The sequence below is a fragment of the Nocardioides sp. Z24_21 genome, from assembly GCF_058134345.1.
Genome location: NZ_JBYTTH010000002.1, coordinates 56,561 through 166,408 on the forward strand (window position 1 = coordinate 56,561; position 109,848 = coordinate 166,408).

The window sequence follows — 109,848 nt, forward strand, 5'->3', positions numbered from 1 at the left end:
GCCGCGATGGAGGCCGCGCTCGAGCAGGCCAACGCCGGCGTGATGCCGACCAGCCGGCTGTCCTCGGTCGAGGCGGCGTACTGGACCAACGTCGGCACCAAGGAGCACCTGCGCTGGGTGATGCCGCACCCCGAGGACGCCCTGCTCGACGCCCTCGCCCGCCTCCACGCCGCCGGACAGGACTCGATCGCCGACGAGTCGCGCCTGGTCGGGATGTTCCGCGCCCACGGGCTGCTCGCGCCGGTGTGGGACCTCCCCGTCGGCACCGGCGCCGAGGTCCTCGAGGAGCCTGCCGCGCGGTTCGCCGCCGACCTGGAGGAGGCCCTGCGAGGAGGCGAGCTCACCGCCGCCGAGCGGTCCGCGCGAGCGGGGCTGGCCAACCGTCAGGTGACGATCCGGTAAGTCGCGCCCCACCATCTGGCCACGTGGCGAATACAACGAACTCAACGGTTGTGCCCGTGCTCCGGAGCGGAGTAGATTCCTTGGTGCCCGGTCGTTGTTGTTTCCCCCGTCAACAACGACCGGGCTCTTCACGTCCCTCCATCTACCCGGCCACCCTCGTGATGAAACGGGAGACTGCCGCGGAGCGCCGTCGAATTCGGCCTGCTGGAGGGTTCGGCCCCCTCGCGGGTGGGTAGAACCCTGGGTGACCGACTCGGGCAGGGGGCACATCGTGGACCAGGTGCAGGTGATGCACGCGGCCTTCGCGAAGGCGAAGGACGATGTGGACGACGCGGCCGAGCGGCTGCGCACGGACCGGAGCCAGATCGACGGACGCGTGCGCGGCTTCCTGGACGCCGGCTGGTCCGGTGAGGCGGCCGAGTCGTTCTCCGAGGCGTGGGAGGAGTGGAAGGAGTCCGCCGGCGAGGTCCTCACCGGGCTGACGGCGATGCGCGAGCTCCTCGAGGAGACCCACCGCGACTTCATCGCCTCGGACGACTCCTCCCAGCAGCGCCTCGATGCGCTGTCGGCGCGCATCATCGACAGGCTGGGCTGAGCCGTGGCCGGGCGCATCTTCACCATCGACACCGACGACCTCGACGCCGTCATCTCGGATGTGCAGGCGACCGAGAACGCCCTCGAGGCACTGACCAACGACATCGAGAAGCAGGTCGCGGCCCTCCAAGCGGTGTGGGAGGGCCTCGCCGCCGAGGCGCAGGCCGAGGCCCACCAGACGTGGGAGGAGGGCATGCGGGGCATGCGTGCCGCCCTCGCCGAGCTGCGGGCGTCCGCGCGGAACGCCCACACCAACTACACCGGAGCGGCGGACGCCAACGTGAAGATGTGGGAGTCGTTCTCATGAGGATCGAGGTCGACTCCGGGGGCTACACGAGCGCCGCGACCTCGCTCGAGACCGCCAACGGTCTCGCGGCCGACGCCTACGAGACGCTGACCGGGAAGCTCGGCGGGTTCGGCGGCATGGGCGGCGACGACAAGTCCTCGGAGGACTTCGTCCCCCACTACGACTCCGGTGCCGCCGCCGCGGTGACCGCCATCGCCGACCTGGTCACGGCGCTCGGGTCCCTGGCCATCATCGCCGAGGCCTCGGGCGCCAACCACGCCGACGCGGACGCCGGATCGGTCCACGGCAGCAGAGGCGGCCCCGGCGCGCCCGAGGAGGTCGACCCCGTCGAGGTCGCCCCCTACTCGCCACCGACGGCGTCGGGGGCCAACGCGGAGGACACCCCGCAGTTCTGGGACGTCATCCTCGACTACCTCGAGGGCTACACGTGGCCCGGCGCCGACACCGGCCGCCTGGGTCAGGCCGCGTCGGCCTGGGACGCGGCCGCGTCGTCCCTGGACGGTCTGCGGTCCTACTGCGAGGTCGCCACCACCCAGCTCGGCAACCAGCGCTCTCCTGAGATCCCGGCTGCGAAGAAGGCCGTCGGGGAGGTGAAGCAGGCCGCCGCCGACATCGCGAGCGCCTGCCGCGAGCTCGCGACCGCGTGCCGTGACTACGCCAACCAGGTCGAGGAGACCAAGAGCACCGTCAAGGGCCTGATGAAGGACCTCGCGATCGAGGTCGGCGCCACTGCGGTCGTGGCCGGCATCGGGTCGCTGTTCACCGCTGGCGCCGCCGCCGGCGGCGGCGCCGCGCTCATCGCGGCCCGAGCCGCCAACTACGCGCGCCGGGTCATCACGGCGCTGGCGGCCATCCGCGGGGTCCGGGCCGTGTTCACCATCGTCCGCACGGTCGACAAGCTCACCGACGTCACCCGCATCCTGCGCAAGTTCCGCTCCGCCCGCGCGATGCGGCGCCGCCCCACGGGGAAGCTGCCCAAGAAGGGCAAGCCCAACTCCTACGGCTACGACAAGAACGGCGACCGCCTGCCCTACGCGAACTCCCGACCCGACTACGGCAAGGGCCAGGTCGACGAGGTCTGGGAGAACGCCAAAGACGAGAACGGCGAGGTGTGGGTCCTCGACAAGGACGGCAACCTGGTCAAGATCGACTGGCGGCCCGGAGACCCCCAGAAGGACGTGTGGGACATGGGCCACGTGCGCGGCGAGGAGTACCGCAAGCTGCGCGACGAGTACCTGTCCGGCAAGATCACCAAGGAGGAGTTCCTGGAGCGCTACCAAGACCCCAGGAACTACGAGGTCGCCCACCCCGGGCGAAACCGTTCGCACGTCGACGAGGCTCCCTGACCCGAGCGGCTCCCGGCCCGCACCAGCGCGAACCAGACGGCGTGGGACTGCCGCGACGAGACAGATTGGCACACTGACCCCATGGGACTGTTCAACCGCACCAAGCCTCGTGACACCAGCGCGCTGCACGCAGCCCTGACCCGGGGCACCTACGCGGACTTCGAGAAGGTCTACGACCCGGCGTGGGTGAACTACGAGTACGAGCACGACACCTTGCTGTCGCTGGCCCTGACCAATGACGACTCACCCTCCCGGGTCGCCATCGCCAACCGCCTCCTCGACGACGGCGCCGACGTGCGCAGGGCCATGCTGCTGCACCGCTTCCTGGCCCGCAACGCACACGACTTCGTGGCCGAGGCGCCGCTGCTGAAGCGCCTGCTGGACGCCGGCGCAGACGTCAACGAGGTCGACGCGAAGGTCGGCACCCCACTGGAGACCCTCGCCGCGAAGTTCAAGTTCAGCGACGTCACCCTCACGCCCTTCTACGACGTCCTCCTCGCCCGCCCCGACCTCGACCTGCTGCAGCCCGGCCTGGACGGTCGCACCGTGCTGACCAACCTGCGGAAGTGGTCGGCCAAGCGCGGCGAGCTCGTCATCCGCGCCGAGCAGACCCTCACCGACCGCGGGATACCCGTCCCGCCGCCCGCCCAGTGACAAGCGGCCCTCGCCAGCCGCATCGACGCCGCCACGATCCCACCGCAGACACCACGGAGGCCTCACATGCCGATCGAGTTCATCCCCGCCGCCGGCGCCTGCCTGGCGTCGAAGAACGTGCTGTCCGGTGCCGGCCGCATCAAGTGGATGGTCCGCGAGGAGTCCCGAGCGCGTGCCGACAACGGGTGGCGGATCTTCTCCGACATCGACACCACCGAATACCTCCACGACGCCAGCAACCTCGTCATCACCGACTTCAACTCCGTGTGCGAGCTCGAGCCGGCACTCATCGGCATCTGGAACCTCCCCGTGGGCTCCGACCTGCAGATCGTCGACGAGGGCAACGGCATCGAGGTCGTCGACACCGCCACCGGCCGACCCGTACCCGCCGACCAGCTCTACGTCCCCGGGTCCTGACATGACCTGGCCGCCCGAGGACTCCGCACCCGACCCCGCACCTGACCCCGCAGCAGAGTCGGCAGAGGGCCAGGACGACGAGTTCCTGGCGTTCACCGGAGACCAGGCGTCCGCGGCTCGCCTGCGCGCGAACCTGATCAGCATCGCCGAGGACCATCCGGGCACCGGTGTCGAGGCCGTCGTGGGGGAGGTCCTCGCCGGTCGCCGACCGATCCGCGACCTCGCCGACGATCCGGAGTTCTCCGACGTCATCGCGGTGGGCATGGACGACTACCGCCGCTACCTGTCGTCGCTGACAGCCGACGAGCGGGCCGAGATGGTCGCCGACGCCAAGCACACCACCAGCCCCAAGACGTGACGACCGACGGGGAAGTGGGGCGGCCTCCCGGCGCTCGGACTCAGTCGCTGTCGCGGCTCCCGGCGCCAGCACGCAGCGCCGCTCCGAACGCCGGCATCTCGGCGACCAGTGTCTCGATCGTCTCTCGGGTGAAGTGCACGACCCGCAGCGGCGTCAGGGCCACCACGGTCGCCGAGCGCAGCGTGCGGCCGACGATCGCGGCGGCATCACCGACCGCGGCACCGGGACCGAGGACGGCGACCTCGACACCGCTCTCGCGGACCGAGGCCCGGCCCTCGGTGATGAGGTAGGCCCCCTCCGCGGGAGCCTGCCCGGCGGTCGGCGACCAGCCCTGCGGCAGGCTCAGCGGACGTCCGGCGGCGAGCACGCGCTCGACGTCCGCGGGCCCGAGCCCGTCCAGCATCGACGCGTTCATGCCCCGTCAACGACGCACCGGGCCGAACGTGACGCGCGCCCGTTCAGTCCTCGCGGAGCGGCTGCCGGGCGACCGGGCAGCTCATGCAGCGCGGTCCACCGCGACCGGACCCGAGCTCGGACCCGGCGATGCGGACGACCTCGATCCCGGCGGCCTCGAGCCGGTCGTTGGTCTCGTCGTTGCGCTCGTAGGCCACCGCCACCCGCGGCGCCAGGGCGAGGGTGTTGTTGCCGTCGTCCCACTGCTCGCGCTCGGCCGTGACCGGGTCGAGGCCGGTGTCGATCTGGTGCAGCGTGTCGATCTGCATCGCCTTGGCCGCCGCCACGAGGAACGGCTCGTGGTCGCTGACGTCGAGGGTCAGGTCGGCCTCGCCCGACCCCGGGTCGAGCAGGGTCACCGTGACGGCGCGAAGTGTGTCGGCGACGTTGGGGTACATCACCACCTTGTCCACGTCGACCATGGTGCAGACGGTGTCGAGGTGCATCGTCGCGCGCTCCTGCGCGATCGGCACCGCCAGCACGGTGTGGGCCAGGCCGGCGTGGAACACCTGTCGCGCGAGCCGCTCGACGCCTGCGGGGGTCGTCCGCTCCCCGACGCCGACCGCGATCACGCCCGGCGCGAGCAGCAGGACGTCGCCGCCCTCGACGTGCTCGTTGTGCCAGCCGTGGATCTTGCGGGTGCCGGCGAAGCGGGGGTGCTCGGTGTAGATGAGCTCGGTCAGCTGGGTCTCGCGCTTGCGGGCGGGCATGGCGAGGCTGGTGACGGCCACGCGGTCGCGTACCCAGACGCTGGAGTCGCGGGTGAAGAGCAGGTTGGGGAGCGGGTCGATGAGGAAGTCGTGCGGGTCGAGCAGGCTGGTCACCAGGCCGTGGCCGCCGCGTACCTCGTCGTTGCGGATGCCCGCGGTGAGCACGTCGGTCAGCTCCGCCGGGGCGAGGTCGCGCAGCGCCTGCGCGAGGTAGCGGCGCATGGTGTCGCCGAGGTGCAGCCCTGACAGCGCGCTGGTGATCGCGTGGTTGCGGGCGAGATCGCTCTCGAGGGTCTCGGTGAGCAGGTCGGTCAGGTAGAGCACCTCGACCCCACGGTCGCGCAGCGTCTCGGCGAACGCGTCGTGCTCCTCCTGGGCCCGGCTCACCCACGGGATGCCGTCGAAGAGCAGCCGGTCGTTGTTGCGAGGCGTGAGCCGCTTGAGCTCGTTGCCGGGGCGGTGGAGCATCACGGTGGCCAGGCGGCCGACCTCGCTGTCGGCTCCGTGCGGGGTGGTGACCATGGGCGGGACTCTATCCGGGCTCGGGGGTGCTCGATCGTCCGCGCGGGGGCCGTCGCGTCGGTTCATCAAGGTATGTCGCTCAACCCGCACTCCCCTCGATGAGCTCACCGTGGGAAGCGCGGGTTCGTCTGCATACCTTGATGAACCAACGAGGGAAACGAGAGAGAGGCGCGAACCAACACGGCGACGAACGACCTAACCCCGGGCCGCGCGCCACTCCTCGCGCAGCAGGGCGTACTCATAGGAGCTGGTCCACTCGCCCTTGGACCAGAAGTCGGCGATGCGGTGCACCTCGCGGCGCATGCCGAGGCGCTCGCAGAGGGCGGCCGAGCGCTCGTTGCGCACGTCGAGGTTGGCCATGATGCGCCGCAGCCCGTAGTGCTCGAAGCCGAGCCGGAGCACGGCCCGCGCCGCCTCGGTCGCGTAGCCCCGCCCGGCGTGCTCGGGCAGGACCGTCCAGCCGATCTCGGCCTCACTGAGGCCGGTGCCCTGAAGGTGGAGGATCGAGTCGCCCACGACGGTGCCGTCGAGGGTGGTGACCGCGAGGCCGAGGAACGTGCCGTCGCCGCGCTCGGTGCGTCGGCGCACCATCTCGACGACCTCGGCCCGGTTCATCGGGCGGCTGAGGAGCAGGCTCGTCCACTCCTCGGAGCCCCAGGCGGTGACGAAGGCGTCGGCGTCGCCGAGCTCATGCGGGCGCAGCAGCAGACGCTCGGTGCGCAGCGGCCACACCGGGGGCGCAGGCGTCAGGTACGCCGCTCGCGGGGCGTCGACCCAGCGCTCGCGGATCGTGGGCCCCCCGGCGCGGAGCCGGTCGTAGGCGGTCATCGGCAGGAGCATCGCGTCGAGTCCCGGCACCGCGATGACGCCGTCGACGGCCTCGCCGAGCATGCCGCGTCCGATCGGGTCGTGCGGGTCGCGGCGCAGCAGGTCGAGGGCGGCCCGGGCCTCGGCGACGCGCTCGGCCACCTGCCTGATCCGCACGGGCGACACCTCGCGGAGGCCGGCGTGCTGCCCGGACAGGTAGGCCTGCCACTCGCGCTCGCCGGCCGCCTCGTCGCCCTCCCAGAACGCCACGAACCAGTCGTGCAGCCGGTCGAGGCCGCCGGCCAGCTCCGCGAGACGGCCGTGGTCGGCGGGCACCATCGCGGTGCCGTCGCCCAGGACGTACGACGGCAGCGGCAGCCGGCCGTCGAGCATGAGCCGCGTCGCTCCGGGCGAGGCCTCCACGAAGTGCTCGCGGACGTAGGCGTCGTCCTCGGACGACATCGCGTGGTCGCCGTTGACGGCGACGAACCGGTCGCGGACCTCGTTGCGGAGGCCGCCGTGGACCGGGTCGGTCAGCGTGTCATCTCCCACACCGTGAAGGCTGCCATGAGCAGGCACACCGTCGCACCCACATAATGGAGCACCGCCAGCCGCACCCGCTGGAGCAGCAGCCGGCCCACGATGACCGCCAGGCCGGAGACCGCGAGCAGGGCGCCCCAGGCGCCGAGGAACACCGACACCGGGTCGTCGTACTTCGCGACCAGCGAGATGGTGAGCAGCTGCGACAGGTCGCCCCACTCGGCGGCGAAGAGCACCAGGAACGACGTCGCCACGACCTTGAGCCCGTGGGCGCCGGAGTCGGCCCTGGCGGCGAACTCGTCCTCCTGCCCGGGCTCGTCGTCGTCGGCGGAGCGGGCCTCGCGGAAGAGGATGACCGCCCCGATCGCGAACATCACCGCGGCGACGGTGTGGACCAGCTGCTCGGGCAGGAACGAGGCGGCCTTGCCGACGCCCACCGCGACGCCCGTCTGGACGAGGAACGCGAGCGCGACGCCGAGCCAGACGAGGAGCGGACGCATCTTCGTCGACATCACCAGCGTGGCGATGAAGGTCTTGTCGGGCAGCTCCACGACGAAGATGGCGCCGAAGGCGAGCGCCACCACGAGCAGGTCGATCACCGGGGAAGTGTCGCAGTCATCGCGCGCGGAAGGAGTCGGCGGGGTAGACACCGACCACCGTGACCTCCGTGGTGAAGAACGCGAGCTCCTCCAGCGCGTTGCGCACGCCCGGGTCGTCGGGGTGGCCATCGACCTCGGCGAGGAACTGGGTGGCGGTGAACTGGCCGCCGACCATGTAGCTCTCCAGCTTGGTCATGTTGACGCCGTTGGTCGCGAAGCCGCCGAGCGCCTTGTAGAGCGCCGCCGGCAGGTTGCGCACGTTGAAGATGAACGTGGTCACGACCGGGCGGCCGTCCGCGGGCGCCTGCTCGAAGTCGCGGGAGAGCACCACGAAGCGCGTGGTGTTGTGGTCCTCGTCCTCGATCTCCTCGCGCAGCACCTGCAGGCCGTAGATCTCGGCGGCCAGCGGCGGCGCGATCGCGGCCTGGGTCGGGTCGCCGGCCTCGGCGACCTCGCGGGCCGCGCCGGCGGTGTCGCCGGCCACCACCGGGGTCAGGCCGAGCTCGCGGATCACCCCGCGGCACTGGCCGAGGGCGTGGACGTGGCTGTGCACGGTGCGCAGCGAGTCGATGCTCGCCTCGGGCAGCGCCATCAGGGAGAACTGGATGCGCAGGAACCGCTCGCCGACGATGTGCAGGCTCGAGGTGGGCAGGAAGTGGTGGATGTCGGCCACCCGCCCGGCGATCGAGTTGTCGATCGGGATCATCGCGAGGTCGGCCTCGCCGCCCTCGACCGCGGCGAACGCGTCCTCGAACGACGGGCACGCCAGCGGCTCCCAGTCGGGGTAGGCCTGTTGGCACACCAGGTGGGAGTTGGCGCCGGGCTCTCCCTGGTAGGCGATCCGTCGAGCTGTCACGTGCGCGAGTGTGTCACCTCCGGCCGTGTCCGACCGGCCGTGACCAGCCGCCGAACATAGGGTCGTTCCATGCTCGCCGTGGTCGCCGTCGTCCTCTCCGCCGTCGCCTGCGCGCTCGCCGCGCTGGCCCTCCGTCGTACGACGGCACGCACCTCCGGCGAGGGCGTCGAGGCGCTGCCCGAGGACGTGCACGGCCTGCGACAGGAGGTCGCGGCCCTCAAGGCCGAGAGCGCCGACGCGCTGCGCCACCTGTCAGTGGTGCGCTACGACGCGTTCGGCGACGTCGGCGGTCACCTCAGCTGGAGCCTGGCCGTGCTCGACGACGCCGGCCACGGCGTGGTGCTGACGTCCATCCACGGGCGCAGCGAGGCCCGCACCTACGCCAAGTCGATCTCCTCCTGGTCGTGCGAGCAGCAGCTCTCGCCCGAGGAGGAGGAGGCGATCGAGCACGCGCGACCCTGACGGGCCCGCTCGGCACGCACCAGGGACGGGGCGAAACAACGCGGGGCGGAACAACACGGCGTCCTCGCCGGTTCGGACTCACGGACCGTCCCCCACCAGCAGCCACGCAGGAGCGCCCCCGTGAGTCGTCTGTTCAGCCCTGTCACCCTTCGCGACCTGACCCTCCGCAACCGCGTCTGGGTGGCGCCGATGTGCCAGTACTCCGCCGCCGACGGCGTGCCGGGGGAGTGGCACCTGGTCCACCTCGGCTCCTTCGCGCGCGGCGGCGCCGGACTGGTCCTCACCGAGGCGACCGCGGTGGTGCCGGAGGGGCGGATCTCGCCGGAGGACACCGGGCTGTGGAACGACGAGCAGCAGGCGGCGTGGACCCGGATCGTGGACTTCGTGCACGGACAGGGGGCCGCGGCGGGCGTCCAGCTCGCCCACGCCGGCCGCAAGGCGTCGACCTACAGCGGCTTCACCGGCGAGCGAGGCGGCGTCCCCGACTCCGACGGCGGCTGGCGGCCCGTCGGCCCGTCGGCCGAGCCCTTCGCCGGGCTGCGTCCCGACCCCGAGCCGCTGGACGAGGCGGGCATCGCCCGCGTGGTGACCGCCTTCGGTGACGCGGCCGAGCGCGCCGTCGCCGCCGGCTTCGACGTCATCGAGCTGCACGGCGCCCACGGCTACCTGCTCCACGAGTTCCTCTCGCCGCTGTCCAACCACCGCCAGGACGGCTACGGCGGCTCCTTCGACGGGCGCGTACGCCTGGTGCTGGAGGTGGTCCGCGAGGTCCGGTCCCGCGTGCCGGCCGGGCTCCCGCTGCTGCTCCGGGTCTCCGCCACCGACTGGGTCGAGGGCGGCTGGACCGCCGACGAGACCGTGCGGCTCGCCGCCCTGGCGCACGAGGAGGGCGTCGACCTCGTCGACACCTCCACGGGCGGCAACGTGCCGGGCGCCGACATCCCGGTCGAACCGGGCTACCAGGTGCGGTTCGCGCGGCGCATCCGCACCGCGGCCGGCGTCCCGACCGGCGCCGTCGGGCTCATCACCACGCCCAAGCAGGCCGAGGAGATCCTCGCCGACGGGTCGGCCGACGTCGTGCTGCTCGGTCGCGAGCTGCTGCGCGAGCCGCACTGGCCGCTCCGCGCGGCCCACGAGCTGGGCGAGACCGGCACCGACCTGTGGCCGGTGCAGTACCGCCGCGCGGCCCCCTAGCCACCGGTCCTCCCGACGGGTGGGACCCCTTGCCGGTCCCGCCGCCGCGTCCGACGATGGGTGGCATGCTCTCGGGAATCTCGGTCGAACGACGTCCCCTCCGGGTGGGAGTCGCCGGGCTGGTCGTCCTCGTGCTGGTGGCGACCATCGGCTTCGCGTGGTCGAAGTGGCTGCCCTACTGGGACCGCGCCCTCGCCCTGGAGGCCGCGCCGACGTGGCCGTCGGGACCCATCTTCGAGTCGGCAGGTGGAGACGGGCCGTCGCTCTCGGGCGCCTGGGACTTCACCGTGGCCTACCTGGACGCGGTGTGGCGCGCGGTCGTGGTCGGCCTGCTCGTCGCCGCCGCGGTCGATGCCCTCGTGCCGCGCGGCTGGGTGACGCGCCTGCTCAACCGCCGCTCGCCGACGGGACAGGCCGTCGCCGGCGGGGCGGCCTCCCTGCCGTCGATGATGTGCAGCTGCTGCACGGCGCCGGTGGCGGTCGGGCTGCGCCGCAGCGGGGTGTCCACGAGCGCAGCTCTCGCCTACTGGGTGGGCAACCCCCTCCTCAACCCGGCCGTGCTGGTGTTCCTGGCGTTCGTGCTGCCGGCGGAGTACGCCGTCACGCGCGTGGTCGTCGGCCTGGCCGTCGTCGTCGGTGCCAGCGCGCTCATCGGCCGTCTGCTCGACGCTCGCGGGGCAGGCGCACCCGCCGTCGCAGCGCCACCGGTGGACGAACCGGTGCGGCTGGGCGACCTCCCGGGCCGCTACCTGCGCTCGCTGGGCCGGTTCGTCCTCGTGCTCGTGCCGGAGTACGTCGCGCTCGTCTTCGTGATGGGCCTGCTGAGTCCGTGGCTGAGCGACTTCGCCGGCGTCGAGGCCAGCCTCGGTGTGGCAGCGGTGCTGGTCGTGGCCGTCCTCGGGGCCCTGCTGGTCATCCCGACCGGCGGGGAGATCCCCGTCGTCGCCGCCCTGCTGGCGCTCGGTGCAGGTGCCGGGACGACAGGCGCCCTGCTCATCACGCTGCCGGCGCTCAGCGTCCCGTCGGTGGTCATGGTCGGCCGGGCGATGGGGTGGCGGGCGACCTGGGCCATGGCTGCGGCCGTCGTCCTGGGCGGTGTCGCCGCCGGGATGCTGCTCGCCGTCGCGTCCTGACGTCGATCAGCGCGCCGGGCCCGAGGGAGTGGCGCGGGCCACGTGGGCGCCAAGTGGGCGTCAACGCGCGCCAAGAACGCGTCAAGGCGGGCTGACCGGACCGCCGTCGGGGCTTTGCTGGCCGGCATGAGCATCGAATCCAGCCTGCTCGTGGTCGCGGTGGTCTGCGCCGCGCTCTACGTCCTCGCCGCCCTGGTCTTCCCGGAGCGCTTCTAGTGTCCGACACCCTCGGCGGTCTCCTGACGATCGCCCTCCTCGTCGCCCTGCTCGCTGCGGCGTACGTCCCGCTGGGCGACCACATGGCGCGGGTCTACACCGACACCCGCCACCTGCGCGCCGAGCGCGTGGTCTACCGCCTCTGCGGCGTGGATCCCGGCGCCGAGCAGGGCGCGCGCTCCTACGCCACCAGCGTCATCGGGTTCAGTCTCGTGGGCGTCGTGGTCCTGATGGCGGTCCAGCTCGGCCAGGCCGCCCTGCCGATGGACCGCGGCCTGCCGGGCGTCCCGTTCTGGATGTCCGTCAACACCGCGGTCTCGTTCGTCACCAACACCAACTGGCAGTCGTACGCCGGGGAGTCCACGATGGGCTTCACCGCGCAGATGGCCGGCCTGGCGGTGCAGAACTTCCTCTCCGCCGCGGTCGGGATCGCCGTCGCCGTCGCGCTGGTCCGCGGCTTCGTCCGCTCGCGGACGGGCGCACTGGGCAACTTCTGGGTCGACCTGACCCGAGGCACCGTGCGGATCCTGCTGCCGCTGGCGTTCGTCGGTGCCGTCCTGCTGGTCGCCGGGGGCGTCGTGCAGAGCTTCACCGACTCCACGATGGGCACCCTGGCGGGGCACTCGCAGGTGCTCACCGGCGGCCCGGTCGCCAGTCAGGAGGCGATCAAGCAGCTCGGCAACAACGGTGGCGGGTTCTTCAACGCCAACTCCGCCCATCCCTTCGAGAATCCCACCGCCGTCACCAACTTCCTCCAGATCTTCCTGATCCTGGTGCTGCCCGTGGCCCTGACCCGCACCCTCGGGACGCTGCTCGGCAACCGCCGGCAGGGCCTGGCGGTCCTGGCCGTGATGGGCGTGCTGTGGTCGGCGTCGCTCGCGGTGGCCACCTGGGCGGAGGTGGGTGCCCACTCGCCGACCGCGCAGGCGGCCGGCGCCGCGATGGAGGGCAAGGAGACCCGGTTCGGGGAGTGGGCGTCCGCCCTCTTCGCGGTCGCCACCACGGGGACGTCGACGGGAGCGGTCAACGCCTCGCACGACTCGTTGACGGCCACCGGTGGTGGCGTGGTGATGGTCAACATGATGCTCGGCGAGATCGTGCCGGGCGGGGTCGGGGCGGGCATCTACGGCATCCTCGTGATGGCGATCCTGGTCGTCTTCGTCGCCGGGCTGATGGTGGGGCGCACCCCCGAGCTGCTCGGCAAGAAGATCGGTGCGAGGCAGATGACCTACGTCGCGCTCTACACCCTCACCACGCCCGCGCTCGTCCTCGTCGGGACGGGCATCGCGATCTCGCGCGACTCCACCTCCGACGCGATGGGCAACCCGGGCGGTCACGGCTTCTCCGAGGTGCTCTACGCCTTCACCTCCGCCGCCAACAACAACGGCAGCGCCTTCGGCGGCATCACCGTGACCTCCGACTTCTTCCAGGTGATGCTCGCCCTCGCCATGCTCCTCGGCCGGCTGCTGCCCATCGTGCTCGTCCTCATGCTCGCCGGCTCCCTGGCCGAGCAGGGCAAGGTCCCGGTCACCGCGGGGACCCTGCCCACCCACAAGCCCCTCTTCGTCGGGATGCTGGTCGGCGTCATCCTCATCATGACCGGCCTCACCTACTTCCCGGCGCTCGCCCTCGGACCGATTGCTGAGGCCCTCGCATGACACCTCCCACCTCGACCCTGAGCCCGATCCCGCCCACGAGCGCGGAGCACGACGCGGCGGGCCGCCGCGGGCGGGCGCCGGCCGCGGGCCTGACGCTGGGCGTGCTGGTCGGCCAGGCTCTTCAGCAGCTGCCGGAGGCCGTGCGCAAGCTCGACCCCCGCCACCTGTGGCGCTCGCCCGTGATGTTCCTGGTGCTGCTCGGGTCGGTGGCGACGACCGTCGCGGCCCTCCGCGACCCCAGCACGTTCACCGTCTCGATCACGGTCTGGCTCTGGCTCACCGTCCTCTTCGGCACCCTCGCCGAGGCGGTGGCCGAGGGGCGCGGCAAGGCGCAGGCCGCGTCCTTGCGGGCCGCTCGGACCGACACCGTCGCGCGCCTGCTGGGGGCCGACGGCTCGGAGTCCGAGGTGCCGGCGACGCAGCTCGAGGTCGGCGACCACGTGGTCGTCGAGGCGGGTCAGGTCATCCCGGGCGACGGCGACATCGTCGAGGGCATCGCGTCCGTCGACGAGTCGGCCATCACCGGGGAGTCCGCCCCGGTCGTCCGGGAGGCGGGCGGTGACCGGAGTGCCGTCACGGGCGGGACCCGGGTGCTCTCGGACCGCATCGTCGTGCGCATCACCGCCGCGGCGGGGGAGACCTTCCTCGACAAGATGATCGCCCTGGTGGAGGGCACCTCCCGGCGACGGACCCCCAACGAGATCGCGCTCTCGATCCTCCTGGCCAGCCTGACGCTGGTCTTCCTCGCCGCGGTGGCCACGCTCGCCCCCATGGCGTCCTACGCCGGTGCCCCTCAGGACGTCGTCGTCCTCGTGGCGCTGCTGGTCTGCCTGATCCCGACCACGATCGGCGCGCTGCTCTCGGCGATCGGCATCGCCGGCATGGACCGGCTGGTGCGGGTCAACGTCCTGGCCATGTCGGGTCGTGCCGTCGAGGCCGCCGGCGACGTGAGCACGCTGCTGCTCGACAAGACGGGCACGATCACCTACGGCAACCGTCAGGCCAGCCGGCTGGTGGCAGCACCCGGCGTAGGGGAGGACGAGCTGCGCGACGCCGCACGACTCTCCAGCCTCGCCGACCAGACCCCCGAGGGCCGCTCGATCGTCGACCTCGCGCTCAGCCGGGGCGCCGACGACGGCGCCCTGCCGCGCGGGGCGGCCTTCGTGGAGTTCACCGCTCAGACCCGGATGTCCGGCGTCGACCTCGCCGACGGCACGCAGCTGCGCAAGGGGGCCGGCTCCGCCATCGCCGCCTGGCTCGGCACGGAGCCGCCGATCGAGGTGCAGCACACCGTCGACGGGATCGCCCGCTCGGGAGGCACGCCGTTGGTGATCGGCCGCAAGGACCCCGCGGGTGCCGGCCGGGTGCTCGGTGTGGTCCACCTCAAGGACGTGGTGAAGAAGGGGATGGCCGAGCGGTTCGCCGAGCTGCGAGCCATGGGCATCCGCACGGTGATGATCACCGGCGACAACGCCCTGACCGCGCGGGCGATCGCGGCCGAGGCCGGGGTCGACGACTTCCTCGCCGAGGCGACCCCGGAGGACAAGATGGCCTACATCCACCGCGAGCAGCAGGGCGGCCGGCTGGTCGCGATGACGGGTGACGGCACGAACGACGCCCCGGCCCTCGCGGCCGCCGACGTCGGGGTCGCGATGAACAGCGGGACGGCCGCCGCCAAGGAGGCCGGCAACATGGTGGACCTCGACTCCGACCCGACGAAGCTCATCGACATCGTCGAGATCGGCAAGCAGCTGCTCATCACGCGTGGTGCCCTGACGACGTTCTCCATCGCCAACGACGTCGCGAAGTACTTCGCGATCGTCCCGGCGATGTTCGTCGCGGCCTACCCCTCGCTCGACAGGCTCAACGTCATGGGGCTGGCGACGCCGCAGTCCGCGATCTTGTCGGCGGTCATCTTCAACGCCCTGGTCATCGTCGCCCTCATCCCGCTCGCCCTGCGGGGGGTGCGGTTCCGCGCCGCCTCAGCGACGTCGGTGCTGCGCCGCAACATCCTCGTCTTCGGCCTCGGCGGCATCCTCGTGCCGTTCGCCGGCATCAAGCTCATCGACCTGCTCGTCTCCACCATCACCGGGATCGGCTGACCATGCTCACCACTCCGCTCATCGACCTCCTGCGCCAGTCCCTGGCCGGACTGCGGCTCCTCCTCGTCATGACCGTCCTGCTCGGCGTCGGCTACCCGGGCGCCGTGTGGGCCGTCGGGCAGGCGTTCGGGGACCGCGCCGACGGCTCGCCGGTGCGCGTCGACGGCGTGGTGGTCGGATCGCGCCTCCTCGGCCAGCGGTTCGAGGGCGACCGGTGGTTCCTGTCGCGGCCCTCGCCCAACGACTACGACACGCTGGCCTCGGCGCCCAGCAACCTCGGCCCGCTCAGCCCCGACCTCCTCGCCGCCATCGAGGAGCGCCGCGCCGAGGTCGCGGCCCGCGAGGGGGTCGACCGATCCGCGGTGCCGCCCGACGCCGTCACCGCGTCGGGGTCGGGGCTCGACCCGCACATCTCCCCGGAGTACGCCGCCCTCCAGGTGCGGCGCGTCGCGGAGGCCAACGGCCTCACCGTCGCGCAGGTCGAGCGGCTCGTCGAGGAGCACACCGGCGGGCGCGGGCTGGGCTTCCTGGGCGAGCCCGGGGTCAACGTGCTCGATCTCAACGTCGCCGTCGCCGCCGCTGGTGGAGACTGAGCCCATGCCCTCGTCCACCGCTCGCGGTCGGCTGCGCGTCTACCTCGGCGCCGCCCCCGGAGTGGGCAAGACCTACGCGATGCTCGACGAGGGTCGTCGTCGCGTCGAGCGGGGCACCGACCTGGTCGTCGGCTACGTCGAGACGCACGGCCGCCCGGGCACCGAGCGTGCCGTCGCGGGGCTCGAGGTCGTGCCACGCGCCACGCTCGAGCACCGCGGCACCCGCCAGGAGGAGATGGACCTCGAGGCGATTCTCGCGCGGCGGCCGGAGGTGGTGCTGGTCGACGAGCTCGCCCACACCAACGCCCCCGGCAGCACGCACGAGAAGCGCTGGCAGGACGTGGAGGCGCTGCTCGACGCCGGCATCGAGGTGGTCACGACCGTCAACATCCAGCACCTCGCCTCGCTCAACGACGTGACGGAGCAGGTCACCGGGATCCGGCAGCGCGAGACGGTGCCCGACCACGTGGTCCGCTCGGCCGACCAGATCGAGCTCGTCGACATGAGCCCGCAGGCGCTGCGCCGCCGGATGGCCCACGGCAACATCTACGCCGCGGACAGGATCGACGCCGCGTTGTCGCGCTACTTCCGCGAGGGCAACCTGACCGCGCTGCGCGAGCTCGCGCTGCTGTGGCTCGCCGACCGGGTCGACGAAGGCCTCTCCCGCTACCGCGACGAGCACGAGATCGACTCCACCTGGGCCACGCGCGAGCGCATCGTCGTCCCGGTCAGCGGCGGGCCGGAGTCCACCACCCTCATGCGGCGCACGGCCCGCATCGCCAGCCGGCGCTCCGCGGGCGAGTGGCAGGCGCTCTACGTCACCCGGCAGGACGGCCTCACGGGCACCTCGCCCGACCGACTCGCCGGGCTCGCCACGGCCGCCGAGGAGCTGGGCGGCTCCTTCCACACCGTCGTCGGCGACGACCCGGCCGAGGCGATCCTCGCGTTCGCCCGGGCGGAGAACGCGACCCAGGTCGTGATCGGAGCGAGCCGACGGGGCCGGATCTCGACGCTGCTGAGGCCCGGTGTGGGCGAGCGGGTCGTCGCGGGGTCGGGCGACATCGACGTGCACATCGTCTCCCACGACCATGCCCGGGCCCGGACGTCGCCCGCGCCTGCCGTCGACACCATCGGGCCGCGCCGCCGCGCGGCCGGCCTCGTGCTCGGGGTGGCGGCACCTCTCTGCCTCAGCCTCGCGCTCCACCTGACGAGGGACCTGCACGCCCTGCCGATCGAGGCGATGTCGCTGATGCTGGTCGTGGTCGCCACCGCGCTGGTCGGTGGTCTGGCCCCGGCCGTGGTGTCCGCCCTCGTCGGCGCGCTGCTGCTCAACTACCTGTTCACCCCGCCGCTCTACACCCTCAGCGTCGCCGAGACGGAGAACGTCGTCACCATCGCGATCTTCGTCGCCGTGGGCATCGCGGTGTCATCGGTCGTCGACCGGGCCGCGCGTCGCACAGCGGAGGCCAGGGCCGCCCGCGCCGAGGCGGACGCCCTGTCCGTCCTGGCGCACAACCTGCTGACCTCGACGGCCGACACCGAGGGGCTCCTGTCGTCGGCGTGCCGGCTCTTCAACGCCACGGGGGCCGCCGTCCTGCGCCGTGACCCCGCGGGCGTCGAGACGGTCGTGGCCTCCTGGGGTGAGCCCCCCGGCTGCGTCGAACGGGCCGACATGGCCGCCGCGATTGACGACCGGACGACCCTGGTCCTCTCCGGCACGACCCTCCCGGCGTCGCAGCGCGGCCTGCTCAACGCGTACGCCGCCTACGCCAAGGTGATGGCCGAGCGCCGGGACGCCACGGCAGCCGAGGTCGAGCGGCTGCGCCTCGAGGAGGCCGACCGGACCCGGACGGCCCTGCTCGCGGCCGTGTCGCACGACCTGCGCAACCCGCTCGCCGCTGCCAAGGTCGCGGTCGCCAGCCTGCGCTCCACCGACGTGACGTTCTCCGAGCAGGACCGCGACGAGCTCCTCGAGACGGTGGAGGAGGCGACCGACCGCCTCGCCGCCCTGGTGGCCAACCTGCTCGACATGAGCCGGATCAACACCGGGTCGGTCAGCGCCGTGCTCACCGAGGTCGACCTGGCGGCGGCCGTGCGCGGGAGCATCGCGCCGCTGCCCGGCGGCGCGCGCATCGAGGTGGCTGTCGACCCCGACGTGGGGGTGCTCGCCGACGGCGGGCTGCTCGACCGGGTGCTGGCCAACATCTGCGAGAACGCGCTCACCTACACGCCCGAGTCGGCGAGCGTACGTATCGACGCGGCGGCCGCGGGCGAGCGCGTGGTGCTGCGGATCGCCGACACCGGCCCGGGGGTGCGCGACCGCGACCACGAGCGACTCTTCGCGCCGTTCCAGCGGCTCGGTGACGTGCCGCGGCAGGACGGCGTGGGGCTGGGCCTCGCCGTGGCACGCGGCCTCACCGAGGCGATGGGTGGCACGATCGCCACCGAGGAGACGCCGGGAGGGGGACTCACGTTCATCCTGGAGCTGGAGGGAGCCCGATGACGTTCGTGCTGGTCGTCGACGACGACCCCGCGATGCGGCGGACGCTGTCGATCAACCTGCGCGCCCGCGACTACGAGGTCGAGACGGCGGGCGACGGCCGGTCCGCGCTGCAGGTCGTCGACGAGCGGATGCCCGACGTCGTGCTGCTCGACCTCGGTCTGCCCGACCTCGACGGGGTCGCGGTGCTGCGCCAGCTCCGCTCCTTCACCCAGGTGCCGGTCATCGTGGTCTCGGCGCGGGCCGAGTCCGACGACAAGGTGGAGGCCCTCGACCTCGGCGCCGACGACTTCGTCACCAAGCCGTTCTCCATCGACGAGCTGCTCGCCCGGGTGCGGGTGGCCTCTCGGCGCTCCGGTCGGGAGGAGCCGGACCTCGTCGTCGAGGTCGACGGCCTGCGCCTCGACCTCACCGACTCGCGCGCGACCCGTGGCGGCGAGGAGATCCACCTGACCCCGACCGAGTGGCGCATCGTCGACGTGCTCGCCCGCCGCCGCGGCCGCCTGGTCCGCCAGGCCGAGCTGCTGAGGGCCGTGTGGGGTCCGGCGTACGACACCCAGACCAACTACCTCCGGGTGCACCTGGCCAGCATCCGCAAGAAGCTCGAGACCGACCCCGCCCACCCGGTCCTCTTCGTCACCGAGCCCGGCATCGGCCACCGCTTCGCCGAAGGCCACTGATCAGCGCGGCACGCGCACCAGCAGCCGGCCGTGGATGCACTCCATCCAGAGCTCGCGGCCCTCGCCGACGGAGTCGCCGTCGAGCTGGCGGGGGGTGTCGGCGAACGCCTTGATCCGGACGCGCGCACCGGTGCGGCGGTCGATCGTCTCGTCGATGATCGTGCTCTTGCGCAGCACGCGCATCGCCACCGTGATCCAGGACAGGAACTGCCGCGGGTGGATGATCACCACGTCGAGGATGCCGTCGTCGATGGTGGCGTCGGGCAGGAGCGGCATGCCGGCCTGCAGGAAGCCGACGTTGCCGACCACGACCGTCCGGGCGCGGTGGACCGTGGGCTCCTCGTCGTCGATCTGGATCTCGAACCTGGCCGCCGGGAACATCAGCGATCGCAGGCCCGACACGAAGTAGGCGGCCCAGCCGATCCGCTTCTTGATGTCCTCGTTGACGCCCTCCATGAGGGCGGCGTCGAAGCCCATGCCCGCCATGACCATGAAGTGGGTGTCCTCGATGCCGTCGCCGCCGACCTCGACCATGTCGATCGCCCGGTCCTGGCCGTTGAGCGCGACGTCGATGGCGGCGCGGATGTAGAGCGGGAGCCCGAGGTTGCGGGCCAGCAGGTTGCCCGTGCCCGCCGGGACGATGCCGACGGGGATGCCCGTGCCGGCCAGCTCGGCGCAGACCTCGCGCACGGTGCCGTCGCCGCCGCACACCAGCACCAGGTCGGTGCCCGCGACGGCCGCCCGCTCGGCCATGCCGCGGCCGGGGTCCTCGACGGTCGTGTACTGCCAGGTCGGCTCGGACCAGCCGGCCTCCTCGGCCATCGAGGCGACGAGCGAGCGGAACTGGCCGACGTCCTCGACCTTGATCGGGTTGAGGATGACGGCGAGCCGGCGCTGCGAGGCGTAGACCTCGGTCAGCGGCTCGGTCCGCGCCGCGATCGAGCGCGGCCGCGGGTCGATGAACGCGAGGGCGACCAGCGCCACCGCGACGCCCAGCAGCGAGCCGCCGATGACGTCGGTCGGGAAGTGCCGGCCCAGGAGCACCCGGTCCAGGCACACCAGCAGCCACCACGCCACGACGATCGCGATCCCGAGGCGGCGCGCGCTCGTACGCCGGACGAACAGCGCGAGCAGGATCACCAGCAGCGCGGCGAACGCAGCCGTCGACGAGGCGTGTCCGGAGGGGAAGGAGAAGTTGAGGTGGGAGCCGAAGGTGTCCTGCCAGTCGGGCCGGTCGCGACCCAGCCAGAGCTTGAGACCCGTGGTCGCCGCCGACGTCGCCGCCATCACCACGACGACCAGCAGCGCCGCCCAGCGGTGGCGCCGCAGGAGGAGGACCAGCGCCAGCAGTGCTGTGAGGACCGTCATCCCGATCGTGCCGAACGCCACCTCCACGACGCGCAGCACGTCGACGAGCAGTGCGTGGTCGTCCGCCCAGTCCTCGGCGGACCGGCCGAGCCTGTCGAGCCCGTCGAGCGGCAGGCGGTCGCGCGTCACCGCGAACGCCAGCGCGGCGAACGCCAGTGAGGCGAGCGCGGCCCAGGCGAGCAGGACGGAACGGCGGTGATCGAGCACCGGCTCAGTATGCCGAAGGGTCTCCCCAGGGCATTCGCCCGATGCGCAGCGGCGGGGTCTCGCTCATCCAGCCGCGCCGCCGGGTGGTACGGACCGCACCGCCGCCGGATAGCCTTCAGGAGTGATCGATCCCCGCCTGCTCCGTGACGACCCCGACCGCGTGCGTGCCTCCCAGGCCAAGCGCGGACTGTCCACCGACGTGGTCGACCGGGCGCTCGAGGCCGACTCCGCGCGCCGGCAGGCGATCGCGGACTTCGAGGCCCGGCGCGCCGAGCAGAAGTCGAGCGGAGCCCTCGTCGCCAAGGCCCAGGGCGAGGAGAAGCAGGCCCTGCTCGCGCAGGTCAAGCAGCTCGCGGCCGGCGTCAAGGAGGCCGAGGCCGCGCGCGCCGTGGCCGAGGCCGCCTGGGACGAGGCGATCCGCGCCATCCCCAACGTCGCCGACGACGACGCCCCGGCCGGCGGCGAGGACGACTACACCGTCCTCGAGCAGGTCGGCACACCCCGCGAGTTCGACTTCGAGCCGCGCGACCACGTCGAGCTCGGCCAGCTGCTCGGCGCCTTCGACCTCGAGCGCGGCGCCAAGGTGAGCGGCTCGCGCTTCTACTTCCTCACCGGCATCGGCGCCCAGCTCCAGATGGCGCTGGTCACCATGGCGATGGACCAGGCCCGCGCCGCCGGCTTCGTGCAGACCGCGGCGCCGTCGCTGGTGCGCCCCCGGGCGATGGAGGGCACCGGCTTCCTCGGCCAGGCGGCCGACGACGTCTACCGGATCGAGGGCGAGGAGCTCTACCTCGTCGGCACCTCCGAGGTGCCGATGGCGGCCTTCCACTCCGACGAGATCCTCGACGCCGCCGCGCTCCCGCTGCGCTACGCCGCGTTCAGCCCGTGCTTCCGCAAGGAGGCCGGCTCGCACGGCAAGGACACCCGCGGGATCTGGCGGGTGCACTGGTTCGACAAGGTCGAGATGTTCGTCTACACGACCGTCGAGGAGTCCTACCGCGAGCACCAGCGGCTGCTGGCGTGGGAGAAGGAGTTCCTCGACAAGCTCGAGCTCTGCTACCGCGTGATCGACACCGCCGCCGGTGACCTCGGGCTGAGCGCGTCGCGGAAGTTCGACTGCGAGGCGTGGATCCCGACGCGCCAGGGCTGGGGCGAGCTGACCTCGACGTCCAACTGCACCGAGTTCCAGTCGCGCCGCCTCGACATCCGCACCCGGGTCGACGGGCACACCACGCCGGTGGCGACCCTCAACGGCACCCTCACGGCCGTCACCCGCGCCATCGTCGCGATCCTCGAGACCCACCAGAACGAGGACGGGTCGGTCACGGTGCCGCAGGCGCTGCGTCCCTACCTCGGCGGCCTGGAAGTGATGAAGCCCGTTGGCCGCTGAGACGTACGCCGGACGGGTGCCCGGCGACCCCGGTGAGGGCTGGCAGCCGCGGGTGGTCGCGCTCGACATCGACGGCACCCTGCTCAAGTGGGTCGACGGGCAGGCCGAGGACTACGAGGCCATCACCGAGCCGGTCCACGACGCCGTGCACCGCGCGCTGGACGCCGGCGCGCACATCGTGCTGGCCAGCGGGCGTTCGCCGCACGGCATGACCCGGATCGCCGACCTGCTCCACATCCCCCGCGAGGACGCCGACCGGCTGTGGGTGGTCGCGTCCAACGGCGCCGTGGTCTTCCGCTACCCGCCGATGGAGGTCGTCCACGAGGAGACCTTCGACGCCGCGCCGGCCGTGGCCGCGGTGCTCGAGCACCACCCGCGGGCGCTGGTCGCGGTCGAGGAGCGCGAGGTCGGCGGCTACCGCGTCAACCGCGTCTTCCCCGAGGGAGAGCTGTCGGGCGAGCAGCTGATCACCCACGTCGACGACATCGTCGGCGAGCCGGTCAGCCGGGTGATCATCCGCGACCCCGAGGCCACCGCCGACGACTTCATCGAGCTCGCCGCCCGGCTCGGCCTGCACGGCACCGACTACGTCGTGGGCTGGACCGCGTGGCTCGACCTCGCCCCGGTCGGGGTCTCCAAGGCCTCGGGCCTGGAGCACGTCTGCGAGCGGATCGGGCTGAGCGCGGCCGACGTGCTCGCCATCGGCGACGGTCGCAACGACATCGAGATGCTCCGGTGGGCCCGCCGCGGGGTCGCCATGGGCCAGGCCGTCGAGGAGGTCCGCGAGGCCGCCGACGACGTGACCGCCGCGGTGCACGACGAGGGCGCGGCGGTCGAGATCTCGCGCTGGTTCCCGCAGGGCTCCTGAGGCGTGGGCGCCGGGACCGGGAGCCGCCCGCGGCTCGTCGCGACCGACCTCGACGGCACGCTCCTCCACTCCGACGGCAAGGTCTCGGCACGGACCCGGTCGGTGCTCGAGCAGCTCGACGCCGCCGGGGTGCCGGTCGTCTTCACCACCGGGCGTCCCGTCCGCTGGATGGAGGAGCTGTGGGACGAGGTGGGCGGCCACGGCCTCGCGATCTGCAGCAACGGAGGGATCGTGTACGACGTCGCCGACCGGCGGGTGCGTGACTTCAGCGCGGTGCCGCGCGCCGTCGGCGCCGAGGTGGCCGAGCGGGTGCGGGAGGCGGTGCCGGGCACGACCTTCGCGGTCGAGCACACCGCGGGGTGGGCGAGCGAGGACGCCTTCCCCCGCCACCCCGACGACCGCGAGTCGCAGCGCGGGGCGTGGGAGTCGATCTACACCGACGACGTGGTGAAGGTGCTGGCCAGGCACCGTGAGCTCGACCCCGAGGACTTCTGGCGGCGCGTCGACGACGCGGTGGGCGACCTGGTGACCACGACCTGGTCGTCGACGTTCGCGCTGGTCGAGATCAGCGCCGCCGGCGTCACCAAGGCGTCCACCCTCGCCACGGTCGCCGGGGAGATGGGCCTCGGTCCCCGCGACGTGGTCGCCTTCGGCGACATGCCCAACGACCTGCCGATGCTGGAGTGGGCGGGCACCTCCTACGCGATGGCCAACGCCCACCCGACGGTGCGCGGCCTGGCCGACCACCTGGCGCCGCACCACGACGAGGACGGCGTGGCCGTGGTGCTGGCCTCCCTCTTCGGGCTGTCTCGCTAGGCTTCGCGCCATGATCCGAGCCGTCCGAGTCGTCGTCGCGCTGCTGTTCGCGTGCCTGGGCCTCGTGGTGACGGTCCAGGCCCCGGCAGCGGCCGACTGCACGTGCAAGCGCGGCCAGCTCCAGCAGCAGGTCGAGCGTGCCGACGCGGTCTTCATCGGCACCGTCGACAACGTCGAGGTCGCCGGTGACGACCACACCTACGACGTCACCGCCTCGCGGGCCTACGAGGGCCTGCCCGAGCGCTCCACCCAGGTGTTCTCCGCCGGTGGCAAGGACGCGTGCGGTCTCGGCGAGCTCGCGGTCGGCACCTCCTACCTCTTCCTCGTCACCGGCACCGAGGCGCCGTTCGAGGCCGACCGCTGCGGCGGCACCACCGTGGCCAACCCGACCAAGGTGGCGAAGGTCGAGGCCCTCCTCGGCGAGGGCACCTCGGTCGAGCCGCCGCCGCCGCCGACGGCGGTGCGCACCCTGGTCGAGGACTCCCCGCCCGCAGGCTTCGCCCGGACGGCGGCTCCCGGCGCCGCGGCCGCGATCGTGGGCCTCCTCGGCCTGGTCGTCGTACGACGCCTCGCCCGCTGACGCGGTCGTCCGCGACGCGATGACGTGGCCACTCAGGTGGGGGCTCGCACGGTCCTGAACGGCGTGGCGGCCAGGCCGACGGCCACGGCGCCGAACGCCCCGGCCGCGACCGCCAGCATGGTCTGGATGCCCACCGCGTCCGCGAGCAGACCCGCGACGGGCGCGGCCACGACGACGACGGCCCGGTTGAGCGACCGCAGCGTCGTGTTGGTCCGCGCCTGCAACGCGTCAGGGGTGACGAGCTGTCGATAGCTCATCTCGTGCGAGTTGCTCATCCCCATCGCCAGCCCGTAGATGCCCTGGCCCAGCCCGAGCACCCAGGCGGCGTACGGGGACTCACCGGCCAGCGTCATGGTGACCACGGCGCCCGTCGTGAGCAGGTGGCACAGGATGACCGTGCGGCCGGTCCCGAGGCGTCGGCCGACTGCGGTGGTGACCACGGCGCCGAGCACCGCGCCGACACCCCCGGCCGCGCCGACGAGGCCGAACTCCGCAGCGCTGAGGTCAAGCACGAGGAACGCGTACGGGGCGAGCACGACCCCGACGATCGCGTTGCCGACGAACCACCCGTGGGTGGCGATCGCCAGTGTCCTCAGCCCCGAGGCGCCGTAGGCCCAGCGCACACCCTCGAGGATCTCGCCGAGCAGCCCGCGCACGGTGACGCCAGTGCGGGGTGGCGGCTCGTCCACCGCGATCCTGCGCAGGGTGAGTGCGGAGTAGGCGTAGGTCGCCGCGTCCAGGACGACCGCGAACGGCGCACCGACGGCACTGACCAACAGGCCGCCGAGCGCGGGACCTGCGGTCGACGACACCGCGTCGGCTCCGTCCACGCGGGCGTGTGCGGGCTGCAGCTGGTCGCGATCCACCAGCCGCGGGAGGAACGACATGCTCGCCGCCATGTTGACCACGGCTGCGGTGCCGTAGGCGAAGACGACGGCCAGGAGGGCGGGCAGCGAGAGCGCGTCGATCCACCACAGCACCGGGATCACCAGCAGCAGCGCGCCCTGGGCGACGTCCGCGCGCACCATCAGGGGAAGACGGCGCCTGCCGTCGACGAGCGCCCCGACGACGAGGCCGAAGATCAGGTAGGGCAGCCAGCGAGCAGCGTTGAGCCACCCGACGTCCGCGGCCGTCCCGTCCAGGGTGAGCACGACCAGCGCCTGGAGCGCGAACACCGTGACGTACGTGCCCAGCCCCGAGACGGCCGTGGCGCGCCAGTAGCGGAGGAACGACGCGGAGATGAACACGCCCCCGCCGCTCACCCGGCCACCCTACTCACGGCGAACTGGCCGGCCGGGAGGCTCGTTCCTCGGGCACGGATGCCCGGATCCGGAGGTGTGCCCGTCGTCAGGACACGGGGGACACCCCGGTCAGAGGTACATGCCCCCGCGGCTGCCGGCCGGGTCGTCGGCGTCGGCGGTCGGCATGGTGGGCATGCCGGTCGGCTGCTGGCGGGGGCCGCCGGCCGCGGCGGGCAGCGCGCGCCGCATCTGCTCGAGCTGGGCGCGCGAGGCCATCTGCTGGGCGTAGATCGCGGTCTGGATGCCGTGGAACAGGCCCTCGAGCCAGCCCACGAGCTGGGCCTGGGCGATCCGCAGCTCGCCCTCGGACGGCGTGCCGTCCTCGGTGAAGGGGAGCGAGATCCGCTCGAGCTCCTCGACCAGCTCGGGCGCCAGGCCGGACTCGAGCTCCTTGATCGACGCGGCGTGGATGTCCTTGAGACGGTTGCGGCTGGCCTCGTCGAGCGGCGCCGCCTTCACCTCGTCGAGGAGCTGGCGGATCATGCTGCCGATGCGCAGCACCTTCGCCGGCTGCTCGACCAGCTCGGTGAGCTGGCGCTCGCCGTGCTCCTCGCCCTCACCGTCGCCCTCACCCTCGCCCTCCTGGCCCTGCGTCATCGCCGGGAGCGCGCTCGCCGGGATGGTGCCGATGGGCTGGCCGTCGGGGCCGACCACCACGACGAGCTCCTCGCGCGCGCCGTCGCCGGCCGGGTGTGCGGGCTGCTGCTGCTCCGTCATGACCCCCAGCCTATGCCCGGTCCGGTCGGGCGGTCCGTCCGAGCGTGAGGGAGACCGGGGTCGAGGGGTCAGAGCGTCAGGACGATCTTGCCCGCGCGCCCGCCGTCGTCCATCAGCCGGTGGGCGCGGGCGACGTCCTCGAGCGGCATCGTGGTCTCGATGATCGGGCGCACCCGGCCCGCCGCCACGAGCGGCCAGACGTCCTCCACCACCCCGCAGCAGATCTGCGCCTTCTCGGCGAGCGGCCGGGAGCGCAGCGACGTCGCCGTCACCGACGCCCGCTTGCGCAGCAGGGCGTTGATGTCGAGCTCGGCCCGCGTGCCGCCCTGCATGCCGATGATCACCAGCCGGCCGCCGGTGGCGAGCGCGGAGACGTTGCGGCCGAGATACTTCGCGCCCATGTTGTCGAGGATCACGTCGGCCCCGCCGGCCTCGCGGAGCACCTCGACGAAGTCCTCGTCGCGATAGCTGATCGCGCGGGTGGCGCCGAGCGAGCGGCACAGCTCGAGCGTCTCGGGGGAGCCGGCGGTGGTGAACACCTCCGCGCCACGAGCGGCGGCGAGCTGGATGGCCATCGTGCCGATGCCGCCGCCCCCGCCGTGGACGAGCAGGCGCTCGCCCTTGTCGAGGTGGGCGGTCATGAAGACGTTGGACCACACCGTCGCCGCGACCTCGGGCAGCGAGGCCGCCTCGACGAGCGAGACGCCGGACGGGACCGGCATGACCTGCCCGACCGGCACGGCGACGCGGGCGGCGTACCCCCCGCCGGCGAGCAGCGCGCAGACCTCGTCGCCGACCTTCCAGCCCTCGCCGCCCGCGCCGAGCTCGGCGATCCGGCCGCTGCACTCGAGGCCGATCACCTCGGACGCGCCGGGCGGCGGCGGGTAGTGGCCCTGGCGCTGGAGGGTGTCGGCGCGGTTGACGGCCGTGGCGACCACGTCGACCAGCACCTCGCCGGGGCCCGGGCGCGGGTCCTCGACCTCGCCGACGGACAGGACGTCGGGGCCACCGGCCCCGGTGGCGATGACAGCACGCAAGGGATCAGTCCTCGTAGAGATCGGTGGAGTGATCGACGGTCGAGTCGTCGGGGACGTCGTCGTCGATGTCGTCGGGGTCGGGCGCGTCGGCCGGCCGGTCCCAGCTCTCCGCGAGCAGCTGGGCGCGAGCGGCGAGCCGCTCGATCTCCTCCGGGTCGGCGTCCCGTGCCCCGGCCGCGATCCCCAGCAGGTAGGCGGTGATGGGTGCGGCCGTGCGCTGCACGTTCTGCGAGGCGGTGCGGGCCAGGTCGAGGACCAGCCCCTCGTCGACCTCGGTCTCGACGTCGAGCACGTCGCTCAGCTCATCGATCCAGTCGTGGAGGTTCACGAGCCCAATCTCTCGCACCCCACGGGGGTGCGGCAAGGGAGCCTGCGGCTCAGCGACGAAGGTCGCGCAGGTCGGCCCAGGAGTCCACGTCGACGGCCTCGTCGCCGATCGCGGCCACCTCGGCGAGGTCGAGCGGCGCGAGCAGGCGGTGCAGCGGCATCCCGTGCCGGCCGCCCGGCTCGGGGCGTACGGCGCCCAGCCGGGCGGCGTCGAGCACCCCCGCGAGCTGCCGTCGTCCGTCGCCGCCGACGAGGAACGCGCCGTCGCGCCCGGCCGCCGCGTCGCGCAGACGCCGCATCGTGGCCGCGGTGACCCGCGGCATGTCCACCGCCAGCACGCCCACCAGGCCCAGCGGGGCCGGCGCACCCGCCAGCGCGTCGACGCCGGCGAGCAGCCCGGCGACCGGGCCGCCGCGCGGCGGGTCCTCGACCACGAACGTCACCGGCCGCGCGGTGGGCACGCTCGCCGGTGCCACGACGACCACCCGGTCGGCGTCGCCGAACGCGTCGAGCGCGTGCTCGAGCAACGTCCGCCCGGCCAGCTCGACGGCGGCCTTGTCGACCCCGCCCATCCGCTCGCCCGTGCCGCCCGCGAGGACCACCCCGTCGAAGCCGTCGGCAGCGCGGTCCGGATCCATGCCGCCATCCTCCCAGCCGCAGCGGGCGCGCGGCCTACCCTTGGGATCATGGACTCCACCTCACGGCGTTCTCCTGCTCCACGGCGTTCTCCTGCTGGGCGGCGGTCGGCCGCGCGTCGGCACGGACACGCCGGATGACCGAGCGGCTGCGGGTGCGCGTCCACCAGTGGGCGAGCGGGCTCGACCCCGACGACAACCGCGCGCGCCTCGCCGAGGTGACGCCCGGCGCCGACCTCGTGGTGCTCCCGGAGGCGTTCGCGCGCGACTTCGGCCAGGCGGGCTCCGACGTGAGCCCCTTCGCCGAGCCGCTCGACGGCCCGTTCGCGCGCGAGGTGGCCCGCGTCGCCGACGCCTGCTCGTGCACCGTCGTTGCCGGCATGTTCGAGACGGCCGACGACCCGGCCCGGCCCTTCAACACCCTCCTCGTCCGCGGACCCCGCCCCGCGACCTACCGCAAGATCCACCTCTACGACTCCTTCGGCTACCGCGAGTCCGACCGGCTGACCGGCGGCGCGCTCGAGCCCGTCGTCGTGGAGGTCGCGGGCTGGCAGGTGGGCCTGATGACCTGCTACGACCTGCGGTTCCCCGAGCTCGCCCGCCGCCTCGTCGACGCCGGCGCCGAGGTGCTCGTGGTCCCGGCCGCCTGGCTTCCCGGCGACCGCAAGGTCGCCCACTGGCGCACGCTGCTGGCCGCCCGGGCGATCGAGAACACCTGCTTCGTGATCGGCGCCGGCCAGCCGGAGCCTCGCTACGTCGGGCACTCGGCCGTGTTCGGCCCGCTCGGCGACACCCTCGCCGAGGCCGACGGGACGGAGCAGGTGATCGAGGCGGTCCTCGACCGCGCCGACCTCGACGGGGCCCGTCGCACCAATCCCTCCCTCGCCAACCGCCGGCTGTAACCTCCTCCGTCGTGCCTTCCCCCACCTCCGACAGCCCCCGCGGGTCCTCCCGCGGCAAGCGGGCTGCCGAGCGCCCGCCCTCGCGGCTGCGGCGCAGGCGGGGGTCACCGCAGCCCGAGGTGACCGGGCCGACCCCCGGCCCCGAGTCCGCGCCCACCGCGGAGCCGGCGCCCGCCCCGACGCCCGTCCCGGCTCCGGCTCCGGCCCCCACGCCTGCGCAGGCTCCCGCTCCGTCGGCCGCCCGGTCCCGGGTCGCCACCCGCTCCGCTGCGCCCACGGTCGACGAGGACGCGACCACCTCCTTCCCCGCCGGGCCGCGGCGCTCGCTCCTCGCGTTCTGGCTCGGTCTGCTGGCCCTCGGGTCGGCCGCGCTGGGGTGGTCGGCCCTCGGTGGCGCCCAGGGCGTCGACGGGCTCCCGGCCGCACCCGGGTGGCTCGACGGAGTGGGCGCGGTCGCCGTCGTCACGGCCCTGTCGTGGCTGCTGGCGACCCGGACCGCCGGCCGGGCACTGGTCTCGGCGGGCCTGGCGCTGGTGCTCGGCGCGACCAGCCTCCTCGTGGGAGGCCGGGTGCTGCCGACCGGGGCCGCGGTGATGACGTGCGTGGTGGGCAGCGTCTACGCCGTGATGGTGACGGTGCCCGCGGTGACCGGGCTCAAGGCGATACGCGAGGCGCTGATCGCCACCGTGGTCGCCGCGGTGACCGCCTTCGCCGCCGTCGGCTTCGAGCCGACCGTGGCGACCGAGCGCTTCGAGATCATCTCGCTGCTCCTCGCCCTCGGCCTCGTGCTCGCGATCGTCCACCGCCTCGGAGCCGGCCTCCACGGCCTCGGCCGCCGCGGCGCGATCGTCGTCGCGATCGGCCTCGGCGTCCTCATCGCGACCCTGGCCTACGCCGAGCTGCTGCGCCGCTACGGCGCCCAGACCTTCGTGTCGTCGGTCCTCGACTTCGCCGACTGGACAGCGGCCCGCATCGGCGCCTTCCCGCGCCCGCTCGTCGTCCTGCTCGGCATCCCGGCGCTGGTGTGGGGCACCCACGTCCGCGCCCGCCGGCGGCAGGGCTGGTGGGTCTGCGCGTTCGGCGTCGCCGCCACCGTGCCGCTCGCGACGGGCCTGATCTCCCCCGAGACCTCCTACCTCCAGGCCGGGCTGCGCGCGGCGTACTCGCTCGTGCTCGGCCTCGCCATCGGCTGGCTGGTGATCCGCGCCGACGTCGCGCTCACCGGGCCCAAGGGCCGCCGCGGCCGGCGCGCCGAGGAGGCCGGTCCGCACCGCCCCGAGCCGAGCCGCTTCGCCGAGCTCTGAGCACGCCTGACGATCAGCGGCTACGGCCCGGTAACCACTAGCGTCGGGGCCATGGCCCGCCCCACCTCCCTCGAGATCGTCTCCGAGCTGGTCGCCAACGTCCTCGCGATCGAGGTCGCCGAGGGTGACCGCGTCGAGGCCGGCGACACCGTCGTGCTCCTGGAGTCGATGAAGATGGAGATCCCGATGCTCGCCGAGCGTGGCGGCACCGTCACCGCGATCAGGGTCACCCAGGGCGACGTGGTGCAGGACGGCGACGTCCTCGTGGTCCTCGACTGACCGCCCGTCGGGGCGGGACGGCGCACGGGTGCGCCCCACCCGTCGCTAGGTTGGGGGGATGGAGTTTCGATACCTCGGCAACAGCGGACTCAAGATCTCTGAGATCACCTACGGCAACTGGCTCACCCACGGGTCCCAGGTCGAGAACGACGTCGCCACGCAGTGCGTGCGCGCCGCGCTCGACGAGGGCATCTCGACCTTCGACACCGCCGACGTCTACGCCAACACCGCGGCGGAGACGGTGCTCGGCGAGGCGCTGAAGGGCGAGCGGCGCGAGTCACTCGAGATCTTCACCAAGGTCTACTGGCCCACCGGGCCCAAGGGCAAGAACGACACCGGCCTCTCGCGCAAGCACATCATGGAGTCGATCGACGGCTCCCTCCAGCGGCTGCAGACCGACTACGTCGACCTCTACCAGGCCCACCGCTACGACGTGGAGACGCCGCTCGAGGAGACGATGCAGGCCTTCGCCGACATCGTCCGGCAGGGCAAGGCGCTCTACATCGGCGTCAGCGAGTGGACCGCCGACCAGATCCGCGCCGGCGTGGAGCTGTCGAGGGAGCTCGGCTTCCAGCTGATCTCCAGCCAGCCGCAGTACTCCATGCTCTGGCGGGTCATCGAGGACGAGGTCGTGCCGACGTCGCGGGAGCTCGGCGTCTCCCAGATCGTGTGGAGCCCGATCGCGCAGGGCGTGCTGACCGGCAAGTACAAGCCCGGCCAGGCCCCGCCCGAGGGCTCGCGCGCCACCGACACCAAGGGCGGCGCCGACATGATCTCGCGCTTCATGCGCGACGAGGTGCTCACCGCGGTGCAGGACCTCGAGCCGATCGCGAAGGACTGCGGCCTCACGATGGCCCAGCTCGCGATCGCCTGGGTGCTCCAGAACGACAACGTCGCCGCTGCCCTCGTCGGCGCCTCCCGCCCCGAGCAGGTCGCCGACAACGTCAAGGCCGCCGGCGTGAAGCTCGACGCGGACGTGATGTCCCGCATCGACGACGCCCTCGGCTCGGTCGTCGTACGCGACCCGGGCAAGACCGCCGAGGGGACGCCCAAGACCCGCGTGGTCTGACCCGCGCGGCGCCGACGAGGTCGGTTCACCGGTCGCCGACCCGCGGTCGGTTCACCGGTCGCCGACGCGCGGTCGGTGAAACAGCGAGGAGGGCGGGGGCTCAGGCCGCCCGCGTCACCCGGTAGCGCACGAACGCCGGGACGGCGAGGGCGGCGAGCACGGTGCCGACGACGACCAGCACCCCGCCGCCGGCCGCGGCGACCGCTGCCCCGGTGACCGCGGCGGTGGCGCCGTGGGCGACGTCGGCGACGCGGGGGCCACCCGCGACGACGACGATGAAGATGCCCTGGAGCCGGCCGCGGACCGAGTCGTCGGCCGCGGCCTGCAGCATCGACGTACGGAAGGCCGCCGAGGCCATGTCGGCGGCGCCGCCGACCGCGAGCATCAGCACCGCGACGCCGAGGAAGAGCGCCGGTGCGGCCGGCGCGAGCAGGGCGGCGACGCCGAAGCCGACCATCGCCAACCCCCACACGAGGATGCACACGATCACCGCATAGCCCTGCCGCTCGACGCGCGATACCCAGCCGGACAGCACGCCGCCGACCACCGCGCCGGCCGGGATCGCCGCGAAGAGCAGCGCGAACGCCAGCCCGCCCTCGCTGGGCCCGCCGAAGTCGACGTCGGCCATCTCCGGGAACAACGCGCGTGGCATGCCGAAGACCATCGCGATGATGTCGACGACGAACGACATCATCAGCACCGGCTGGGTCCGCAGGTAGCGGAAGCCGTCGACCACCGCGCGGATGCCCGGCGTGACGGTGACGCCCAGGACGGGCAGCGGCGGCAGGCGTACGACGGCACCGAGGGTCGCGAAGAGCGTGATCGTGTCGAGCAGGTAGAGCCACGAGAAGCCGATCAGCGGGATCAGTGCGCCGCCGACGAGCGGCCCGGCGATGCCGCCGGCCTGCATGACGGTCATGTTGAGCGAGTTGGCCGCGGGCAGCAGCTCCGGCTCGATGATCCGCGGCAGCAGCGCGGATCGGGTGGGCTGGTTGACCGCGAAGAACGCCTGCTGCACGGCGAACAGCGTCAGCAGGAGCCACACGTCCTCGGCGCCGAGCGCCGCCTGCAGCCAGAAGCAGGCGCTGGTCGCGATCAGCCCGGTGGTGGTGATCAGGAGCAGCGTGCGCCGGTCGAAGACGTCGGCGAGCGCGCCGCCCCACAGGCCGAAGACCACCAGCGGCACCAGGCCGAAGACGCCCGTCAGCCCGACGTAGGCCGACGATCCGGTCATCGCGTAGATCTGCGCGGGGACCGCCACGACGGTCAGCTGGGCCCCGATGACCGTGATGATGTTGGCGCGCCACAGCCGCTTGAAGTGGGGGTTGGCGAGTGGGCGCGTGTCCGCCAGCAGTCGCCTCTCCACCGGGGCAGGTTAGGCGAGCGGCCCCGCGGAACGACCTCCGGATGGCCTAGCATCGTCGGGTGGCGATGAGAGCGGGGGCGTCCGGGCTGACGGCGGAGGCGGGGCTCTTCCACGCCCTGTCCGACCCGTCGCGGCTGCTCATCGTGCGGCACCTCGCGCTGGGCGAGCACCGGGTCGTCGACCTGACGGCACACCTGGGCCTGGCGCAGAGCACCGTCTCCCAGCACCTCGCCTGCCTGCGCGACTGCGGCCTGGTGACCTCACGCCCGGAGGGGCGCGCCTCGCTGTGGTCGCTCACCCATCAGGCGCAGCTGGAGGGCGTCCTGGAGAGCGCGGAGCGCCTGCTCGCCCTCACCGGGGTCAGCTCCGGGCACCACTACGAGGAGCGGCATCCCTGAGCCGACGGGCTCAGAGCAGCGAGGACCAGTAGGACCAGAAGCGCTCGAGGACGAGCAGCACGACGAGCAGGAAGGTGCCGAAGACCAGCGGCCCGCGCCAGTCGCGCAGGAGGCTCGCGAGGCGCCCGTCGGGAGGCCCCAGCACGCCCGCGGTGGCGTTGCGCGCGGTGACGTACCAGAACAGCGGGATCACCACCGCCCACACGACCATGCAGTAGGGGCACAGCGCCCCGATCCGGTAGAGGCTCTGGAAGACCAGCCAGGCGACGAACGCCATCGCCGCGGTGACCCCGGCCTGCAGGCCGAGCCAGTACCACCGCGCCAGCCGCGCCCCGGCGAGCATCGCGGCGCCGGTGGCGACGACCACCGGGAACGCCGCCACGCCGATCACCGGGTTGGGGAACCCCAGCAGGGCCGCCTGCGCCGACTCCATGACGTTGCCGCAGCTCAGGACCGGGTTGATGCTGCACGTCGGCACGTAGTCGCTGTCCTGCGCGAGCCGGATCCGCTCGACGAGCAGCACGGTCGCGGCGAGCAGGCCGACGAGACCGCCGACGAGCAGGCCGGTGGCCAGCGGACGCTCCTGCGGCTCGCCGGGAGGGGCGTAGGTGCTCATGGCGGACCGGACTCCTGGGGTGCGGGCGGGCGGGAGGCCCCATCCTCCGGTACGCGCCGCCGCCGACCCAACCGGCGCCGCCTGTCGCAGGACGACCGGTGACCGCACCAGCCGGCCCGTCGACGCCGACGCGCGCGACCGCTAGCATCGCTCAGAGCCGATGATACGGATCGCGGGCGACGGAGGACCGGATGGGCGCGGGACACGGACACGCCGGTGCCCGGCACCGCTGGCGGCTGGCGGTCGCGTTCGGGCTGGTGGCGGCGTTCTTCGTCGTCGAGCTGGTGGTCGGCCTGGTCAGCGGCTCGCTGGCGCTGATCTCCGACGCCGGGCACATGGCCGCCGACGTGGTGGCCCTCGGCGCCGCGCTGGTCGCGACGCGGATCGCCACCCGTCCCGACGACACCGGCCGTCGGACCTACGGCTCCTACCGCGCCGAGGTGTTCGCCTCCGGCCTCACCGTGCTGATCATGCTGGGCGTCTCGGTCTACGTCGTGGTGGAGGCCGTACGCCGTTGGGGCGAGACCGTGGACGTCGCCTCGGGCCCGCTGCTGGTGGTCGGCGCCGTCGGGCTGGCGGTCAACCTCGTCTGCCTGGTGCTGCTGCACGGCGGCGCGCACGAGTCGATCAACGTCAGGGGCGCCTACCTCGAGGTGATGGCCGACGCCGCCGGCAGCGTCGGCGTCCTCGTCGCGGGCGCCCTGGTCGCCCTCACGGGCGTCGGCCAGTGGGACACCCTGGTGGCCGTCGCCATCGGCGCCTTCGTGGCGGTGCGCGCGCTCCTGCTCGGACGAGAGGTGCTGGCCGTGCTCGGGCAGCACGCGCCGCACGACGTCGACCTCGACGCGGTCGTGCGCGACCTCGACCAGGTGCCGGGGGTGGCCGAGGTGCACGACCTGCACGTGTGGACGCTGACCTCCGGGATGGACGTGGCGACCGCCCACCTCGTGCTGCGGGTGGGGGCCGACGCCCAGGTGGTGCTCACCGCGGCCCGCGCGGCCCTGCGTGACGGGCACGGCATCGACCACGCCACGCTCCAGGTCGAGGACCACCCGGCGCGGGAGTGCCACGCAGCCACGTGGTGAGGCCCCCGCGCGGTGCTGCCACACTATGCCGCGGACGCCCGACCGTCGTGGCGCCATGGCGGCAGGGGAACGTGTGACTGAGGCAGCGATCGAGCATCCGGTGACCCCGGCCCTGGCGAAGACGGCCAACGTCATCGCCAAGGGCGCACTGGTCCTGCTGCTGGCCTTCGCGGTGCTCTATCCCGACCAGGCCAACCTCCGCGACAAGGCGGCGGGGATGCGGGCCGTCGGCTACCCGCTGATCTCCTTCACGCTGCCGGTGCTCTGGTGGGCGCTGTGGCGCGACCGGATCTCGTTCCCCTGGGTCTCCGACCTGCTCATCACCATCACCTGCTTCACCGACATCCTCGGCAACCGGATGGACCTCTACGACACCGTCGTGTGGTTCGACGACTGGATGCACTTCATGAACACCGGCCTCCTCGCGGCGGCGTTCATCCTGCTCACCCTGTCCCGCGACGTCGGGTTCGGGCGGGTGCTCGAGCGCGCGCTCGCCTTCGGGGCCACCGCGGCGATCGCGTGGGAGGTCGCGGAGTTCTTCGCCTTCATCAGCCGCTCGACCGAGCGCCAGTTCGCCTACGCCGACACGCTGGGCGACCTGACGCTCGGCTGCGCCGGGGCGGTGGTCGCGGCGGTCGTCCTGCACCGGGCCTGGCGGCGCGGCTACCTGCTGCACCCGCGGCCGCTGAGCTGACCGCGGGGAGCTGCGCGCGCGGACGCCGTCAGGCGTCCTCGGGCAGCCGCCTCTGCGCGACGTAGGGCACCACGTCGGCGATCGAGTCGACGACCAGCGTCGGGCGGTAGGGGAAGTCCTCCACCTGGTGGCGCTGGGTGGCGCCCGTGGCGACCAGGATCGTGCGCATGCCGGCCTCGAGGCCGCTGATGATGTCGGTGTCCATCCGGTCGCCGATCATCACCGTGGTCTCGGAGTGCGCGTCGATGCGGTTGAGGGCGCTGCGCATCATCAGCGGGTTGGGCTTGCCGATGAAGTAGGGCTGGCGTCCGGTCGCGGTGCTGATCAGCGCCGCCACCGACCCCGTCGCCGGCAGCATCCCGTGCACGCTGGGTCCGCTGGGATCGGGGTTGGTGGCGATGAAGCGCGCACCGCCGTTGATCAGCCGGATCGCGCGGGTGATCGCCTCGAACGAGTAGGTGCGGGTCTCGCCGAGCACGACGTAGTCGGGGCCCTGGTCGGTCATCACGTAGCCGATGTCGTGGATGGCCGCGGTCAGCCCCGTCTCGCCCACGACGTACGCCGACCCGCCCGGGCGCTGGTCATCGAGGAACTGGGCCGTGGCGAGCGCCGAGGTCCAGATGGCGCTCTCGGGCACGTCGATGCCGCTGCTGCGCAGCAGCCGCACGCGCAGGTCGCGCGGGGTGAACATCGAGTTGTTGGTCAGCACCAGGAACGGGACGTCCTGCTCGCGCAGCGCGGCGATGAACTCCTTCGCGCCGGGGATCGGGTCCTCCTCGCGCACCAGGACGCCGTCCATGTCGGTGAGCCAGGTGTGGACGGCGCGGGGTTCGGTCACGTGACCATTGTGGTCCACGCGTGAGCTGCCGTGGGAGCCCCGGTCCGCACCGGGACCCCCACGACCATCCGGTCAGCTCGCGGGCACGTCCTCGCCGGTGTGCACCGGGTGGCTGCGCTCGAGCTGGGCGCCCTCGACGTCGACGTCGGGCAGGATCCGGTCGAGCCAGCCGGGCAGCCACCAGGCCTTCTCCCCGAGCAGGTGCATCGCGGCGGGGATCAGCAGCATCCGGACGACGAACGCGTCGAGCAGCACGCCGAAGGCGAGCCCGAAGCCGATCGGCTTGATGGTGGCGTCGTGGCTGAAGATGAAGCCGGCGAAGACCGAGATCATGATGATCGCCGCGGCCGTGACCACCGCGCGGCCGGCGTGCAGGCCGTGCTGCACCGCGACCCGGGCGGGCGCCCCGTGGGCGTACGCCTCGCGCATCCCCGAGACCAGGAACAGCTGGTAGTCCATGGCCAGCCCGAACAGGATGCCGGTGGCGATGATCGGCAGGAAGCTCAGCACCGGTCCGGGCGCGTGCACGCCGAACAGGTCGGCCAGGAAGCCGATCTGGAAGATCGCCGTGATCCCGCCGAAGGCGGCGAGCAGCGACAGCACGAAGCCGAGGGTCGCGGTCAGCGGCACCAGGATCGAGCGGAACACCAGCACGAGGATCAGCAGCGACAGCCCGACGACCAGGGCCAGGTAGGTCGGCAGCACGTCGGAGAGCTGCTCGGAGATGTCGATGTTGGCGCTGGCGTTGCCCGCCACGCCGAGCGTCACCTCGTCGCCGTCGACGGTCTGCGGGGTGAGCTCGCGCAGGTCCTGCACGAGGGCCTCGGTCGACTCGCTGGAGGGCGCCTCGCGGGGGATCACCTGGAAGGCGAGCGAGGTGCGGTCCTGCGACGCGCCGATCGGCACGACGGCGTCGACGGCCCACATCTCGCCGATCCGCTCGGCGACCGCCGCCTGCTCGGGCAGCACCTCGTCCTCGCTGATCGCGCCGGGCAGGTCGGCCACGACGAGCAGCGGGCCGTTGTAGCCCTCGCCGAAGCGCTCCGCCTGCACGTCGTAGGCCCGGAAGCCCGAGGACTCGGGGGGCTGGGTGGACCCGTCGGGCAGCCCCAGGCGCATCTGCGTCGCCGGGGCGGCCACGACCAGCAGCGCCACGATGCCGAGGCCGAGCACGCCCCAGGCGCGGGAGGTGCGCATCGGCCGGTCGCGGTCGGTGATGTCGCCGTCGTGCGTACGCTCGCCCGCGGCCAGCCGCTCGCGCTCGCGCCGCTTGAGGATCCGCATGCCGACGAGCGAGAGGATCGCGGGGGTGAGCGTGACGGCCATCAGGATGGCGACGAGCACGGCGACGGCGCCGACGGTGCCCATCAGGCCCAGGAAGTCGACGCCCGTCACGTTGAGCGCGAGGAGCGCGACGATCACGGTGACGCCGGCGAACACGACCGCGTTGCCGGAGGTGCCGTTGGCGAGCCCGATCGACTCGTGCAGGCCGGCGCCCTGCTTCAGCTGCCGGCGGTGGCGGTTGATGATGAAGAGCGAGTAGTCGATGCCGACGGCCAGCCCGAGCATGACGCCGAGCACCGGCGTGACCGAGACGAACTCGACCAGCCCGGAGAACGACAGCGACGCCAGCGAGGCGACACCCACGCCGAGCAGGGCGGTGATGAGCGGCAGGGCGGCGCCGACCAGCGTGCCGAGCATGACGGCCAGCACGATCGCGGCGATCACGACGCCGGCGATCTCGCCGGGGCCGAGGATCGACGGCACGGTCTGGGCGATCTCCTGCGAGGGGTGCACCGCCACCCCGGCGATGCCGGCATCGGCGGCGAGGTCCTCGATCTCGGCCTTGGTCTCGGTCGTGACCTCGTTGGTCGGGCCGTCGAAGACCACGTTGGCGACGGCGGCCGAGCCGTCCTCGGACACCGTGCGATAGCCGGAGGACAGCCGCGAGAGGGTCGCGCCGTCCTCGAGCGTGGGTGCCTGCTCCTCGACCTTGGCGCGCTGCCGGTCGAGCTCGGCCTGGCCCTCGTCGAGCTGCTGCTGCGCCGCCCGCAGCTGCGGGCGCACGGCGTCGAGCATGCCGGCCTCACGCGCCTGGCGACGCTGGTCGGCGAGCGCCTGGCGGCCGGCGTCGATCTGCGCCTGCGCCTCGGTGAGCTCGGCCATCCCGTCCTTGAGCTGCTGCTCGCCCTTCTCGACCTGCCGTGCGGAGTCGTCGACCTGCTGCTGGGTCCGGAAGGGGTCGGTCACCTCGGCGACGCCCTTGACGTCCGCGATCCGGTCGAGCAGGTCGACCAGCTCGCGCTGCTGGTCGGCGGTGAACGCCGAGCCGTCGGTGGTCTCGGCGACGAGGGCGCCGTTGCCGCCGCCTGTGCCCTCGAACTCCTCCTCGAGCTGCTGGGAGACCCGCGTGGTGGGGGTGTCGGGCAGCGAGATCGAGGACGTCAGCGCGCCGGCGAACGACACGTAGGTGACGGCGGTGAGGGCGAGGACCGCCAGCCACGCACCGATGACGGTCCAGTGGCGGCGCGCCGAGAAGCGACCGATGCGGTAGAGGAGCTCAGCCATGACGGAGGTCGGGCCTTTCGTTGTGGTGCGGGGGTCGGGTGGGTCAGCCGGCGTGGCCGACCCGGAGCCGGTGGAGGACGCGGTCGAGGAGCGCGTCCCACTCGGTGCGGGCGGTGGGCGGGACGGGCGGGGCCAGGCCGGGACGCCGCTCGACCCAGAGCCCGGCGACGGTGGTGATGCCGCTGAAGAGCAGCGCCAGGCTGAGGTCGAGGTCGACCGGGTCGAGGTCGGGTGCGCGTCGCAGGAGCTGCTGGCGCAGTCGGCCGCCGACGTGCTCGAAGGCGGTGCGCGAGATCCCCTGGGCGCGCTCGTCGCCACGCTGCGGCGAGCCCAGGGCGACGTGGATGGTGGCGATGGCCGTGGGGAGGTCGACCCGGCGGGTGGCCTCGCCGACCGCGTCGAGCGCGGTGCGGGCGCCGGCCTCGCCGGGCGGCAGCTCGGCGGTGCGGCGGTCGACGTCGTCGAGCAGCGCCGCGGTCGCCTCGTCGAGCACCTGCTCGCAGACCGCGACGAGCAGCTGGTCGAGACCCGCGAAGTGGTTGAAGACCGTGCGCCGCGAGACGCCGGCGTGGGAGGCGACCTGCTCGACGGTGAAGCCATGGGCGCCGTGCTCGGTGGCCAGCGCGCGGGCGGCGTCGAGGATCGCCCGTCGGCGCTCCGCACGCAGCGCGCTGCGGCGGTCGGTGGGCAGGGTCATCGGCACCCGATAATTGTTGCACTCAGTGCAAATAGGGCCCGGTGGGGCGCTGGATGGGTGTGACGCGATCCGCGCCGACTCCCTAGACCGACGGGTCGACGATGGTCATGCCGGCGACCGTCGCCCGGTCGAGGACGGGCAGGAGTGCGGCGGCCTCCGCCAGGCCGATCGTCCGCTCGACCAGGAGGTCGGGCCGCAGCTCGCCCGCCTCGACCAGCGCGAGCATCGCCGGGTAGTCGACGGCCGCCATGCCGTGGCTGCCCAGCAGGTCGAGCTCCCACGCGATCACCCGCGACATCGGCACGCGCGGGTGCCCGTCGACCGGCGGCAGCAGCCCCACCTGGGCGAGGCGCCCGCGACGTCGCAGGCTGAGGATCGCGTCGGCGCAGGTCTGCTCGCTGCCCACCGCGTCGACAGCGACGTGGCTGCCGCCACCGGTCAGGTCGGAGACCGCCTCCGGCACGTCGCGGCCGTCGGCGAGCACGGTGTGCTCGGCGCCGATCCGCGTCGCCGCGGCGAGCGCCTCCGGGGTGCGGTCCACCGCGACGACCCGGGCGCCGAGGGCGCGGGCGATCATCACGGCGCTGAGGCCGACCCCGCCGGCGCCGACGACGCAGACCCACTCCTCCGCGGCCACGCGGGCACGGCCGACGAGCGCGCGGTAGGCCGTCGCGAAGCGGCACCCCAGGCCGGCCGCGGTGGTGAGGTCGACGGACCCCGGCACGGCGACGAGGTTGGCGTCGGCCGCGTGCAGGGCCACGAGCTCGGCGAACGAGCCCCAGTGGGTGAACCCGGGCTGCTGCTGGTCGGGGCACACCTGGGCGTCGCCGCCGCGGCACCACTCGCACCGTCCGCAGCCGCACACGAAGGGCACGGTCACCCGGTCGCCGACCCGCCAGCGGGTCACCCCCTCACCGACCTCGCTGACGTGCCCGGCGAGCTCGTGCCCGGGCACGTGGGGCAGCGCGACGTCGTCGTGGCCGGCCCAGGCGTGCCAGTCGCTGCGGCACATGCCCGTCGCCGCGACGCGTACGACGACGCCGCCGGCAGGCGCCGACGGGGCGGGCACCTCGCGGACCTCGGGCTGGGACCGGACCTCGTCGAACACCACGGCACGCACCGGACGATTGTGCCCGGTGGCCGGGTGGGGGTGGAGCAGTGCTCAGGCGGCGGTCAGGCGGTGGTCAGGTGGTGGTCACCGGGTCGGAGGTCCCTCGAGCGCCGTCACCCGCGCCACCAGCTGCGCGAGGGAGAACGGCTTGTCGAGCACGTCGTCGGCGCCGGCCTCGAGACACTCGGCGACGTGCGCCTCGCCGGCGTTGCCGCTCGTCACGAGCACCGCACCGCGGTAGCCGCCCGCGCGCAGCGACGCGACGGCCTCCAGCCCGTCCATGTCTGGCAGACCGCGGTCGATGACGACCAAGCCCACCGACTGGTCCTGGGCCGAGGCGACGGCGGCCGCCCCCGACTCGACGGCGAGCACCTCGAAGCCGGCCCGCCGCAGGGCCAGCACCATGATCTGGGCGAGGTCGGGCTCGTCCTCGACGACGAGCACCGTGGCGGTCACGCGGACACGGTACAAGCGGGATGCACGCGTGAGGCACCCCAGAGGCGACCCGTCTGGGCCGCCTGCCGGCCGCTCACGTGGGGCTCAGGCGGGGTCGGTGACGTCCGCGACCTGCGCCTGGAGGTGGGCCACGACCTCGTCGCCGGAGACGGTGGCCGCCAGGCCGTGGGCGCCCGCGCCGATGGAGACGGTCCGGCCGGTGACGCGCTCGTCGGCGACCACCGGCAGCGCCGTCCTCGACCCGAACGGCGTGATCGTGCCGCGCTCGTAGCCGGTGACCTCTCGCGCGGCCTCCGCGTCGGGCATCGAGATCCGGTTGACGCCGAGCAGGGCACGGAGCTTGGGCCACGAGATCTCCCGGTCGCCCGGCACGAGCACGAACAGGTGGTCGCCCTCACCGCGGCGCACCACCATCGTCTTCACGATCGCCGACGGCTCCACGCCGCGGGCGGCGGCGGCCTCGGCCAGGGAGCCGACCCGGCCGTGGCGGGTGACCTCGTGGTCGAGGCCCGACTCGGCCAGGGCGCGCAGCGCGGGATTGTGGTCGGCCATGCACCCGAGCCTACGGCGAGCGGGGATGACGACCGATGAGGGCGATCGGGCCGCGACGACCGCGAAATGACGACTCCCGGACCTGCGAGTCGCGGATCCGGGAGTCTCCGATGTCCAGAGACATCAGGTGGCGGTGACGGAGGGATTTGAACCCTCGGTGGACTTGCGCCCACAAACGCTTTCGAGGCGTTCTCCTTAGGCCGCTCGGACACGTCACCGCGCCGAACGTTACCGGAGAGGTCGGGCGAGCCGAAAACCGCGGGTGGTCCACGAAGTGCGTCGATGCCGTGGTCACGGAGCGCGTACGACGGTAACTTCGGCGGACGCCTGTGCTCGCGCCGCCGCGCGTGCGGGAAGGAGGGGCTGTGGCTGTCGTCCGACGTGCCCGCGACCTCGCGCGCGCCGCACTGCCGAGGAGCGTGGGGGACCGGCTGCCGGCCGCGCCGCCCCCGGAGGTCACCGAGCTCCTCCACGACAAGCGGTTCCAGCGCGCCGTCGCCGCGCACGCCGACGAGCAGGGCCGCCCCGAGGAGGAGGTCTGGCAGGAGGTCACGGGCTACCTCCACGAGATGTGCGCCGCCCACGACGACCGGGCGTCGCAGGGCTGGGCGCGGATGGGCGAGTGGTTCCTGCGCGCCTACGACGTCCTGGTCGACGAGGACCAGGTGCAGCAGCTGCGCAAGCTCGACCGCACGCACAGCCTGGCCCTCGCCTTCAGCCACCGCTCCTACCTCGACGGCATGGTCATCCCCAACGTGCTGCGGGCACGCCGGTTCTCCCCGACCTACACCTTCGGCGGCGCCAACCTCAACCTGCCGGTCATCGGCTCCGTCGCCAGCCGCACCGGCCTCATCTTCATCCGCCGCGCCACCCAGGAGATCCCGGTCTACCGCCTCGCGCTGCGCTCCTACATCCGCCGGCTGGTGGCCAACAAGCGCAACCTGGCCTGGTCGATCGAGGGTGGCCGGACGCGTACGGGCAAGCTGCGCCCGCCGGTGCACGGGATCCTGAAGTACCTCACCGACACCGTGCAGGGTCAGGACGAGCACGACGACGCCCCCGACGTGCAGGTCGTGCCGGTCTCGGTCGTCTACGACCAGCTCCACGAGGTCTCGTCGATGACCGAGGAGGCGCGCGGCGCCAGCAAGACGCCCGAGGACTGGCGCTGGCTGGTGCGCTTCGCCCGCCTCCAGCACAAGCGCCTCGGGCGCGCCTACCTCACCGTCGGCGAGCCGTTCTCGCTCGGCGAGCGGATGGCCGAGCTCGCCGCCGAGGGCGTCACCGGCCACCAGGCCGTCGAGCGGGTCGCGCTCGACATCTCCCACCGGCTCAACCGGGCCACCCCGGTCACCACCACCGCGATCGTCTCCCTCGCCCTCCTCGGCGCCGACCGGGCGCTGACCGTGGACGAGGTGCTCGAGACGGTCGAGCCGCTCGCCGCCTACATCGACGCGCGCCGCTGGCCGGTCGCCGGGGCGGCCGACCTCCGCGACCGCGCGACCATCCGGCGCGCCCTCGCCGACCTGACCCGCAGCGGCGTGCTCACGGCGTACGACCAGGGCACCGAGCCGGTCTGGAAGATCGGGGACGACCAGCACCTCGTGGCCGCGTTCTACCGCAACACCGTGATCCACGTGCTCGTCGACCGGGCGATCGGCGAGCTGTCCCTCCTCACCGTCAGCGAGCTGGAGCCCGGCGCGGAGCTGCCGCCGGGAGGTGAGCTCCAGGTGGGCTGGGAGGAGGCGAAGCGGATGCGCGACCTGCTCAAGTTCGAGTTCTTCTTCCCCTCGCGAGGCCGGTTCGAGGCCGAGCTGCGCACCGAGCTGCGGCTGCTGGCCGGCGAAGGCGTCACGGAGATGACGCCCGCGCGGGCGCGCGAGCTGCTCGTGCAGGCCCGGCCCCACCTGGCCCACCTCGTGCTGCGCCCCTTCCTCGACGCCTACCTCGTCGTCGCCGACCGGCTCGCCGACCACGGCGACGGCCCGGTCGACGAGGACGAGCTGCTCGCCGACTCGCTCGCGGTGGGCCGCCAGTGGGCACTGCAGCGCCGGGTGGCGAGCCAGGAGTCGATCTCGCTCGAGCTCTTCCGGTCCGCGCTGGCGCTCGCCCGCCACCGGGGGCTGCTCGCCGAGGGCGCGGGCGTCGGGTCGGCCCGGGAGGCGTTCGCCGCCGAGCTGCGCGACTCCGTGCGGCGCGTCAACATCGTCGGGGAGATGGCCGGTGACACGGTCACGGTCGGCCACCCCGCGCCGACGCCCGACCCCGGCCCGGACCCCGACCCGGCGCCGCAGCGGCAGCCGGTGCCGAGGGCGGAGCGCGTGTGAGCGGGCTCTCGAGCGCAGCGCAGGAGGCGATCGAGGCCATCGAGGCCGGGCCGCAGGGCCCGTCGGTGGGCGCGTTCTTCGACCTCGACGGCACCCTCGTCGCCGGCTACACCGCCGCCACGTTCTACGGCGACCGGCTCCGGGGCCGCGACGTCTCTCCGGCCGAGTTCCTGCGCACCGTCGTCACGGCCGTCGACGGCGAGCTCGGCGGCGACCCGACCCGCATCGCACACGTCGCCTTCTCCGCCATGCGGGGCGAGTCCGAGGAGGCCTTCGCCGACCTCGGTGAGCGGCTCTTCCGCGCCAAGATCGCCGGCACCATCCGCCGCGAGTCGCGCGCGCTCGTCGCGGCGCACCAGCGCGCCGGCCACACCGTCGCCGTCGCGTCGGCCGCCACGCCCTACCAGGTCGCCCCGGTGGCCCGCGACCTCGGCGTCGACCACCTCGTCTGCACCCGCCTCGTCGTGGAGGACGGCCAGTTCACCGGGGCCACCGACGGACCCATGCTGTGGGGCCGCCACAAGGCGAGCGGGGTGCGTGCGTTCGCCCGCGAGCACGCGCTCGACCTCGCCGACTCCTACGCCTACGGCAACGGCTACGAGGACGTCGCGTTCCTCTCCTCGGTGGGCCGCCCCACCGCCCTCAACCCGCACCGCGACCTGCGCGCCGCCGCCGCCCGCCTCGGGTGGCCGGTGCTCGACCTCTCCGACCCGGTGGGCGGCTCGCTCCGCGGGGCCGGGCGTACGGCGCTCGCGCTGGCCGGCATGAACGCGGGGGTCGGCCTGGGGCTGGCCTACGGGCTGGCGCGCGGCGACCTGCGCGAGGGCCGCAACGCCGCGCTCCGGCTCGCCACCCACCTGCCGATGGCGCTGGCCGGCGTCGGCCTGGACGTGCTCCACCGGGAGCGGCTGTGGACCCACCGCCCGGCCATCTTCGTGGCCAACCACCAGAGCGCGCTCGACGTCCCGGTCCTGGGCCGCCTGCTCGAGCGCGACTTCACGATCGTCGCGAAGAAGGAGGCGCGCTGGGACCCCCGCGCCGTCGTCGGCTCGGTGGTCGTCGACCCGGCCTGGATCGACCGCTCCGACTCCGCGTCGGCGCGCGCGACGCTCGACGGGGTCGTCGAGCGGATCCGCTCGGGCACCTCGCTGATGATCTTCCCGGAGGGGACGCGGTCGCCGACCCCCGTGCTGGGTCCGTTCCGCAAGGGCGCGTTCCACCTCGCCGCCCAGGCGGGCGTGCCGGTGGTGCCGATCGTGCTCCGCAACACCGGGGAGCTGATGCGGCGCGGGTCGATGGTGCTCCACCCGGGGGTCGTCGACGCGTGCGTGCTGGAGCCCGAGACCGACTGGAGCGTGGACGACATGAGCGAGCGGATCGCGGCGCTGCACACGAGGTTCGAGCAGACACTCGCGAGGTGGCCCGCATGAGCACCCCACGACCTTCTTCTCCTCCGCTGCGCTCCCCCGAACAACGCCGCGGGGACCCCGCATGAGCACCCCCGCCGACGTCGAGCGCTGGGTGGCGGCCGCGTCGATGGCCACCGGCGGCGAGCTGACGCCGATGCAGACCCTGCTGTGGCGTGCCGAGCGGCACCCGGTGCAGTCGTCGACGACCACCGTCGTGATCGACCTCGACCGGGCGCCCGACTGGCAGCGCTTCGTCGCGGCCACCGAGTGGGGCACCGAGCTGGTGCGCCGCCTGCGCCAGCGCGTCGTCGAGCCGGCCGTCCCGACCGCCGCTCCGGTCTGGGCCGACGACCCGACCTTCGACCTCGGCTACCACCTGCGCCGCGAGCGGGTCGCCAGCCGTGAGGAGATGCTCGGCGAGGCCGCACAGATCGCGCTGCGACCCTTCGACCGGTCGCGCCCGCTGTGGGAGGGGGTCCTCTTCGACGGCATGCCGAGCGGGGCGGCGTACGTCCTCAAGATCCACCACGCGCTCGCCGACCCGCTCGGCACGGTGCAGCTGCTCTCGATGCTCCAGTCCGATCGCCGCGCGCACACCCCGCTCAAGCCGCTCGGCGAGGAGCACGTGGCGCCGGCGGACGCCGACCCGGTCGACCTGGCCGTCACCGGCCTGCGCACCGAGGTCGCCGCGCTTCCCCACCTCGCCCGCGCCGCCGCCCGCCGCGCCGCGCTGGCGGCGGTGCGACCGCAGGCGACCGTCGCCTCGACGCTGCGCTACGGCGCCTCGGTGCGCCGGCTCCTCACCCCGGCCGCGCCGCCCTCGCCGGAGCTCTCGCCGCGCACGGGGCGGCGCTGGCGGTTCCTCACCTTCCGGGCCCCCCTCGAGCCGCTGCGCTCCGTCGCCCGCCTCGCCGGGGGGTCGGTCGACGACACGACCGTGGCGCTGGTCCTCGGCGGGCTGCGGCGCTACCACGCGCGGCGCGGCAGCACGGTGGCCGAGATCCCGGTGGGCGTCCGCGTCTCGCTGGCCCGCGCCAACGACCTCGGCAACCGCTTCGCCACCGCGCAGGTCAGCGGTCCGCTCGCCGTCGAGGACCCGGTAGACCGGGTCGCGGCGGTGCGCGGCGAGGTGCTGTCGCTGCACACCGAGCGGGCCCTCGAGGTGCTCGACGCCGCGGCGCCGCTGATCAACCGGCTCCCGGCCGTCGTCGGGGCGTCCGCCCTGCGCGCCGCCACGGCCCCCGACGCGTTCGTCCTCTCCCTGCCGGGCCCGCCACGCCGACGCTTCATGGCCGGGGCCGAGGTGGAGGGGATGTACGTCCTGGGGCCGTTGCCCGGCTCGGCGCTGACGGTGTGCCTGGTGACCTGCGCCGACACCGCGTGCATCGGCGTCAACGTCGACGCGAGCGCGGTGGCCGACCTCGGTGCGCTGGAGGAGTGCCTGGGCGAGGGCGTCGAGGAGATGGTCGCGGCCGGGCGCGCGACGGGTCAGGCGGTCGGGCCGACGTAGCAGAGCATGCGGTGCTCGGAGCCCTCCTCGATGGTGGCGAAGCCGTGCCGCTCGTAGAAGCGCCGGGTGTCGGTGTCGACCTCGTCGACGTTGATGTGCATCTCGGGCGACCCCAGGTCGCGGGCGAGGTCGCGGCACAGGGCGAGGATCCGGGTGCCGACGCCGCGCGAGCGCAGGGCGGGGACGACGTAGAGCTCCTCGAGCTGCGCCACCGGGCCGTCGTACCAGATCGCCGGGCGCAGCGTGACCAGGGCGAACCCCACCGCGAGGTCGGAGGTGTCCTCCGCGAGCACGGCGAGCACGCCGTCGAGGCCCAGCAGGCGGGCGAAGCGCCCCGCGAGCACCTCGGCGTCGTCGGTCTCGGTGTCGAACTCGGTGTTGAAGTCCCACAGCAGGCGCCCGAGCACCTCGGCGTCCTCGACGGCGGCGCGGCGCACGACGGTCATGCAGCGAGCGTACGTCGCCGGGCGGGCCGCGTCAGCGGGGTCGGGCCGGGTCAGCCGGCGGGCGGGGCGACCGTGCGGTGGCGGGCGAAGAAGTCGTCGAGCAGGGCGGTGGACTCCGTGGCCAGCACCCCCGCGACGACCTCGGGACGGTGGTTGAGGCGGCGGTCGCGCACCACGTCCCAGAGCGAGCCCACGGCGCCCAGCTTGTCGTCGTAGGCGCCGAAGACGAGGCGGTCGACGCGGGCGAGGACCACCGCGCCGGCGCACATCGTGCACGGCTCGAGCGTGACGACCAGCGTGCACCCCGACAGCCGCCACTCTCCGCGGGCGGCCGCCGCGGCGCGCAGGGCCACCACCTCGGCGTGGCCGGTGGGGTCGCCCTCGGCCTCGCGGGTGTTGTGGCCGGTGGCGACGACCGCGCCCGACTCGTCGAGGACCACCGCGCCGACCGGCACGTCGTCGGCGGCCAGGGCGGCCCGTGCCTCGGCGAGCGCGAGGCGCATGGCGTCGTCCCAGGTGCCGACCCGGGTGGTGTGCAGCGTCATGCGGAGGTGAGGCCCACGGCGTCGTCGAAGAGCTCGCCGAAGCCCAGTCGGCGGGCGATGTCGGAGAGCATCTCGTCGGGGTAGAGCTCCACGTCGTCGAGGAGCGCGCCGAGGTCGACGGCGTGCAGGCCGAGGTCGGCGAGCAGGTCGAGGTCGCCTGCCGGCACCTCGATGTCGTCGTCCTCGGGCGGGGGCAGGCCGAGGTGGTCGATCGCAGACTGCGCGAGCTCCCACGTGTCGGCGGCCGTCACGTCGGAGAGCAGCACGCGCGTACGCGCACCGACGACGCGCACCAGCACGAAGAAGTCCTCGTCGACCGCGACCATCCCGACGGCGCCATCGTCGCCGGAGACCTGGCGCAGCGCGTGGCCCAGCGAGTCGATCGTGTCGAACGCGGGCGAGGCGATCTCCTGCACCTGCCACGCGCCGTCCTCGCGGAAGGCGACCAGCGCGAAGTCGACCTGGCCGGGCTCGGACATCCCCACACCTCCTCCACCACCGTCGACGTCAAATGTCGCAGAAAGCACGGGGGCCGCCAACCCTCGCCGGCGCCGCGGTCGCCGGGTTCGTACCCCACTAGGGTGACCCCATGCGCCTGCACGTGGTGAACCACCCCCTCGTCTCCCACAAGCTGACCGTCCTCCGCGACGAGCAGACCGACTCCCCGACGTTCCGACGGCTGACCGACGAGCTGGTGACGCTGCTGGCCTACGAGGCGACGCGCGAGGTGCGTGTCGACCCACGGCCGATCACCACGCCCGTCGGCCCCACGTCGGGGGTCTACCTCGCGCACCCCAAGCCGATGGTCGTCCCGATCCTGCGGGCGGGCCTGGGCATGCTCGACGGGATGATGCGGCTGCTGCCGACGGCGGAGGTGGGCTTCCTCGGCATGGTGCGCAACGAGGAGACGCTCGAGGCCTCGACCTACGCCGAGCGGCTGCCCGAGGACCTGTCCGGGCGCCAGTGCTACGTGCTCGACCCGATGCTGGCCACCGGTGGCACCCTCGCGGCGGCGGTCCGCTTCCTCACCGACCGCGGAGCCGACGACATCACCGCGATCTGCCTGCTCGCCGCGCCGGAGGGCGTCGACCGGCTCGAGAAGGGGCTCGCCGGCCTCGACGTCCCGGTCACCGTCGTGACCGCGGCGATCGACGAGATGCTCAACGACAAGGGCTACATCGTCCCGGGCCTCGGCGACGCCGGCGACCGGCTCTACGGCGTCGCGCACTGACGGCGAGCCCTCAGCTCACCGGGCGGTGAGCCGCCGCAGGGCCACGACGTGGTCGGGGGTGAGCTCGTCGAGCGTGCGGACGCCGAGCAGCTTCATCGTCCGCTCGACCTGCCCGCGCAGGATGTCGATCACCCGGTCGACACCCTCGCGACCGCCGGCCATCAGGCCGTAGAGATAGGCGCGCCCGACGAGGGTGAAGGTGGCGCCGTGGGCGACGGCGGCGACGACGTCCTGCCCCGACATGATGCCGGTGTCGACGTGCACCTCGACGCGGTCGCCGACGGCCGCGACGACGTCGGGCAGCAGGTGGAAGGGCACCGGCGCCCGGTCGAGCTGGCGCCCGCCGTGGTTGGACAGCAGCACCGCGTCGACGCCGACGTCGGCGCAGCGGCGCGCGTCGTCGACGGTCTGGACGCCCTTCACCACGACCTTGCCGGGCCACTGGTCCCGGATCCACGCCAGGTCGTCGTAGGTCACGGTCGGGTCGAACATCGTGTCGAGCAGCTCGGCGACCGTGCCCGACCAGGCGTCGAGCGAGGCGAACGCGAGCGGCCCGGTGGTGAGGAAGTCGAACCACCACGCGGGGCGGGGGATCGCGTCGAGCACGGTGCGCGGGGTGAGGGTCGGCGGGATCGTCATGCCGTTGCGCACGTCGCGCAGCCGGGCGCCGGCCACCGGCACGTCCACCGTGACGAGCAGCGTGTCGAAGCCCGCGTGGGCGGCCCGCTCGACGAGCGCCATCGAGCGCTCGCGGTCCTTCCACATGTAGAGCTGGAACCAGTTGCGCGCGCCGCTCGCGGCCGGGGCAGCGGCGGCGACCTCCTCGATCGAGGTGGTGCCCATGGTGGAGAGGGCGAACGGGATGCCGGCGGCCGCGGCTGCCGTCGCGCCGGCGATCTCGCCCTCGGCCTGCATCATCCGGGTGAAGCCGGTGGGGGCGATCCCGAACGGCAGCGCCACCCGGGCGCCGAGCACGTCGCGGGAGGTGTCGACCTCGGAGACGTCGCGGAGGATCGCGGGCCGGAACTCCACGTCGGCGAAGGCCTGCCGGGCGCGGGCCAGGGAGACCTCGCCGTCCGCGGCCCCGTCGGTGTAGTCGAACGCCGCGCGGGGCGTACGCCTCTTGGCGATGCGACGCAGGTCCTCGACGGTCAGCGCGTTGGCGAGGCGTCGCTCGCGCGCCGACCAGGTGGGCTCCTTGAAGCGCAGCAGCGGAGCGAGGTCGCGCCGCCTCGGGATCTGTCGTCGCACGAGATCACCCCATCACGGGTCGCCGAGGGCGGTCGCCCCGGTCGGGGGCACCATCTTCGCGCAGGACCCCCGCCGCTGCTCGGGCCGCGCCGCTGTGGTCCACGCCACGGTGTGCAGCCGTGACTCACGCCACACGTTCGGTACCTTGTGCCCGGCCCGACCGTCCGGCCCGCCACCAGGAGGCAGTAGTGCGCATCGGCATCCCTCGCGAGTCCCGGCCAGGGGAGACCCTGGTGGCCGCCACGGCGAAGACGGCGTCACAGCTCGCGGCGCTCGGCTACGACGTGGTGGTCGAGACGGGGGCCGGCGTGGCCGCCGACCAGCCCGACACGGCGTTCGCCGAGGCCGGCATCGCGGTCGGGACCGGTGCCGACGTGTGGTCGAGCGACGTGGTGGTGAAGGTCGACGCGCCCACCGACGACGAGATCGGCCGGCTGCGCCCGGGCGCGACGGTCGTCAGCCTGATGGCGCCCGCCCGGAGCCCCGAGCTGGTCGAGCGCCTCGCCGCGCAGGGCGTGACCGCGCTCGCGATGGACGCCGTGCCGCGCATCTCGCGCGCGCAGTCGATGGACGTGCTCTCCTCGATGGCCAACGTCGCGGGCTACCGCGCGGTGATCGAGGCGGCCCACGAGTTCGGCCGGCTCTTCACCGGCCAGGTCACCGCCGCCGGCAAGGTGCCGCCTGCACGGGTGTTCGTCGTCGGCGCCGGGGTGGCCGGTCTGGCCGCGATCGGCGCGGCGGGCTCCCTGGGCGCGGTCGTGCGCGCGTTCGACGTGCGTCCCGAGGTGGCCGAGCAGGTCGAGTCGATGGGCGCGCAGTTCGTCACCGTCGACATGGAGCAGGAGGTGTCCTCCGACGGCTACGCCAAGGAGATGACCGCCGAGCAGGAGGCCGCGACCGCCGCGATGTACGACGAGGAGGCGCGCGCGGCCGACATCGTCATCACCACCGCGCTGATCCCCGGCCGGCCGGCACCGCGGCTGATCACCGCCGAGACGGTCGCTGCGATGCGGCCCGGGTCGGTCGTCGTCGACATGGCCGCGGCCAACGGCGGCAACGTCGCCGCGACGGTCGAGGACGAGCGGGTGGTGACCGCCAACGGCGTCACCGTGCTGGGCTACACCGACCTCGCCGGCCGGCTGGCCGCGCAGACGAGCCAGCTCTACGGCACCAACGTGGTCAACCTGATGAAGCTCCTGACGCCCGGCAAGGACGGCGTGCTCACCCTCGACCTGGACGACGTCGTCCAGCGTGGCATCACCGTGACGCGATCGACCGGCGAGGGCGCGGAGGTGATGTGGCCGCCGCCCCCCGTGCAGGTCTCTGCCGCGCCCGCCCCCGCCGCCCCCGCGGCCGTCGAGAAGCAGCCGCCCCCGCCGCCCGACCCGCGTCGCCGGCTCTACGCCGCCGGCCTGGCCGCCGTGGTGTTCCTCGCGCTCGCGACCGCCGCGCCGGTGAGCTTCCTGCCGAGCCTCACGGTCTTCGTGCTCGCCGTCGTGATCGGCTTCTACGTCATCGGCAACGTGCACCACGCGCTGCACACCCCGCTGATGAGCGTCACCAACGCGATCAGCGGCATCATCGTCGTCGGGGCGATCCTGCAGGCCCCGGTCGACAACCTCGCGGTCCAGCTCGTCGCCGGGGTGGCCATCCTGCTCGCCAGCATCAACGTCTTCGGTGGCTTCCTGGTCACCCGGCGGATGCTCAACATGTTCCAGAAGGGCTGAGACCGGCATGGACCTCGGTAGGGACTCGAGCCTGGTCTCGTTCGTCACGGGCGCCTACATCCTCGCGGCGCTGCTGTTCATCCTCGCCCTCGCCGGGCTGAGCAAGCACGAGACGGCGCGGCGCGGCAACGCGTTCGGCATGGCCGGCATGGCCCTCGCGCTGGTCGCGAGCCTGCTGCTGGTGCTCGACCGCCTCGGCGCCGACTACGTCGACCAGGGCCCGGTCGTGGTCGGGCTCGTCATCATCCTCGTCGCCGGCACGGTGGGCGCGGTCATCGGGATCCGGCTCGCCCGGCGCGTCGAGATGACCGGCATGCCCGAGCTGATCGCGATGATGCACAGCTTCGTCGGCCTCGCCGCCGTGCTGGTCGGCTACAACACCTTCATCGAGGTCGCCTCCCTGCACGGCGAGCTCGGGCTGGAGTCCGACGCGGTGCACAACGCCGAGGTCTTCCTGGGCGTGTTCATCGGCGCGGTGACCTTCACCGGCTCGATCGTGGCCAACCTCAAGCTCAGCGCCCGGATGAAGTCCTCGCCGCTGGTGCTGCCCGCGCGCCACCTGCTCAACCTCGCCGTCCTGCTGGTGTCCGCCGCGCTGATGGTGTGGTTCATGCTCGCCGACGGGTGGGTGGGGATGGTGCCGCTCGCGCTCATGACCGTCCTCGCGCTGGCGCTGGGCTTCCACCTCGTCGCCGCCATCGGCGGCGGTGACATGCCGGTCGTGGTGTCGATGCTCAACAGCTACTCGGGGTGGGCCGCGGCCGCGGCGGGCTTCATGCTCGGCAACGACCTGCTGATCATCACCGGCGCGCTCGTCGGCTCGTCCGGCGCGATCCTCAGCTACCTCATGTGCACGGCGATGAACCGCTCGTTCGTCAGCGTCATCGCCGGTGGCTTCGGCTCGGACGGCGCCACCGTGGGCGGTGACCGCGACTACGGCGAGCACCGCGAGATCCTGGCGGGCGAGGTCGCCGACCTGCTCGCCGGGGCCTCGTCGGTGGTCATCACGCCCGGCTACGGCATGGCCGTGGCCCAGGCGCAGTACCCCGTCGCCGAGCTGACGCGGAAGCTGCGCGACAAGGGCGTCGACGTCCGCTTCGGCATCCACCCCGTCGCGGGCCGCCTGCCCGGGCACATGAACGTCCTGCTCGCCGAGGCGAAGGTCCCCTACGACATCGTGCTCGAGATGGACGAGATCAACGACGACCTCGCCGACACCGACGTCGTGCTGGTCATCGGCGCCAACGACACCGTCAACCCGGCCGCGCTCGAGGAGCCCGGCTCGCCGATCGCGGGCATGCCGGTGCTCGAGGTGTGGAAGGCCCGCGACGTGATCGTCTTCAAGCGGTCGATGGCCACCGGCTACGCCGGGGTGCAGAACCCGCTCTTCTTCAAGGACAACACCCAGATGCTCTTCGGCGACGCCAAGGACAAGGTCACCGAGATCGTCGCGGCGCTCGGCTGAGGGGCGCGTGCGGGGCGCATCGGGGCAGGGATCTGCTCACGATCGTGAGACACGTGTTTGAGCCGGCCGCGAGACGGTATCTATCCACCCATGACCGACCAACTTCCCCCCGGCCCGTGGCTGCGACCGGTCCGGCCGCCCGCCGATCCGGTCCGCGCGTCCGCGGCGCAGCGCGAGCTGATGGACGAGATCCACGAGCAGGTGCTGCGCAAGCTGGAGAGGGCTCGTGAGCTGGACGCCGCCGCCAAGGAGCAGATGCTCACCCCCGGCTCCGGCGCCAGCGGCGAGGCCCTCGACGGTGCGGTCCAGGTGCGCGTCGACTCCCGGGGGATGATCCAGTCGGTGTCGTTCGAGCCGGGCATCACCGGGCTGAGCGCCGACGAGCTCCGCGAGGAGACGCTGGCGGCGCTGCAGCAGGCCAAGGCCGGCCTCGGTCTCGGGTCCCGGTCCGCGGGTCGGGCCGTGGACGCACTCTTCGACCGCAGCGTGGCACAGGCGCTGCTCCGCTTCCTCGACCCCCAGGAGACACCGTGAGCAACGGGTTCTACGTCGAACCGTCCGAGCTGTCCAGGATCTCGGCCGCGCTGAGCACCGCCGCCGGTCAGACAGGAGAGGCCGGATCCGCCGGCGCCGCGGTCACGGCGCTCTCGCCGCAGGCGTTCGGCATCATCTGCTCGTTCTTCACCCCGCCGTGCCTGGCCTTCTCGAGCGCCGCGCTGACGGCGATCGGGGCCATCGAGGGCGCCCTCGGCAAGGGGGCCGGTGCGGTGGACGCGTGCTCGGCCGACTTCCAGAAGACCGACGCGGCCGTGGCGCAGATGCACGACAAGCTGAGAGGAACACTCTGATGTCCGACCTGATCGCCGTCGAGCCGATCGACCTCGCGGGCTCTCCCTACGAGCAGGTGGCGGGGGGCGACTACTCCGGTCTGGTCGGCTTCCACCCCGGCGCCTCCAGCGCCGTGGCGGCCGGGCAGGCGTTCGCCCAGGGCGACGAGCTCAGCGGCGTCATCGCCCTCGCCGGCGTCGCCACCGACATGGTGATGATGGCCATCGACCCGTTCGCGACGCTGCTCAGCAGCGTGGCCGGGTTCCTCATGGACTACGTCCCGCCCCTGCCGCAGATGCTCGACTCGCTGGCCGGCAACCCGGCGCTGGTGGAGTCGATCGGCGTCTCCTGGGGCAACATCGCCGACCACCTCGAGTCCTCCGCGGCCGACCTGATGAGTGCCCTCAACGCGGCGATGTCCGGCTGGAGCGGACTCGCCGCCACCGCCTTCGGTGTGGTGGCAGCCGCGCTGGTCGACGCGATGCACCGCTCGGCGTTCGTCTGCCGGTGCATCGCCCAGGGCATGCAGCTGGCCAGCGGGGTCGTCCAGGCCGTGCGCAGCTTCGTCCGCGACCTGATCGCCGACCTGGTGGGGGCGCTCATCGCGTGGGCCGGCGAGGTCGCCGCGACCGTCGGCATCGGAGCGTCGTGGGTCATCCCGAAGGCCACCGCCCGGATCAGCATCACGGTCACCGACTGCACCACCTTCACGCAGGCGCTGGTGCGCGGCATGACCGACTTCAAGATCGTCGCCGAGCTCGTCGACACGGGCTGGGGCGCGATGCTCAACGCCGTCCAGGCCGTCGACTCCGGCATCGACCGCGGCGGTGCCGGCGCATGAGCTTCGAGATCCCCACCGAGTTCACCGAGGCGGGCCTCGCCCGGCTGCGCGAGGAGCACACCGCGCGGGCCCGCCGCGCCGACGCGGCGGGCGACCGGATCATGGCGATCGTCGCAGTCGGCCGCTCGAGTCGCGGGCTCGTCGAGGTCACCGTCGACGGCAGCGCCGTCGTCACCGACATCCGGTTCTCCGAGGGAGCCGCCTCCTCGCACGCCGTGCTCGGCCAGATGGTCAAGCAGGCGCACGACCGGGCGGTCGCCGACTGGAACCGCCAGGTGCGCGAGATCACCGAGCACGAGCTGGCCGAGGACGACCAGCTCCGCACGCACATCCAGACCCAGAGCGACGTCGACCTCGCCGCGCACGTCGACCCGGCCAGCCTCGAGGACGACGAGGACGACGAGGACTGGGCGCGGCGGGCGAGGGGCTACTAGGTTCCGCCGCGTGGAGATCTCGGACTGGTTGCGGGTCGGCCTGCTCGTCGTCCTGGTCGTCGTGCTCGCACTGCGCGCACGGTCGTGGCTGCGTCACTACCGTCGCGGCGGAGCGGGCGACCGCGAGCTCGTCGAGAAGGCGCACGCCACGCAGGAGAGCGTGGTCCGGCTCGCCGCCGACCGCGGCTGGACCGTACGCCGCGGCCCGGCCGCCGCGGGTGCCTTCCCCGCCGACCTGCGCGCCCACGCGATCGACGTGGGCGAGTGCGACCTCGACGTGACGGGCGAGGGCTTCCGGTCACGGTCGTGGACGGCGTACACCTCCCGGCGCGGCTCGGGCATGAAGTACGCCATCCGGGTGCACGTCACGCAGGTCGAGGCGCCCGGGGTCGAGGCCGACCTGGTCGTGCGCGACCTGCCCGTGGTGTGGACCCCCCTGCTGTTCCCCGACCGGTTCCACGGACGGGCGAGCGACGCCGGCCCGCAGCCGGTGCTGGCGGCGGGTGACGTCGCGGCGACGCGGGAGCGGTTGGCCCCGCTCATGCAGCGCATCGTCGACAGCGGGGTGTGGGTGGTGGTCTCCGGTGGCGTCGTGACGGTCATGGCGCACTGGGAGCCGGACGCCGACGAGCTCGAGCGATGGCTCGGGCTCGCGCGCGACGTGGCGTCCGCGCTGTCCTGACGGCGGACCCCCGGGGCCCCGTCGTCGTACGCCATCGACCCGCAGCTCGTGCTGCGCCTGGCGCGCCGCCGTGACGGTTCATCAAGGTATGCAGACCAACCCGCACTTCCCTGCGTGAACTCGCCGTGGGAAGTGACGGTTCGCCGACATACCTTGATGAACCAGCGGCGCGGGGCAGACCGGACCGGCGTACGTCACCCTGGCCGCGCAGCGCCCACGATGACGACCGCGACGCCCGACCTCGCTCCGCTGGAGGGGCGGCTCAGCCGACCTGCACGCCGGCCAGCGTGCCGATCAGGTAGGTCACGCCCATCGCGAGCAGCCCACCGCCGACGTTGCGCACCACGGCAGGGCCTCGCGGGCTGTAGCCGAGCCGCGCGCTGACGAAGCCGGTGAGCGCGAGCGCCGCGGCGACGCTGAGCACCGTGACGAGGATCCGCTGCCCGGCGGGGACGTACGCCACGATCAGCAGCGGCAGCAGCGCGCCCGCGGTGAAGGCGAGGATCGAGGCCCAGGCGGCGTGCCAGGGGTTGGTCAGGTTGTCGGGGTCGATGCCGAACTCGATCTCGGCGTGCGCGCGCAGGGCGTCGTGCTCGGTGAGCTCGCGGGCGACCTGCTCCGCGGTCTCGGGCGACAGGCCCTTGTCGACGTACTTCTGGGCGAGCTCGCGCTCCTCGGTCTGCGGCATCTGCTGCAGCTCGTTCGCCTCCAGGTCGAGCAGCGCCCGCTCGGAGTCGCGCTGCGTGCTGACCGAGACGTACTCGCCGGCGCCCATGCTGAGCGCGCCGGCGGTCAGGGCGGCGATGCCGGCGATCACGATGGCGCCGCTGTCGTCGGTCGCGCCCGCCACGCCCATCACGACGCCGGCGGTCGACACGATGCCGTCGTTGGCGCCGAGCACCGCGGCCCGCAGCCAGTTGAGGCGCTCGCCGACGGCGCCGCCCATCTCGGCATGGAAGTGCTTCGGGTCGTCGTCGGTGCCGGTCTCCGGGATCACCCATCGATCGTCGCTCGGCGCCCGGCCGGATGCAACGAAGGGGAGCCTTGGCTGCGAGCCCGGCGTCAGCCGAGGGGGAAGGTCGCGACGACCTCGTGGCGCGGGCCTCGGCGTGGGCCCTCGCCGAGGTGGGAGGCCACCAGCGCGACCTCGGTGACCTGCCAGCGCGGGCCCGCGTAGGTGTCGAGGACCCGGACCCACGAGGTGACGTTGGCCGGCCTGCCGAGCCGGGCGAGGGTGAGGTGCGGGCGGAACCGCTGGCCGTCGACCCGGCCGCCCGCACGGGACACCGCGGCCCGGCAGGCCGCCGCGAGCCGGTCGAGCCCGGCGTCGTCGTCGACCTCGAGGCCGGCGTGCAGCACGCGTGCGGCGTCGGGGTGAGGGAAGGCGCCGCCGCCGGCGACGAGCATCTCGAAGGACGCCCGCCGCCCGGCGGCCGCGGCCAGCAGCTCCTCGAGCTGGTCGAGCGAGCGCTCGGGCAACGATGCCGCGAACGCCAGGGTCACGTGCCACTGCTCGGGCGCGGACCAGCGGAGCTCCGCCGCCTCCCGACGCACGGCCAGGAAGTCGTCGAGGTGCTCGACGACCCCCGCCGGCGGCAGGACGGCGACGAAGGCCCGCATCACAGGCCCAGGTCGCGCCCGATCAGCATCTTCATGATCTCGTTCGAGCCGGCCCAGATCTTCGTCACGCGCGCGTCGCGCCAGGCGCGGGCGACGCGGTACTCGTTCATGTAGCCGTAGCCGCCGTGCACCTGCACGCAGTGGTCGAGCACGTCGTTCTGCACCTGCGAGGTCCACCACTTCGCCTTGGCGGCGTCGACGGGGGTCAGCTCCTTCTTGGTGTGCGCGAGCACGCACTGGTCGACGAACGCCTGGGTGACGTCGACGCGGGTGACCAGGTCGGCCAGCAGGAACTGGGTGTTCTGGAAGGCGCCGATCGGCTGGCCGAACGCCTGACGGTCCTTGGCGTACTGGATCGTCTCCTCGAGGATCTGCCGGGCGTGGGCCAGGTTGGTGACGGCCGAGCCGAGGCGCTCCTGCGGCAGGAACTGCATCATCGAGATGAAGCCGGTGTCGAGCGGGCCGACGAGGTCGTCGTTGCTGACCCGCACGTCCTCGAACGACAGCTCGGCGGTGTCGGACTCGTCCTGGCCGACCTTGTCGAGCACCCGGCCGACGCTGAAGCCGTCGAGCGTGGTGTCGACGGCGAAGAGCGAGATGCCCTTGGCCTTCTTCTCCGGGCTGGTGCGCGCCGCGACCAGCACGAGGTCGGCGGAGCCACCGTTGGTGATGAAGGTCTTGGACCCGTTGATGATCCAGTCGTCGCCGTCGCGCACGGCCGTCGTCTTGAGGTTGGCCAGGTCGGAGCCGCCGCCTGGCTCGGTCATCCCGATGGCCGTGACCAGCTCGCCGGTCGCGCAGCGCGGCAGCCAGCGGGCCTTCTGCTCGTCGTTCGTCAGGTGCACGAGGTAGGGCACGGTGATGTCGGCGTGGATGCCCACGCAGCTCGGAAGGGTCATGTTGACCTTGGCGAGCTCCTCGGTGAGCACCGCGTTGAAGCGGTAGTCGCCGGCCTCGGCGCCGCCGAAGGCCTCCGGGATCTCGAGGCCGAGGAAGCCCTGCTTGCCCGCCGCGAGCCAGAAGTCGCGGTCCAGGCCGTGGTTGCCGGCATAGCTGTCGAGGTGCGGGACGACCTCGCGGTCCAGGAACTGCTTGACGGAGGCGCGGAAGGCCTCGTGGTCCTCGTCGTAGATCTCACGCTTCATGCCGCTATGTTACCCGCGGGTCACCATCTCGACGATCCTGCCCAAGAGCCGCACCGAACCCGCCGATCGAGGGTAACGTCGCGCCATCTGGCTCGTCTCGGTGGCAGGAGCATTGGTGGGCGACGACGCGGGGTGGGTGCGCCCACGGGGGAAGGCGTGGGGCAACGAGGCCCAGCGCGCGGTCCTGCACGCCGTCGCGGAGGACCTGGCGCGCCGCACCCAGCACAAGGTCGTGGCCATCGAGGCGCTGCGCACGGACGGCTTCTTGGAGTTCGTGGCGATCGCCGGCGACGACGCGGCTCGCGACAAGATGATCGGCCAGGCCTCGCCGCTCGCACTCGACCACATCCACGCGCTCGGGGAGGACCTCGCGGGCTGGCGCCACATCGCGGGCGAGCGCCTCGACGACGACACCCGCGCGTGGCTCGACGAGTACGGCCACAAGCCCGCGACGGCCCCGTCCGGCCTGCCCGACGGGTGGGACCCCGACGACCAGATGCTGCGCCTGCTGGAGAACGAGGACGGCGACCTGCGCGCGATCGTCTACCTCGACGAGCCGCACTCGGGGCTGCGTCCGACGGCCAAGACGGCGGAGGCGATCAACCTCGAGGTCGGCGCGATGTTCGACGCGGTCATCAGCATCGTGGAGCGCGAGCTCTACGGCGAGCAGCTCCGCATGGTCACCCAGGCGCGCCGGGCGATCGAGAGCGTACGCCCCGGCCTGGGCGCGCAGGAGCTCGTCGGTGAGCTGTCCCGGGCGATGACCGAGGCGATGGACATGGCCGAGGTCGCCGTGGTCGCGACGGGCACCGTGGTCGAGGGACTCCAGGCCGCACGCGCCGAGCTCGCCGAGCTGATGCGCCACCAGTGGCGCCGGCGTGGGCACGTCGTGGTCGAGACGCAGCGCACCTGGAGCATGCACGAGGAGTCGATCGAGACACCGGACGCCCTGGTGCGCCTGCTCGACGCCCGCGGCATGGGGTCCGGGCTGCTCGTGCCGATCGGGGCGGGGGAGGAGTACCTCGCCACGCTGGTGATGGGACGCGCACCCGACGCGCCGCGCTGGAACGCCTCCGAGATCAACGCCGCCACCACGGTCGCCGGCGACGTGGCACGGCTGATGCTCGAGGCACGGCTGATGGAGCGCGAGCGGGCGCTCAACGCCCAGCTGCGCGAGGTCAACGACTACCGGCGCGACATGGTGCTGACCCTCGCCCACGAGCTCCGCAACCCGGTGAGCGTGCTGTTCACCCACCTCGAGCTGCTCGACCAGGACCCCACGCCCGACGACGTCCGCGACTCCCTCGGGGCGCTCGGCCGCTCGGCCCGGCGCATCGAGGACATGGTCGCCGACCTGATGACCCTGGCCTCGGTGAGCGACCCCGACAACGGGCCGGCGGCGCTGGAGGTCGACCTGTCGGCGCTGGTCCGCGAGACCTGCGGCGACCTGGCGTCGACCGCGGCCGCGGCCGGAGTGGAGGTGGATTCCTCGGTGGCCGACGGTCTGACGCTGATCGGCGAGGCCGCCGGCCTGCAGCGGATGGTGGCCAACCTGGTGGGCAACGCGGTCAAGTACACCCCGGCCGGCGGGCGGGTCGCCCTTGTGGCGTCGGCGCACGCCGCCGGCGGCGTGGACGGCGTACGGATGACCTGCGCCGACACCGGCATCGGCATCGCTGCCGACGAGCTCGACAAGGTGTTCCAGCCGTTCTTCCGATCCAGCAGCGCCGAGGCACGGCGGCGTCCGGGCACGGGGCTGGGCCTGGCCATCATCGAGCGCGTCGTGACCACCCACGGGGGCACCCTCGAGGTCACCTCGACGCTGGGGGAGGGCACCACGTTCGCCGCGTGGATCCCGGCCGGAGGGCCGCGCCCGCCCGCCTGACGGCGACGCCCGACGGTGAAGACCGGGCCCGGTGGGTGGATACCGACCGGCGCGACGGGGCCGGCCCCCTACGATCGCCGGTGGGGATGGGGAGGGCGACGACGCCATGGAGCAGGCGCGGACCGAGGAGCGCAGGACGCGCGACCTCAGCTGGGGTGACGCGCGCGCCCGGGCGTTGATGCACGACCTGGCCCGCGACGCGGCGAGGCGCGCCGGATTCGACGTCTGCGCCATCGAGGTCGTGCGGCCCCAGGGTCTGCTCGAGTTCGTCGCGATCGTCGGCGACGAGCCCAACGCGGAGGAGCGGCTCGGCACCGCGTCCAGCCTCGTCGACATGCAGCTCGTCTTCGCACAGGGCGTGCGCCTGGGCCACCTCGTGTGGATCTCGGCCGACAGCCTGTCCGAGGAGGTCCGCGAGAGCATCGACGGCGTGGTCGTGGTGCCCGAGATCCCGGTGACCGACTGCCCCGACACGTGGCACCCCCTCGACATGCTCGTCGCGGAGATCACCGACGAGCGCGGCGACCTGCGGGCGCTGCTCTACCTCGACGTCCCGACCGACCTGCGCCGACCCGGCGTCGCGCGCCTCCTCGAGCTGGGCGACGACCTGGAGGTGGTGCTGCGCTCGATCCTCGCCGTGGTGGAGCGCGAGGAGTACGCCGACCACATGAGGGTCATCCGTGCCACCCGGCGCCTGGCCCGGTCCAACACGGCGCGCCACGACGTCAACCACCTCCTGCGCGAGGCCCGCTCGACGCTGCTCGGTGCGCTGTCGGTCGACGAGCTCGAGATCCGCGTGTTCTTCCGCGACGACCGCGAGGGCCCCGACGTGCTGGGCCTCGACACGGTCCCCGAGGTGAGGAGCGCGCTCGACGCCGCCGCCGCCCGCGCCTGGGCGGCACAGCGGGTGACCATCATCGAGCCCGGCCAGGTCTGGGGCGACGCCGCTCTCGCGGCCCACACCGGCTGGTTCACCGACGCCTTGGGCCTGGCCCGGCTGGAGGCGGTGGTCGTGGCGCCCGTGGGTGTCGACGACGAGCTGCTGGGCATGCTCATGTGCGCACGGCGCACCGGCTCACGACGCTGGACCGACAGCGAGGGCCACGCGGCGCTGGAGCTCGGCCACGACCTCGGTCGCGCCATCGCCAACGCCCGCGCGACCCAGCGCGAACGCCGGCTGCTCGAGGAGCTGCGCGGCGTCGAGGGGGCCCGGCACCGGTTCCTGCGCGAGCTGACCCACGAGATCAACAACCCGATGACCGTCATCGCCGCCAACGCGGAGTTCCTGCTCGAGAGCGAGGACGCCGACGCGCAGGACCGCAGGCGCGCGCAGGCCATCCTGCGCGGCAGCGAGCGACTCGGCCAGCTGCTCGAGGGCCTGGCGATGCTGACCCGGGTCAGCGACCCGCAGCACCGCCCGGCGATGCAGCACGTCGACCTCGTCCCCGTGGTGGAGGAGACGGTCGCGGCGATGACCGCCGTGGCCGAGCGGTCGGGCGTCACCCTCCAGCTCGTCGGGGACCTGAGCGAGGCCGTCGTGCTGGGCGACCCGCGCGAGATCGCGAGCGCGGTGTCCAACCTCGTCGACAACGCGGTGAAGTACTCCGACCCCGGCGACGAGGTGTGGCTCGGCATCGAGCGCCGCGCCGACGGCGGGCTCTCCTTCTCCTGCAGGGACGAGGGCATCGGGATCTCCGAGGCCGACCAGGCCGACCTGTTCTCGCCACTGTTCCGCTCGACCAACGAGGAGGCGCTGATGCGCCCGGGCACCGGCCTCGGCCTCGGCATCGTGCGCGAGATCATGCAACGGCACGGCGGGCGCATCGAGATCGAGTCGGTGCTCGGTCGCGGCACCCGCGTACGCCTGCACTTCCGGCCCCTCGCGCACCACGGGGTCGCGGGGCCCTGACGCGGCTCAGCCCAGCAGCTCGTCGACCCACGCGGGGACGAGCCGGGTGGCCGGGCCCTGCCGGGAGGCGTCGAAGTCGGACGCGCCGGCGCTCGGCTCGAGGTTGAGCTCGAGGGTCTCGCCGGCGGCCCAGTGGACGAACGCCGCGGCCGGGTAGACGACGCCCGACGTGCCGATCGAGACGAAGAGGTCGCACTGCTCGAGGGCCTCCTCGACCACGTCCATGCCGTAGGGCACCTCGCCGAACCAGACGATGTCGGGACGCAGGTCGCTCGCGCCGCACCCGGGGCACGGCGGCTCGTCAGCCAGGGTGCCGTGCCACTCGTGCCGCTCGTCGCAGCCGGTGCACCACGCCGCCTGCAGCCGGCCGTGGATGTGGTGGACCCGTCGCGAGCCGGCGCGCTCGTGGAGGTCGTCGACGTTCTGGGTGACGAGGAGCAGGTCGTCACCGAGGGCGTCCTCGAGGCGGGCGAGCGCGTGGTGTGCGGCGTTGGGCTCGACCCGGGCGAGGGCCGCCCGCCGCGCGTCGTAGAAGCGCTGCACGAGGCCGGGGTCGTCGGCGTAGGCCTCCGGCGTCGCCACCTGCATCGGGTCGTGGCCCTCCCACAGCCCACCCGCGTCACGGAAGGTGGTCAGGCCGCTCTCGGCCGAGATGCCCGCCCCGGTCAGCACGACGATCCTCATGGCCCCAGTCCTACCAGCCGGTCACCCGTAGGGGTACGAGCCGGGTGGAGGTGAGGTGCGGACTCCGGTAGAACACTCCGCCATGGCTGACGTCGGAGGGACCCCGGGCGCCGTCGCGTTCGTCGGCGAGTGGGACGGCCCGGTCGTGGCGACCGCCGTGCACGCCGGACACGACCTGCGCCCCGAGATCGCCGAGGCGATGGTGCTCGACGAGGCGGAGCGCTTCCGCGAGGAGGACCCGTTCACCGACCGGCTCGCCGCCGTGGTGCCCGACCGGGTGGTGACGCGGCGCTCGCGCTTCGAGGCCGACCTCAACCGGCCGCGCCGCGAGGCCATCTACCGCAAGCCCGACGACTGCTGGGGGCTCGAGGTGTGGCGCGACGGCGTGCTGTCCGAGGAGCTCTACGAGGGCAGCCTGGCCACCTACGACGCCTTCTACGACGCCCTGGCCCCGCGGCTCGACGCGCTCGCCGAGCGCGGACCGTTCGTGCTGCTCGACGTGCACTCCTACAACCACCGCCGCGACGGCGCCGACCGGCCGGCCGCCCCCGCCGAGGACAACCCGGAGGTCAACCTCGGCACCGGCAGCCTCGACCACGAGCTGTTCGGCCCGTTGGTCGAGCGGTTCATGGCCGACCTGCGCGACGCGTCGGTGGGCTGCGGGCCGCTCGACGCCCGCGAGAACGTCGTCTTCGAGGGCCGCGGCCTCGCGTGGTGGGTGCACGACCGCTACCCGCGGGTGGGCTGCGTGCTGGCCATCGAGTTCAAGAAGACCTTCATGGACGAGTGGTCCGGCGAGCTGGACGCCGAGCGGTTCCGCCGCGCCCAGGAAGGCCTCGCCGCAGCCGTGCCGGGCCTCCACGACGAGCTCGAGCGCCTGCGGTGAGCGACGGCGACCCGGCCCGACCGGGTGCCGGGCTCAGCGCCGCCGACCTGGCCGTCGACCACCGACTCTCCCTGCTCGCCCAGAGCTTCCGCTTCCTGCTCGACGTCACGCCGGTCGACGCCGAAGACCTGCGTGAGGACTTCCTGGCCGGTCGGCAGCCCGACCCGCCGTTCACCTACCGCGAGCTCGACACCGACCCCGCCGTCGTACGCGCCGAGCTCGACGACATCGACCCCGGTGCGGTCGACGACGCCGTCCTGGGCCAGCTGCTGCGGGCCAAGCAGCGCGAGATGGAGCTCCAGCTCGACATGCTGGAGGCGCGCGACACCGAGGACTTCCTCCCGCTGAGCGTCGAGCTGTACGGCGGCGTGTCGCCGGCGCTGCGCGCCCAGGCCGAGGCGCTGCTCGCCGGCATCACCCGCACCGAGCCCAGCGGCACGGCCCTCGACGCCGAGGAGTTCCTCGCGCTCGCGGACGCCGAGATCGCGCGCTACCGCGACGAGGACCCCGACCTCGACATGCACGCCGAGATCCGCTCGGACGTCAACGGCGTGATGGTCTCGGGTGACGTGCTCCTCATCGGACCCGAGACCCGGGTGCAGCGCGCCCGCGCGCAGGCGCTGCTGCACCACGAGGTCGGCACCCACCTGGTGACGCAGGCCAACGGCAGCCACCAGCCGATCAAGGTGCTCGGCGTCGGGCTGGCGGGCTACGACGAGACGCAGGAGGGACTCGCCGTGCTCGCCGAGATCGCCTGCGGCGGCCTGACGGCGTTCCGGCTGCGCCAGCTCGCCGGCCGCGTCGTGACGGTGCACCGGATGATCGGCGGCGCGACGTTCGCCGAGGCCCACGAGGCGCTCGTCGCCGACGACTTCCCCAGCGCCAGCGCTTGGACCACGGTCATGCGGGTCTACCGCTCCGGCGGCATGACCAAGGACGCGATCTACCTGCGGGGCCTCGTCGAGCTGCTCGACCACCTCGGCTCCGGCGGCTCGCTCGACCAGCTCTGGCTCGGGAAGTTCTCCCTGCGCGACCTGCCCCTGGTCGGGGACCTCGAGTCCCGCGGGCTGCTGCACCCGCCCCGGGTGCTGCCGCGCTACCTGCGCGACCCGGCCGCGCACGACCACCTGGCCCGCGCGGTCGGCACCGACGATCTCAGCACACTCCTGGAGGGACCCGCATGAAGATCGGATTCGTCGTCAACGACATCGAGACGGAGAAGGCCGAGTACACCACCAACCGCCTCGCCATGGCCGCCAAGGAGATGGGGCACGAGGCCTGGTACATGGGCATCGGCGACTTCGCCTACGAGCCCGACGGGTCGTTGAGCACCAAGGCCCGCGCGGGTCACGCCAAGACCTACCGCTCGCTCGACCGGCACCTCGCCGACGTGCAGAAGCCCGACGTCGAGCAGCTCATCGGCCTCGACGAGTTCGACGTGGTGATGCTGCGCAACGACCCGGCCGACGACGCCGAGACCGACCCGTGGCGCAACAACGCGGGCGTCGCCTTCGGCCAGCTCATCGCCTCCAGCGGGGTGCTCGTGGTCAACGACCCCACCAGCCTCGCCAACGCGCTGTCCAAGGCCTACTTCCAGCACTTCCCCGAGATCGTGCGACCGCGCACGCTCATCTCGCGCGACGAGGACATGATCGAGGACTTCATCACCGACCTCGGCGGCAAGGCGGTGCTCAAGCCTCTGCAGGGCTCGGGTGGCGCGGGTGTGTTCCTCGTCGACCGCAAGGAGGCGCCCAACCTCAAGCAGATCATCGAGGCCATCTCCCGCGACGGCTACGTCGTGGCCCAGGAGTACCTCCCCGAGGCGGCCAAGGGCGACGTGCGGATGTTCGTGATGAACGGCCGGCCGCTGGTCGTCGACGGCGAGTACGCGGCGTTCCGGCGCACCCCCTCCACCAAGGACATCCGCTCCAACATGTCCGCCGGCGGCAAGGCCGAGAAGGTCAAGGTCACCGACGACATGCTCGCGATGGTCGAGGTGGTGCGGCCCAAGCTCGTCGCCGACGGGATGTTCCTCGTCGGCCTCGACATCGTGGGCGACAAGCTGATGGAGATCAACGTCTTCAGCCCCGGCGGCCTCGGCAGCGCCCACGCGCTCTACGAGGTCAACTTCGCCCCCGCGATCATCGCCGAGCTGGAGCGCAAGGTGGACATCCGCCGGCACTACCCGGAGATCGACAACCACACCCTCGCGACCAGCTGAGGCCCGCCCCGGCGACGGGAGGGACGCTCAGTAGTACCAGGGGAAGCGCGGCACGCTCAGCGGTTGTCGGTGGTCAGTGACGGCACTATGCGGCTGACCTGCGGAAACGTGATTGGGGGCGTTGGTCGCCGACGGCCTACGACGACTCTCCTGCCACGCTTTTGCCACGCTGTCAGTCTTCTTCCGAGTCGTCATCGGCGCTGAGCGCGGCCTCCCAGTTCTGGCCGCCGTGGAACACGCCGACGACGTTGACCACGATCTCGCCAGACGACTCGTCAACCTCGTAGGCCACGAGCGTCCGCTTCTGGCAGGTGGTCGTCCGCATACCCGGCCGTACGTCGTCGCGCGGTCGACCGGCGAGCGGGAACACGAGAATGGCGTCGATGTGTTCGAGGATCGCCGAGACGAAGCGCCGAGCAATCTCAGAGGTCGCGTTCTTGGCGATCCAGTCGTCGATCTCGTTGAGTTGCCGTTCGGCTTCCGGAGTGAGGTTGATGCGGCCCGTCATGAACGGGCGGCCCACTTGGCTTCGAAGCGGGCGCGCACATCTTCAGCCGGGATGGCTCGCGACGGATCCGCCTTGAGAGCGTCGTACGCCGCGGCGGCTTCGTTGCGAAGCCACGACTCCGCTGCCGCGTCGAACGCCTCATCGGGGTCGACCGACTCGAGGAGTCGGATTGCGAGGCGTCTGCGCGCATCACTCGGCAGGGACATCCCCGCCTCGTAGGCCTCCGACTCGCTCATGGACATGGGTCGAGTCTACGCCCGCCCAGGGACCCGTCGGAGAACGAAAACTCCTGCGAAGACGCACGAATCGCGGTACCCCACGCCTAATCTGGCGCCATGTCCAAGCGCGAGCACATGTCCGTCGCTGAGGCGGTCGCTGCTCTGCGGTCCGCAGGCGACACTCGGCAGATCTGCCTGGGCGCCGAAGGATTCTGGCTTGAAGAGGATGGCTATCGGCCGAGTCTTGACCCCAGCGTCGGGGACTTTGCGGCGGCCGCCCAAGTACGAGTCGGAGCGGGCGATCTACCTGCCCGACGAGGTCGTCACGATCCTCTCCGAACATGTCCGGGTGCACACGCCCGACGGCGAAACGTCGCGGTGGCGGGTCGACGAGGGCGGCAAGCCCTGGCACGACAACCTCGTTGACTATCGAGGGCGATCGACCCGCAGCGACGCTGGCCTCGCCCACAAGCTGCACGACCTGCGGCACTACTTCGCCAGCGGCCTCATCGCGGCCGGGTGCGAGGTCGTCACGGTACAGCGGGCGATGGGACACGCGTCGGCGACGACCACCCTGAGCACCTACGCGCATCTGTGGCCGACCGCAGAGGACAAGTCCCGCGCAGCCGGGGGCGAGATGGCGGCGACGGTGCTGGCCACCGAAGCATCTCGGGCAGGTTGGACAGCCGACTGATGCTGGTCCAGACTTGCTCAGCCTCGCGATTTCCGCGCCTGTGCACGAGCCTGGAGCGCTGCAACCATCGCCTCCGGCGACGCGATGCTGATTCGCTCGTCGATGAGGCTGAGGAGGCGGACTGGCCGCCCGGCAGCCGACGCCGCTTCGATCTTGTGGTGACCGTCGAGCAGGAAGTGGGTGAGTACCCAGTGCTCGTAGTAGTCATCACCCTCATTCATCGCTGGCTGGATTACGTCGAGGAGCGAATAGGCCACCGCCGTAGGCACGGTCTGTCCGAGGCTGCCGCCGTACTCGGCGACGCGTTGGCTCGCGTTCCACGCGGGCGGAACCATGGGCACGACGAACTCGTAGAGGTGCCCCTGCTCTCCCACCGGTGTCTCAAAGGTTCGGTAGTAGGGCGTGACAGGGTTCTCGGGCGCGCCAACAGCGGGGTCCACGCCCCAGGTAGCGACTTGCTCGTGGCTGAAGTAGTCGGAGGCGTTCCCGGGGGACACCAGTTGCGGCGTCACGTCGAGCAGCAGCGACGTGTAGTGAGACTTGGGCAGCGCCCGACCGTAGGCCCGGAGAATCTCGTCATCGATGGCCGTCAGTCCCGTGTTGAGCCTTTCGTTTGCAACGCCCAGGTCAGCAGACTCCGGTTCGCTCAACCTCTGAAAGATGGCGGGACACGTTCCGCACCATAGGCCGAGCTCGAAGACTGGCACGCCCCGAAGGGTCAGCCGCCGTGGAGGAAACGCCGTCCCCGGCGCAGGCTTGGGAGTCGGCACAGCAACCAGAGATCGCTTGTCACGGACTCCCAGCTCGATCCCTCGCCGCGCTTCGACAATCACAGCCCGACGGTACGCGGTGCGGGCCGTCAGTTCAGCGGGAGATATCGCCTCGACTACGCGGGGCTAAGCGATCGTGCGATCGCGGGCGTGGTGATGGGCATCCACCTATGTGGGCGCACCTCGCGGTCATTTAGCAACCCGAGTCCGACTTCGACCACGATTCTTGCCACGCATCTGCCACGCACGAGGCCCAAACAGGCCTCTGACCTGCGCAAACGCAGCAGATCAGTAGTACCAGGGGTAGGGCGACCAGTCGGGCTCGCGCTTCTCCAGGAACTGGTCGCGTCCCTCCTGCGCCTCGTCGGTCATGTAGGCCAGGCGGGTCGTCTCGCCGGCGAAGAGCTGCTGGCCGACGAGGCCGTCGTCGAGGAGGTTGAAGGAGTACTTCAGCATCCGCTGGGCGGTCGGGGACTTGCCGTTGATCTTCCGGCCCCAGTCGAGCGCGACCTTCTCCAGCTCGGCGTGCGCGACGACGCGGTTGACCGCGCCCATCCGGTGCATCTCCTCGGCGTCGTACTCGTCGCCGAGGAAGAAGATCTCGCGGGCGAGCTTCTGCCCCACCTGGCGCGCGAGGTAGGCCGAGCCGTAGCCGCCGTCGAACGAGCCGACGTCGGCGTCGGTCTGCTTGAAGCGGGCGTGCTCGCGGCTGGCGAGGGTGAGGTCGGCGACGACGTGGAGGCTGTGCCCGCCGCCGGCCGCCCAGCCCGGGACCACGCAGATGACGACCTTCGGCATGAAGCGGATCAGCCGCTGGCACTCCAGGATGTGCAGGCGCGCGAGCCTGGCCTTGTCGATGGGGCTGGGCTCCTCGGCCCCGGTGTCGGTGGCGCCGGCGGAGGTGTCCTCGTACTGGTAGCCGGCGCGCCCACGGATGCGCTGGTCGCCGCCGGTGCAGAAGGCCCACTTGCCGTTCTTGGCGCTCGGTCCGTTGCCGGTCAGGATCACGCAGCCGACGTCGGCCGACGTGCGCGCGTGCTCGAGGGTGCGCAGCAGCTCGTCGACGGTGTGCGGGCGGAACGCGTTGAGCACGTCGGGGCGGTCGAACGCGATGCGCACGGTGCCGTGCTCGCGCGCACGGTGGTAGGTCAGGTCGGTGAGGTCGTCGAAGCCGGGCACCACGTCCCAGTCCTCGGGGTCGAAGATCTCACTGACGCCCTCGATCGCACTCATGGATCCGGAGGCTATCGCCCGATGGTCCCGTGGGAGGCGGCTGCCCCGAGGCCCGCCCGCCGACCGCCCCCTGCGGCCCCACCCCGACGGGGACTGGAAGATCGCCGCCGCCCGTGGTGTTGTGGCAGGCATGGCACTGACAGGAACGTACGTCCCCAGCAGCTCCGAGTGGGTCCGCAACCAGGTGGCCGAGTTCGAGGCGAGTGACGGCCAGCGGGCCAACACCCTGGGCGACACCGACTACCCGATCGTGGTCGTGACCTCGGTCGGCGCGAAGTCGGGCAACCTGCGCAAGAACCCGGTGATGCGGGTCGAGCGCGACGGCGCCTACCTCGCGGTCGCCTCCAAGGGCGGCGCCCCGGACAACCCGGAGTGGTACTACAACTTCGTCGCCCACCCCGAGGTCGAGCTGCAGGACGGGGCGGAGAAGCACGTCTACACCGCCCGCATCCTCGAGGGCGAGGAGCGCGCCGACTGGTGGGAGCACGCGGTCGCCACGTGGCCGACGTACGCCTCCTACCAGGAGAAGACCGACCGCGAGATCCCGCTCTTCCTGCTCGAGCGCGCCTGACGCCGGCGCGCAGCCCGGTCTGCCGTTGACACCCCGCTGCTTCGTCGCGGCTACCCCGCCCGCCTAGGGTGGGGCCCTCGGGACAACGGGGGGATGTGGCATGACTGGCACTGCTGGCACGGACGGATCGACGGCCCTGAGGGTCTACCTGCTCGACGACCACGTGGTCGTGCGGCGGGGGCTCCGGGCGGTGCTCGAGGCGGAGAACGGCATCGCGATCGTCGGTGAGTCGGGCACCGTGGCCGAGGCGGTGCCCCAGATCCGCGAGCTGGTGCCCGACGTCGCCGTCCTCGACGGACGGTTGCCCGACGGCAGCGGCATCGACGTGTGCCGCGAGGTCAGGTCGGCCGAGCCGCGCGTGCAGGCGCTGATCCTCGCCTGCGACGCCGACGAGGACGCGATGGTCGACTCGGTCCTGGCCGGTGCGTCCGGCTACGTCCTCAAGACCGCCGACGAGCGTGAGCTGGTCGACGCCGTGCGGGCGGTGGGGCACGGCCAGTCCCTCGTCGGCTCCGATGTCGCCCTCCGTGTCGTGGAGCGCATGGGAGCGCGGAACCAGGCTCCGGGCCTGTCCCGGCTCACCGACGGCGAGTGGCGGGTCCTCGACCTCATCGCCGAGGGGATGACCAACCGGCAGATCGGCGAGCGGCTGCACCTCGCGGAGAAGACGGTCAAGAACCAGATCACCGGCCTGCTCGCCAAGCTGGGCGTGCAGCGTCGCACCCAGGCCGCGGTGCTGGCCTCTGCGCTCGGGCGCCGGCGACCCCGCTGACGCCGGACCCGACACGGGGCCAGTCCCGGCAGCCGGCCCCGGGGAGGGGCCGGTGGGACCGGTCAGTCGGCCTGCGGGCGGTCGCGGATCGCGCTGAGCAGCGAGTCGACGGCGTCCTCGGTCGGGGAGGCGGCCTCCTGGTTGGACCGGGCCAGCTGGGCCAGGAGCTCGGCGCGGTGGACGGCGACCGACCTCGGCGCGTCGATGCCGATGCGGACGACGTCGCCGCGCACCTCGAGCACCGAGACGGTGACGTCATCGCCGATGACGACGCTCTCTCCGGCACGGCGGCTCACGACCAGCATGGCGTCACGCTACCCGAGGCGTCGCGCGACGCCTCACGCGATCAGGGGCGTGGCGACCGACAGGCCCGGGTCGTCGAGCACCACCTGCACCGCGCGGTGGGTGGCGACGTCGAGCACGACGGGCGCGGCCAGGTTGGCCGTGGTGCTGGCGAGGGACGCGCCGGCGGTGAGCACGCAGAGCACGACGAGGTCGTCGACCGACGTCGAGCGCAGCTCGGTGAGGACCGCCTCGTCCACCTCGGGGGCGTAGTCGGGGAAGAACGGCGCCGGCGGCACCACGAGGAAGCGCAGCCCCGGCTCGTCGAGCGAGGTGAGGCTGCACAGCACGCCGTCGTCGTCGACCTGCACCAGCGCGAAACGCTCGCGCCCGGGGAAGCCGGGCAGCGGCTGGGCGAGCTCGATCACCGGGATCTCGGGGGCACTGCTCGGCGGCATCACGGTCTCCATCGTGGCGATCATCGCAGAAAGTCCATCAGGCTCGGCTGGAGGACGCGGGCGGTCGCCGCGAGCGCTGCCTGGTAGGCGACCTCCTGCATCTTGAGGTCCACCATGGTGCGGGGCAGGTCGGCGTTCTCGATCTCGGCGAGCGCGCTCGTCAGGGACAGCTCCGCGTCGACCGCGGCGGTGCTCGCCCGCTCGACCCGGGCCGCTCGCGCGCCCACGTCGGCGCGGGCCACGACGAGCCGGTTGCCGTCGTCCTCGAGCGCGGCGACCCCGGCGCGGATGCCGGTCTCGTCGCCCGAGCGCAGCGCCGCGGAGAGCGCCGTGAGGTGGTCGAAGACGTTGTCGCCGTCGGCGCCGAACGCGGCGGGCCCGGGCAGCGACACGTCGACGACGACGCCGTCGGCGACCGTGCGGTGGACCGGGTGCGCGTCGCCGGCGAAGGTGACGGCACCGCCCGCCTCGGTGAAGGCGGCGGACCCGGCCGTGGTGCCGCCCAGCACCGGTCGGTCGACGTAGGTGGTGTTGGCGACGCCGAGGAGCGCGGAGCGGAGCTGGTCGATCTCGACCGCCAGCGCCTCACGCGACTGGGGGCCGGCGGCACCGCTGACGGCCTGGATGCCGAGCTCGCGGGCGCGGCGCACCAGGTCGTTGGACGCCCCGAGGGTGCTGTCGAGGGTGTCGAGCCAGCCGGTGCCGTCCGCGGCGTTGCGGGCGTACTGCTGCTGAGCGCCGATGGACGCGCGCAGCCGCATCGCGGTGGCGGCGTCGCCGGGGTTGTCGGAGGCACGGTTGAGCACGCGGCCGGTGGACAGGTGCTCCTGGATCTCCGCGAGGCGCGACAGGCTGCCCTGGAGCCGGTCGAGGGACCGGTCGGTGAGCATCGACTGGGTGACGCGATTGATGGTCGTCATCAGCGCACCAGCCCGGTGCGGTTGATGAGGGTGTCGAGCACCGAGTCGAGGGTCGTCATCACCCGGGCCGCGGCCTCGTAGGCGCGCTGGGCCTGCATCATCGTCACCATCTCCTCGTCGAGGTTGACCCCGGACAGCTGCTCACGCGCGCCGTCGACCTGGCCGGTGAGGCCGGCCTGCGCGGCGGCGAGGCGCCGGACGGAGGAGACCTCCGTGCCCAGGACGCTCACGAACCTCTGGTAGCCCTGCTCGGGCCCGCCGAGGGCAGCGGCCACGGCCGTCGCGTTGCTCCCGTCGCGGTTGGCGCCGCCGGCGACTCCCGACGCGGCGAGCGCGGCCGGGTCGGTGAGGAGCAGCACGAGGGGACCGCCGGGGGCGTTCGGGTCCACCGCGAAGACGGGCTGTCCGGGCGCACCGCTGGCGTCGTGCCCCGCGCCGTGCGCGGCGTTGACGGCGTCGGCGAGGTGCTGCGCGACGGCCTGGAGGTCCGCGCGCAGCCCGGGGAGGGTGGTGGTCAGCAGCTCGGAGGTGCCGCCGATCTCGCCGCGCAGCCCCGACACGGGGGTGGTGGCGCCGTCCGGCCCGGTCACCGCGAGCGCGAGCGCCGCACCGTCTGCCGTCCCGTCGGGCGCGACGCCACTCGTCACCGCGAGGCTGCCGGCCCGGCTGCCCGTCACGAGGGCGACGCCGCCGACGCTGACGTCGAGGCCGCCCTGGCCGTTCTCGACGGCGGTGCCGCCGGTCAGCTCGGCCAGCCGCAGCGCCATCTGGTCACGCGCGTCGAGCAGGCCGGACGCGTCGGTGTTGGAGAGTCGGGCGGCGGTGATCGCCTCGTTGGCCGCAGCGAGGTCCCGCGCCAGCGTGTTGGTCTCGCCGACGTCGGCGAGCAGCGACATCCGCTGGTCGCCCTCCTCGGCGGCGACGTTGCGGCGCTGGGCGGCGACCGCCTCGACGAGGGTCTGCGAGGTGGCGAGCACCTGGCTGCGCACGGCGGCGGAGTCGGGGTGGTTGGCCAGGTCGTGCCAGGCCTTGCGCACCTCGTGAAGGGCGCCGGAGATCCCGTCGCCGGCCGGCTCGCCGAGGGAGGCCTCCACGCGGGCGAGGGCGGCGGCGCGGGTGTCGAGGTAGGCCTGGCTGCCGTGCTCGCGGCGGGCGCGGGCGTCGAGGAGCGGGTCGACGAGCCGGTCGACCGATCCGACGCGCACCCCTTCGCCGTGGCCCTCGTAGCGACTCCACATGGCCGGCTGCGCGGGCGCGCCGACGGAGAGGCCGACGACCCGGCGGCGGGCGTAGCCGTCGGTCGCGACGTTGGCGATGTTGCCGCTCGCCACCTCCATCACCGCCTGGTGGTAGCGCAGCGCGCTGGCGGAGGTGGAGATCGAGCCGAAGGTGCCGGCCACGTCACAGGCTCCGGTCGACGAGGCGGTTGCGGGCGGGCTCGGCGGTCGCGCTGCCGTCGGCGGAGTAGCCGTCGACGGAGTCACCGAGGGAGAGCAGGGTCTCGCGCGCCGAGCGGTAGCCGGCGGAGATCAGGTGCTTGTTGGAGTCGGCGAGACGGGTGATCTCGTGCGTGAGCTGGACGAACGCCTCACGGTGCTCGGTGAGGATCGTGCGCCACGGCTCGTCGGCCGCCTCCGCGAGGGAGGCCAGGCTCAGGTTGGCCTCCATCCCGAACGCCGCTGCGGCCGCGTCGGCCGCGACCGCGCGCAGCACCTCGGTCTCGCGGATCGTCGCCAGCAGGCCGTCGATGTCGCGCGTCGCGTGCGCCAGCCAACGGCTCCGGCCGCTGGCCAGCACCAGCTGCTCGACCTCGAGCCGGTAGTGGAGCTCCTCGAGCAGCTCGCGCTCGCGCCAGAGCACGAGGGACAGCCGCTCCACAGCCGCCGGCGGGGTGTCAGTGATGGTCACGAGACGTCCATCGGCCGCGCCGGCAGCCACCTGAGGAGTTCGCGGCGGAGGCGGCGACGCCCGCGCGGCGGGTCGGGTCATGCCCGTCCGGCGGGACTGACCACCCACCCGTGGCCCGTTCGGGCCATCCCGGTCGGGACCACGGTCCTCGATCAGGCCGCGAAGGTCCTCGGATGTGCTGATCCGGCAGCGGAATCGCCCCGGGGCACCAAGCATCTACCCCGTGCCTGCTAGTCCTTCGCTCCCTTCCCCGGTCCAGACCGCTGCGGTCGCCAGCCCGTCGTCCGCAGGGTCCCCCGCCGCCGCCCCGGCGACGACCGACGACCTGGTGACCGCCCACATCCCGCTCGTGGGACACCTGGTGCGAGAGGTGCTGGCGCGCGTGCCCGGCCACGTCGACCGCGACGACCTGACCTCGGCCGGCCTGACCGCCCTGGTGCAGGCGGCGCAGGGCTTCGACGCCGCCCGCGGGGTGCCGTTCGCGCGGTATGCCTCGACCCGCGTCCGGGGGGCGCTGCTCGACGAGCTGCGCGGGGTCGACTGGGCGACGCGCTCGGTGCGACGCACCGCGCGAGGCCTCGACGAGACGCGGGCCCGCCTGACCCAGAGCCTGGGCCGGGTGCCCACCGATGCCGAGGTCGCCTCGGCGCAGGGCATCGCCGTCGACGACGTGCTGGCCAACCGCGAGGACCTCGCGCGGGCCCAGGTCAGGTCGCTCGAGGCCGACGACGCCCACGGGTCGTACGCCGGCTCGCTGGTGTCCACCACTCCGACCCCCGAGCAGGCCCTGGTGCACGCCGAGCTGCTCGACTACCTCGCGGACGCGGTCGCCGCGCTGCCCGAGCGGTTGCGTCGGGTCGTGGAGGGCTTCTTCCTCGCCGAGCTGCCGATGGCCGAGCTGGCCGCGGAGCTCGGCGTCACCGAGTCGCGCATCTCCCAGCTGCGCGCTGAGGCGATGGTGCTGCTGCGCGACGGCATCAACTCCCAGCTCGACCCGCTGCTGGTGCCCGCCCACGAGCGGCCCGGCGGCGTGGCCGCCCGGCGGCGCGAGGCCTACTTCGCCGCGGTGGCCGAGCGGCACGCCGCGGCGCACGCCCCCGCCGCGCGGGTGGCGACGAGCGCCTGACCCGGCGCCGCGCAGAAACCTCCCCCGAAAACCTCAGGTGCCCACCCGGGCGACCGAACAGGACCTCGACGGAGTCCACGGACGGACTCCAGCTAGTGATCCACACCACGGAAGGAATCCATCATGGGTCTTCGCATCAACCAGAACATCGACGCCGCCAACTCGTACCGCAACCTGTCGGTCACGCAGGGCCAGATGTCCAAGTCGCTCGAGAAGCTGTCCTCCGGCTTCCGCATCAACCGCGCCGCCGACGACGCGTCCGGCCTGGCCATCTCCGAGGGCCTGCGCTCGCAGGTGGGTGGCCTCAAGGTGGGCGCCCGCAACGCCCAGGACGGGGTCAGCCTCGTCCAGACCGCCGAAGGCGCGCTGACCGAGGTCCACTCCATGCTCCAGCGCATGAACGACCTCGCCGTGCAGCACAAGAGCGGCACCCAGAACGCCGACTCGCAGGCTGCGCTCACGGCTGAGTTCGACCAGCTCAAGCAAGAGATCGGTCGGATCCAGGAGAACACCAAGTTCAACGGCGACGTGCTCTTCGGCGGGGTGGAGAAGAACTTCCAGGTCGGCCACGACAGCGGCGACATCATCGCGGTCTCCGCCACGGCCCTGGCGAACTTCAACGAGGGCACGGACATGGCGGCGGTCGCCATCACCGACAGCAACACGGTCCAGGCCGCCATCAAGGAGGTCTCGACGCAGCGTGCCGAGCTGGGTGCCATCCAGAACCGCTTCGAGCACACCATCAACAACGTGAACGTCGCGATCGAGAACCTGTCGGCATCGGAGTCGCGCATCCGCGACACCGACATGGCGCAGGAGATGATGAGCTTCACCCGCTCGCAGATCCTGTCCCAGGCCGGCACGGCGATGCTGGCGCAGGCCAACCAGGCCTCGCAGGGCGTGCTGTCCCTCCTCCGCTGATCGGCTGAGGGAGCTCTCACCCACCCGATGCCGGGCGGGTCGCGGCCGTCGCGACCCGCCCGGCACCACCGGTCCTGATCGGGGCCGACCGACGAGAGGGGACGGCGATGGGATCGGCCAGCATCAGCGGGCTCGGCAGCGGCCTCGACACCGCGACGATCGTCGACCAGTTCATGCAGCTCGAGGCGGTCGGGCAGACGCGGCTGAAGTCCCGGGCCGCCACGGAGAGGTCGGTCGTCTCGCTCCTCCAGGGACTCAACACCAAGATCGCCGCCCTCGCGACGAGGGCGGGCGACCTGGCCAAGCCGGGCGGCCTCGCGCCGCTCACCGCCACCAGCTCCGACACCAAGGTGGCGGTCAGCGCCACGGCCGGTGCCAGCCCCGCCGGCTTCTCGGTGCGCGTCGACCAGACCGCCGCCAGCCACCGGCTCGAGCTCGCTACAGCGGTCGGGCTGGAGGCGGCAGGCACCGTCCCCACCGCCCTGCGGCTGGACCGGCTCGACGGCTCCGCACCCCTCGACCTCACCACCGACGGAACGCTCGCCGGCCTCGCCGCCGCGATCAACGACCCGGCCAACGCCACCGGCCTGCGCGCCACGACCGTCAAGGTCGGCACCGAGCAGTACCGGCTCGTGGTGGAGGCGGCCGAGACCGGCGCCGCCGGTGACTTCACGCTCACCGCCGCCGACGGGTCCGACCTGCTCGGCGGGGCCACCGTCCGCGCCGGGCGGGACGCGCAGGTCACCATCGGTGACTCGATCGTGGCCACGTCGGCCACCAACACCTTCGCCGACCTCGTCCCCGGCGCGACCCTCACCCTGGCCTCCGACGCCACCGGCACCACCTCGCAGGTGGCCCTGGCCCGTGACCCCGCGGCCGCCTCGACGGCGCTCAAGGGGCTCGTCGACGCGGTCAACTCCGCGCTCTCCGACATCGACGCCCAGACCCGGACAGGCACGGGCACCAGGGGTCCCCTCGCGGGCGACAGCACCCTGCTCTCGCTGCGGGACCGGCTCCTGTCGTCGGTGTTCGCCGGCGAGGGCAGCCTCGCCGACCTCGGCGTCCAGACCGACCGCTACGGCAAGCTCGTCCTCGACGAGGCGGCCTTCACCAAGGCGTACGCCGCCGACCCGGCCGGCGTCCAGGCCCGGCTCACCGCCCCCGTGACGGGGTTCGTCGCCCGCATCGCCGACGTCGCCAAGGTCGCCAGCGACCGCGTCGACGGCACGCTCACCAGCGCCATCACCGGCCGCAACGACGCCATCGGTCGCCTCGACGAGGGCATCGAGGCGTGGGACCTCCGGCTCGAGCTGCGACGGACCGCGCTCACCCGGCAGTTCACCGCCCTGGAGACGGCGCTCAGCCAGATGAACAGCCAGTCCTCGTGGCTGGCCGGCCAGATCTCCGCACTCACGCCCCCGGGAAGCTAAGGACAGCACCCTCATGGCCTACTCCAACCCCGCCGCCTACCTGCAGGCGTCCGTCGAGACCGCCAGTCCGGCCCGGCTGCTGGTGATGCTCTACGACCGGCTCGCCCTCGACTGCCGCCGCGCCGTCGCGGCCCAGGAGGCCGGCGACCACGACGCCGCCCGCCCCCAGCTGCTGCACGCGCAGGACATCGTCACCGAGCTGCACTCCTCGCTCCGGGTCGACGCCTGGGACGGTGGCCCCGGACTCTCCGCGCTCTACTCCCACCTGCTCGTGCAGCTCGTGCGCGCCAACGTCGACCGCGACGTCGTCGCGACACGGCACTGCCTCGACCTCGTCGAGAGCCTCGCCGACGCCTGGCGCCAGGCCGCCCTGCAGGCCGCGGTGACGGCATGATCGGGCGAGTCCCCCTGGACGGCGAGGAGCTGTTCCACGCGTGGGAGCGGGCGATCGACGCCCTCGAGCGTGACGTGCTCCTGGCCGAGGGCTTCGTGGCCGACCCGGCCGGCGTGCTGGCCCGCGGGGCCGAGCTGCCCAGCGGATGGGTGCCCACCGAGCTGGAGGGCACGATCCCCGCCACCCTCGTCCCCCGGGCCGCAGCCCTGCTGCGCCGCCAGGCCGCCGTCCGCGAGCAGCTGGCGGGCGCCGTCGGCAGCGCCCGGGTCGACCTCGCCCGGTTGAGGCGCACCGCGCCGGTCGCCCGGGCGACGGGCCCGGCGTACGTCGACCTCTCCGCCTGAGCCTCCCGGCCGGGTGGGCCCGGCATGGCACGGCCGGGTGGTGCGCGCCGGGACCAAGGTCCCGACCTCGGGCCGCGGGCCAGGAAGTCGCCCCGATTCCCTCAGCGAGGAGCGCGAACGGCCGATGCGGGGGGTGAGCACGGAACGCTCGACCCCCGCCGACGGACCGGCACCCGATTCCTCCTGCAGGAGCACCCGTGTCCCTGGGCATGCCCGACGCCGTGTCGTCCGTCCTCGTCTCGGCCCTCGACGGCCTGGCGCTGCGCCAGAGCGTCATCGCCGACAACATCGCCAACGTCGACACGCCGGGCTTCCGCGCCACCAGCGTCGACTTCGAGTCCTCGCTCGCGGCCGCCCTGCAGCACGGTGAGATGCCCGCCTCCGGCGTGGCCCCCGTCGCTCGAGCGACCAACGCGCCCGCCGGCCAGGACGGCAACAACGTCGACCTGCGCAAGGAGTCGCTCGCCGCGGTGCAGTCGCAGTTCCAGTACCAGGTGATGACCCGCGCCGTCTCCGACCGCGCCTCGCTCCTCTCGGTCGCCGCCGGGGCCATGTGATGGGCGCCTTCGACATGCTGCGCATCGCCAACAGCAGCCTGGGCATGCACCAGACGTGGCTCGACGCGCTGGCCCACAACATCGCCAACGCGTCCACCGTCCGGGCGACGAGCGAGGACGCCTTCCAGGAGCAGCTCGTGGTCGCCACGGCCCGCCCCGACGGCGGTGTCGACGTGAGCGGCATCGAGCTCGGCGACGCCGAGGGCGTCCTGCAGCACGCCCCCGACCATCCCCTCGCCGACGCCGACGGCATGGTGCGCGTGCCGGGCATGGACATGACGGTGCAGATGACCAGCCTCGTGCAGGCCCAGCGCGGCTTCCAGGCCTCGGTGCAGGTCACCCGCACCGCGCAGGACACCTACACCGCCGCCCTCCAGATCGGGCAGCGCTGATGAGCATCGGTGGCATCGAGTCGATCGGCGGCTTCATGCCGCTGGCCGCACCCGTCGTCTCCGCCCCGTCGGCCACGGCCCCGACCTCCGGCGCCGACTTCGGGAGCATGGTGCTCGACGGGCTCGAGCGCCTCGAGGGCATCCAGGACTCCGCCGACACCCTCGCGGTGCGGGCCGCGTCGGGCACGCTGCCCAACATCCATGACTACACGCTGGCCGCGACCGAGGCGGAGGTCGCGACCAAGCTGACCGTCGCCGTGCGCAACAAGGCCATCGAGGCGTTCACCGAGATCATGCGGATGCAGGTCGGCTGATGAGGACCGGGATCACCCGCGCGCTGGACCGTCTCCGCCGCTCGTTCGCGCTCTTCAGCCCGGGCCAGAAGGTCGTCGCCGTGATCGGCACGGCGGCGCTGCTGCTGGCCGCCGTCATGGTGTTCCGCTGGGCCTCCGCGCCGTCGTACGCCCCGCTGTTCTCCAACCTCTCCGCCGAGGACGCCTCGGCGGTCGTCGAGCAGCTCGAGGCGGACGGTGTGTCCTACGAGATCGGCGGGGGCGGCGGCACCATCTCGGTGCCCCGCGACCGGGTCTACGCCACGCGCATCGCGCTGTCCGGCGAGGGCATCCCCTCCGCCAACGGCGACGGCGGCTACGCCCTCCTCGACGGCCAGGACATCTCGACCTCGCAGTTCAAGGAGCAGACCGACTTCAAGCGGGCGATGGAGGGCGAGCTCGCCGCCACGATCGAGTCCATCGACGGCGTCGACGCCGCCGACGTGCTCCTGGCCCTGCCGCCCAAGGAGGTCTTCGCCGAGGAGCAGGACCCGGCCACCGCGTCGGTGCTCATCGACTCCGGGGGCCGCACGCTCACGCCAGACCAGGTGCAGGCCGTGGTGCACCTCGTCGCCTCCAGCGTCGACGGCCTCGACCCGGCGAAGGTGACCGTCGCCGACGCGACCGGCCGGGTGCTGTCCGACAGCGGGGACGGGGCCGGCGGGCTCAGCAGCGGTCGCAACCGTCAGGTGCAGGACTACCAGGACCAGCTGGCCGCCAAGGCGCAGGCCATGCTCGACCGGGTCTTCGGCCCGGGCAACTCCTCCGTCCAGGTCACCGCGGTGCTCGACTTCGACAAGGTGGTCACCGAGACCACCACCTACGGGCGGAAGAACGCCCCGACCCTCTCCGAGTCGGTGCAGTCGGAGACCTACTCCGGCTCCGCGGCGCCCGGCACCGCCGGTGGCGTCGTGGGCCCGGACGCCCAGCTCGAGACCGGGGGCGCCGGTGGCGACGGCAGCTACAACAACTCCGCCACCGTCCGCGAGAACGGCGTCGACAAGGTCGTCGAGCAGTCGGAGACCTCGCCCGGGTCGGTCGACTCGCTGCACGCGGCCGTCGTGATCGACACCAACTCCGCGGTCGCGGTCGACGCCAGCGAGATCGACGCGCTCGTGTCGTCGGCGATCGGCATCGTGCCCGAGCGCGGCGACACCATCGAGACCTCCAGCGTCCCCTTCGACACCTCGCTCAAGGACGCCAACGCCGCCGCGCTCGAGCGCGCGGCCGCCGAGGAGGCGGCCGCCAAGCGCAACGCCTGGCTGCGCAACGGTGCGCTCGGCGGCGGGGTCCTGCTGCTGGTGTGCCTGGCGTGGCTGCGCGCGCGCCGCAACGCCCAGGCCCGCGAGCACGCGACCACCTACGTCGTGGAGCAGCTGCGGCAGGAGCAGGCGACGCGGGCCGCGCTGCAGGCCTCGCAGGTCGTGGACGACGCGCCGACCGCGCTCGCGATGGCGCCGGTCGTCGAGCCCGTGGACGGGATGCGGGACGAGCTGGTCGCCCTCGTCGAGCGCCAGCCGGACGAGGTCGCCTCGCTGCTGCGCGGCTGGCTCGTGGAGCGCCCGTGATGGGCGTCGTGACCGGGACCGGGGCCCGCAAGGTGGCCATCGTGCTGGTGCGCCTGGGCAAGGACCGGGCCGCGGAGGTCATGTCCCACATGAGCGACGAGGAGGTCGAGGTGGTCTCCGCCGAGATCGCCCAGCTCGCGGCCGTGGAGCCGGCCGAGGCGCAGACCGTGATGGGGGAGTTCTCCGACCTGTTCGCCGCGCGCCGCCGCCAGCTCCAGGGCGGCATGGACCTCGCGCGCGACCTGCTGCAGCGCTCCCTGGGCGACGACCGCGCCGAGGAGGCCGTGCAGCGGCTGCACGCACGGGCGGTGCAGCTGCCCTTCCAGCTCCTGAGCCGGGCCGATCCCGACCAGCTGCGCTCGTTCGTCCGCGACGAGCACCCCCAGGTCATCGCGATCGTGCTGGCCCACATGAGTGCCGAGAAGGCGTCGCTGGTGCTCTCCGGGCTCGCGTCGGAGCTCCAGGCCGAGGTGGCGCACCGCATCGCGACGATGGACCGCGCCAACCCGACCGCGGTGCGGGTCGTGGAGTCCGTCCTCGAGCGACGGTTCTCCTCCGTGCTGGCGCCCAGCGACGCCTCCCGCGTCGGCGGGCTCGGCCCGCTCGTCGACATCATCAACCGCGCGGACCGCTCCACCGAGCGCCAGATCGTGGCGGGCCTGGAGTCACTGGACGCCACGCTGGCCGAGGAGGTGCGGAGCCGGATGTTCGTGTTCGACGACATCATCCGACTCTCGGACCGCGACGTGCAGCAGGTGCTGCGCCAGATCGAGACCGCGCAGCTCGCGCTGGCGCTCAAGGGCGTCTCGGCTCCGGTGCGCGACAAGATCACCCACAACCTGTCCGAGCGCGCCGCGGAGAACGTGCTCGAGGAGGTCGAGATCCTCGGCCCGGTGCGGCTCACGCGGGTGGAGGAGGCCCAGCAGGCGATCATCGCCACGATCCGCGCGATGGAGGAGCGCGGCGAGGTCGTGGTGCGGAGGGCAGGCGACGATGAGTTCATCGACTGAGGCCCGGGCAGGGGCCGGCGCCGCGGCGCTGCCGGCCCTGTCGACGCTGCGGATGCCCGAGCTGCAGACCGTGGAGACCAGTCGTGCGGCCGCACAGGCACAGGGCTACGCCGTGGGCTGGGCGCAGGGTCGCCGCGAGGCCGCAGCCGCCGCGGCGGCCCAGGCCGACGAGCTCGCCCGCCGGGCGGCGGCCGAGGAGGCCCGCCGCGAGGCCGAGCACGCCGCCACCATGGACGCTCTCCGGGAGGCCGCGCGCGCGGCGCACGAGCTCCTGGCCGACGCCTGCCGGCGCGTCGACGACCAGGCCGCCGCGCTCGCCCTCGAGCTCACCCGAGCCCTGGTCGGCGCGGCCCAGCCCGACCCGGCGCACGTACTCGGACGGGTCCTCGGGCTGCTCCCCGAGCACGCGGTGGTCTCGGTGAGCCTGCACCCCGACGTCGCCCCGCTGGCCGACGACCTCCGCGAGCTGTCCATCGCCGTCGTGGCCGACCCGACGCTCGGGCGCGCCGACGCGGTCGCCCACGCCGGCGACCACGTCGTCGACCTCCGCGTCGACGAGGCGCTGGCCCGGCTGGCCGAGGTGCTGCGATGAGCGTCCTGTCCCCCGACCTCCGAGCGCGTGCCCTCGACGCCGTGGCGCCGCTCCGGCTCGGCCGCGTCGCCGAGCTCCTCGGCCTCCGGCTCCGGATCACCGGGCTGGCCGCGGCCGTCGGCGACCTCGTCTCGGTCGAGGGGGAGCGCGGGGCCGTCGTCCTGGCCGAGGTGGCCGCCAGCGGCCCCGGCGGCCTGACCTGCCTGCCGCTGGGCAGCACGACCGGCCTGCGGGTCGGCGACGTCGTACGCCACACGGGCGGCCCGCTGCTCGTGCGGGTGGGCGACGAGCTGCGCGGGCGGGTGCTCGACGGGCTCGGCCGTCCTCTCGACGGCGGACCGTCGCTCGACCACCTGCCGCAGGTCGGCGTCTCCCAGGCCGCGCCCGCCGCCCTGAGCCGCCCGCGCATCGACCACCAGGTCGGCCTCGGAGTCCGCGCCCTCGACGCCCTCACCCCCTGCGGTCGTGGCCAGCGCATCGGCATCATGGCCGGCTCCGGCGTCGGCAAGTCGAGCCTGCTCTCGATGGTCGCGCGCGGCACCGACGCCGAGGTCTCGGTCATCGCGCTGATCGGTGAGCGCGGCCGCGAGGTCCGCGAGTTCATCGACAACGACCTCGGCCCCGAGGGCCTGGCGCGCTCGGTCGTCGTCGTCGCCACCTCGGACGCACCGCCGGTCGAGCGCCTGCGTGCGGCCGCCGTCGCCACCCGCGTCGCCGAGCACTTCCGCGACAGCGGCAAGCACGTGGTGCTGATGATGGACAGCCTCACCCGGGTCGCCATGGCCCAGCGCGAGATCGGCCTCTCGGCGGGCGAGCCGCCGGCCACGCGCGGCTACCCGCCCAGCGTCTTCACCCTGCTCCCCCAGCTGCTCGAGCGGGCCGGCACGTCGCCGACCGGCAGCATCACCGGGCTCTACACCGTGCTGGTCGAGGGCGACGACATGCAGGACCCGATCGGCGACACCGCGCGGTCGATCCTCGACGGCCACGTCGTGCTGTCGCGCCGCCTCGCGACCGCTGGCCACTTCCCCAGCATCGACGTGCTCGAGTCGATCTCGCGGGTCACCGGCTCCGTCACCGACGTCGCCCAGCGCGCCGACGCCACCCGGCTGCGGCGCCTGCTGGCCGCACACCGCTCGGTGCGCGAGCTCGTCGAGATCGGCGCCTACGTCGCGGGCGCCGACCCCGACGCCGACGTCGCGCTCGCCCGGATGCCCGCGATCGACGCGTTCCTCCGCCAGGGCATGGACGAGCCGAGCGACCTGGCCACCACCTGGCAGAGCCTGCGCGAGCTGGTGGCCTGATGGCGCGCGACAACGACCCGGACGCCGGGATGCGCGCCGTCGCCCGCGTGCGCGGCGTGCGCGAGCAGGACAGCCGCCTCGGCGTGGCCCGCGCCGCCGCTGACGAGCGCGAGTCCGCACGCCGCCTCGACGCGGTGGTCGCGCGCCTCGCCTCCGCCGCCGAGCCGTCGGTCGCCGACCCGGAGGCGTACACGGCCGCCAGGCGCGCCGCCGCCGCGCTCGCCTCGGACGTCACCGCGTCCCGGGCCGCCCTCGCATCGGCCGCGACGCTCACCACCCTCGCGCGCGAGCACTGGCAGCGCGACCGCACCCGGCTCTCGGCCGTCGAGCTGCTGCTCGAGCACCGCGCGCAGCAGCGCCGCGCCGAGCGGCTGCGACGCGAACGGGTCGAGGTCGACGACCTCGTCGCCGCCCGCTGGATGCGCGCCCGCCCCACCGAGCCCTCGGCCGACCCCCTGACCGACCCTCTGACCGACCCCAGCGCCGGAGGCGCCGCATGAGCATCACCGACGTCACCGCCCGCATCTCCCAGATCCAGGCCCAGCTCGCCCTGCTGCCGCGCGCCGGCGGCGCGTCGGCCACCTTCACCGACGCGCTGTCGCGCACCACGGCGGCGTACGCGCCCGGTGCCCCCGCGGGCGCGCCCGGCCCGGCCGGGTCGGTGACGGGCGACCAGGTCGTCACCCGCGCCCTCGAGCTCGTCGGGCTGCCCTACGTGTGGGGCGGCACCGACCCCGAGCGCGGCGTGGACTGCTCCGGGCTGGTGAAGTCCGTCTACTCCACCTTCGGCATCGACCTGCCCCGGCTGTCCGCCGACCAGGCCCGCGCCGGAACGCCGGTCGCGAGCCTCGACCAGGCGCTGCCGGGCGACCTCATCGCCTGGGACAACTCCGGGCGCAACGTCGGCGCCGACCACATCGCCATCTACATCGGCAACGGGATGATGATCGAGGCGCCGCGCCCCGGCGGTGAGGTGCAGGTCGTCCCCGTGACCACCCCGCCCGACTACGTCCGGCGCATCCTCGCCGACCCCGCGCCCTTCGCCACCACGCCGGCCACGGCGCCGACGGCGGCCACCGCGCCGGGCGCGGCCCCCGCCGGCACGCCCTACGCCGACCTCTTCCAACGAGCGGGCTCGACCCGCGGTGTCGACCCCGCCCTCCTGGCCGCGGTGGCCCGCCACGAGTCGGGCTTCGACCCGCGAGCGGTGAGCCCCGCCGGTGCGCAGGGGCTGATGCAGCTGATGCCGGCCACGGCCCGCGGACTCGGCGTCGCCGACCCGTTCGACCCGGCGCAGGCGGTCGACGGAGCGGCGCGGCTGATCGGCGACCTGCTCACCCGCTTCGGCTCCGTCGAGCTGGCCGTGGCGGCCTACAACGCCGGCCCCGGGGCCGTGATGCGCTACGACGGGGTGCCGCCCTACCCGGAGACGCGCGCCTACGTGCAGTCCGTGATGACCAGCTGGCAGGGGGCCGCATGAGCACGATCTCCACCACCACCACCACCACCACCACCGGCGCCGCCCCGCCGGCCGGCCGGATGCCCGGGGTCGCCCCGACCTCCGCTCCGGCCGGGAGACCCGGTGCGGTCGGCGAGCAGGCCGGTCCCGCGGGGTTCGCCGCGCTGGTCGCCCAGCTCCTCGCCGGCGAGAGCGGCGACACCGTCGCAGGCGCGGACGGCGGCGATCCGGCGCCGGCTCCGGCGGACTCCGCGGAGGCGGGGACGGAGGACGGCGCGGACACCGCGTCCGCCGTTCTGCCCGTCGTGGTGCCCACCGCACCGCTCGCCCCCGTCGCGCCCCACCTCGCCTCGACGCTCGCCGCGGGCGTCCCCGCCGCCGCGCCGGAGGCGGCCCTCGTGGTCGACCCGTCAGGGCCCGCCGCGCCGGCCGCGCCGGGTGGCGCCGGTGCCCCGGTCACGGTCCCCGCCGGCGCGACCACGACCGGCGGTGCCGGGTCCGGCAGCGGCCAGGGCGCCGGTCCGGACGCCGGTCCCACCCCTGCCACCGACGTCCCGGAGACCCCCAGTGGGACGCCGGGCGGCCCCGCCGAGGACACCGGCCCGGCACCGGCGGCCGGTGCGGTGTCCGGTGCGGTGTCCGGTGCCGCGTCCGGCTCGGCGGCCGCGTCGGCGACCGGGCTGGCCACCGGGGGGATGACCATGGCGTCGACCACGGTGTCGGCCATGCCGGGCGTCGCCGCGGCGACGCCCGCGCCGGCCCCGTCCGCCGTCTCCCAGGTCGTGCCGGAGATGACCCGCCTGGTCTCGCAGGGCAACGGCGTGCACCGGCTGACCATGCGCCTGCAGCCTGAGGCGCTCGGCGAGGTGCGGGTGACCCTCACCGTCCGCGACGGCGCCGTCCAGGTGCGGTTCAGCGGCGGCGACGAGGCCGTCCGCGCCCTCACCGACGGGGCACCCGAGCTGCGTCGCGTGCTCGAGCTCGCCGGCGCGAGCGAGGCGCGTGTCGTCGTGCGCGACCTCGCCGGTCAGGCCACGACCCCGGCGCCGTCGGCCACGGGCACCGGCAGCCACGACACGTCGTACGACCCGCGCAGCAGCGCGGGCGGCGACACGCCGTCCCCGGGTGGGGACGCCGCGCAGCACGACCGCCGCGCACGGACGCACGGCGGACCAGCAGCCACGGACGGCGTCACCGACGGAGCGACCGCGCCCCGTCCAGACCAGGTCGGCGGTGCCCGGCAGGGCATCGACCTGACCATGTGAGGAGGAGTCGTGTCGATCTCCGCCACCGAGGCGTCGACCACCGCGACCACCGCATTTCCCACGGGAACGTCGACGTCACCGGCGTCCGCCGACGACAAGCAGATGTTCCTGGAGCTGATGGTCGCGCAGCTGCGCTACCAGGACCCGCTCAACCCGACCGACTCGAGCGCGTTCCTCGCCCAGTCGGCGCAGTTCACCGCGCTGGAGAAGATGCAGGACGTCTCCGACCGCGTCGGTGCGCTGCTGGGCTCGCAGATGGCCTTCGGCGCCGGCGCCATGGTCGGCCAGCAGGTCTCGTGGATCGACGCCGACGGCGTGACCACCCACTCCGGTGCCATCGCCGGGGTCACCTTCGGCGCGCAGGGCCCCGTCTTCGAGATCGACGGCGCCCAGGTGCCGCTCGCCCAGCTCCTCTCCGTCGGCACGACCACCTCGTCCGGCACCACCCCCGGAACCACTCCCGAGTCCACCGACCCCACCACGGCCTGAGGCCGTCACCGAAAGGACCGCACCATGCTCCGCTCGCTCTTCTCCGGCATCAGTGGCCTGCGCGCCAACCAGACGATGCTCGACGTCACCGGCAACAACATCGCCAACGCCAACACCGTCGGCTTCAAGGCCTCCACCACCGTCTTCCAGGACACGCTCAGCCAGGTCATGCGGGGCGCCGCCGCGGCCGGCAACGGCAACGGCGGCACCAACCCGATCCAGGTCGGCCTGGGCGTGCAGGTCGCCGCGACCCGCGGCAACTTCACCCAGGGCTCGGCGCAGGCCACCGGCTCGGCCACCGACCTGATGATCCAGGGCGACGGGATGTTCGTGCTCGGCTCCGGTGACGAGAGGGTCTACACCCGCTCGGGCGCCTTCACCTGGGACAAGGCCGGCAACCTGGTCTCCGCCAGCGGCAAGAAGGTGCAGGGCTACGCCCCCGGCGCCACCGGCGGCGCCCTGGTGGACGTCAACCTCGACGCCCTCGCCGCCAGCCTGCCGGCCGGCGTGGAGATGACCTCCTACTCGATCGGCAGCGACGGCGTGGTCCGCGGCACGTTCTCCGACGACGTGCAGCGCGACATCGCCGTCGTCGCGGTCGCCGACTTCACCAACCCGGCCGGGCTCGAGCGGGTGGGCGAGACGGCGTTCCGGGCCAGCGCCAACTCCGGCGCCCCCGAGCTCGGCGTCGCCGGGCAGGGCAGTCGCGGCGACCTCGTGGGCGGCGCCCTCGAGATGTCCAACGTCGACCTGTCGGCCGAGTTCACCAACCTGATCCTCGCCCAGCGCGGCTTCCAGGCCAGCTCGCGCGTGATCACCACCTCCGACCAGGTGCTCGAGGAGCTCGTCAACATCAAGCGCTGAAAAGCAGCAATCTTTAGGTGTCTCCTCCTCGTTCGAGGAAGGGCGTGTCGTAAGCGTTATTCCCGGAATGTCGGTTGTCTCTGTCAAGGTCATCTCACAACGACCAGGCAGCAGTCTGAGGCAGGGGAAGCGCGTGACCCGCGTGCAAGTAGTTCAAGGCGGCACATGGGATGCCGAGGTCATCAAAGGAGACCTCGGCATCCCACCGCTCGACCTCCGGCCAGTCCTATCTCCAGTCCTGCTCGTCGACGGCCGCATCGAGCCGGACGCGACCCGGTGGCTCTCCGAGGTCCACGCGCGCACTGACGGCACTGCTACGGCTCAGTCGTACGGCGACAGCCTTGCGGCGTGGGTTGCTCACCTCCTCCGTCACAACACGAACCTGCGCGGCGCCACCCGCGACCACTTCATCGAGTACGTGAAGGTCCGCACGGTTGATTCAGACACCCGGGTCGCGGGTACCACCTGGCAACGCGACCGCACCGCGATCAAGCAGTTCCACACATGGCTCCGCGAGATGTACGGCATCGCCATCCCTTTCACGCTCACCACTGTCCAGACCCCACGCGGTCCGGTGGAGTCGATGCAAGAGGGGCGAGGCGTCCCATCCTCGGCTGCCTCCGGCACCCCTCTGACCCCATCGCAGATCCCTGACCTGTTGGCGGCCGCGTGGCGCATGAGCCCGAACGGCACCCTCGGCGACACACTGGTCGGTGGCCGCGACGCCGCCTTCATCGGTTTGGGACTGGCGTGCGGGGCTCGACTCAACACCCTCACGCACCTCACCGTTTGGGAACTCCCCGACCCCTCACAGCCGGGTGACCTGATCGAGATGCGCCTGCCGGGAGCCATCGTCAAGGGCCGACGCGAGGTCCGCCTGCCCGCGTTCCGGGCACACCTCAAGCACGTTTGGTCCTACGCACACCCCACCAGCGGTTCGCGCAACCTGCTCCTCAAGGACTGGCGACCCAAGGACCCCATCCGCGTCGCGGACGTACACAACACGTCCGGCCGCTTCTGGGGCATCACCGACGACCAAGGACGCCAGCACGCCTTCAACGAACTCAAGCCCGACGAACGTCGACGCCTCGTCACGCGAGAAGGGCACTCGCCCCTCCTGTTCCTCACGGCCTACGCCGGTGGACCCTTGTCGCGCGACAGTGCGCAGGCCATCACGGGGGACGTCTCTCGCATCGCCGAAGACAATGCCCACTTGAACGACACCTCGTTCCCTCACGTCCACACTCACGACCTGCGACACACCTACGCCACACACCTCGCCGCGGCCTTCATGCTCGGCGTCCCAACGAGCAACGACCGCGACATGCATGGCAGGCCCCACCGTGTCGACATCGGCAACGCCATCCAGATGGCCTCGATTGGTTTAGGGCACCTCAACGAGGGGACGACGGCGCTTTATACGCAGCAGATCGGTCTCATGGTCACGCGGCACACCCTCGGCGACTTCCTCGGGCGGTCTTGATGCCGAGTCGAAGCGACCGCGAGGTCCCACGCCGTAAGACCGCCGACGACGCTGGCGTGCATATCAACTTCGTCACCCAGGCCGAAGTGGTCGACGGCTTCATCCTGATTCACACCAGGGGGACATCGCAGCCTTACCGCCGGGCAGTCCTCGACGGCCCGGCCGGTCTGCAACTCACTGAATCACTGTTGGATCACCTCCACATTCGCGGGGGCACATGGACCTCGTGGGCGACGTTCGACAAGCAACGCTTGTCGTGTCAGACCTTCCTTCGCTGGCTGCGCGACGAGGCTGCGATCGACGATCTGACGAGTCCTGAGTTCACGCCTGCAATGGCGTGGCAAGGAGTGTCCGCCGTGGGTGGGTCCGGCGGTCGGCAGCGCAACTTCCGCACGTTCCTGGCTGAAACGCTCCGGAGTCTGCGGACCGACCACCAAAGCCACCGGTCGCTACTGCACGGACGGTCGCTGCCGGTGGAGCAGTACGACTTGGAGGGTTACGCGCCCGATGTGACCGATGCCATCGAACGGGTCGCGAAGGTGCACGTCGGACGATGGTTCGTCCGCCACCAGGAGGCCGTTCGCGAGGCACTCGGTGACCTGCCGCGCGACTGGATGCGCCTCCCGGCGGAGGACCTATGCGGCGATGCCGCGCTATGCCCAGGTCTCTTCGTGGTCACCCACCAGGAAGTTGCTGCGGCGATGGTCTTGCTGAGCCTGATTGACGACAAGGGTCCGAACCTCTCGGTCATCCACTCGCACACCAGTGACTCGGTCGAGGCCGCCGGGGATGACGCGTTCGTCACGAGCGTCAAGGCGCGCAACCGCCAGGTGCTCCACACACCTGCACCCCGGGGCGGCCTGTTCTCGTACGCGGGGCTGCTGGAGTTCGTCACTGCCGCGACGAGGGTGGCCCGGCACTACCGTGACGACGGATCCGACTTCGCCCGACTCCTCTTCGTCGCCACGGGTGGCACGAGAGTGACAACCGCCCAGCAGGTCAACGGATGGTGGCGCAGCACCGCTGCAGAGTGGCCAGACCCAGACATCCCTCGGCCCGACACCCTGTCGTTTCCACGGCTTCGCAAGGCAGCACTCCTGCGCGGCAAGAAGCACGCACGGGTCGTGGTCGGTCAGAGTCGACGCACCGCTCGGCTCTACCTCGCTGACGCTCTCCCAGACGTCATCCTCATCCCCGGACTCGTCGACACCCAGAACAGCGTGACGGACTACTGGCGCACCCAGATGATCCCCACTCGATCCGACGATCAGGAGGCGGCCGACGACCTCGTGGCCGCCGCGGCGGTGTTGGACGTGGGCGTCGCTATGTGTGCCAGCAACGGGCAGTCCCCGACCGACAACGACAAGCCGTGCGGGCTCGGACCTGTTGCCTGCTTCGTGTGCCCCAACGGGTACCGCACGCCCGAAGTCATCCCCGGACTGGTCGCTGCTGTCGAGTTCACCGACGGCATCCGGAAACACGAGCCCCACGAGTGGGTCTCCGGCGAAGCCCCCGTCCTCAACACGTTGGCCCGCAAGTCCCTCGATCAGTTCCCTCAACCTGTCGTGGCGGCCGTCAGTCGCGACGACGTCAACAACGCCCGCGTCCTCATCGCCTGCGTCTACATGGAAGGCCGCCGACGTGACTGAACAAGCCCTCGCCCCACAGGTGCGCTCGCTCGCCGTTCAAGGCGCCATCGACACCCTCGGCGACCACATCGACGTGCGTGACCTGCTTGACGACGGCCACCGCATCAGCACGCCCATCCGCTACTCGGATGAGCGCTGGGACTTCGCTGGGTACCCCTTCGTGAACCAGACGGTCACCTACCTCGACTTCGCTGACGTCCCGGCCCGCTGGCGTCCTGCGGTCAAGGACTGGGTCCTCATGCGACTCAACCCCGAACTCGCGCGCTCGGGCGACTCAGGCCTCCACGTCGGCGTAGCCATGGCTGAGGTCGCCTCCCACGAGAAGCCCCTCAAGGTGCCCAGCGCCGCGGCGTACATCCACGCAGTGGGTGCCAGCCTCACTGTCATCGACCGGCTGGCCCACCAGCGGCTGGAAGCAGCCGAGTGGAACCAGTTCGCCACGACCATGCGGGCGACCTACCCCAACGCGACGGCTGCGACCCTCGCCGGGTACGCCCGACCTCTCATCTCGCTGTGGTCCTACCGGACCGTCGTCGGACTGCCAGAGGACCTGTTCGGCGGCACCCCTTTTAACGGGCGCACCGTCGAGAAACTGTTCAAGGTGCCGGACAGGTTCCAGAACGGCACCAGGCCCAATGCCGAACTGTGTGGGCCGCTCCTTGGTCTGGCGCTGTTCATGCTCGACCACTGCGCGGAGGACGTCCTGACCCGCCTCGATGCGCTCGCAGCAGTCCCCGACCGTTCAGGGCTGAGCCGCGATGACCAAGACGAACACGTGCTCGCCGTCCTTCGGGACTACGAACGTAGCGGCCGTGCCTTGCCCGCCCTCCCTGACCTCAAGACGGGCGAACTCAGCGCTTCGTGGGGTGTGTTTGTGCGATTGGCTGGGTGCTCCAACAAGGTGATGCGGAACCCCGTGGGACGCTCGGGCAAGGAGTTCAACCGGCTACGCCATGAACTCCCCATCTCGACCCGTGAGGACGGCTTCGACCTCGGCATCACCGAGGTCCCAGATGCATCAGGCGCGCTCGTGCCCTGGGTCGACGCTCTGCCCGCCAGCAAGTTCCGCCTCGGCCTCGACCACTGGGTACCTGCGCTCGCCTACGCCTGCGCCCTCACGATCACGATGCTGACCACCGTCCGCGACCGAGAACTCGCGGCGCTGCCCCATGACTGCCTCCGCTTCGACACCTACGACCGAGGCGACGCGGACGTCCCAGTCGCCCGCATGTCCGGCTTCCTCGTCAAGAACCGGGACACCCCTGTGCCCTCAACGTGGGTCATCTCCGATGACGTCGTGCGAGCCGTCACGGTGCTCCACCGCCTCAAGGCCGCACTCGGCCTCGAACCCAAGTTCCACCCTCAGACCGGCCGCGAAGTACTCCTGCACCCAGACCTCGGCCGCGCACGCGGCGCGGAGAAGGAGCAGGACACCCTCACCCTGCAACTCTCGTGGCTCCGCTGGTTCCGCACCTCCGGCGCGCACCTTGCCGAACGCGGCATCGTGCCGCCCCTCCCCGACCTGCCTGCGTGGCTGAGCCACCGCACGCTCAGGATCACCGGCATCCAGTCCTACGCCAGCCAGACCTGGGGCGACGCCCTCGCAGCCGCACAAGCGCACTGGTCGAACCGCACGGTCGCGGAGGGCTACCTCGGCCACCTCCCACGCTCGGTCTACCTCGCCGACCCCGACGCGATCGAGGAGGCCGTCGAGGCCGCTCGCACCGAAGCCCTCCTCGACATCGCGGCCACCGTCGACGCCGACCCCACCGAGGTCGCAGGAGGCGGCAGCAAACGGCTCCGGACCCTCCTCGACGAGACCAAGGCGCTCGACCTCGCCACCGGCGCCGTGACCCAACGCCAGTTGAACGTCCTCGCGCGCCAGACCGAGCACGTCTTCGTTGGCGAACTCACCGTCTGCGTCCAAGGTCCAGGCGGCCTGTGCGGGAGCGAGGACGAAGCCGACTGGCTCCTGTGCCGCCCCTTCAAGTGCAAGAACTCAGCCATGACCCGCGCCCAACGAGCCCGACTCGAACTGCGACGACGCGGCTGGGCCCGACGCGACGGCGTCTTCCAACGCGCCCGAACCAAGATCGACGAGGACGCCCCCGACCTCGAAGCAGAGTTCGCCTCCCTCGACGACGACGCCGTCCGCAACCTCGTCATCAACGACCTCCCCTTCCCCATCGCCCGCGCCGCACAAGAGGAGCCCACCGCATGACCACCAACCGCGAACTGGCCCAAGCCCTCGCCGAAGCCCTCCGCGAGGAACAGGTAGCCGTCCCCACCCGCGCCCTCATCGCCGCTGTCCTGATGAGCGCACGCGGGGGCGCCCCCACCCGGCTCGGCATGTCCAAGGTCGGCGGCTACTCCTACGGCAGTTCACAGACCCACTACAGCGACCTCCTCGCCGCACTCTGTGAGCGTGTTCCCCACCTCGTCGCCGAGATGGCCGACGACGTCGTCGACCCTGCCGCAGCCGCCCGGCTCCGCGACGACCTCCAGCAGCGCGATACCTCACTAGCCGCACTCCGTGCAGACCATGCCGCCCTCACCGAACGCCACGAACACCTCCGTCGATACGCCCTCGCGGCACACGAGCGCCTTCGAGCCATCGAGGGCGACCAAGGGCTCGAAGAGGCGCGCGTGCTGCCCTTCCAGCCCATCGGCTGAGGGCTGAATCCCGAGAGGCCACGCACGGATCTGCCGAGATGCGTATGCGGCTTAGGCCTAGTTTCCGCAGTCAGCCCATCCGTCGGTCCACCATCCGTCGTCGTGCTTCGCGACCTTGAAGGTGCGGACGACGGTGCCATCAGTGTCCAGTCCGTGGATGCGCGGAGCATTCGCGGTCCCTTCCGACACGAGCGTGAGGCCGCCGGCAAACGGCGCAACCGCCTCCTCGGGCGACGGCTGTCCGGGTCCGCCGTAGTCGATGAGCGTCTGACGAGTACGGGTGCAAGGGAGTGACACCCCTGAGGAAGCCTCAGACTCGTTCGCAGGCTCGGCGGCTTGACCATGGCCGCAACCGCAGGTGAGGAGGAGGGCCAGGGCACAAGCCCCCCGCAGTCGTTGAGTCTGCATAACGCCCCTCCTCGAATAGGCGTTGGACGCTACGGTCCCATCCGCCGTTCCAGCAGCGGATCACCAATCTCTGTGCCTGCCACGCGGCCAGACGTCCGGATCTGCCGCGATGAGTGCGTCCGTGTTCGCCCAATAGGCCACTGATGGCGCCGGATTCCGGCATGCGGCGTGCGGGCCCGTCGCTGCTTCGCGGGCGCTCCCGACGGAGCGCAGTCGGCGTAGTCTTGTGCGCATGGCGGGGCACGAGGACCCAGAGGCCGTCACCGCGGAGGTTCTCGCTGACACAACGCTGATGGCCGCAATTCGGGAGGGCCTGTCCGACGCCGAGGCTGGCAGGACCAGCACGCACCAACAGGTGGTCGACGAGCATGTACGACGCAGAAGCGCTAGGGACGAGGTCGTCCCGCCCGCCGAGCACTAGATCGCGGGTGTCCGGATCGGCCGCGATGGGCTCACACAGGGCTGGCTGCGAGGCCTCCGGCTTCGGTTCTACCAGGGCCGTCGGTCCTCTGACCCATACTGACTGTGGTGGATCGGTCCACGGTTGACAGGTGGACTGCGCCACCCAGCGTTGTCGCGTCGAGGGCCGGTGCTAGGGCTCTCGACGTTGACCGCGTGGGTCCGGGGCGCAGTGGTAGGCGAACTGGATCATCCCGAGTGGCCCGAGCCGTCGTTGCAGGCGGCTCGGGTCACTTTCATGGGCGCATCCTCGTCCTCCTCGGCCGGGGTTGCGTGAGCGGCCAAGTCCTCGATCGGAGGCGAGCCGCGAGCCGGTCTGGGCTCGGTTAGAGCGGGGACCGCCGCAGTGCGGCAAGCATGTCGAGCGCGTCCTCCGAGGGTGGCCCGCCGGGATCAGCCTCCAACGCAGCAGCCTTCGCCGGAGGGAAGCCCAGGCCGATGTACCGCGCCAGCCGGTGACGGGGGACCAGCCGCTCCATCGCCCACGCGTGCACGATGTCGAAGCCTTCGATCGACATCCGCCGGTGTACATGAGCCTCGACGGCGTCGTAGATGACGATCACGTCGATGAGGCCTCGCCCTGCTCTGGTCAGGCTGATGGCTTGGTGGATGGTGATGTTTGTCAGCGCCCACAAGACGTGTGCGGCTGGCTCGTGCCAGTACCAGTAGCGCATCTCGGGAGTCGTCTCCAGCACATGCTGATGCAGCGGCGCCACGACGCCCACCTCCACCGGCGGCAGCACAGCGCTGAGCCGGACCGCGTCACGCGGTTGGAAGCCAAGGTCTCGCAGCACCTCGACCGGCCACGGGATCTCGATCTCCTCGATCACGGTCGAACCTCGCCAGCGTCACTAGATGGGCGTCGCTCGACCATGCGACCTGTACGGACGACCGTAGCCACCTCTCCCGACACCCCACCACTGGATGACGAGGTGTTCGCCCACGGGAGCCCCCGATGTCGCATACGTTCTGTCACATGGGGGCGGAACGAATCGAGGACATCGGGCTCGCAGTCGAGCAGTACGACGACCTCAATCAGCAGTTCTTCACCGGTCAGCACGCCCCCCACGTCTTCCTCCGTCACCGCCTGCAAGGGGCCATGCTCGTCGCGCACGGAGGCGAGCACGTCCAGGCGGCTCTCGACGCTGGCCTGAAGGTGGGCGAACTGGAGAGCCGCGGCGACATGGGTGGAGACGACGTCACCGACGACGACCGATCGCTGTTTGTCGCACTCGAAGCCATCGTGCTGTTCCACCATGCCGCCGAGACCCTGCTGCGCCTCCTCATCGCGTTGGAGAACGACGCGCTCTGCCCATGGCTGGAGGTCGCTCGCCTCAAGCAGCGGGGTGTCTACCCTCAGCGACTGCGCGACCTCCGCAAGCGACTGTTCGAACCACACACCCAGGACAACCTCGCCAAGGTCTTCTACTACCGACAGGACCGCAACACCCTCCCCCCTGACACGAGCGAGGAGGCATGGGTCTCCGCCATGGAGGGGCTCACGATCCTGATCGGCGAGTGCTGCGACCGCCACGACCGCGAGGCCAGCCTGTACAACTCCGCCAAGCACGGCCTCAGTGCTGTCCCCGGCAACGCAGCCATGCAGATGCTGTCGCAAGACGACCCGGCCAACCCGTTCTTGTCCAGCACGGGCCCCTCGATCACCCTCCTCGAAACGGTCATGAACGACAAGGCGGGACGCAGCCAGTGGCAGCAGACCACCCACTGGATCCCAGCGGACCGCAGGCTGGCCCTCACCCACCTGGTGATCGACCAGATCGAGAACCTCTGGACCGTCGCTCGCCTCCGCTACACCAACCAGACCGGCAAGCATCGCGTCAAGCCGCTCCAGCGCGAGACCATCTCCGCGCTCCTGTCCCCGCCGCAGGACGATGACGGCCCCGGGTACTCGTTCTCGGTCCTGTCGATGGGCATGCCGCTGCTGTACGTCCAGGAGACGCCGGACATCAAACGGCGAGTCGAAGCCGCTGCCAACCGAGCCAAGCGACGTCGGCGCTAGACCCATCCAGTCGGCCGCGCAGTCGCACCCTCAAGGTGCTTGGTCGGCGGCCGATACTAGAGACAGGTTTGATGCTCCGAGCACTGTGAGGGGTCTTCAAACGGCAGAGACACCCTCGTTCTCAACGGACAGAGGAGACACCCCTGACATTCCGGCAGAAGCGCTGACGACCGCGGTGGCCGGGCGGCCCGCTCGCCGCCCGGCCACGGGGGTCGGTCGCGGCGGGCGTTTGGCCCGCCGGCGTGGGGGGAACGGTGCGGGTCATGATCGCCGTGCTGTGGCTCCTCACGATCGTGCTGGTACTCCTGACGGTCATCGATCCCCGCAGGCTCTGGTACGCCACGACCGCCTGGCAGTTCAGGCACCCGGAGGCCAACGAGCCGTCCGCGGCGGTGTTCGCGCTGGGCCGGGTCGTGTCGGGAGTCGCGGCCGTGGTCGTCGGCCTGGCCGCGCTGGTCTCGACGGCCGGCGCCGCCGCACCGCTCAGCCAGGACCGGCTCGACGCGGCGGGCCGCAACGCGGCCAGCGAGCTCGCCGGCCCCTACTTCAAGTACGGCACGCCCGGGGTCGAGCGGGTCGCGAAGGCGCTCGGACGCGGTGACGTCACGGTGACCGAGGCCGGCACGGTCACCGAGGACTCGGCGTTCGGCGCGCCCACCCCCACCACCGACCGCTTCGAGCTCGTGAGCGCCGAGGACGCCTCCATCGCCGGCTGCCTCGAGGTGTCCTACGAGGGCGGCCTGTTCCAGGACGCGGACGTCGACGTCGACGTCGAGTACTCCTCCGGCGCCTGCTGACCCCGCTCACTGCACGTCCCACTCCGCGTGGGCGAATTTCCCTCCCGCGCTTGTCTCAGGTCGGGCGCCCGGGGACCGATGGGGGAGTCGAGGCCCACGGACGGGCATCGCGTTCTCTCGCACAGGGATGGTGCACCGACATGATTGTGTTGACCCGGCTCTCCGGCTCCGCGTTCGTCCTGAACGCCGACCTGATCGAGCGACTCGACAGCACGCCGGACACGGTGGTCACCCTCGTCGACGGCAAGAAGTACGTCGTCGCCGAGGGCCTGGCCCAGGTCGTCGACCTGGTCCGCGCCTGGCGCGGCGGCATCATCGCGGCCAGCACCGGAGGCGAGGCCCACGCCTGCGCGCAGCGCGCCCACCTGGCCGCCGTGCCCAGCACTGTCGCGACGGGAGCGGAGGACTGATGGATCCGGCAACCCTGATCGGGGTCCTGGCGGGTCTCGTCATCATCGTCGTCGCCAACGTCATGGAGGGCGGCGACCCCACCAGCCTGCTGCTCGCCCCGCCGATGCTGCTCGTCCTCGGCACCACGCTGATGGTGACGATGGCCGGCGGCACGATCCCCGACGCCAAGCACGCACTGGTCTCGCTCAAGACCGCCTTCACCGCCAAGGTGCGCCCGGCCGGCGACATCGTCCCGATGGTCGTCGCGCTCGCCGAGAAGGCGCGCCGCGAGGGCCTCCTCGCGCTGGAGGAGGACCTGAAGTCGGTCGACGACCCGTTCCTCGTCAAGGGGGTCACCCTGGCCATCGACGGCACCGACCCGGAGGAGGTGCGCGACATCCTCGAGGCGGAGGTGCGCGCCGGCAAGGCGCAGGGCAGGCAGTCGGCGAAGTTCTTCGCCGACGCCGGCGCGTACGCCCCGACGATCGGCATCGTCGGCACGGTGATGGGCCTGGTCCACGTGCTGGAGAACCTCGCCCAGCCCGAGGAGCTCGGCCACCTCATCGCCGCCGCCTTCATCGCGACTCTGTGGGGCGTGATGTCGGCCAACGTCATCTGGCTGCCCATCGGCAACCGCCTCAAGCGGCTCACCGAGCTCGAGGCGGCGCGCATGGAGCTCGTCATCGAGGGCGTCGCGGCCATCCAGGCCGGCGCCAACCCGCGGATCATCGCCCAGAAGCTGTCCTCCCTCCTGCCGGCCGGCGAGCAGCCCGCCGACGCGAAGGCGGCCTGACGTGTGCGGGGCGGCGTCGTGAGCGCCGGGTCGCGCCGGCGTCGGGTGGAGGAGCCCGAGGAGCACGAGAACCACGAGCGGTGGCTGGTCACCTACGCCGACATGGTCACGCTGCTGATGGTGCTGTTCATCGTGATGTTCTCGATGAGCGTCGTCGACGAGCGCAAGTTCAACGCCCTCAAGGCCGGCCTCGCCGCCGGCTTCGGGGAGTCCACGTCGGTGATGACGGGCTCGGAGTCGATGCTCGAGCAGCCCGGCACGGCCTCGATCGCACCGGTGCGTGCCGAGAACTTCCCCGGATCCTCGCCGAGGGACCAGCGCGCCGAGCGGGCGCTGGCCGCCCAGGAGGCGCGGTACGCCGACGCGCGTGCCGAGCTCGCCCGGCTCGACGAGCTCGGCGACCAGCTCGCCCGGGCGCTGCGCCGCGCCGGGCTGGCCGACGACGTCACCCGCACCATCGACGACCGCGGCCTGGTGCTGAGCCTCACCTCGCGCCACGTCGTCTTCGAGCCCGACCGTGCCGAGCTCAGCGGTCGCGGCCGCCGGGTGCTCGAGGCCGTCGCGCCGGTGCTCCGCGCGAGCACCGAGGACCTGCGCATCGACGGCCACACCAACCAGGTGCCGGTGAAGCCGCGCTACTTCGCCACCGACTGGGATCTGTCCTCGGCGCGGGCGGTGACCGTGCTGCGCTACCTGCAGGAGGTCGGCGGCCTGCCCGGCGAACGCCTCAGCGCCGCGGCGTTCGGCCACGAGGACCCGCTCGTGGACCCCGCGCGGCCGGGGTCGCAGCGGGTCAACAAGCGGGTGGACCTCGTCGTCCTCTCCGCGCTCCCCGCCTCGGCTCGCGAGCTGCTCGACGACGTCGCGGCCACCCCTGACCCGACCACCGGAGGATCGTCATGAGCACCATGCTGGACCGGCCCACCGCGCCCGCGACCGAGACCGCGGCGCCGAAGCGGGGCAAGAACACGCTCGTCCTCGTCGGCCTGGCCCTGGCGCTGGTCGCCGCCGGCTGGTGGTTCCTGCTGAGACCCGGCGCGCCCACCGAGCCGGAGCCGGGCGAGGTGATGACGATGGAGCCGATCCAGATCAACCTCGCCGACGGCCACTACCTCCGCATCGGCGTCGCGCTCCAGCTCTCCGCCGACGCCCACGCGGCCGACGGCAGCAAGGCGCTCGACGCGACGATCGACCTCTTCAGCGGCGGGGACGAGGCCCAGCTGGCGAAGGCGGGCGAGCGCCAGAAGCTCAAGGACCGGCTCGAGGAGCGGCTCCACGAGGACTACCACGGCGACGTGCTGGAGGTGTACTTCACAGAGTTCGTCACCCAGTAGTCCTCAACTCGGTCCGGCCCGGGCCGATGGGTGGTGCGTGACCTCCCCGCCGCCCCGCGACGACCTGCGCCCCACCGTGCACTCCGGTGCCCGGTCGCGCCGGCGCGCCCGCGGCGGCGCGACACCGACGGCGTACGACTTCCGCCGGCCCGTGCAGCTGTCCCGCGAGCACGCCCGGCTCCTCCAGGTGTGCCTCGACCGGTTCGCGCGCCAGATGGCGACGGTCGTCACGTCCGCGCTCCGCACGGTGTGCACCGCGCAGCTGCTCGACGTGTCGGAGCGCACCTACGACGAGCACGTCGCCACGCTGGACGAGCTGACGTACGCGGTGACGATGAGTGCCGAGCCGCTGCCCGGGCACGCGCTGCTCGACGTGCCGCTGTCGTTCGTGATGAGCGCGATCGACCACATGCTCGGCGGCGCCGGCGCCGGTGTGCAGCCCCGGCGCCCGCTCACCGAGCTCGAGTCCGCCGTCGTGCACGACCTCGCGGTGCGGCTGCTCGACGAGCTCTCCCGCAGCCTCGCCGGCATCGTCGCGACCACACCGGCCCTCGTCGGCGTGGAGTACGACCCCCGGATGGTCCAGGCGGCCGCGCCCGGCGAGACGGTCGTCGTCGCCGCGTTCGAGCTCCTCGTCGGGGACCGCCGGCATCCGGTGACGTTGTGCCTGCCGCTCGTGGGCCTGCACCCCCACCTGGTCCGCGCCGCGGCCCCCGCACCGGTCACCGAGAAGCAGCGACGGCAGCGCTCCCGGGCGGCCGAGCTCGTCGACCGGCGCTTCCGGGACGTGCCCGTCGACGCCGTCGTCCGGTTCCGCACGTCCCACCTTCCGCCCGACGCCCTCGCCACCCTCGCCGTCGGCGACGTGGTGCGCCTCGGCCACGGCGCCACCGACCCGCTCGACGTCGTCGTCGGCGAGACCACCTTCGCCCAGGCCACGGCCGGCACCCACGGTGCCCGGCTCGCCGCGCTGGTCGTCGGCACGACCAAGGAGAACGCATGAGCACCCTGACCGTCCCCACCGCCGAGCAGGCCCTCGGACCCGTCACGGCGGCCGCCGCGGCCGCGGCCGGCGTGCTGCCGGCGCCGACGGCCCTCGTCGCGGGCACGCCGGCGCCCGGTGGCCCGGACGCCGCGGCGGGCTTCGCCGGGGCGGTCGTCGCCGACCTGCACCTCCCGGGCGCGCCGCGCATCGCCGTCCTGGTGGGCGCCGACCTCGTCGACGCCCTCGCCGCCAGCCCGCTCGGTGGCCTCGACCTGGCCGCTGCGACGCAGCCGGCCCTCGACGCCGCAGCCGCCGCGCTCGGCACCGGGTGCGGGGCGGCCCGCGAGGTCGCGACCGAGCTCGTCGGATCCGACGTCGCCGGGCCCGCCACCGCGGTCCCGCTCCTGGGCGGCGGCGTGCCGTGCGGCGCGCTTCTCGTGCCCGACGCGGTGATCGCGACGGCGGGTGCGCTCGCCCCAGGTGTCGCCTCCGCAGCCCCCGAGGAGGCCATCGCGCTGCCCGCCTCGCGCGGCATCGAGATGCTGTACGGGGTCGACCTCGAGGTCGCCGTCGAGCTCGGCCGCACCCGGATGACCGTGCGCGAGCTGCTCGCCCTCTCACCCGGCGACGTGCTGGAGCTCGACCGCGCCGCCGGCGGCCCCGCCGACCTGTTGGTCAACGGCCGCCTCATCGCCCGCGGCGAGGTCGTCATCGTCGACGAGGACTTCGGCCTGCGGATCACCGAGATCGTCGACGACAGCGCAGCGGGCTGACGTGCTCGAGCTGACCGTACGACTGGTCGCCTCCCTGGCGGTCGTCGTGGGACTCCTGCTGCTGCTCGCGCGACTGGTCGGCAAGCGCTACGGCGCCCGCCCCGGTGCCCCGGTGCAGGTCGTGCACCGCCAAGCGCTGTCGCGCAGCGCCTCCGTCTCGGTGATCACCGTGGGCGGGCGGGTGCTGGTCCTCGGCAGCACCGACCACCAGGTCAGCCTGCTCGCCGAGCTCGACCCCGACGAGCTCGACGGGCTCGACGGGCTCGACGGGGCGCTCCTCGACCACGAGCTGCCCGCCTGCGCCGTCGCCGAGGCACCCGCGCCGCGTCCGGTCGACGTCGCCGACGCCCGGCGCGGGGCACACCGCGCCACCCCCGCCGCACGACGTACGCCGTCCGAGGACGGCGCGCTGTCCGGGTCGGTCCTGTCCGGGTCGGTCCTGTCCGCGCAGACGTGGCGCCAGGCCGTCGCGGCCGCCACGGGCAAGGCGTCGTGAGCGCGCGCAGGCGGCTCGCCCGACTCCTGGCCCGACTCCTGGTCGCCACCGTCGCCTCGGCCCTGGGAGCCGTCGCCGTGCTGCTCGGACTGGGCGCTCCGGCGGCCGCGGCGGCCCCGGCCGCCGGCCCCGCGGCGACCGTGGTGGTCGCGGTGCCGATGACGCCCACGGCGCCCGACGGCCCCCGCGGCCCGCGCGCCCCCGACGGCCCCGGCGGCGGGGACAGCTCGGTGACGATCGACCTCGGTGGCCTCACCGACAAGCCCAGCACGCCGGTCACCGTCATCCTGGCGCTGTCGCTGCTCTCGCTGCTCCCGGCCATCCTGCTGACCTGCACGAGCTTCACCAAGGTCCTGGTGGTGCTCGGCCTGACCCGCAACGCCCTCGGCCTGCAGGGCATCCCGCCCAACCAGGTGCTCGCCGGGCTCGCCCTCTTCCTGTCGCTGTTCATCATGGCGCCGGTGCTGGGCCAGATGAACGACACCGGCCTCCAGCCCTACCTCGACGGCGACAAGACCGCCACCACGGCCTACGGGGACGGCGTCGAGCCGTTGCGCGACTTCATGCTCGACCAGACCGGCGACGACGAGCTGCGACTGCTGACCAACGTGGCCGGGCGCGACCTGCCCGCCAACCGGGACGACGTGTCGATGGCCACGCTCGTGCCGTCCTTCGTGCTCAGCGAGCTCAAGCAGGCCTTCATCATCGGCTTCATCGTCTTCATCCCGTTCCTCGTCATCGACATCGTGGTGAGCGGGGCGCTGATGGCGCTGGGCATGATGATGATGCCGCCGGTGATGGTGTCGCTGCCGTTCAAGCTGCTGCTCTTCGTCCTCGTCGACGGGTGGGGCCTGGTCATCACCTCCGTCGTGTCGAGCTATCGGTAGGCCGCCATGACCGACACCACCGTCATCAACATCGCCCTGCAGACCATGGTGGTCGCGCTGAAGCTCTCCGCGCCGATCCTGGTGACCTCGCTGGTCATCGGGTTCACCATCTCGCTGTTCCAGTCGATGACCCAGATCCAGGAGTTCACCCTCGCCTTCGTGCCCAAGCTGGTCGGGGTCGGGGTCGCGCTGCTGATCTCGGGCGGCTGGATGCTGCAGACCCTCGTCGACTTCACCGAGGACCTCTTCGACCTCATCCCCACGCTGCTGGGCTGAGCCATGACCCTGACCGTGGCGGGCGAGCCGCTGCTGGCCTACCTGCTGGCGTCGGTGCGCATCATCGCCTGGCTGGCCCTCGTGCCGCCCTTCGCCGGCCGCGCCGTCCCGCTCATGGCCAAGGTGGTGCTCTCGCTCGGCCTCGCCTTCGCCGTCGTGCCCTCCGTCGAGGGCGGCAGCATCCCCACCGCGACGGGCGGGCTGCTCCTGACCACGCTCACCCAGGTCGTCGTCGGCTCGGCGCTGGGCCTGGTGACCTACGTCCTGCTGGCGGCGGTCGCGACGGCCGGCTCGCTCATCGACACCTTCGGCGGCTTCCAGCTCGCCCAGGGCTTCGACCCGCTGTCGATGAACATGAACACCGTCTTCGGCAAGCTCCACCAGATGCTCGCCGTGATGATCCTGTTCGCCACCGGCGGCCACCTGCTGGTCCTCGGCGGCCTGCTGCGCACCTTCGACGTGCTGCCGCTCGGCGAGGTGCCGCGCATCGAGGGCGCCTCCCACGTGATGCTGACGGCGTTCGGCATGTTCTTCGTGACCGCCGTCCAGATCGCGCTGCCGCTCGTGGCGGTCCTCTTCGTCGCCGACCTCGGACTGGCGCTGCTCACCAAGGTCGCGCCGCACCTCAACGCCATCAACGTGATGTTCCCGGCCAAGATCGGCCTCACCCTGCTGCTGCTCGGCCTGTCGTTCCCGGTGCTCCCGGAGGCAGTGTCCCGCCTCGTCGACCTGGCCAACGAGGCCCAGTTCGCGCTCGTGGGGGGGTGAGCGATGTCGGAGGAGAAGACCGAGAAGCCCACCGCGCGCCGGCGCAAGGAGTCGCGCAAGGAGGGCCAGGTCCCGCGCACGCAGGAGCTCGGCGGGTGGCTGACGCTCCTGCTCGTCGCGATGGTGCTGCCGCCCCTGCTCGGCCGCGAGCTCACCGCCCTCGCCGAGCTGATGCGCGACTGCTTCAGCCACCAGGGGCGGGTCGAGGTCTCGGACGCCATGACCCTGCTCGGCCGCGGAGCCGAGCACGTGATGGTGACGCTCGTGGTGCTCGGCACCGCGGTGATGGTCGTCGGCGTGGCCGCCGCCCTGGCCCAGGGCGGGTTCTTCGTCGCGACCAAGTCGGTCAAGCCCTCGCTCAAGAAGCTCGACCCGATCCAGGGCTTCAAGCGGGTCTTCGGCCCGCAGGCGCTGTGGGAGGGAGCCAAGATGCTCCTCAAGAGCGCCGTCGTCGGCTTCGTGGCCTACGGCGCCGTGTCGGCCATCATGCCGCTGATCGGCGGTCTCGTGCCGATCAGCGCGGTGCTCGAGACGGTCCACGCCGAGGTGCTCGGTCTGCTGCGCACCGTCGCGGTGGCCGGGCTCGTGATGGCCGTCGCCGACTACGCGGTCGTGCGGCGCCGGATGGGCAAGAAGACCCGGATGTCCAAGCACGAGGTCAAGCAGGAGGGCAAGCAGACCGAGGGCGACCCGCTGCTCAAGGGGGCGATCCGCTCCCGCCAGCTGGCCGCCTCGCGCAATCGGATGATGGCCGACGTGCCCACCGCCGACGTGGTGCTCGTCAACCCCACCCACGTCGCCGTCGCCCTCACGTACGACGCCAACCGCGGTGCGCCGCGGGTGGTGGCCCGCGGCCAGGGGCTGGTCGCCCAGCGGATCCGCGAGCAGGCCTTCGAGCACGGCGTGCCGCTCGTCCGGGACGTGCCGCTGGCCCGGGCGCTCCACCGCTCGACCACGGTCGGACAGGAGATCCCCGCCGAGCTCTACGCCGCGGTCGCGCAGGTCCTCGCGTTCGTCATCTCCCGCCGCGCGTCCGGGGCGCGCGGCGGCGAGCACAGCAGCCCGCGGACCGAGACCGAGGTGCCGGACGCGCCGGTCGCGGGGCGTCGACGCCGGACGGTCGGACCCGCCACGCCCGTCGTGCCGGGACCGGCCGCCGCCAACCCCTCAGGTGCCGGCGTCGCCGGCCGATGGGAGGCGTGACGCCAGGACGGCGTCACCCGGTGCCACGGACGGCGCGACCTGCGTCAGCGACGACTCGAAAGGCACCCTGTGGCCTCCAAGCGACTGCTCCAGCTGGGTGTGCCCGCCGGCATCGTGCTCATCATCGTGATGCTGGTGGTGCCGCTGCCCGCGGTCGTGCTGGACATGCTCATCGCGTTCAACATCACCAGCGCCCTGCTGGTGCTGCTCGTCGCGATGTTCGTGCACAAGCCGCTGGAGTTCGCCGCGTTCCCCGCTGTCGTGCTCGTGCTGACCCTCTTCCGCCTGGCGCTCAACGTCAGCGCCACCCGGCTCGTGCTGCTCGACGGCTACGCCGGCAAGGTCATCGACACCTTCGGCCACTTCGTCGTCGGCGGCTCGCTGATCGTCGGGCTGATCGTCTTCGCGATCCTGCTCGTCATCCAGTTCGTCGTGATCACCAAGGGCGCCGAGCGGGTCGCGGAGGTGGGTGCGCGCTTCACCCTCGACGCGATGCCCGGCAAGCAGATGGCCATCGACGCCGACCTCAACTCCGGGCTCATCGACGAGGACGAGGCGCGGCGCCGCCGCCACGAGGTGCACGCCGAGGCCGACTTCTACGGCTCGATGGACGGCGCCTCGAAGTTCGTCAAGGGCGACGCCATCGCCGCGATCGTGATCACCCTCGTCAACCTCCTCGGCGGGTTCGCCGTCGGCATGGCGCAGCGGGGCATGACGTTCGGCGACGCGATCACCACCTACAGCCTGCTCTCGGTCGGCGACGGCCTCGTCTCGCAGATCCCCGCGCTGCTGCTGTCGACGGCCACCGGCCTCATCGTCACCCGCAACACCGGCGACTCCGACATGGGCTCCGACATCCTGCGCCAGCTCACCAACAACAAGATGCCGCTGCAGATCGCCGGCTTCGGCGCGCTCGGCATCTGCCTGATCCCCGGGCTGCCCAAGCTGCCCTTCGTCGTCGCCGGCGGGATCATGCTGCTGGCCTCGACGCGAGTGCCCCAGCCGGTCGCCGACGAGCCCGAGGCGGTGGCCGACCCGGCGCTGTCCGCCGGGCCCGACACCCCCGAGCTGCTCGCCGCCGAGATCCGGGTCGACCCGCTCGGCCTCGAGCTCTCGCCCGACATCATCGACCTCGTCGACCCCGCCAGCGGCGGCGACCTGCTCGACCGGGTCAAGGGGCTGCGCCGCAAGATCGCCGGCGAGCTCGGCATCATCGTGCCCCCGGTGCGCACCCGCGACAGCATCGACCTGCCCGCGAGCACCTACGCCATCCGCCTCTTCGGCATCGAGGTCGCGCGCGGCGAGGCCCCGCGCGGCACCGTCCTCGCCATCGGCGACCACCTCGGCGCCCTGCCCGGCCAGCCCACCCGCGAGCCGGTCTTCGGGCTCGAGGCGTCGTGGATCCCCGCCGAGCTGCGGGTGCAGGCCGAGCTCAACGGCGCCACGGTCGTCGACCGGTCCTCGGTGATCACCACCCACCTCGCCGAGGTCGTGGGCCAGCACGCCGCCCGCCTGCTGGGCCGCGAGGACGTCAAGACGCTGACCGACCTGGTCCGGAGCAGCCACCCGGTCGTGGTGGAGGAGCTGACCCCGGCACAGCTGAGCCTCGGTGAGGTGCAGCGCGTGCTGCAGGGCCTGCTCGCCGAAGGCGTCGCCGTGCGCGACCTGGTGCGGATCTTCGAGGCGCTCTCGCTCGAGGCGCAGGCCACCAAGGACCCCGACGTCCTGGTCGAGGTCGCCCGCGCCGCGCTCGGCCCGGCCATCGCCGCCCCGCATCTGACCGAGGGCGCGATCCACGTGCTGAGCTTCGAGCCGATGCTCGAGCAGCGGATGCTCGAGGCGGTCCGTCCCGGCGACCACGGCCCGGTGGTCGCGCTCGACCCGCTGGTCGCGCAGAGCGTGCTCGGCGAGCTGTCCGACCTGCGCACGGCCGCGGAGGAGCGCGGCCTGCGTCCGGTCGTGGTCTGCGCGCCCCAGCTGCGCGCGGCCGTACGCCGGATGGTCGCCCCGGCCCTGCCGAGCACCCCCGTCCTCTCCTACACCGAGCTCGCCGGCGCCGCGCAGGTCCGCTCGGCCGGGACCGTCACCGGCGACCGACTGGCGGTCACCGCGTGAAGCCGATCTCCGGGACGGTGCTGGTCGTCGCCGCGCTCCTGACCTCGCCGGCCCTGGCCGGCGCCGCGACCGGTGCCGTGCCGCTCGACGTCGCCCTCGGTCGCTACCTGCTCGTGACCGGGCTCTGCTGGGTGCTGCTCACCATGGCCTCGGAGTGGCTCTGGTCCGAGCCGCGCCCGGTCGCCGCCGCGGACCCGGCGCCCGCCGCAGCTCCTCCTGACGCCACCGCCACGGAGCCCGACCCGGAGCGACCCTGACCCGGTGACCGGGTGCGGGGGCTCCGGGGGGCTCCTGCGGCAGACCCTCAGTGGTGGAAGGCGGGGTGGGGAGCCTCGACCGGCATCGGCCCGTCGAGGTTGTCGAGGTAGACCGTCTCCTTCTCGATGTCGGCGAGGAGGTCGGCGGCCAGGTCCATGCTCAGGCCGTTGCGCACCACGATCCGCTGGACCGTGAGGTCGGTCATGTCGTCGGGCATCGGGTAGGCCGGCACCAGCCAGCCCTTCATCCGCAACCGGTCCTGAAGGTGGTAGAGGTTCCAGTTGTCGGTGTGGCCCTTCTTGAGACGCCAGGCGAAGACGGGGATGTCGCTGGCGTCGTTCCACAGCTCGAACGCGTCGATCTTGGCGATGCC

The 109,848-nt window shown here is 72.6% G+C and carries 119 protein-coding genes and 1 tRNA gene (2 of these 120 only partly in view); 81 read left to right on the forward strand and 39 right to left on the reverse strand.

Annotation, left to right across the window (positions count from 1 at the left end):
• The 7 genes from AC3X7Z_RS06645 to AC3X7Z_RS06675 all read left to right on the forward strand — a co-directional run.
• Positions 1–402, forward strand: the 3' end of a protein-coding gene (locus AC3X7Z_RS06645) for a DUF5926 family protein (RefSeq protein ID WP_186339772.1). Its footprint begins 528 nt before the window's first position; only the last 402 of its 930 coding nucleotides appear in the window; the start codon falls outside the window, past its left edge; the stop codon is at positions 400–402.
• Between the two features lie 271 nt (positions 403–673).
• Positions 674–997, forward strand: coding sequence for a WXG100 family type VII secretion target (locus tag AC3X7Z_RS06650; RefSeq protein WP_186339773.1), 324 nt, complete (start codon positions 674–676; stop codon positions 995–997).
• A gap of 3 nt (positions 998–1,000) precedes the next feature.
• Complete coding sequence (locus AC3X7Z_RS06655) at positions 1,001–1,303, forward strand: WXG100 family type VII secretion target (RefSeq protein WP_186339774.1); 303 nt, start codon at positions 1,001–1,003, stop codon at positions 1,301–1,303.
• Positions 1,300–2,649 carry an HNH/ENDO VII family nuclease gene (locus AC3X7Z_RS06660; RefSeq protein WP_489975424.1) on the forward strand — a complete coding sequence of 450 codons (1,350 nt, stop codon included), beginning with the start codon at positions 1,300–1,302 and terminating at the stop codon, positions 2,647–2,649. The genes AC3X7Z_RS06655 and AC3X7Z_RS06660 overlap by 4 nt, the downstream gene beginning before the upstream one ends.
• Positions 2,650–2,730: 81 nt before the next feature.
• On the forward strand, positions 2,731–3,303 hold the full coding sequence (locus AC3X7Z_RS06665; protein WP_186339776.1) for an ankyrin repeat domain-containing protein: 573 nt from the start codon (positions 2,731–2,733) through the stop codon (positions 3,301–3,303).
• Between the two features lie 66 nt (positions 3,304–3,369).
• Positions 3,370–3,720, forward strand: coding sequence for a DUF2185 domain-containing protein (locus AC3X7Z_RS06670; RefSeq protein WP_186339777.1), 351 nt, complete (start codon positions 3,370–3,372; stop codon positions 3,718–3,720).
• Position 3,721: 1 nt separating this feature from the next.
• Entirely contained in the window at positions 3,722–4,078 is a 357-nt protein-coding gene (locus AC3X7Z_RS06675) for a hypothetical protein (RefSeq protein WP_489975425.1), read from the forward strand.
• A 40-nt stretch (positions 4,079–4,118) separates the two neighbouring features.
• Here the strand turns inward: AC3X7Z_RS06675 and AC3X7Z_RS06680 are convergent, their stop codons facing one another.
• The 5 genes from AC3X7Z_RS06680 to AC3X7Z_RS06700 form a co-directional block, all read right to left on the reverse strand.
• The gene (locus AC3X7Z_RS06680) at positions 4,119–4,493 is read right to left on the reverse strand and encodes a Crp/Fnr family transcriptional regulator (RefSeq protein WP_186339779.1); all 375 of its coding nucleotides are present in this window, start codon (positions 4,491–4,493) and stop codon (positions 4,119–4,121) included.
• Between the two features lie 43 nt (positions 4,494–4,536).
• Positions 4,537–5,763 carry an arginine deiminase gene (locus tag AC3X7Z_RS06685; protein WP_186339780.1) on the reverse strand — a complete coding sequence of 409 codons (1,227 nt, stop codon included), beginning with the start codon at positions 5,761–5,763 and terminating at the stop codon, positions 4,537–4,539.
• 195 nt (positions 5,764–5,958) lie between these two features.
• On the reverse strand, positions 5,959–7,122 hold the full coding sequence (locus AC3X7Z_RS06690) for a GNAT family N-acetyltransferase (RefSeq protein ID WP_489975426.1): 1,164 nt from the start codon (positions 7,120–7,122) through the stop codon (positions 5,959–5,961).
• Complete coding sequence (locus tag AC3X7Z_RS06695; protein ID WP_489975427.1) at positions 7,104–7,709, reverse strand: TMEM165/GDT1 family protein; 606 nt, start codon at positions 7,707–7,709, stop codon at positions 7,104–7,106. Before AC3X7Z_RS06695 ends, AC3X7Z_RS06690 begins: the two co-directional genes overlap by 19 nt.
• Positions 7,710–7,725: 16 nt before the next feature.
• Complete coding sequence (locus tag AC3X7Z_RS06700; RefSeq protein ID WP_489975428.1) at positions 7,726–8,565, reverse strand: prephenate dehydratase; 840 nt, start codon at positions 8,563–8,565, stop codon at positions 7,726–7,728.
• A 69-nt stretch (positions 8,566–8,634) separates the two neighbouring features.
• Between AC3X7Z_RS06700 and AC3X7Z_RS06705 the strand changes: the two genes are divergently transcribed.
• The 8 genes from AC3X7Z_RS06705 to AC3X7Z_RS06740 all read left to right on the forward strand — a co-directional run bounded on the left by AC3X7Z_RS06705 (position 8,635) and on the right by AC3X7Z_RS06740 (position 19,103).
• Positions 8,635–9,027, forward strand: coding sequence for a DUF4446 family protein (locus AC3X7Z_RS06705; protein ID WP_186339783.1), 393 nt, complete (start codon positions 8,635–8,637; stop codon positions 9,025–9,027).
• Between the two features lie 120 nt (positions 9,028–9,147).
• Positions 9,148–10,221, forward strand: a complete 1,074-nt coding sequence (locus tag AC3X7Z_RS06710) for an NADH:flavin oxidoreductase/NADH oxidase (RefSeq protein WP_489975429.1) — start codon at positions 9,148–9,150, stop codon at positions 10,219–10,221.
• Positions 10,222–10,286: 65 nt separating this feature from the next.
• Positions 10,287–11,354: a permease gene (locus tag AC3X7Z_RS06715; protein WP_489975430.1), complete on the forward strand. Its 1,068-nt coding sequence runs from the start codon at positions 10,287–10,289 to the stop codon at positions 11,352–11,354.
• A gap of 215 nt (positions 11,355–11,569) precedes the next feature.
• A complete protein-coding gene (kdpA, locus tag AC3X7Z_RS06720) occupies positions 11,570–13,228 on the forward strand; it encodes a potassium-transporting ATPase subunit KdpA (protein WP_186339786.1) in 1,659 nt (552 codons plus the stop codon).
• Positions 13,225–15,330, forward strand: coding sequence for a potassium-transporting ATPase subunit KdpB (gene kdpB, locus AC3X7Z_RS06725; protein ID WP_489975431.1), 2,106 nt, complete (start codon positions 13,225–13,227; stop codon positions 15,328–15,330). The genes kdpA and kdpB overlap by 4 nt, the downstream gene beginning before the upstream one ends.
• Before the next feature lie 2 nt (positions 15,331–15,332).
• Positions 15,333–15,923, forward strand: a complete 591-nt coding sequence (gene kdpC / locus AC3X7Z_RS06730) for a potassium-transporting ATPase subunit KdpC (RefSeq protein ID WP_489975432.1) — start codon at positions 15,333–15,335, stop codon at positions 15,921–15,923.
• Positions 15,924–15,927: 4 nt separating this feature from the next.
• Positions 15,928–18,426 carry a DUF4118 domain-containing protein gene (locus AC3X7Z_RS06735; protein WP_489975433.1) on the forward strand — a complete coding sequence of 833 codons (2,499 nt, stop codon included), beginning with the start codon at positions 15,928–15,930 and terminating at the stop codon, positions 18,424–18,426.
• Positions 18,423–19,103 (forward strand): response regulator, encoded by a 681-nt coding sequence (locus AC3X7Z_RS06740; protein ID WP_186339790.1) that lies wholly within the window; start codon positions 18,423–18,425, stop codon positions 19,101–19,103. The genes AC3X7Z_RS06735 and AC3X7Z_RS06740 overlap by 4 nt, the downstream gene beginning before the upstream one ends.
• Here AC3X7Z_RS06740 and AC3X7Z_RS06745 read toward each other — a convergent pair whose 3' ends face one another.
• Positions 19,104–20,678, reverse strand: coding sequence for a bifunctional phosphatase PAP2/diacylglycerol kinase family protein (locus AC3X7Z_RS06745; protein WP_489975434.1), 1,575 nt, complete (start codon positions 20,676–20,678; stop codon positions 19,104–19,106). It abuts the gene before it with no gap.
• Positions 20,679–20,799: 121 nt separating this feature from the next.
• On the opposite strand from AC3X7Z_RS06745, the gene serS reads away from it, so the two are divergent.
• Genes serS through AC3X7Z_RS06765 form a run of 4 tightly spaced genes read left to right on the forward strand, consistent with a single transcriptional unit; the run spans position 20,800 to position 24,332 of the window.
• On the forward strand, positions 20,800–22,068 hold the full coding sequence (gene serS, locus AC3X7Z_RS06750; RefSeq protein ID WP_186339792.1) for a serine--tRNA ligase: 1,269 nt from the start codon (positions 20,800–20,802) through the stop codon (positions 22,066–22,068).
• On the forward strand, positions 22,058–22,936 hold the full coding sequence (locus AC3X7Z_RS06755; RefSeq protein ID WP_489975435.1) for an HAD family hydrolase: 879 nt from the start codon (positions 22,058–22,060) through the stop codon (positions 22,934–22,936). The genes serS and AC3X7Z_RS06755 overlap by 11 nt, the downstream gene beginning before the upstream one ends.
• A 3-nt stretch (positions 22,937–22,939) precedes the next feature.
• Positions 22,940–23,752, forward strand: coding sequence for a Cof-type HAD-IIB family hydrolase (locus AC3X7Z_RS06760; protein WP_186339793.1), 813 nt, complete (start codon positions 22,940–22,942; stop codon positions 23,750–23,752).
• 10 nt (positions 23,753–23,762) lie between these two features.
• Positions 23,763–24,332, forward strand: coding sequence for a hypothetical protein (locus AC3X7Z_RS06765; protein WP_186339794.1), 570 nt, complete (start codon positions 23,763–23,765; stop codon positions 24,330–24,332).
• A 32-nt stretch (positions 24,333–24,364) separates the two neighbouring features.
• On the opposite strand, the gene AC3X7Z_RS06770 is transcribed toward AC3X7Z_RS06765, so the two are convergent.
• From AC3X7Z_RS06770 to mobA, 5 genes are all read right to left on the reverse strand, one after another.
• Positions 24,365–25,594: an MFS transporter gene (locus AC3X7Z_RS06770; RefSeq protein ID WP_489975436.1), complete on the reverse strand. Its 1,230-nt coding sequence runs from the start codon at positions 25,592–25,594 to the stop codon at positions 24,365–24,367.
• A gap of 108 nt (positions 25,595–25,702) precedes the next feature.
• Positions 25,703–26,350, reverse strand: coding sequence for a bacterial proteasome activator family protein (locus AC3X7Z_RS06775; protein WP_241005276.1), 648 nt, complete (start codon positions 26,348–26,350; stop codon positions 25,703–25,705).
• 68 nt (positions 26,351–26,418) lie between these two features.
• Positions 26,419–27,387 (reverse strand): NAD(P)H-quinone oxidoreductase, encoded by a 969-nt coding sequence (locus AC3X7Z_RS06780; RefSeq protein ID WP_489975437.1) that lies wholly within the window; start codon positions 27,385–27,387, stop codon positions 26,419–26,421.
• Positions 27,388–27,391: 4 nt separating this feature from the next.
• Positions 27,392–27,715 carry a DUF6457 domain-containing protein gene (locus AC3X7Z_RS06785; protein ID WP_489975438.1) on the reverse strand — a complete coding sequence of 108 codons (324 nt, stop codon included), beginning with the start codon at positions 27,713–27,715 and terminating at the stop codon, positions 27,392–27,394.
• Between the two features lie 49 nt (positions 27,716–27,764).
• On the reverse strand, positions 27,765–28,352 hold the full coding sequence (mobA, locus tag AC3X7Z_RS06790; RefSeq protein WP_186339797.1) for a molybdenum cofactor guanylyltransferase: 588 nt from the start codon (positions 28,350–28,352) through the stop codon (positions 27,765–27,767).
• A 134-nt stretch (positions 28,353–28,486) separates the two neighbouring features.
• On the opposite strand from mobA, the gene AC3X7Z_RS06795 reads away from it, so the two are divergent.
• The 4 genes from AC3X7Z_RS06795 to AC3X7Z_RS06810 are packed head-to-tail and all read left to right on the forward strand — an operon-like array spanning position 28,487 to position 31,903.
• The gene (locus AC3X7Z_RS06795; RefSeq protein WP_489975439.1) at positions 28,487–29,251 is read left to right on the forward strand and encodes a carbon-nitrogen hydrolase family protein; all 765 of its coding nucleotides are present in this window, start codon (positions 28,487–28,489) and stop codon (positions 29,249–29,251) included.
• Positions 29,252–29,262: 11 nt separating this feature from the next.
• The gene (locus AC3X7Z_RS06800; RefSeq protein ID WP_489975440.1) at positions 29,263–30,555 is read left to right on the forward strand and encodes a hypothetical protein; all 1,293 of its coding nucleotides are present in this window, start codon (positions 29,263–29,265) and stop codon (positions 30,553–30,555) included.
• Between the two features lie 51 nt (positions 30,556–30,606).
• A complete protein-coding gene (locus AC3X7Z_RS06805) occupies positions 30,607–30,834 on the forward strand; it encodes a biotin/lipoyl-binding carrier protein (protein WP_186339800.1) in 228 nt (75 codons plus the stop codon).
• Positions 30,835–30,892: 58 nt separating this feature from the next.
• Positions 30,893–31,903 carry an aldo/keto reductase family protein gene (locus AC3X7Z_RS06810; protein ID WP_186339801.1) on the forward strand — a complete coding sequence of 337 codons (1,011 nt, stop codon included), beginning with the start codon at positions 30,893–30,895 and terminating at the stop codon, positions 31,901–31,903.
• Between the two features lie 100 nt (positions 31,904–32,003).
• Here AC3X7Z_RS06810 and AC3X7Z_RS06815 read toward each other — a convergent pair whose 3' ends face one another.
• Positions 32,004–33,269 (reverse strand): MFS transporter, encoded by a 1,266-nt coding sequence (locus AC3X7Z_RS06815; protein ID WP_489975441.1) that lies wholly within the window; start codon positions 33,267–33,269, stop codon positions 32,004–32,006.
• Between the two features lie 65 nt (positions 33,270–33,334).
• On the opposite strand from AC3X7Z_RS06815, the gene AC3X7Z_RS06820 reads away from it, so the two are divergent.
• Positions 33,335–33,667: an ArsR/SmtB family transcription factor gene (locus AC3X7Z_RS06820; RefSeq protein ID WP_186340374.1), complete on the forward strand. Its 333-nt coding sequence runs from the start codon at positions 33,335–33,337 to the stop codon at positions 33,665–33,667.
• A 10-nt stretch (positions 33,668–33,677) separates the two neighbouring features.
• On the opposite strand, the gene AC3X7Z_RS06825 is transcribed toward AC3X7Z_RS06820, so the two are convergent.
• Positions 33,678–34,283, reverse strand: a complete 606-nt coding sequence (locus AC3X7Z_RS06825) for a vitamin K epoxide reductase family protein (protein WP_489975442.1) — start codon at positions 34,281–34,283, stop codon at positions 33,678–33,680.
• Positions 34,284–34,474: 191 nt separating this feature from the next.
• Here AC3X7Z_RS06825 and AC3X7Z_RS06830 point away from each other — a divergent pair, with 191 nt between their 5' ends.
• The gene (locus tag AC3X7Z_RS06830) at positions 34,475–35,368 is read left to right on the forward strand and encodes a cation diffusion facilitator family transporter (RefSeq protein ID WP_186339804.1); all 894 of its coding nucleotides are present in this window, start codon (positions 34,475–34,477) and stop codon (positions 35,366–35,368) included.
• 73 nt (positions 35,369–35,441) lie between these two features.
• Positions 35,442–36,062, forward strand: a complete 621-nt coding sequence (locus tag AC3X7Z_RS06835) for a DUF2238 domain-containing protein (protein WP_186339805.1) — start codon at positions 35,442–35,444, stop codon at positions 36,060–36,062.
• A 28-nt stretch (positions 36,063–36,090) separates the two neighbouring features.
• On the opposite strand, the gene AC3X7Z_RS06840 is transcribed toward AC3X7Z_RS06835, so the two are convergent.
• The 7 genes from AC3X7Z_RS06840 to AC3X7Z_RS06870 all read right to left on the reverse strand — a co-directional run bounded on the left by AC3X7Z_RS06840 (position 36,091) and on the right by AC3X7Z_RS06870 (position 42,502).
• Positions 36,091–36,861 carry an HAD-IIA family hydrolase gene (locus AC3X7Z_RS06840; protein WP_489976001.1) on the reverse strand — a complete coding sequence of 257 codons (771 nt, stop codon included), beginning with the start codon at positions 36,859–36,861 and terminating at the stop codon, positions 36,091–36,093.
• Positions 36,862–36,972: 111 nt separating this feature from the next.
• Positions 36,973–39,468: an MMPL family transporter gene (locus AC3X7Z_RS06845; RefSeq protein ID WP_489975443.1), complete on the reverse strand. Its 2,496-nt coding sequence runs from the start codon at positions 39,466–39,468 to the stop codon at positions 36,973–36,975.
• Between the two features lie 43 nt (positions 39,469–39,511).
• On the reverse strand, positions 39,512–40,165 hold the full coding sequence (locus tag AC3X7Z_RS06850) for a TetR/AcrR family transcriptional regulator (protein ID WP_186339807.1): 654 nt from the start codon (positions 40,163–40,165) through the stop codon (positions 39,512–39,514).
• An 82-nt stretch (positions 40,166–40,247) separates the two neighbouring features.
• Positions 40,248–41,285, reverse strand: a complete 1,038-nt coding sequence (locus tag AC3X7Z_RS06855) for a zinc-binding dehydrogenase (RefSeq protein WP_489975444.1) — start codon at positions 41,283–41,285, stop codon at positions 40,248–40,250.
• Positions 41,286–41,360: 75 nt separating this feature from the next.
• Positions 41,361–41,732, reverse strand: a complete 372-nt coding sequence (locus AC3X7Z_RS06860) for a response regulator transcription factor (RefSeq protein ID WP_186339809.1) — start codon at positions 41,730–41,732, stop codon at positions 41,361–41,363.
• 84 nt (positions 41,733–41,816) lie between these two features.
• On the reverse strand, positions 41,817–42,284 hold the full coding sequence (locus tag AC3X7Z_RS06865) for an aminoacyl-tRNA deacylase (protein ID WP_186339810.1): 468 nt from the start codon (positions 42,282–42,284) through the stop codon (positions 41,817–41,819).
• A gap of 128 nt (positions 42,285–42,412) precedes the next feature.
• Positions 42,413–42,502: transfer RNA gene (locus AC3X7Z_RS06870), tRNA-Ser, on the reverse strand.
• A gap of 147 nt (positions 42,503–42,649) precedes the next feature.
• Between AC3X7Z_RS06870 and AC3X7Z_RS06875 the strand changes: the two genes are divergently transcribed.
• The 3 genes from AC3X7Z_RS06875 to AC3X7Z_RS06885 all read left to right on the forward strand — a co-directional run bounded on the left by AC3X7Z_RS06875 (position 42,650) and on the right by AC3X7Z_RS06885 (position 47,527).
• Positions 42,650–44,608, forward strand: coding sequence for a lysophospholipid acyltransferase (locus AC3X7Z_RS06875; RefSeq protein WP_489975445.1), 1,959 nt, complete (start codon positions 42,650–42,652; stop codon positions 44,606–44,608).
• Positions 44,605–46,038: an HAD-IB family hydrolase gene (locus AC3X7Z_RS06880; RefSeq protein WP_489975446.1), complete on the forward strand. Its 1,434-nt coding sequence runs from the start codon at positions 44,605–44,607 to the stop codon at positions 46,036–46,038. The genes AC3X7Z_RS06875 and AC3X7Z_RS06880 overlap by 4 nt, the downstream gene beginning before the upstream one ends.
• Before the next feature lie 61 nt (positions 46,039–46,099).
• The gene (locus AC3X7Z_RS06885) at positions 46,100–47,527 is read left to right on the forward strand and encodes a wax ester/triacylglycerol synthase domain-containing protein (protein WP_489975447.1); all 1,428 of its coding nucleotides are present in this window, start codon (positions 46,100–46,102) and stop codon (positions 47,525–47,527) included.
• Here the strand turns inward: AC3X7Z_RS06885 and AC3X7Z_RS06890 are convergent.
• The 3 genes from AC3X7Z_RS06890 to AC3X7Z_RS06900 are packed head-to-tail and all read right to left on the reverse strand — an operon-like array spanning position 47,506 to position 48,997.
• Positions 47,506–47,973 carry a GNAT family N-acetyltransferase gene (locus tag AC3X7Z_RS06890; RefSeq protein ID WP_186339814.1) on the reverse strand — a complete coding sequence of 156 codons (468 nt, stop codon included), beginning with the start codon at positions 47,971–47,973 and terminating at the stop codon, positions 47,506–47,508. The genes AC3X7Z_RS06885 and AC3X7Z_RS06890 overlap by 22 nt on opposite strands.
• Before the next feature lie 50 nt (positions 47,974–48,023).
• The gene (locus tag AC3X7Z_RS06895; RefSeq protein ID WP_489976002.1) at positions 48,024–48,476 is read right to left on the reverse strand and encodes a nucleoside deaminase; all 453 of its coding nucleotides are present in this window, start codon (positions 48,474–48,476) and stop codon (positions 48,024–48,026) included.
• 38 nt (positions 48,477–48,514) lie between these two features.
• Positions 48,515–48,997 carry a tRNA adenosine deaminase-associated protein gene (locus tag AC3X7Z_RS06900; protein WP_186339815.1) on the reverse strand — a complete coding sequence of 161 codons (483 nt, stop codon included), beginning with the start codon at positions 48,995–48,997 and terminating at the stop codon, positions 48,515–48,517.
• A 110-nt stretch (positions 48,998–49,107) separates the two neighbouring features.
• Here AC3X7Z_RS06900 and upp point away from each other — a divergent pair, with 110 nt between their 5' ends.
• The gene (gene upp, locus AC3X7Z_RS06905; RefSeq protein WP_186339816.1) at positions 49,108–49,749 is read left to right on the forward strand and encodes a uracil phosphoribosyltransferase; all 642 of its coding nucleotides are present in this window, start codon (positions 49,108–49,110) and stop codon (positions 49,747–49,749) included.
• A gap of 15 nt (positions 49,750–49,764) precedes the next feature.
• On the opposite strand, the gene AC3X7Z_RS06910 is transcribed toward upp, so the two are convergent.
• Positions 49,765–51,000 (reverse strand): alpha-hydroxy acid oxidase, encoded by a 1,236-nt coding sequence (locus AC3X7Z_RS06910; RefSeq protein ID WP_186339817.1) that lies wholly within the window; start codon positions 50,998–51,000, stop codon positions 49,765–49,767.
• A 188-nt stretch (positions 51,001–51,188) separates the two neighbouring features.
• On the opposite strand from AC3X7Z_RS06910, the gene AC3X7Z_RS06915 reads away from it, so the two are divergent.
• From AC3X7Z_RS06915 to AC3X7Z_RS06945, 7 genes are all read left to right on the forward strand, one after another.
• Complete coding sequence (locus tag AC3X7Z_RS06915) at positions 51,189–52,727, forward strand: Re/Si-specific NAD(P)(+) transhydrogenase subunit alpha (RefSeq protein WP_186339818.1); 1,539 nt, start codon at positions 51,189–51,191, stop codon at positions 52,725–52,727.
• Between the two features lie 7 nt (positions 52,728–52,734).
• A complete protein-coding gene (gene pntB, locus AC3X7Z_RS06920) occupies positions 52,735–54,192 on the forward strand; it encodes a Re/Si-specific NAD(P)(+) transhydrogenase subunit beta (protein WP_489975448.1) in 1,458 nt (485 codons plus the stop codon).
• A 90-nt stretch (positions 54,193–54,282) separates the two neighbouring features.
• Positions 54,283–54,726: a hypothetical protein gene (locus tag AC3X7Z_RS06925; RefSeq protein WP_186339820.1), complete on the forward strand. Its 444-nt coding sequence runs from the start codon at positions 54,283–54,285 to the stop codon at positions 54,724–54,726.
• On the forward strand, positions 54,723–55,040 hold the full coding sequence (locus AC3X7Z_RS06930) for a type VII secretion target (RefSeq protein WP_186339821.1): 318 nt from the start codon (positions 54,723–54,725) through the stop codon (positions 55,038–55,040). Before AC3X7Z_RS06925 ends, AC3X7Z_RS06930 begins: the two co-directional genes overlap by 4 nt.
• Positions 55,040–55,861 (forward strand): WXG100 family type VII secretion target, encoded by an 822-nt coding sequence (locus AC3X7Z_RS06935; protein ID WP_186339822.1) that lies wholly within the window; start codon positions 55,040–55,042, stop codon positions 55,859–55,861. The genes AC3X7Z_RS06930 and AC3X7Z_RS06935 overlap by 1 nt, the downstream gene beginning before the upstream one ends.
• Positions 55,858–56,295: a YbaB/EbfC family nucleoid-associated protein gene (locus AC3X7Z_RS06940; protein ID WP_186339823.1), complete on the forward strand. Its 438-nt coding sequence runs from the start codon at positions 55,858–55,860 to the stop codon at positions 56,293–56,295. Before AC3X7Z_RS06935 ends, AC3X7Z_RS06940 begins: the two co-directional genes overlap by 4 nt.
• 10 nt (positions 56,296–56,305) lie before the next feature.
• A complete protein-coding gene (locus AC3X7Z_RS06945) occupies positions 56,306–56,977 on the forward strand; it encodes a hypothetical protein (RefSeq protein WP_489975449.1) in 672 nt (223 codons plus the stop codon).
• Positions 56,978–57,239: 262 nt separating this feature from the next.
• On the opposite strand, the gene AC3X7Z_RS06950 is transcribed toward AC3X7Z_RS06945, so the two are convergent.
• The 3 genes from AC3X7Z_RS06950 to AC3X7Z_RS06960 all read right to left on the reverse strand — a co-directional run bounded on the left by AC3X7Z_RS06950 (position 57,240) and on the right by AC3X7Z_RS06960 (position 59,742).
• Positions 57,240–57,974 (reverse strand): VIT1/CCC1 transporter family protein, encoded by a 735-nt coding sequence (locus tag AC3X7Z_RS06950; RefSeq protein ID WP_489975450.1) that lies wholly within the window; start codon positions 57,972–57,974, stop codon positions 57,240–57,242.
• A 65-nt stretch (positions 57,975–58,039) separates the two neighbouring features.
• A complete protein-coding gene (gene thpR, locus AC3X7Z_RS06955) occupies positions 58,040–58,597 on the reverse strand; it encodes an RNA 2',3'-cyclic phosphodiesterase (protein WP_186339825.1) in 558 nt (185 codons plus the stop codon).
• A complete protein-coding gene (locus tag AC3X7Z_RS06960) occupies positions 58,597–59,742 on the reverse strand; it encodes an acyl-CoA dehydrogenase family protein (protein ID WP_186339826.1) in 1,146 nt (381 codons plus the stop codon). Before AC3X7Z_RS06960 ends, thpR begins: the two co-directional genes overlap by 1 nt.
• Positions 59,743–59,857: 115 nt before the next feature.
• On the opposite strand from AC3X7Z_RS06960, the gene AC3X7Z_RS06965 reads away from it, so the two are divergent.
• Together AC3X7Z_RS06965 and AC3X7Z_RS06970 are read left to right on the forward strand one after the other, a co-directional pair.
• Positions 59,858–61,627: a sensor histidine kinase gene (locus AC3X7Z_RS06965; protein ID WP_186339827.1), complete on the forward strand. Its 1,770-nt coding sequence runs from the start codon at positions 59,858–59,860 to the stop codon at positions 61,625–61,627.
• Positions 61,628–61,733: 106 nt separating this feature from the next.
• Positions 61,734–63,536 (forward strand): sensor histidine kinase, encoded by a 1,803-nt coding sequence (locus AC3X7Z_RS06970; RefSeq protein ID WP_489975451.1) that lies wholly within the window; start codon positions 61,734–61,736, stop codon positions 63,534–63,536.
• Positions 63,537–63,542: 6 nt separating this feature from the next.
• Here AC3X7Z_RS06970 and AC3X7Z_RS06975 read toward each other — a convergent pair whose 3' ends face one another.
• A complete protein-coding gene (locus AC3X7Z_RS06975; RefSeq protein WP_489975452.1) occupies positions 63,543–64,220 on the reverse strand; it encodes an NAD-dependent deacylase in 678 nt (225 codons plus the stop codon).
• An 82-nt stretch (positions 64,221–64,302) separates the two neighbouring features.
• Between AC3X7Z_RS06975 and AC3X7Z_RS06980 the strand changes: the two genes are divergently transcribed.
• The 3 genes from AC3X7Z_RS06980 to AC3X7Z_RS06990 are packed head-to-tail and all read left to right on the forward strand — an operon-like array spanning position 64,303 to position 67,327.
• Positions 64,303–65,106 (forward strand): N-formylglutamate amidohydrolase, encoded by an 804-nt coding sequence (locus AC3X7Z_RS06980; protein WP_489975453.1) that lies wholly within the window; start codon positions 64,303–64,305, stop codon positions 65,104–65,106.
• Entirely contained in the window at positions 65,103–66,290 is a 1,188-nt protein-coding gene (locus tag AC3X7Z_RS06985) for a peptidase MATCAP family protein (RefSeq protein ID WP_489975454.1), read from the forward strand. The genes AC3X7Z_RS06980 and AC3X7Z_RS06985 overlap by 4 nt, the downstream gene beginning before the upstream one ends.
• Entirely contained in the window at positions 66,287–67,327 is a 1,041-nt protein-coding gene (locus tag AC3X7Z_RS06990) for a glutathione synthetase (protein WP_186339832.1), read from the forward strand. The genes AC3X7Z_RS06985 and AC3X7Z_RS06990 overlap by 4 nt, the downstream gene beginning before the upstream one ends.
• 172 nt (positions 67,328–67,499) lie before the next feature.
• Here AC3X7Z_RS06990 and AC3X7Z_RS06995 read toward each other — a convergent pair whose 3' ends face one another.
• Complete coding sequence (locus AC3X7Z_RS06995) at positions 67,500–67,835, reverse strand: type II toxin-antitoxin system RelE/ParE family toxin (RefSeq protein ID WP_489975455.1); 336 nt, start codon at positions 67,833–67,835, stop codon at positions 67,500–67,502.
• Entirely contained in the window at positions 67,832–68,077 is a 246-nt protein-coding gene (locus AC3X7Z_RS07000) for an addiction module protein (RefSeq protein ID WP_489975456.1), read from the reverse strand. The genes AC3X7Z_RS06995 and AC3X7Z_RS07000 overlap by 4 nt, the downstream gene beginning before the upstream one ends.
• Positions 68,078–68,279: 202 nt before the next feature.
• On the opposite strand from AC3X7Z_RS07000, the gene AC3X7Z_RS07005 reads away from it, so the two are divergent.
• Positions 68,280–68,747, forward strand: coding sequence for a tyrosine-type recombinase/integrase (locus AC3X7Z_RS07005; protein WP_489976003.1), 468 nt, complete (start codon positions 68,280–68,282; stop codon positions 68,745–68,747).
• 17 nt (positions 68,748–68,764) lie between these two features.
• Here the strand turns inward: AC3X7Z_RS07005 and AC3X7Z_RS07010 are convergent, their stop codons facing one another.
• Together AC3X7Z_RS07010 and AC3X7Z_RS07015 are read right to left on the reverse strand one after the other, a co-directional pair.
• Positions 68,765–69,454 carry a hypothetical protein gene (locus AC3X7Z_RS07010; protein WP_489975457.1) on the reverse strand — a complete coding sequence of 230 codons (690 nt, stop codon included), beginning with the start codon at positions 69,452–69,454 and terminating at the stop codon, positions 68,765–68,767.
• 351 nt (positions 69,455–69,805) lie between these two features.
• Entirely contained in the window at positions 69,806–70,750 is a 945-nt protein-coding gene (locus tag AC3X7Z_RS07015; protein WP_186339835.1) for a 1,4-dihydroxy-2-naphthoyl-CoA synthase, read from the reverse strand.
• Positions 70,751–70,880: 130 nt separating this feature from the next.
• On the opposite strand from AC3X7Z_RS07015, the gene AC3X7Z_RS07020 reads away from it, so the two are divergent.
• Together AC3X7Z_RS07020 and AC3X7Z_RS07025 are read left to right on the forward strand one after the other, a co-directional pair.
• Entirely contained in the window at positions 70,881–71,321 is a 441-nt protein-coding gene (locus AC3X7Z_RS07020; RefSeq protein ID WP_186339836.1) for a nitroreductase family deazaflavin-dependent oxidoreductase, read from the forward strand.
• 100 nt (positions 71,322–71,421) lie between these two features.
• Positions 71,422–72,093: a response regulator gene (locus tag AC3X7Z_RS07025; RefSeq protein WP_489975458.1), complete on the forward strand. Its 672-nt coding sequence runs from the start codon at positions 71,422–71,424 to the stop codon at positions 72,091–72,093.
• 62 nt (positions 72,094–72,155) lie between these two features.
• Here AC3X7Z_RS07025 and csrA read toward each other — a convergent pair whose 3' ends face one another.
• Genes csrA through flgN form a run of 5 tightly spaced genes read right to left on the reverse strand, consistent with a single transcriptional unit; the run spans position 72,156 to position 75,661 of the window.
• A complete protein-coding gene (csrA, locus tag AC3X7Z_RS07030; protein WP_489975459.1) occupies positions 72,156–72,398 on the reverse strand; it encodes a carbon storage regulator CsrA in 243 nt (80 codons plus the stop codon).
• Positions 72,399–72,431: 33 nt separating this feature from the next.
• A complete protein-coding gene (gene fliW / locus AC3X7Z_RS07035) occupies positions 72,432–72,857 on the reverse strand; it encodes a flagellar assembly protein FliW (protein ID WP_241005278.1) in 426 nt (141 codons plus the stop codon).
• Positions 72,854–73,753 (reverse strand): flagellar hook-associated protein FlgL, encoded by a 900-nt coding sequence (gene flgL, locus AC3X7Z_RS07040; RefSeq protein ID WP_186339839.1) that lies wholly within the window; start codon positions 73,751–73,753, stop codon positions 72,854–72,856. The genes fliW and flgL overlap by 4 nt, the downstream gene beginning before the upstream one ends.
• Positions 73,753–75,153 (reverse strand): flagellar hook-associated protein FlgK, encoded by a 1,401-nt coding sequence (flgK, locus tag AC3X7Z_RS07045; protein ID WP_489975460.1) that lies wholly within the window; start codon positions 75,151–75,153, stop codon positions 73,753–73,755. Before flgK ends, flgL begins: the two co-directional genes overlap by 1 nt.
• 1 nt (position 75,154) lies before the next feature.
• The gene (gene flgN / locus AC3X7Z_RS07050) at positions 75,155–75,661 is read right to left on the reverse strand and encodes a flagellar export chaperone FlgN (RefSeq protein ID WP_241005279.1); all 507 of its coding nucleotides are present in this window, start codon (positions 75,659–75,661) and stop codon (positions 75,155–75,157) included.
• A 223-nt stretch (positions 75,662–75,884) separates the two neighbouring features.
• Here flgN and AC3X7Z_RS07055 point away from each other — a divergent pair, with 223 nt between their 5' ends.
• From AC3X7Z_RS07055 to AC3X7Z_RS07155, 21 genes are all read left to right on the forward strand, one after another.
• Complete coding sequence (locus tag AC3X7Z_RS07055; RefSeq protein WP_489975461.1) at positions 75,885–76,787, forward strand: sigma-70 family RNA polymerase sigma factor; 903 nt, start codon at positions 75,885–75,887, stop codon at positions 76,785–76,787.
• A gap of 123 nt (positions 76,788–76,910) precedes the next feature.
• A complete protein-coding gene (locus AC3X7Z_RS07060) occupies positions 76,911–77,708 on the forward strand; it encodes a flagellin N-terminal helical domain-containing protein (protein ID WP_489975462.1) in 798 nt (265 codons plus the stop codon).
• 107 nt (positions 77,709–77,815) lie between these two features.
• Entirely contained in the window at positions 77,816–79,138 is a 1,323-nt protein-coding gene (gene fliD, locus AC3X7Z_RS07065; RefSeq protein WP_489975463.1) for a flagellar filament capping protein FliD, read from the forward strand.
• Positions 79,139–79,151: 13 nt separating this feature from the next.
• Positions 79,152–79,532, forward strand: a complete 381-nt coding sequence (fliS, locus tag AC3X7Z_RS07070; RefSeq protein WP_489975464.1) for a flagellar export chaperone FliS — start codon at positions 79,152–79,154, stop codon at positions 79,530–79,532.
• Positions 79,529–79,876: a hypothetical protein gene (locus AC3X7Z_RS07075; RefSeq protein ID WP_186339845.1), complete on the forward strand. Its 348-nt coding sequence runs from the start codon at positions 79,529–79,531 to the stop codon at positions 79,874–79,876. The genes fliS and AC3X7Z_RS07075 overlap by 4 nt, the downstream gene beginning before the upstream one ends.
• A 197-nt stretch (positions 79,877–80,073) precedes the next feature.
• Positions 80,074–80,433 (forward strand): flagellar basal body rod protein FlgB, encoded by a 360-nt coding sequence (locus tag AC3X7Z_RS07080; protein WP_186339846.1) that lies wholly within the window; start codon positions 80,074–80,076, stop codon positions 80,431–80,433.
• A complete protein-coding gene (locus AC3X7Z_RS07085) occupies positions 80,433–80,825 on the forward strand; it encodes a flagellar basal body rod protein FlgC (RefSeq protein ID WP_186339847.1) in 393 nt (130 codons plus the stop codon). Before AC3X7Z_RS07080 ends, AC3X7Z_RS07085 begins: the two co-directional genes overlap by 1 nt.
• Positions 80,825–81,139: a flagellar hook-basal body complex protein FliE gene (gene fliE, locus AC3X7Z_RS07090; protein WP_489975465.1), complete on the forward strand. Its 315-nt coding sequence runs from the start codon at positions 80,825–80,827 to the stop codon at positions 81,137–81,139. The genes AC3X7Z_RS07085 and fliE overlap by 1 nt, the downstream gene beginning before the upstream one ends.
• Positions 81,139–82,725 carry a flagellar basal-body MS-ring/collar protein FliF gene (gene fliF / locus AC3X7Z_RS07095; protein ID WP_186339849.1) on the forward strand — a complete coding sequence of 529 codons (1,587 nt, stop codon included), beginning with the start codon at positions 81,139–81,141 and terminating at the stop codon, positions 82,723–82,725. The genes fliE and fliF overlap by 1 nt, the downstream gene beginning before the upstream one ends.
• Entirely contained in the window at positions 82,725–83,735 is a 1,011-nt protein-coding gene (gene fliG / locus AC3X7Z_RS07100; protein ID WP_186339850.1) for a flagellar motor switch protein FliG, read from the forward strand. Before fliF ends, fliG begins: the two co-directional genes overlap by 1 nt.
• Positions 83,719–84,327 carry a FliH/SctL family protein gene (locus AC3X7Z_RS07105; RefSeq protein WP_186339851.1) on the forward strand — a complete coding sequence of 203 codons (609 nt, stop codon included), beginning with the start codon at positions 83,719–83,721 and terminating at the stop codon, positions 84,325–84,327. Before fliG ends, AC3X7Z_RS07105 begins: the two co-directional genes overlap by 17 nt.
• Complete coding sequence (locus AC3X7Z_RS07110) at positions 84,324–85,631, forward strand: FliI/YscN family ATPase (RefSeq protein WP_186339852.1); 1,308 nt, start codon at positions 84,324–84,326, stop codon at positions 85,629–85,631. Before AC3X7Z_RS07105 ends, AC3X7Z_RS07110 begins: the two co-directional genes overlap by 4 nt.
• Positions 85,631–86,131: a flagellar FliJ family protein gene (locus AC3X7Z_RS07115; RefSeq protein ID WP_489975466.1), complete on the forward strand. Its 501-nt coding sequence runs from the start codon at positions 85,631–85,633 to the stop codon at positions 86,129–86,131. Before AC3X7Z_RS07110 ends, AC3X7Z_RS07115 begins: the two co-directional genes overlap by 1 nt.
• The gene (locus AC3X7Z_RS07120; RefSeq protein WP_489975467.1) at positions 86,128–87,111 is read left to right on the forward strand and encodes a transglycosylase SLT domain-containing protein; all 984 of its coding nucleotides are present in this window, start codon (positions 86,128–86,130) and stop codon (positions 87,109–87,111) included. Before AC3X7Z_RS07115 ends, AC3X7Z_RS07120 begins: the two co-directional genes overlap by 4 nt.
• A complete protein-coding gene (locus AC3X7Z_RS07125; protein ID WP_489975468.1) occupies positions 87,108–88,355 on the forward strand; it encodes a flagellar hook-length control protein FliK in 1,248 nt (415 codons plus the stop codon). Before AC3X7Z_RS07120 ends, AC3X7Z_RS07125 begins: the two co-directional genes overlap by 4 nt.
• A gap of 9 nt (positions 88,356–88,364) precedes the next feature.
• Complete coding sequence (locus tag AC3X7Z_RS07130; protein WP_489975469.1) at positions 88,365–88,844, forward strand: flagellar hook assembly protein FlgD; 480 nt, start codon at positions 88,365–88,367, stop codon at positions 88,842–88,844.
• Positions 88,845–88,868: 24 nt separating this feature from the next.
• A complete protein-coding gene (locus AC3X7Z_RS07135; protein ID WP_489975470.1) occupies positions 88,869–89,708 on the forward strand; it encodes a flagellar hook protein FlgE in 840 nt (279 codons plus the stop codon).
• 133 nt (positions 89,709–89,841) lie between these two features.
• Positions 89,842–91,191: a hypothetical protein gene (locus tag AC3X7Z_RS07140; RefSeq protein ID WP_489975471.1), complete on the forward strand. Its 1,350-nt coding sequence runs from the start codon at positions 89,842–89,844 to the stop codon at positions 91,189–91,191.
• 56 nt (positions 91,192–91,247) lie between these two features.
• Positions 91,248–92,840: a hypothetical protein gene (locus AC3X7Z_RS07145; protein ID WP_489975472.1), complete on the forward strand. Its 1,593-nt coding sequence runs from the start codon at positions 91,248–91,250 to the stop codon at positions 92,838–92,840.
• Complete coding sequence (locus AC3X7Z_RS07150; protein ID WP_489975473.1) at positions 92,833–95,061, forward strand: hypothetical protein; 2,229 nt, start codon at positions 92,833–92,835, stop codon at positions 95,059–95,061. Before AC3X7Z_RS07145 ends, AC3X7Z_RS07150 begins: the two co-directional genes overlap by 8 nt.
• Positions 95,058–95,513 carry a hypothetical protein gene (locus AC3X7Z_RS07155; protein WP_489975474.1) on the forward strand — a complete coding sequence of 152 codons (456 nt, stop codon included), beginning with the start codon at positions 95,058–95,060 and terminating at the stop codon, positions 95,511–95,513. The genes AC3X7Z_RS07150 and AC3X7Z_RS07155 overlap by 4 nt, the downstream gene beginning before the upstream one ends.
• A 1,193-nt stretch (positions 95,514–96,706) precedes the next feature.
• Here AC3X7Z_RS07155 and AC3X7Z_RS07160 read toward each other — a convergent pair.
• Positions 96,707–97,210, reverse strand: a complete 504-nt coding sequence (locus tag AC3X7Z_RS07160; RefSeq protein WP_489975475.1) for a hypothetical protein — start codon at positions 97,208–97,210, stop codon at positions 96,707–96,709.
• A gap of 146 nt (positions 97,211–97,356) precedes the next feature.
• Here AC3X7Z_RS07160 and AC3X7Z_RS07165 point away from each other — a divergent pair, with 146 nt between their 5' ends.
• The 15 genes from AC3X7Z_RS07165 (at position 97,357) to AC3X7Z_RS07235 (ending at position 109,474) form a co-directional block, all read left to right on the forward strand.
• On the forward strand, positions 97,357–98,400 hold the full coding sequence (locus AC3X7Z_RS07165) for a hypothetical protein (RefSeq protein ID WP_489975476.1): 1,044 nt from the start codon (positions 97,357–97,359) through the stop codon (positions 98,398–98,400).
• A 263-nt stretch (positions 98,401–98,663) separates the two neighbouring features.
• Positions 98,664–99,197: a DUF6199 family natural product biosynthesis protein gene (locus AC3X7Z_RS07170; protein ID WP_489975477.1), complete on the forward strand. Its 534-nt coding sequence runs from the start codon at positions 98,664–98,666 to the stop codon at positions 99,195–99,197.
• A 140-nt stretch (positions 99,198–99,337) separates the two neighbouring features.
• The gene (locus tag AC3X7Z_RS07175; RefSeq protein ID WP_489975478.1) at positions 99,338–99,607 is read left to right on the forward strand and encodes a flagellar FlbD family protein; all 270 of its coding nucleotides are present in this window, start codon (positions 99,338–99,340) and stop codon (positions 99,605–99,607) included.
• Positions 99,607–100,380: a motility protein A gene (locus AC3X7Z_RS07180; protein ID WP_186339860.1), complete on the forward strand. Its 774-nt coding sequence runs from the start codon at positions 99,607–99,609 to the stop codon at positions 100,378–100,380. Before AC3X7Z_RS07175 ends, AC3X7Z_RS07180 begins: the two co-directional genes overlap by 1 nt.
• Positions 100,381–100,398: 18 nt before the next feature.
• Positions 100,399–101,283, forward strand: coding sequence for an OmpA/MotB family protein (locus AC3X7Z_RS07185; RefSeq protein ID WP_489975479.1), 885 nt, complete (start codon positions 100,399–100,401; stop codon positions 101,281–101,283).
• On the forward strand, positions 101,280–101,714 hold the full coding sequence (locus AC3X7Z_RS07190) for a flagellar basal body-associated FliL family protein (protein ID WP_489975480.1): 435 nt from the start codon (positions 101,280–101,282) through the stop codon (positions 101,712–101,714). The genes AC3X7Z_RS07185 and AC3X7Z_RS07190 overlap by 4 nt, the downstream gene beginning before the upstream one ends.
• A gap of 37 nt (positions 101,715–101,751) precedes the next feature.
• Positions 101,752–102,717, forward strand: coding sequence for a flagellar motor switch protein FliM (locus tag AC3X7Z_RS07195; protein WP_489975481.1), 966 nt, complete (start codon positions 101,752–101,754; stop codon positions 102,715–102,717).
• Positions 102,714–103,472 carry a flagellar motor switch protein FliN gene (gene fliN / locus AC3X7Z_RS07200; RefSeq protein ID WP_186339864.1) on the forward strand — a complete coding sequence of 253 codons (759 nt, stop codon included), beginning with the start codon at positions 102,714–102,716 and terminating at the stop codon, positions 103,470–103,472. The genes AC3X7Z_RS07195 and fliN overlap by 4 nt, the downstream gene beginning before the upstream one ends.
• Before the next feature lies 1 nt (position 103,473).
• The gene (locus AC3X7Z_RS07205) at positions 103,474–103,968 is read left to right on the forward strand and encodes a flagellar biosynthetic protein FliO (protein ID WP_489975482.1); all 495 of its coding nucleotides are present in this window, start codon (positions 103,474–103,476) and stop codon (positions 103,966–103,968) included.
• A complete protein-coding gene (gene fliP, locus AC3X7Z_RS07210; RefSeq protein ID WP_489975483.1) occupies positions 103,965–104,855 on the forward strand; it encodes a flagellar type III secretion system pore protein FliP in 891 nt (296 codons plus the stop codon). Before AC3X7Z_RS07205 ends, fliP begins: the two co-directional genes overlap by 4 nt.
• 6 nt (positions 104,856–104,861) lie before the next feature.
• Complete coding sequence (fliQ, locus tag AC3X7Z_RS07215; RefSeq protein WP_186339866.1) at positions 104,862–105,131, forward strand: flagellar biosynthesis protein FliQ; 270 nt, start codon at positions 104,862–104,864, stop codon at positions 105,129–105,131.
• A gap of 3 nt (positions 105,132–105,134) precedes the next feature.
• Positions 105,135–105,899: a flagellar biosynthetic protein FliR gene (locus AC3X7Z_RS07220; RefSeq protein WP_186339867.1), complete on the forward strand. Its 765-nt coding sequence runs from the start codon at positions 105,135–105,137 to the stop codon at positions 105,897–105,899.
• A gap of 3 nt (positions 105,900–105,902) precedes the next feature.
• Positions 105,903–107,102 (forward strand): EscU/YscU/HrcU family type III secretion system export apparatus switch protein, encoded by a 1,200-nt coding sequence (locus AC3X7Z_RS07225; RefSeq protein ID WP_489975484.1) that lies wholly within the window; start codon positions 105,903–105,905, stop codon positions 107,100–107,102.
• Positions 107,103–107,171: 69 nt separating this feature from the next.
• Positions 107,172–109,217 (forward strand): flagellar biosynthesis protein FlhA, encoded by a 2,046-nt coding sequence (locus tag AC3X7Z_RS07230; RefSeq protein WP_489975485.1) that lies wholly within the window; start codon positions 107,172–107,174, stop codon positions 109,215–109,217.
• Entirely contained in the window at positions 109,214–109,474 is a 261-nt protein-coding gene (locus tag AC3X7Z_RS07235) for a hypothetical protein (RefSeq protein WP_489975486.1), read from the forward strand. Before AC3X7Z_RS07230 ends, AC3X7Z_RS07235 begins: the two co-directional genes overlap by 4 nt.
• Before the next feature lie 47 nt (positions 109,475–109,521).
• Here the strand turns inward: AC3X7Z_RS07235 and gad are convergent, their stop codons facing one another.
• Positions 109,522–109,848, reverse strand: the end of a protein-coding gene (gad, locus tag AC3X7Z_RS07240; RefSeq protein ID WP_489975487.1) for a glutamate decarboxylase. Its footprint extends 1,050 nt past the window's final position; the window shows 327 of its 1,377 coding nt (coding positions 1,051–1,377); its start codon lies off the right edge, out of view — the gene reads right to left on this strand; the stop codon is at positions 109,522–109,524.

Bases quoted from the DNA above. Each gene is read 5' to 3' on its own strand.
- AC3X7Z_RS06660 (WP_489975424.1), top strand. From the start codon at position 1,300: ATGAGGATCGAGGTCGACTCCGGGGGCTACACGAGCGCCGCGACCTCG.
- AC3X7Z_RS06665 (WP_186339776.1), top strand. From the start codon at position 2,731: ATGGGACTGTTCAACCGCACCAAGCCTCGTGACACCAGCGCGCTGCAC.
- AC3X7Z_RS06670 (WP_186339777.1), top strand. From the start codon at position 3,370: ATGCCGATCGAGTTCATCCCCGCCGCCGGCGCCTGCCTGGCGTCGAAG.
- AC3X7Z_RS06675 (WP_489975425.1), top strand. From the start codon at position 3,722: ATGACCTGGCCGCCCGAGGACTCCGCACCCGACCCCGCACCTGACCCC.
- AC3X7Z_RS06680 (WP_186339779.1), bottom strand. From the start codon at position 4,493: ATGAACGCGTCGATGCTGGACGGGCTCGGGCCCGCGGACGTCGAGCGC.
- AC3X7Z_RS06685 (WP_186339780.1), bottom strand. From the start codon at position 5,763: ATGGTCACCACCCCGCACGGAGCCGACAGCGAGGTCGGCCGCCTGGCC.
- AC3X7Z_RS06705 (WP_186339783.1), top strand. From the start codon at position 8,635: ATGCTCGCCGTGGTCGCCGTCGTCCTCTCCGCCGTCGCCTGCGCGCTC.
- AC3X7Z_RS06715 (WP_489975430.1), top strand. From the start codon at position 10,287: ATGCTCTCGGGAATCTCGGTCGAACGACGTCCCCTCCGGGTGGGAGTC.
- kdpB (WP_489975431.1), top strand. From the start codon at position 13,225: ATGACACCTCCCACCTCGACCCTGAGCCCGATCCCGCCCACGAGCGCG.
- kdpC (WP_489975432.1), top strand. From the start codon at position 15,333: ATGCTCACCACTCCGCTCATCGACCTCCTGCGCCAGTCCCTGGCCGGA.
- AC3X7Z_RS06735 (WP_489975433.1), top strand. From the start codon at position 15,928: ATGCCCTCGTCCACCGCTCGCGGTCGGCTGCGCGTCTACCTCGGCGCC.
- AC3X7Z_RS06740 (WP_186339790.1), top strand. From the start codon at position 18,423: ATGACGTTCGTGCTGGTCGTCGACGACGACCCCGCGATGCGGCGGACG.
- AC3X7Z_RS06765 (WP_186339794.1), top strand. From the start codon at position 23,763: ATGATCCGAGCCGTCCGAGTCGTCGTCGCGCTGCTGTTCGCGTGCCTG.
- AC3X7Z_RS06775 (WP_241005276.1), bottom strand. From the start codon at position 26,350: ATGACGGAGCAGCAGCAGCCCGCACACCCGGCCGGCGACGGCGCGCGC.
- mobA (WP_186339797.1), bottom strand. From the start codon at position 28,352: ATGGATCCGGACCGCGCTGCCGACGGCTTCGACGGGGTGGTCCTCGCG.
- AC3X7Z_RS06795 (WP_489975439.1), top strand. From the start codon at position 28,487: ATGACCGAGCGGCTGCGGGTGCGCGTCCACCAGTGGGCGAGCGGGCTC.
- AC3X7Z_RS06805 (WP_186339800.1), top strand. From the start codon at position 30,607: ATGGCCCGCCCCACCTCCCTCGAGATCGTCTCCGAGCTGGTCGCCAAC.
- AC3X7Z_RS06810 (WP_186339801.1), top strand. From the start codon at position 30,893: ATGGAGTTTCGATACCTCGGCAACAGCGGACTCAAGATCTCTGAGATC.
- AC3X7Z_RS06820 (WP_186340374.1), top strand. From the start codon at position 33,335: ATGAGAGCGGGGGCGTCCGGGCTGACGGCGGAGGCGGGGCTCTTCCAC.
- AC3X7Z_RS06825 (WP_489975442.1), bottom strand. From the start codon at position 34,283: ATGAGCACCTACGCCCCTCCCGGCGAGCCGCAGGAGCGTCCGCTGGCC.
- AC3X7Z_RS06830 (WP_186339804.1), top strand. From the start codon at position 34,475: ATGGGCGCGGGACACGGACACGCCGGTGCCCGGCACCGCTGGCGGCTG.
- AC3X7Z_RS06840 (WP_489976001.1), bottom strand. From the start codon at position 36,861: ATGGACGGCGTCCTGGTGCGCGAGGAGGACCCGATCCCCGGCGCGAAG.
- AC3X7Z_RS06845 (WP_489975443.1), bottom strand. From the start codon at position 39,468: ATGGCTGAGCTCCTCTACCGCATCGGTCGCTTCTCGGCGCGCCGCCAC.
- AC3X7Z_RS06850 (WP_186339807.1), bottom strand. From the start codon at position 40,165: ATGACCCTGCCCACCGACCGCCGCAGCGCGCTGCGTGCGGAGCGCCGA.
- AC3X7Z_RS06865 (WP_186339810.1), bottom strand. From the start codon at position 42,284: ATGGCCGACCACAATCCCGCGCTGCGCGCCCTGGCCGAGTCGGGCCTC.
- AC3X7Z_RS06885 (WP_489975447.1), top strand. From the start codon at position 46,100: ATGAGCACCCCCGCCGACGTCGAGCGCTGGGTGGCGGCCGCGTCGATG.
- AC3X7Z_RS06890 (WP_186339814.1), bottom strand. From the start codon at position 47,973: ATGACCGTCGTGCGCCGCGCCGCCGTCGAGGACGCCGAGGTGCTCGGG.
- AC3X7Z_RS06895 (WP_489976002.1), bottom strand. From the start codon at position 48,476: ATGCGCCTCGCGCTCGCCGAGGCACGGGCCGCCCTGGCCGCCGACGAC.
- AC3X7Z_RS06900 (WP_186339815.1), bottom strand. From the start codon at position 48,997: ATGTCCGAGCCCGGCCAGGTCGACTTCGCGCTGGTCGCCTTCCGCGAG.
- upp (WP_186339816.1), top strand. From the start codon at position 49,108: ATGCGCCTGCACGTGGTGAACCACCCCCTCGTCTCCCACAAGCTGACC.
- pntB (WP_489975448.1), top strand. From the start codon at position 52,735: ATGGACCTCGGTAGGGACTCGAGCCTGGTCTCGTTCGTCACGGGCGCC.
- AC3X7Z_RS06925 (WP_186339820.1), top strand. From the start codon at position 54,283: ATGACCGACCAACTTCCCCCCGGCCCGTGGCTGCGACCGGTCCGGCCG.
- AC3X7Z_RS06935 (WP_186339822.1), top strand. From the start codon at position 55,040: ATGTCCGACCTGATCGCCGTCGAGCCGATCGACCTCGCGGGCTCTCCC.
- AC3X7Z_RS06940 (WP_186339823.1), top strand. From the start codon at position 55,858: ATGAGCTTCGAGATCCCCACCGAGTTCACCGAGGCGGGCCTCGCCCGG.
- thpR (WP_186339825.1), bottom strand. From the start codon at position 58,597: ATGCGGGCCTTCGTCGCCGTCCTGCCGCCGGCGGGGGTCGTCGAGCAC.
- AC3X7Z_RS06960 (WP_186339826.1), bottom strand. From the start codon at position 59,742: ATGAAGCGTGAGATCTACGACGAGGACCACGAGGCCTTCCGCGCCTCC.
- AC3X7Z_RS06970 (WP_489975451.1), top strand. From the start codon at position 61,734: ATGGAGCAGGCGCGGACCGAGGAGCGCAGGACGCGCGACCTCAGCTGG.
- AC3X7Z_RS06975 (WP_489975452.1), bottom strand. From the start codon at position 64,220: ATGAGGATCGTCGTGCTGACCGGGGCGGGCATCTCGGCCGAGAGCGGC.
- AC3X7Z_RS06980 (WP_489975453.1), top strand. From the start codon at position 64,303: ATGGCTGACGTCGGAGGGACCCCGGGCGCCGTCGCGTTCGTCGGCGAG.
- AC3X7Z_RS06990 (WP_186339832.1), top strand. From the start codon at position 66,287: ATGAAGATCGGATTCGTCGTCAACGACATCGAGACGGAGAAGGCCGAG.
- AC3X7Z_RS06995 (WP_489975455.1), bottom strand. From the start codon at position 67,835: ATGACGGGCCGCATCAACCTCACTCCGGAAGCCGAACGGCAACTCAAC.
- AC3X7Z_RS07000 (WP_489975456.1), bottom strand. From the start codon at position 68,077: ATGTCCATGAGCGAGTCGGAGGCCTACGAGGCGGGGATGTCCCTGCCG.
- AC3X7Z_RS07005 (WP_489976003.1), top strand. From the start codon at position 68,280: ATGGCTATCGGCCGAGTCTTGACCCCAGCGTCGGGGACTTTGCGGCGG.
- AC3X7Z_RS07015 (WP_186339835.1), bottom strand. From the start codon at position 70,750: ATGAGTGCGATCGAGGGCGTCAGTGAGATCTTCGACCCCGAGGACTGG.
- AC3X7Z_RS07020 (WP_186339836.1), top strand. From the start codon at position 70,881: ATGGCACTGACAGGAACGTACGTCCCCAGCAGCTCCGAGTGGGTCCGC.
- AC3X7Z_RS07025 (WP_489975458.1), top strand. From the start codon at position 71,422: ATGACTGGCACTGCTGGCACGGACGGATCGACGGCCCTGAGGGTCTAC.
- csrA (WP_489975459.1), bottom strand. From the start codon at position 72,398: ATGCTGGTCGTGAGCCGCCGTGCCGGAGAGAGCGTCGTCATCGGCGAT.
- fliW (WP_241005278.1), bottom strand. From the start codon at position 72,857: ATGATCGCCACGATGGAGACCGTGATGCCGCCGAGCAGTGCCCCCGAG.
- flgL (WP_186339839.1), bottom strand. From the start codon at position 73,753: ATGACGACCATCAATCGCGTCACCCAGTCGATGCTCACCGACCGGTCC.
- AC3X7Z_RS07060 (WP_489975462.1), top strand. From the start codon at position 76,911: ATGGGTCTTCGCATCAACCAGAACATCGACGCCGCCAACTCGTACCGC.
- fliD (WP_489975463.1), top strand. From the start codon at position 77,816: ATGGGATCGGCCAGCATCAGCGGGCTCGGCAGCGGCCTCGACACCGCG.
- fliS (WP_489975464.1), top strand. From the start codon at position 79,152: ATGGCCTACTCCAACCCCGCCGCCTACCTGCAGGCGTCCGTCGAGACC.
- AC3X7Z_RS07075 (WP_186339845.1), top strand. From the start codon at position 79,529: ATGATCGGGCGAGTCCCCCTGGACGGCGAGGAGCTGTTCCACGCGTGG.
- AC3X7Z_RS07085 (WP_186339847.1), top strand. From the start codon at position 80,433: ATGGGCGCCTTCGACATGCTGCGCATCGCCAACAGCAGCCTGGGCATG.
- fliE (WP_489975465.1), top strand. From the start codon at position 80,825: ATGAGCATCGGTGGCATCGAGTCGATCGGCGGCTTCATGCCGCTGGCC.
- fliF (WP_186339849.1), top strand. From the start codon at position 81,139: ATGAGGACCGGGATCACCCGCGCGCTGGACCGTCTCCGCCGCTCGTTC.
- fliG (WP_186339850.1), top strand. From the start codon at position 82,725: ATGGGCGTCGTGACCGGGACCGGGGCCCGCAAGGTGGCCATCGTGCTG.
- AC3X7Z_RS07105 (WP_186339851.1), top strand. From the start codon at position 83,719: ATGAGTTCATCGACTGAGGCCCGGGCAGGGGCCGGCGCCGCGGCGCTG.
- AC3X7Z_RS07110 (WP_186339852.1), top strand. From the start codon at position 84,324: ATGAGCGTCCTGTCCCCCGACCTCCGAGCGCGTGCCCTCGACGCCGTG.
- AC3X7Z_RS07115 (WP_489975466.1), top strand. From the start codon at position 85,631: ATGGCGCGCGACAACGACCCGGACGCCGGGATGCGCGCCGTCGCCCGC.
- AC3X7Z_RS07120 (WP_489975467.1), top strand. From the start codon at position 86,128: ATGAGCATCACCGACGTCACCGCCCGCATCTCCCAGATCCAGGCCCAG.
- AC3X7Z_RS07125 (WP_489975468.1), top strand. From the start codon at position 87,108: ATGAGCACGATCTCCACCACCACCACCACCACCACCACCGGCGCCGCC.
- AC3X7Z_RS07135 (WP_489975470.1), top strand. From the start codon at position 88,869: ATGCTCCGCTCGCTCTTCTCCGGCATCAGTGGCCTGCGCGCCAACCAG.
- AC3X7Z_RS07155 (WP_489975474.1), top strand. From the start codon at position 95,058: ATGACCACCAACCGCGAACTGGCCCAAGCCCTCGCCGAAGCCCTCCGC.
- AC3X7Z_RS07165 (WP_489975476.1), top strand. From the start codon at position 97,357: ATGGGGGCGGAACGAATCGAGGACATCGGGCTCGCAGTCGAGCAGTAC.
- AC3X7Z_RS07170 (WP_489975477.1), top strand. From the start codon at position 98,664: ATGATCGCCGTGCTGTGGCTCCTCACGATCGTGCTGGTACTCCTGACG.
- AC3X7Z_RS07175 (WP_489975478.1), top strand. From the start codon at position 99,338: ATGATTGTGTTGACCCGGCTCTCCGGCTCCGCGTTCGTCCTGAACGCC.
- AC3X7Z_RS07180 (WP_186339860.1), top strand. From the start codon at position 99,607: ATGGATCCGGCAACCCTGATCGGGGTCCTGGCGGGTCTCGTCATCATC.
- AC3X7Z_RS07190 (WP_489975480.1), top strand. From the start codon at position 101,280: ATGAGCACCATGCTGGACCGGCCCACCGCGCCCGCGACCGAGACCGCG.
- fliN (WP_186339864.1), top strand. From the start codon at position 102,714: ATGAGCACCCTGACCGTCCCCACCGCCGAGCAGGCCCTCGGACCCGTC.
- fliQ (WP_186339866.1), top strand. From the start codon at position 104,862: ATGACCGACACCACCGTCATCAACATCGCCCTGCAGACCATGGTGGTC.
- AC3X7Z_RS07220 (WP_186339867.1), top strand. From the start codon at position 105,135: ATGACCCTGACCGTGGCGGGCGAGCCGCTGCTGGCCTACCTGCTGGCG.
- AC3X7Z_RS07225 (WP_489975484.1), top strand. From the start codon at position 105,903: ATGTCGGAGGAGAAGACCGAGAAGCCCACCGCGCGCCGGCGCAAGGAG.